At 69.5% G+C, this 115,343-nt stretch carries 101 protein-coding genes, 5 tRNA genes and 1 pseudogene (2 of these 107 only partly in view); 77 read left to right on the top strand and 30 right to left on the bottom strand.

Annotated elements, in window-relative coordinates:
• Positions 1-42: the start of a cytosine permease gene (locus OG266_RS12670; RefSeq protein WP_371545573.1), read on the bottom strand. The gene continues 1,392 nt to the left of window position 1, outside the view; only the first 42 of its 1,434 coding nucleotides appear in the window; its start codon is at positions 40-42; its stop codon lies beyond the left edge, outside the window.
• Between the two features lie 118 nt (positions 43-160).
• On the opposite strand from OG266_RS12670, the gene ureA reads away from it, so the two are divergent.
• The 7 genes from ureA to cimA all read left to right on the top strand — a co-directional run bounded on the left by ureA (position 161) and on the right by cimA (position 9,630).
• Entirely contained in the window at positions 161-853 is a 693-nt protein-coding gene (gene ureA / locus OG266_RS12665) for an urease subunit gamma (RefSeq protein WP_371545570.1), read from the top strand.
• Entirely contained in the window at positions 850-2,520 is a 1,671-nt protein-coding gene (locus OG266_RS12660) for an urease subunit alpha (RefSeq protein WP_371545567.1), read from the top strand. Before ureA ends, OG266_RS12660 begins: the two co-directional genes overlap by 4 nt.
• Positions 2,521-2,534: 14 nt before the next feature.
• Positions 2,535-3,575, top strand: coding sequence for an agmatine/peptidylarginine deiminase (locus OG266_RS12655; RefSeq protein WP_371545564.1), 1,041 nt, complete (start codon positions 2,535-2,537; stop codon positions 3,573-3,575).
• Positions 3,576-3,585: 10 nt separating this feature from the next.
• Positions 3,586-4,185, top strand: coding sequence for a TetR/AcrR family transcriptional regulator (locus tag OG266_RS12650; RefSeq protein ID WP_266474708.1), 600 nt, complete (start codon positions 3,586-3,588; stop codon positions 4,183-4,185).
• A 123-nt stretch (positions 4,186-4,308) separates the two neighbouring features.
• Complete coding sequence (locus tag OG266_RS12645) at positions 4,309-6,381, top strand: TolB family protein (protein WP_371545561.1); 2,073 nt, start codon at positions 4,309-4,311, stop codon at positions 6,379-6,381.
• A 112-nt stretch (positions 6,382-6,493) separates the two neighbouring features.
• Positions 6,494-7,717, top strand: coding sequence for a hypothetical protein (locus OG266_RS12640; RefSeq protein ID WP_266474704.1), 1,224 nt, complete (start codon positions 6,494-6,496; stop codon positions 7,715-7,717).
• A 308-nt stretch (positions 7,718-8,025) separates the two neighbouring features.
• Positions 8,026-9,630 carry a citramalate synthase gene (gene cimA, locus OG266_RS12635; protein ID WP_371545558.1) on the top strand — a complete coding sequence of 535 codons (1,605 nt, stop codon included), beginning with the start codon at positions 8,026-8,028 and terminating at the stop codon, positions 9,628-9,630.
• Between the two features lie 135 nt (positions 9,631-9,765).
• On the opposite strand, the gene OG266_RS12630 is transcribed toward cimA, so the two are convergent.
• Entirely contained in the window at positions 9,766-11,661 is a 1,896-nt protein-coding gene (locus tag OG266_RS12630) for a ricin-type beta-trefoil lectin domain protein (RefSeq protein WP_371545555.1), read from the bottom strand.
• Between the two features lie 331 nt (positions 11,662-11,992).
• On the opposite strand from OG266_RS12630, the gene OG266_RS12625 reads away from it, so the two are divergent.
• The gene (locus OG266_RS12625; RefSeq protein ID WP_371545552.1) at positions 11,993-15,022 is read left to right on the top strand and encodes a glycoside hydrolase family 3 N-terminal domain-containing protein; all 3,030 of its coding nucleotides are present in this window, start codon (positions 11,993-11,995) and stop codon (positions 15,020-15,022) included.
• 378 nt (positions 15,023-15,400) lie between these two features.
• A complete protein-coding gene (locus tag OG266_RS12620) occupies positions 15,401-16,765 on the top strand; it encodes a hypothetical protein (RefSeq protein ID WP_371545549.1) in 1,365 nt (454 codons plus the stop codon).
• A 90-nt stretch (positions 16,766-16,855) separates the two neighbouring features.
• Here OG266_RS12620 and OG266_RS12615 read toward each other — a convergent pair whose 3' ends face one another.
• Positions 16,856-17,686 carry an NAD(P)H-binding protein gene (locus OG266_RS12615; RefSeq protein ID WP_371545546.1) on the bottom strand — a complete coding sequence of 277 codons (831 nt, stop codon included), beginning with the start codon at positions 17,684-17,686 and terminating at the stop codon, positions 16,856-16,858.
• Between the two features lie 146 nt (positions 17,687-17,832).
• Between OG266_RS12615 and OG266_RS12610 the strand changes: the two genes are divergently transcribed.
• Positions 17,833-18,129 (top strand): winged helix-turn-helix transcriptional regulator, encoded by a 297-nt coding sequence (locus tag OG266_RS12610; protein WP_371552761.1) that lies wholly within the window; start codon positions 17,833-17,835, stop codon positions 18,127-18,129.
• 130 nt (positions 18,130-18,259) lie between these two features.
• Here OG266_RS12610 and OG266_RS12605 read toward each other — a convergent pair whose 3' ends face one another.
• A complete protein-coding gene (locus OG266_RS12605; RefSeq protein ID WP_371545543.1) occupies positions 18,260-19,003 on the bottom strand; it encodes a response regulator in 744 nt (247 codons plus the stop codon).
• Positions 19,000-20,292 carry a sensor histidine kinase gene (locus OG266_RS12600; protein ID WP_371545540.1) on the bottom strand — a complete coding sequence of 431 codons (1,293 nt, stop codon included), beginning with the start codon at positions 20,290-20,292 and terminating at the stop codon, positions 19,000-19,002. Before OG266_RS12600 ends, OG266_RS12605 begins: the two co-directional genes overlap by 4 nt.
• Positions 20,293-20,451: 159 nt before the next feature.
• Here OG266_RS12600 and OG266_RS12595 point away from each other — a divergent pair, with 159 nt between their 5' ends.
• The 3 genes from OG266_RS12595 to OG266_RS12585 are packed head-to-tail and all read left to right on the top strand — an operon-like array spanning position 20,452 to position 23,746.
• Entirely contained in the window at positions 20,452-21,387 is a 936-nt protein-coding gene (locus OG266_RS12595) for an ABC transporter ATP-binding protein (RefSeq protein WP_371545538.1), read from the top strand.
• Complete coding sequence (locus tag OG266_RS12590; protein WP_371545535.1) at positions 21,384-22,961, top strand: ABC transporter permease subunit; 1,578 nt, start codon at positions 21,384-21,386, stop codon at positions 22,959-22,961. The genes OG266_RS12595 and OG266_RS12590 overlap by 4 nt, the downstream gene beginning before the upstream one ends.
• The gene (locus OG266_RS12585) at positions 22,958-23,746 is read left to right on the top strand and encodes an ABC transporter permease (protein ID WP_371545532.1); all 789 of its coding nucleotides are present in this window, start codon (positions 22,958-22,960) and stop codon (positions 23,744-23,746) included. The genes OG266_RS12590 and OG266_RS12585 overlap by 4 nt, the downstream gene beginning before the upstream one ends.
• 44 nt (positions 23,747-23,790) lie before the next feature.
• On the opposite strand, the gene OG266_RS12580 is transcribed toward OG266_RS12585, so the two are convergent.
• From OG266_RS12580 to OG266_RS12570, 3 genes are all read right to left on the bottom strand, one after another.
• Positions 23,791-24,285: an N-acetyltransferase gene (locus tag OG266_RS12580; protein WP_266474682.1), complete on the bottom strand. Its 495-nt coding sequence runs from the start codon at positions 24,283-24,285 to the stop codon at positions 23,791-23,793.
• A gap of 144 nt (positions 24,286-24,429) precedes the next feature.
• Positions 24,430-26,022: a subtype B tannase gene (locus tag OG266_RS12575; RefSeq protein ID WP_371552760.1), complete on the bottom strand. Its 1,593-nt coding sequence runs from the start codon at positions 26,020-26,022 to the stop codon at positions 24,430-24,432.
• A gap of 408 nt (positions 26,023-26,430) precedes the next feature.
• Complete coding sequence (locus OG266_RS12570) at positions 26,431-27,051, bottom strand: YceI family protein (RefSeq protein ID WP_266474681.1); 621 nt, start codon at positions 27,049-27,051, stop codon at positions 26,431-26,433.
• A 410-nt stretch (positions 27,052-27,461) separates the two neighbouring features.
• Between OG266_RS12570 and OG266_RS12565 the strand changes: the two genes are divergently transcribed.
• Together OG266_RS12565 and OG266_RS12560 are read left to right on the top strand one after the other, a co-directional pair.
• Positions 27,462-29,051 (top strand): acyl-CoA carboxylase subunit beta, encoded by a 1,590-nt coding sequence (locus OG266_RS12565; protein ID WP_266474680.1) that lies wholly within the window; start codon positions 27,462-27,464, stop codon positions 29,049-29,051.
• Positions 29,052-29,108: 57 nt separating this feature from the next.
• Positions 29,109-29,306, top strand: a complete 198-nt coding sequence (locus OG266_RS12560) for an acyl-CoA carboxylase subunit epsilon (protein WP_266474679.1) — start codon at positions 29,109-29,111, stop codon at positions 29,304-29,306.
• A gap of 178 nt (positions 29,307-29,484) precedes the next feature.
• Here the strand turns inward: OG266_RS12560 and OG266_RS12555 are convergent, their stop codons facing one another.
• The 8 genes from OG266_RS12555 to OG266_RS12520 form a co-directional block, all read right to left on the bottom strand.
• Positions 29,485-30,066 (bottom strand): ATP/GTP-binding protein, encoded by a 582-nt coding sequence (locus OG266_RS12555; RefSeq protein ID WP_006375305.1) that lies wholly within the window; start codon positions 30,064-30,066, stop codon positions 29,485-29,487.
• Positions 30,047-30,646 (bottom strand): DUF742 domain-containing protein, encoded by a 600-nt coding sequence (locus OG266_RS12550; protein WP_266474677.1) that lies wholly within the window; start codon positions 30,644-30,646, stop codon positions 30,047-30,049. The genes OG266_RS12555 and OG266_RS12550 overlap by 20 nt, the downstream gene beginning before the upstream one ends.
• Positions 30,647-30,740: 94 nt before the next feature.
• Positions 30,741-31,154, bottom strand: coding sequence for a roadblock/LC7 domain-containing protein (locus OG266_RS12545; protein WP_266475067.1), 414 nt, complete (start codon positions 31,152-31,154; stop codon positions 30,741-30,743).
• A 10-nt stretch (positions 31,155-31,164) separates the two neighbouring features.
• On the bottom strand, positions 31,165-34,428 hold the full coding sequence (locus OG266_RS12540) for a nitrate- and nitrite sensing domain-containing protein (RefSeq protein WP_371545526.1): 3,264 nt from the start codon (positions 34,426-34,428) through the stop codon (positions 31,165-31,167).
• A 392-nt stretch (positions 34,429-34,820) separates the two neighbouring features.
• Complete coding sequence (locus OG266_RS12535; RefSeq protein ID WP_028802395.1) at positions 34,821-35,396, bottom strand: ATP/GTP-binding protein; 576 nt, start codon at positions 35,394-35,396, stop codon at positions 34,821-34,823.
• Positions 35,377-35,775 carry a DUF742 domain-containing protein gene (locus OG266_RS12530; protein ID WP_266474674.1) on the bottom strand — a complete coding sequence of 133 codons (399 nt, stop codon included), beginning with the start codon at positions 35,773-35,775 and terminating at the stop codon, positions 35,377-35,379. Before OG266_RS12530 ends, OG266_RS12535 begins: the two co-directional genes overlap by 20 nt.
• Before the next feature lie 111 nt (positions 35,776-35,886).
• Positions 35,887-36,300 carry a roadblock/LC7 domain-containing protein gene (locus OG266_RS12525; protein WP_010984127.1) on the bottom strand — a complete coding sequence of 138 codons (414 nt, stop codon included), beginning with the start codon at positions 36,298-36,300 and terminating at the stop codon, positions 35,887-35,889.
• Between the two features lie 9 nt (positions 36,301-36,309).
• A complete protein-coding gene (locus OG266_RS12520) occupies positions 36,310-40,113 on the bottom strand; it encodes a nitrate- and nitrite sensing domain-containing protein (protein WP_371545523.1) in 3,804 nt (1,267 codons plus the stop codon).
• Between the two features lie 597 nt (positions 40,114-40,710).
• Between OG266_RS12520 and OG266_RS12515 the strand changes: the two genes are divergently transcribed.
• The 9 genes from OG266_RS12515 (at position 40,711) to OG266_RS12475 (ending at position 44,703) form a co-directional block, all read left to right on the top strand.
• On the top strand, positions 40,711-40,899 hold the full coding sequence (locus OG266_RS12515) for a hypothetical protein (RefSeq protein WP_266474672.1): 189 nt from the start codon (positions 40,711-40,713) through the stop codon (positions 40,897-40,899).
• Positions 40,900-41,041: 142 nt separating this feature from the next.
• On the top strand, positions 41,042-41,818 hold the full coding sequence (locus OG266_RS12510) for a fumarylacetoacetate hydrolase family protein (RefSeq protein WP_266474671.1): 777 nt from the start codon (positions 41,042-41,044) through the stop codon (positions 41,816-41,818).
• On the top strand, positions 41,811-43,280 hold the full coding sequence (gltX, locus tag OG266_RS12505) for a glutamate--tRNA ligase (RefSeq protein WP_266474670.1): 1,470 nt from the start codon (positions 41,811-41,813) through the stop codon (positions 43,278-43,280). Before OG266_RS12510 ends, gltX begins: the two co-directional genes overlap by 8 nt.
• Before the next feature lie 81 nt (positions 43,281-43,361).
• On the top strand, positions 43,362-44,096 hold the full coding sequence (locus tag OG266_RS12500) for an HAD family hydrolase (protein WP_371545519.1): 735 nt from the start codon (positions 43,362-43,364) through the stop codon (positions 44,094-44,096).
• Positions 44,097-44,188: 92 nt separating this feature from the next.
• Positions 44,189-44,260: transfer RNA gene (locus OG266_RS12495), tRNA-Gln, on the top strand.
• A gap of 42 nt (positions 44,261-44,302) precedes the next feature.
• A tRNA-Glu gene (locus OG266_RS12490) sits at positions 44,303-44,375 on the top strand.
• Positions 44,376-44,438: 63 nt separating this feature from the next.
• Positions 44,439-44,511: transfer RNA gene (locus tag OG266_RS12485), tRNA-Glu, on the top strand.
• A 27-nt stretch (positions 44,512-44,538) separates the two neighbouring features.
• Positions 44,539-44,610: transfer RNA gene (locus tag OG266_RS12480), tRNA-Gln, on the top strand.
• Positions 44,611-44,630: 20 nt separating this feature from the next.
• Positions 44,631-44,703: transfer RNA gene (locus OG266_RS12475), tRNA-Glu, on the top strand.
• Positions 44,704-44,852: 149 nt separating this feature from the next.
• On the opposite strand, the gene ndgR is transcribed toward OG266_RS12475, so the two are convergent.
• Entirely contained in the window at positions 44,853-45,569 is a 717-nt protein-coding gene (gene ndgR / locus OG266_RS12470; protein ID WP_123997509.1) for an IclR family transcriptional regulator NdgR, read from the bottom strand.
• Positions 45,570-45,759: 190 nt separating this feature from the next.
• Between ndgR and leuC the strand changes: the two genes are divergently transcribed.
• From leuC to OG266_RS12450, 4 genes are all read left to right on the top strand, one after another.
• Entirely contained in the window at positions 45,760-47,184 is a 1,425-nt protein-coding gene (leuC, locus tag OG266_RS12465) for a 3-isopropylmalate dehydratase large subunit (RefSeq protein ID WP_266474667.1), read from the top strand.
• A 6-nt stretch (positions 47,185-47,190) separates the two neighbouring features.
• On the top strand, positions 47,191-47,784 hold the full coding sequence (leuD, locus tag OG266_RS12460; RefSeq protein ID WP_266474665.1) for a 3-isopropylmalate dehydratase small subunit: 594 nt from the start codon (positions 47,191-47,193) through the stop codon (positions 47,782-47,784).
• Between the two features lie 243 nt (positions 47,785-48,027).
• Complete coding sequence (locus OG266_RS12455) at positions 48,028-48,258, top strand: hypothetical protein (protein WP_266474663.1); 231 nt, start codon at positions 48,028-48,030, stop codon at positions 48,256-48,258.
• 138 nt (positions 48,259-48,396) lie between these two features.
• On the top strand, positions 48,397-49,044 hold the full coding sequence (locus tag OG266_RS12450; RefSeq protein ID WP_266474662.1) for an HU family DNA-binding protein: 648 nt from the start codon (positions 48,397-48,399) through the stop codon (positions 49,042-49,044).
• A gap of 118 nt (positions 49,045-49,162) precedes the next feature.
• On the opposite strand, the gene OG266_RS12445 is transcribed toward OG266_RS12450, so the two are convergent.
• Positions 49,163-49,366 carry a hypothetical protein gene (locus OG266_RS12445; RefSeq protein ID WP_266474661.1) on the bottom strand — a complete coding sequence of 68 codons (204 nt, stop codon included), beginning with the start codon at positions 49,364-49,366 and terminating at the stop codon, positions 49,163-49,165.
• A gap of 58 nt (positions 49,367-49,424) precedes the next feature.
• Positions 49,425-50,072 (bottom strand): 2-phospho-L-lactate guanylyltransferase, encoded by a 648-nt coding sequence (cofC, locus tag OG266_RS12440; RefSeq protein WP_371545516.1) that lies wholly within the window; start codon positions 50,070-50,072, stop codon positions 49,425-49,427.
• 144 nt (positions 50,073-50,216) lie between these two features.
• Here cofC and OG266_RS12435 point away from each other — a divergent pair, with 144 nt between their 5' ends.
• From OG266_RS12435 to OG266_RS12425, 3 genes are read left to right on the top strand one after another with little or no spacing between them, the layout of a single operon-like run.
• Positions 50,217-51,068, top strand: coding sequence for a lysophospholipid acyltransferase family protein (locus OG266_RS12435; protein WP_371545515.1), 852 nt, complete (start codon positions 50,217-50,219; stop codon positions 51,066-51,068).
• A complete protein-coding gene (locus tag OG266_RS12430; RefSeq protein ID WP_266474658.1) occupies positions 51,065-52,075 on the top strand; it encodes an NAD(P)H-dependent glycerol-3-phosphate dehydrogenase in 1,011 nt (336 codons plus the stop codon). The genes OG266_RS12435 and OG266_RS12430 overlap by 4 nt, the downstream gene beginning before the upstream one ends.
• 59 nt (positions 52,076-52,134) lie before the next feature.
• Positions 52,135-53,292, top strand: a complete 1,158-nt coding sequence (locus OG266_RS12425; RefSeq protein WP_371545513.1) for a D-alanine--D-alanine ligase family protein — start codon at positions 52,135-52,137, stop codon at positions 53,290-53,292.
• Between the two features lie 72 nt (positions 53,293-53,364).
• Here the strand turns inward: OG266_RS12425 and OG266_RS12420 are convergent, their stop codons facing one another.
• A complete protein-coding gene (locus OG266_RS12420; protein ID WP_266474655.1) occupies positions 53,365-53,856 on the bottom strand; it encodes a DUF3515 domain-containing protein in 492 nt (163 codons plus the stop codon).
• 20 nt (positions 53,857-53,876) lie between these two features.
• Positions 53,877-54,110: an Lrp/AsnC family transcriptional regulator gene (locus tag OG266_RS12415; protein WP_003997603.1), complete on the bottom strand. Its 234-nt coding sequence runs from the start codon at positions 54,108-54,110 to the stop codon at positions 53,877-53,879.
• Positions 54,111-54,382: 272 nt separating this feature from the next.
• On the opposite strand from OG266_RS12415, the gene OG266_RS12410 reads away from it, so the two are divergent.
• Both OG266_RS12410 and thiD read left to right on the top strand, forming a co-directional pair.
• Entirely contained in the window at positions 54,383-55,348 is a 966-nt protein-coding gene (locus tag OG266_RS12410; protein ID WP_266474654.1) for a thiamine-phosphate kinase, read from the top strand.
• A complete protein-coding gene (gene thiD / locus OG266_RS12405; protein ID WP_371545508.1) occupies positions 55,345-56,142 on the top strand; it encodes a bifunctional hydroxymethylpyrimidine kinase/phosphomethylpyrimidine kinase in 798 nt (265 codons plus the stop codon). The genes OG266_RS12410 and thiD overlap by 4 nt, the downstream gene beginning before the upstream one ends.
• A 115-nt stretch (positions 56,143-56,257) precedes the next feature.
• On the opposite strand, the gene rpmB is transcribed toward thiD, so the two are convergent.
• Positions 56,258-56,443, bottom strand: coding sequence for a 50S ribosomal protein L28 (gene rpmB, locus OG266_RS12400; protein WP_266474652.1), 186 nt, complete (start codon positions 56,441-56,443; stop codon positions 56,258-56,260).
• A gap of 258 nt (positions 56,444-56,701) precedes the next feature.
• On the opposite strand from rpmB, the gene OG266_RS12395 reads away from it, so the two are divergent.
• Entirely contained in the window at positions 56,702-58,441 is a 1,740-nt protein-coding gene (locus OG266_RS12395; RefSeq protein ID WP_371545505.1) for a DAK2 domain-containing protein, read from the top strand.
• A gap of 198 nt (positions 58,442-58,639) precedes the next feature.
• Here the strand turns inward: OG266_RS12395 and OG266_RS12390 are convergent, their stop codons facing one another.
• Together OG266_RS12390 and OG266_RS12385 are read right to left on the bottom strand one after the other, a co-directional pair.
• Positions 58,640-61,627, bottom strand: coding sequence for a tetratricopeptide repeat protein (locus tag OG266_RS12390; RefSeq protein ID WP_371545504.1), 2,988 nt, complete (start codon positions 61,625-61,627; stop codon positions 58,640-58,642).
• Positions 61,624-63,462, bottom strand: a complete 1,839-nt coding sequence (locus tag OG266_RS12385) for an HSP90 family protein (protein ID WP_371545502.1) — start codon at positions 63,460-63,462, stop codon at positions 61,624-61,626. The genes OG266_RS12390 and OG266_RS12385 overlap by 4 nt, the downstream gene beginning before the upstream one ends.
• Positions 63,463-63,625: 163 nt before the next feature.
• On the opposite strand from OG266_RS12385, the gene recG reads away from it, so the two are divergent.
• The 8 genes from recG to mutM all read left to right on the top strand — a co-directional run bounded on the left by recG (position 63,626) and on the right by mutM (position 71,033).
• Complete coding sequence (gene recG / locus OG266_RS12380; protein WP_266474648.1) at positions 63,626-65,845, top strand: ATP-dependent DNA helicase RecG; 2,220 nt, start codon at positions 63,626-63,628, stop codon at positions 65,843-65,845.
• 105 nt (positions 65,846-65,950) lie between these two features.
• Complete coding sequence (rsmD, locus tag OG266_RS12375) at positions 65,951-66,538, top strand: 16S rRNA (guanine(966)-N(2))-methyltransferase RsmD (RefSeq protein WP_266474647.1); 588 nt, start codon at positions 65,951-65,953, stop codon at positions 66,536-66,538.
• Positions 66,539-66,564: 26 nt separating this feature from the next.
• Positions 66,565-67,044, top strand: a complete 480-nt coding sequence (gene coaD / locus OG266_RS12370) for a pantetheine-phosphate adenylyltransferase (protein ID WP_266475064.1) — start codon at positions 66,565-66,567, stop codon at positions 67,042-67,044.
• Positions 67,045-67,154: 110 nt separating this feature from the next.
• Positions 67,155-68,231, top strand: a complete 1,077-nt coding sequence (locus OG266_RS12365; RefSeq protein WP_371545500.1) for a cell division initiation protein — start codon at positions 67,155-67,157, stop codon at positions 68,229-68,231.
• Between the two features lie 125 nt (positions 68,232-68,356).
• Positions 68,357-69,010, top strand: coding sequence for a DUF177 domain-containing protein (locus OG266_RS12360; protein ID WP_266474645.1), 654 nt, complete (start codon positions 68,357-68,359; stop codon positions 69,008-69,010).
• A gap of 2 nt (positions 69,011-69,012) precedes the next feature.
• Positions 69,013-69,186, top strand: coding sequence for a 50S ribosomal protein L32 (gene rpmF / locus OG266_RS12355; RefSeq protein ID WP_033321093.1), 174 nt, complete (start codon positions 69,013-69,015; stop codon positions 69,184-69,186).
• 19 nt (positions 69,187-69,205) lie between these two features.
• A complete protein-coding gene (gene rnc, locus OG266_RS12350) occupies positions 69,206-70,045 on the top strand; it encodes a ribonuclease III (protein ID WP_266474644.1) in 840 nt (279 codons plus the stop codon).
• Between the two features lie 127 nt (positions 70,046-70,172).
• Complete coding sequence (gene mutM / locus OG266_RS12345) at positions 70,173-71,033, top strand: bifunctional DNA-formamidopyrimidine glycosylase/DNA-(apurinic or apyrimidinic site) lyase (protein WP_371545498.1); 861 nt, start codon at positions 70,173-70,175, stop codon at positions 71,031-71,033.
• Between the two features lie 14 nt (positions 71,034-71,047).
• On the opposite strand, the gene OG266_RS12340 is transcribed toward mutM, so the two are convergent.
• Both OG266_RS12340 and OG266_RS12335 read right to left on the bottom strand, forming a co-directional pair.
• The gene (locus OG266_RS12340; RefSeq protein ID WP_371545495.1) at positions 71,048-71,455 is read right to left on the bottom strand and encodes a winged helix-turn-helix transcriptional regulator; all 408 of its coding nucleotides are present in this window, start codon (positions 71,453-71,455) and stop codon (positions 71,048-71,050) included.
• Positions 71,456-71,521: 66 nt separating this feature from the next.
• On the bottom strand, positions 71,522-72,487 hold the full coding sequence (locus OG266_RS12335; RefSeq protein WP_266474637.1) for a CAP domain-containing protein: 966 nt from the start codon (positions 72,485-72,487) through the stop codon (positions 71,522-71,524).
• Between the two features lie 142 nt (positions 72,488-72,629).
• Here OG266_RS12335 and OG266_RS12330 point away from each other — a divergent pair, with 142 nt between their 5' ends.
• The 4 genes from OG266_RS12330 (at position 72,630) to OG266_RS12315 (ending at position 78,959) form a co-directional block, all read left to right on the top strand.
• Positions 72,630-72,911, top strand: a complete 282-nt coding sequence (locus OG266_RS12330; protein ID WP_266474636.1) for an acylphosphatase — start codon at positions 72,630-72,632, stop codon at positions 72,909-72,911.
• 386 nt (positions 72,912-73,297) lie between these two features.
• Positions 73,298-73,498, top strand: coding sequence for a hypothetical protein (locus tag OG266_RS12325; RefSeq protein WP_266474634.1), 201 nt, complete (start codon positions 73,298-73,300; stop codon positions 73,496-73,498).
• 208 nt (positions 73,499-73,706) lie between these two features.
• Entirely contained in the window at positions 73,707-77,288 is a 3,582-nt protein-coding gene (gene smc / locus OG266_RS12320) for a chromosome segregation protein SMC (protein ID WP_371545494.1), read from the top strand.
• A gap of 255 nt (positions 77,289-77,543) precedes the next feature.
• Positions 77,544-78,959 (top strand): sugar porter family MFS transporter, encoded by a 1,416-nt coding sequence (locus tag OG266_RS12315; protein WP_371545491.1) that lies wholly within the window; start codon positions 77,544-77,546, stop codon positions 78,957-78,959.
• A 140-nt stretch (positions 78,960-79,099) separates the two neighbouring features.
• Here the strand turns inward: OG266_RS12315 and OG266_RS12310 are convergent, their stop codons facing one another.
• Positions 79,100-80,071 carry an LLM class flavin-dependent oxidoreductase gene (locus tag OG266_RS12310; protein ID WP_266474630.1) on the bottom strand — a complete coding sequence of 324 codons (972 nt, stop codon included), beginning with the start codon at positions 80,069-80,071 and terminating at the stop codon, positions 79,100-79,102.
• Positions 80,072-80,262: 191 nt separating this feature from the next.
• Here OG266_RS12310 and ftsY point away from each other — a divergent pair, with 191 nt between their 5' ends.
• A complete protein-coding gene (gene ftsY, locus OG266_RS12305; RefSeq protein WP_266474629.1) occupies positions 80,263-81,459 on the top strand; it encodes a signal recognition particle-docking protein FtsY in 1,197 nt (398 codons plus the stop codon).
• Positions 81,460-81,560: 101 nt separating this feature from the next.
• On the opposite strand, the gene OG266_RS12300 is transcribed toward ftsY, so the two are convergent.
• The gene (locus OG266_RS12300; protein ID WP_371545488.1) at positions 81,561-82,223 is read right to left on the bottom strand and encodes a bifunctional DNA primase/polymerase; all 663 of its coding nucleotides are present in this window, start codon (positions 82,221-82,223) and stop codon (positions 81,561-81,563) included.
• A 447-nt stretch (positions 82,224-82,670) separates the two neighbouring features.
• Between OG266_RS12300 and OG266_RS12295 the strand changes: the two genes are divergently transcribed.
• From OG266_RS12295 to ftsH, 6 genes are all read left to right on the top strand, one after another.
• Complete coding sequence (locus OG266_RS12295) at positions 82,671-84,143, top strand: hypothetical protein (RefSeq protein WP_371545486.1); 1,473 nt, start codon at positions 82,671-82,673, stop codon at positions 84,141-84,143.
• Between the two features lie 339 nt (positions 84,144-84,482).
• Positions 84,483-85,820: an ammonium transporter gene (locus OG266_RS12290; RefSeq protein WP_266474626.1), complete on the top strand. Its 1,338-nt coding sequence runs from the start codon at positions 84,483-84,485 to the stop codon at positions 85,818-85,820.
• On the top strand, positions 85,817-86,155 hold the full coding sequence (locus tag OG266_RS12285) for a P-II family nitrogen regulator (protein ID WP_164411711.1): 339 nt from the start codon (positions 85,817-85,819) through the stop codon (positions 86,153-86,155). The genes OG266_RS12290 and OG266_RS12285 overlap by 4 nt, the downstream gene beginning before the upstream one ends.
• 27 nt (positions 86,156-86,182) lie before the next feature.
• On the top strand, positions 86,183-88,651 hold the full coding sequence (locus tag OG266_RS12280) for a [protein-PII] uridylyltransferase (RefSeq protein ID WP_371545482.1): 2,469 nt from the start codon (positions 86,183-86,185) through the stop codon (positions 88,649-88,651).
• A gap of 232 nt (positions 88,652-88,883) precedes the next feature.
• Positions 88,884-90,434 carry a signal recognition particle protein gene (gene ffh, locus OG266_RS12275; protein ID WP_266474624.1) on the top strand — a complete coding sequence of 517 codons (1,551 nt, stop codon included), beginning with the start codon at positions 88,884-88,886 and terminating at the stop codon, positions 90,432-90,434.
• A gap of 154 nt (positions 90,435-90,588) precedes the next feature.
• Entirely contained in the window at positions 90,589-92,520 is a 1,932-nt protein-coding gene (gene ftsH / locus OG266_RS12270; protein WP_371545481.1) for an ATP-dependent zinc metalloprotease FtsH, read from the top strand.
• 142 nt (positions 92,521-92,662) lie between these two features.
• Here ftsH and OG266_RS12265 read toward each other — a convergent pair whose 3' ends face one another.
• Positions 92,663-93,520, bottom strand: coding sequence for an SAM-dependent methyltransferase (locus tag OG266_RS12265; protein ID WP_266474619.1), 858 nt, complete (start codon positions 93,518-93,520; stop codon positions 92,663-92,665).
• 202 nt (positions 93,521-93,722) lie between these two features.
• Between OG266_RS12265 and proS the strand changes: the two genes are divergently transcribed.
• From proS to OG266_RS12175, 18 genes and pseudogenes are all read left to right on the top strand, one after another.
• Complete coding sequence (gene proS / locus OG266_RS12260; protein WP_371545477.1) at positions 93,723-95,138, top strand: proline--tRNA ligase; 1,416 nt, start codon at positions 93,723-93,725, stop codon at positions 95,136-95,138.
• A 250-nt stretch (positions 95,139-95,388) separates the two neighbouring features.
• Entirely contained in the window at positions 95,389-95,985 is a 597-nt protein-coding gene (locus OG266_RS12255) for a hypothetical protein (RefSeq protein ID WP_371545474.1), read from the top strand.
• Between the two features lie 314 nt (positions 95,986-96,299).
• The gene (gene rpsP / locus OG266_RS12250) at positions 96,300-96,719 is read left to right on the top strand and encodes a 30S ribosomal protein S16 (RefSeq protein ID WP_266474615.1); all 420 of its coding nucleotides are present in this window, start codon (positions 96,300-96,302) and stop codon (positions 96,717-96,719) included.
• A 2-nt stretch (positions 96,720-96,721) separates the two neighbouring features.
• Entirely contained in the window at positions 96,722-96,961 is a 240-nt protein-coding gene (locus tag OG266_RS12245) for an RNA-binding protein (RefSeq protein ID WP_005479813.1), read from the top strand.
• Between the two features lie 84 nt (positions 96,962-97,045).
• Positions 97,046-97,591: a ribosome maturation factor RimM gene (gene rimM, locus OG266_RS12240; protein WP_266474613.1), complete on the top strand. Its 546-nt coding sequence runs from the start codon at positions 97,046-97,048 to the stop codon at positions 97,589-97,591.
• Entirely contained in the window at positions 97,588-98,409 is an 822-nt protein-coding gene (gene trmD, locus OG266_RS12235; protein ID WP_371545470.1) for a tRNA (guanosine(37)-N1)-methyltransferase TrmD, read from the top strand. The genes rimM and trmD overlap by 4 nt, the downstream gene beginning before the upstream one ends.
• Before the next feature lie 132 nt (positions 98,410-98,541).
• Positions 98,542-98,892 (top strand): 50S ribosomal protein L19, encoded by a 351-nt coding sequence (gene rplS / locus OG266_RS12230; RefSeq protein WP_266474611.1) that lies wholly within the window; start codon positions 98,542-98,544, stop codon positions 98,890-98,892.
• Positions 98,893-98,937: 45 nt separating this feature from the next.
• Positions 98,938-99,654, top strand: coding sequence for a signal peptidase I (gene lepB / locus OG266_RS12225; protein WP_266474609.1), 717 nt, complete (start codon positions 98,938-98,940; stop codon positions 99,652-99,654).
• Positions 99,647-100,732: pseudogene (gene lepB, locus OG266_RS12220) on the top strand (signal peptidase I); the annotation flags it as partial. The gene lepB (OG266_RS12225) and the pseudogene lepB (OG266_RS12220), both read left to right, overlap by 8 nt.
• The gene (gene lepB / locus OG266_RS12215; protein WP_266474607.1) at positions 100,623-101,552 is read left to right on the top strand and encodes a signal peptidase I; all 930 of its coding nucleotides are present in this window, start codon (positions 100,623-100,625) and stop codon (positions 101,550-101,552) included. The pseudogene lepB (OG266_RS12220) and the gene lepB (OG266_RS12215), both read left to right, overlap by 110 nt.
• Positions 101,553-101,720: 168 nt before the next feature.
• Positions 101,721-102,491, top strand: a complete 771-nt coding sequence (gene lepB / locus OG266_RS12210; protein ID WP_266474605.1) for a signal peptidase I — start codon at positions 101,721-101,723, stop codon at positions 102,489-102,491.
• Between the two features lie 64 nt (positions 102,492-102,555).
• Positions 102,556-103,032: an NUDIX hydrolase gene (locus OG266_RS12205; protein ID WP_266475063.1), complete on the top strand. Its 477-nt coding sequence runs from the start codon at positions 102,556-102,558 to the stop codon at positions 103,030-103,032.
• A 55-nt stretch (positions 103,033-103,087) separates the two neighbouring features.
• Positions 103,088-103,396 carry a DUF2469 domain-containing protein gene (locus tag OG266_RS12200; protein WP_003965949.1) on the top strand — a complete coding sequence of 103 codons (309 nt, stop codon included), beginning with the start codon at positions 103,088-103,090 and terminating at the stop codon, positions 103,394-103,396.
• Between the two features lie 151 nt (positions 103,397-103,547).
• Positions 103,548-103,922, top strand: a complete 375-nt coding sequence (locus OG266_RS12195) for a YraN family protein (protein WP_266474604.1) — start codon at positions 103,548-103,550, stop codon at positions 103,920-103,922.
• Entirely contained in the window at positions 103,922-105,547 is a 1,626-nt protein-coding gene (locus tag OG266_RS12190) for a YifB family Mg chelatase-like AAA ATPase (protein ID WP_326720427.1), read from the top strand. Before OG266_RS12195 ends, OG266_RS12190 begins: the two co-directional genes overlap by 1 nt.
• A complete protein-coding gene (gene dprA / locus OG266_RS12185) occupies positions 105,544-106,689 on the top strand; it encodes a DNA-processing protein DprA (protein WP_371545463.1) in 1,146 nt (381 codons plus the stop codon). The genes OG266_RS12190 and dprA overlap by 4 nt, the downstream gene beginning before the upstream one ends.
• A 271-nt stretch (positions 106,690-106,960) precedes the next feature.
• The gene (gene whiG / locus OG266_RS12180; RefSeq protein ID WP_266474600.1) at positions 106,961-107,803 is read left to right on the top strand and encodes an RNA polymerase sigma factor WhiG; all 843 of its coding nucleotides are present in this window, start codon (positions 106,961-106,963) and stop codon (positions 107,801-107,803) included.
• Between the two features lie 319 nt (positions 107,804-108,122).
• A complete protein-coding gene (locus tag OG266_RS12175; protein WP_266475062.1) occupies positions 108,123-108,680 on the top strand; it encodes a TetR/AcrR family transcriptional regulator in 558 nt (185 codons plus the stop codon).
• Between the two features lie 227 nt (positions 108,681-108,907).
• Here OG266_RS12175 and OG266_RS12170 read toward each other — a convergent pair whose 3' ends face one another.
• Positions 108,908-109,549: a peptidoglycan DD-metalloendopeptidase family protein gene (locus OG266_RS12170; RefSeq protein ID WP_371545461.1), complete on the bottom strand. Its 642-nt coding sequence runs from the start codon at positions 109,547-109,549 to the stop codon at positions 108,908-108,910.
• A 252-nt stretch (positions 109,550-109,801) separates the two neighbouring features.
• Between OG266_RS12170 and rpsB the strand changes: the two genes are divergently transcribed.
• The 6 genes from rpsB to rlmN all read left to right on the top strand — a co-directional run.
• Positions 109,802-110,764 carry a 30S ribosomal protein S2 gene (gene rpsB / locus OG266_RS12165; RefSeq protein WP_371545459.1) on the top strand — a complete coding sequence of 321 codons (963 nt, stop codon included), beginning with the start codon at positions 109,802-109,804 and terminating at the stop codon, positions 110,762-110,764.
• Positions 110,765-110,859: 95 nt separating this feature from the next.
• Entirely contained in the window at positions 110,860-111,696 is an 837-nt protein-coding gene (gene tsf / locus OG266_RS12160) for a translation elongation factor Ts (protein ID WP_266474593.1), read from the top strand.
• Positions 111,697-111,886: 190 nt separating this feature from the next.
• The gene (gene pyrH / locus OG266_RS12155) at positions 111,887-112,657 is read left to right on the top strand and encodes a UMP kinase (protein ID WP_266474591.1); all 771 of its coding nucleotides are present in this window, start codon (positions 111,887-111,889) and stop codon (positions 112,655-112,657) included.
• 204 nt (positions 112,658-112,861) lie between these two features.
• Complete coding sequence (gene frr / locus OG266_RS12150) at positions 112,862-113,419, top strand: ribosome recycling factor (protein WP_266474589.1); 558 nt, start codon at positions 112,862-112,864, stop codon at positions 113,417-113,419.
• The gene (locus tag OG266_RS12145; protein ID WP_371545454.1) at positions 113,419-114,546 is read left to right on the top strand and encodes a phosphatidate cytidylyltransferase; all 1,128 of its coding nucleotides are present in this window, start codon (positions 113,419-113,421) and stop codon (positions 114,544-114,546) included. The genes frr and OG266_RS12145 overlap by 1 nt, the downstream gene beginning before the upstream one ends.
• A gap of 80 nt (positions 114,547-114,626) precedes the next feature.
• Positions 114,627-115,343 carry the 5' portion of a 23S rRNA (adenine(2503)-C(2))-methyltransferase RlmN gene (gene rlmN, locus OG266_RS12140; protein ID WP_266474585.1) on the top strand. The gene runs 390 nt beyond the window's last position, so the window shows 717 of its 1,107 coding nt (coding positions 1-717); its start codon is at positions 114,627-114,629; its stop codon lies beyond the right edge, outside the window.

The raw sequence follows: 115,343 nt of genomic DNA, 5'->3' as shown, positions 1-115,343 counted from the left end.
CTCGTCGGGGATGGTGTCGACGCCGCGTTGTTCGATCGGCATGGCCTGGGTCTCCTCATTCTTAGAGTGACGCTCAATGTGAACCTGGAGCAGGCGATGCGTCAAGCTTTCGGAAATGGGTTTTGCTGTTTAGAGTGGTGTTCTAAAGAAGGGATATGGGATGAGACTGACCCCGACGGAACGTGACCGGCTGCTGCTCTTCGGAGCCGCCGAGCTGGCCCGGTCCCGCAGGGCGCGCGGCGTCCTGCTCAACGTGCCGGAGGCGACCGCGCTCATCGCGGACACCGTGTGCGAGGCCGCCCGGGACGGGCGGCGGCTGGCCGAGGCCATCGAGCGCGCCCGGTCGGTACTCGGCCCCGACGACGTACTGCCGGGCGTCGCCGACGTCGTCACCGAGGTGCACGTCGAGGCCGTCTTCGACGACGGTTCGCGTCTCGCGGTCGTCAGCGACCCCATCGGCGGCGGCCTCGGCGATCAGGCGCCGGGCGCACTGCTGCCGGGTCCCGCGCACGCCGAGCCCGAGGCAGTCGTACGGCTCCTCGTCGTGAACACCGCGACCGTGCCGGTCTCCGTCACCTCCCACTTCCACTTCTTCGAAGCGAACCCGCGGCTCGACTTCCCGCGCGCGGACGCCTACGGGATGCGGCTCGCCGTGCCCGCGGGCTCCTCGGTGCGCTTCGGGCCCGGCGAGAGCGCCGAGGTCGGGCTGCTGCCCATCGGCGGCGAGCGGATCGCGATCGGCTTCGCCGGTCTGGTCGACGGCCCGCTGGACGCGCCGGGGGCCAAGGAAGAGGCCCTGCGCAGGGCAGCCGCCTGTGGGTATCTCGGAACCGAGGGAGCTGAGCACCGATGAATCCGTACGAGTACGCCGCCACCCACGGCCCGCGTGCGGGCGACCGCGTCCGCCTCGGCGACTCGGGGCTCACGATCCAGGTCGAGTCCGATGCCCAGAAGTACGGCGACGAGTTCCTCGCCGGCTTCGGCAAGACCGCCCGCGACGGGCTGCACCTCAAGGCCGCCGCCGTCCGCGAGACCTGTGACGTCGTCATCAGCAATGTGGTCGTGATCGACGCGGCGCAGGGGATCAGGAAGGTCTCCATCGGCATCCGCGAGGGACGGATCTGCTCCATCGGGCGGGCCGGGAACCCCGACACCCTCGAAGGTGTCGACGTCGTGGTCGGCACGGGTACGTCCATCGTGTCCGGCGAGGGGCTCATCGCCTCCGCCGGTGCCGTGGACACGCACGTCCATCTGCTGTCGCCGCGCATCATGGAGGCCTCGCTCGCCTCCGGGGTGACCACGATCATCGGCCAGGAGTTCGGCCCGGTTTGGGGCGTCGGCGTCAACTCGCCCTGGGCGCTGCGCCACGCCTTCAACGCCTTCGACGCCTGGCCGGTCAACATCGGCTTCCTGGGCCGGGGTTCGTCGTCCTCCGACGCACCCCTCGTCGAGGCGCTCGCCGAGGGCGGCGCGTCCGGCTTCAAGGTCCACGAGGACATGGGCGCCCACACCCGCGCGCTGGACACCGCGCTGCGCGTCGCCGAGGAGTACGACGTCCAAGTCGCCCTGCACAGCGACGGGTTGAACGAATGCCTGTCGGTCGAGGACACCCTCCGGGTGCTCGAAGGGCGCACCATCCACGCCTTCCACATCGAAGGGTGCGGCGGCGGGCACGTACCGAATGTCCTGAAAATGGCGGGAGTTCCGAACGTCATCGGCTCCTCCACCAACCCGACCCTGCCGTTCGGCCGGGATGCGGTCGCCGAGCACTACGGGATGATCGTCTCCGTCCACGACCTGAAGACCGACCTGCCCGGCGACGCCGCCATGGCCCGCGACCGGATCAGGGCCGGCACGATGGGTGCGGAGGATGTGCTGCACGACCTGGGCGCGATCGGCATCACCTCCTCGGACGCGCAGGGCATGGGCCGCGCGGGCGAGACCGTACGCCGGACCTTCGCGATGGCGGGGAAGATGAAGGCCGAGTTCGGCGCCCCTGATGACCACGACAACGAACGCGTCCTGCGCTACATGGCCAAGCTGACCATCAACCCCGCCATCGCCCACGGCCTCGCGCACGAGGTCGGCTCCATCGAGGTCGGCAAGCTCGCCGACATCGTGCTGTGGCGGCCCGAGTACTTCGGCGCCAAGCCGCAGCTGGTCCTCAAGTCCGGCTTCCCGGCGTACGGCGTCGTCGGCGACCCCAACGCCGCCACCGACACCTGCGAACCCCTCGTCCTGGGGCCGCAGTTCGGGGCGCACGGCTCGACGCCCGCCGACATCTCGGTGGCCTTCGTCGCGCAGGCGGCGCTCGACCAGGGCAACGACCTGATGCCCACCCGGCGGCGCCGGGTCGCCGTCCGCGGCACCCGCGGCATCGGTCCGGCCGACCTGCGCCTCAACTCCCGTACCGGAGCCGTCGATGTCGACCAGCGCACCGGCCTTGTCACCCTCGACGGCGACCCGATCCGCTCCGAGCCCGCCGACTCGGTCTCCCTCAACCGCCTGTATTTCCTGTAAGGAACTGAACTCCTATGAACACGCCTGCCGCCGACGGTTTCCGAATGCCTGCCGAGTGGACCCCGCACGAGCGCACCTGGATGGCGTGGCCGGGGCCCAACCACACCTTCGACAATCCGGCCGATCTCGCCGAGTCGCGCGAGGCCTGGGCGGCGGTGGCCCGCACGGTCCGCCGCTTCGAACCGGTGACCGTGGTGTGCGGGCCCGGGCAGTCCTCGGCGGCTCTCGAACTCTTCGGCCCCGGGATCGATGTCGTCGAACGTGACCTCGACGACGCCTGGATGCGCGACATCGGCCCCACCTTCCTCACCGACGGGAAGGGTGAACTCGCCGCCGTGGACTGGACGTTCAACGGCTGGGGCGCCCAGGACTGGGCCCGCTGGGAGCACGACGCGAAGATCGGCGCGTACGTCTCGGACCTCGCGGGGGCACGGACGTACGCCTCGAAGCTCGTCAACGAGGGCGGCGCGATCCATGTCGACGGCGAGGGGACCGTCCTGCTCACCGAGACCGTGCAGCTCGGCCCCGAGCGCAACCCGGACTGGACCCGTGAGCAGGTCGAGGCGGAGATCCGCGCCCACCTCGGCACCCGCAAGGCGATCTGGCTGCCGCGCGGGCTGACCGGCGACTATCCGCCGCACGGCTTCGGCACCCTCGGCCATGTCGACATCGTCGCCGCGTTCGCGCGCCCCGGCGTCGTCGTCGCGCACTCCCAGCAGGACCCTGCGCACCCCGACCACGAGGTCAGCAAGGAGATCATCGGCCTGCTCAAGGGGCAGACCGACGCCCGGGGCCGGAGGCTGGAGGTCGTCGAGGTCCCCGCCCCGACCGTCCTGGAGGCCGACGGACACTGGGCCGACTACTCGTACATCAACCACTACCTCTGCAACGGTGGCGTGGTCCTCTGCGGATTCGACGACCCGCGCGACGAGATCGCGGCCGGTATCTTCCGCCGACTGTTCCCCGAGAGGACCGTCACACTGGTGGACGCACGTACGATCTTTGCCGGTGGCGGAGGCATCCACTGCATCACCCAGCAGCAGCCGAAGGTTTGAGGAGTACGGGATGGCCGGTCCGCGCAGGAACGCGCCCCCGCGCGAGGACGTGCTCGCCGCCGCCATGGACATGATCGCCGAACGCGGTCTGGAGAAGCTCACCATGGCGGCGCTCGGCCGCGAGGTCGGGATGAGCAGCGGTCATCTGCTGTACTACTTCCGCTCCAAGGACGAACTGCTGCTGCGGACCCTGGAATGGAGCGAGGGGCGCCTGGGCGTCGAGCGCGGCCGGCTGCTGACCCGGCCGGCCACGGCCCGCGAGCGCCTCGACGCCTACGTCGACCTGTACGTCCCCGACGGCCACCGCGACCCGCACTGGACCCTCTGGCTGGAGGTCTGGAACCGCTCGCAGAACGCCGACGACGACGCCCGTGAGCGGCAGGTCGCCATCGAGGGCGCCTGGCACCGGGACCTGGTGGCCCTGCTCGCCGAGGGCGTCTCGCACGGCGAGTTCCGCTCCGTCGACCCGGACCGTTTCGCCGCGCGGCTGCGGGCCCTCCTCGACGGCTTCTCCATCCATGTGGCGATCGGGCTGCGCGGCACGGACCGGGGGCAGATTCTCAGCCACGTACGGGAGTTCCTGGACGACGGGCTTCTCCCGGACGACTGATCAACGGTCCGGGTTGTACGCATTACGGGGGATTGACCCTGTAGCGCGTGGTGCGTTTGCCTCGAAGAGGGCCCTCGGCGTGGGGCCGGGGGAGAAACGTCCACGGGGACCTCAGGGGGGAACATGACCAGAGCCGCAGGAGTGTCCGGAGTCTGCTTAGGGGTGACGCTGTTACTCGCGCTCACCGGGACGAGCGCGTCCGCCGCACCGCACGCATCCACCTTGGAGAGGGTGAGCACGGCCGCCGACGGCAGCCAGGCCGACGGGCCGTCGAGCGGCGCCGCGATCAGCGCCGACGGCCGCCAGGTCGCGTTCACGTCCACCGCGCCGGGCTTCGGCTGCGCGCGTTCCGCACCGTGCCTGCTTGTGAAGGACCTGGCCGACGGCGCGGTCACCAAGATCGACCTCGGCAGCGGCTTCACCTACGGCTCGCCGATGCCGAGCGCCGACGGGAGCCGGATCGGCTTCTCCGCGGGCACCCGGTTCCTGGCTCCGTACCTGTACGACCGCGCCACCGGCAGCTCGGAGAAGCTGTGGCCCGAGAACCCGCCCGGCTTCAACGAGTTGGGCCGCGCGCAGTCGGTCAGCCCGGACGGCACGCACGTCGCATACACCATCGGCAACCGCAACGGCGACGAGAACTTCCGGCTGCTGTACGTCCGCGACACGGCCACCGGCGCCGACGAGCTGATCTCACCGGCCGAGGAGGGCGACAAGGCCGGGGCCTCGGTGAGCGGCGACGGCGAACGGATCGCGTACGGCGTCCGCACCGACTCCGAGACGGACCCGGTCGACGTCTTCGTCAAGGACCGGGCGACGGGCGAGCGGACCCAGGTCGACACGGGCCTCGGCGCCGCCCACCTGGTCCGCATCACCGCGGACGGCCGCCGCGTCCTCCTCGACGCCGAGAGCGGCCTGTACGTCCACGACCTCCGCACGGGCGAGTCACGGCGGGTGGCCGACGGGCGGCCCATGTCGGCCACGGCGGACGGCCGGTACGCCGTGGTCTCGGGCGAGGACGGCACGCGGGTGCGCGACCTGCGGACGGGGCTGCGGGGAGCCGCCCTCCCGCCGAACGCCCAGTCGGGAGACGACATGCTGGCCGCCGAGGGGCGTGCGGTGGCGTTCAGTTCGGATGCGTCCCATCTGGTGGCGGGCGACACCAACAGAGAGTCGGACGTGTTCGTCTTCTCGGGCGCGCTCCGGGAGAACCCGGACCCGATGCCGTCCGTCACCGAACGGGTCAGCACGACATGGGACGGGCAGCAACTGTCCGGGGCGTCCTACGAACCGGCGATGGGGGAGGACAAAGTCGTCGCCTTCACCTCGCAGGGGACCGACGACCCGAAGGACACGAACGTATTCGTCAGCGTGGCCGGGGGAGTCTCCCTGGTCAACTCCACCTCACAGGGCCCCTCGCACGAGGTCACGCCCTGCTACAGCGGACGCGAGGTCGGCTACGTTGCCCCGCTCGCAGCCGACGGCGGCCCGGGCGTCCACATCCGCAACCGCGCGGTCGGCAAGCTGACCAGCCTGGGTTCCTACCAGGGCGTCCGCTTCACCTGGATGGGACAGCCCAGCGTGAGTCCCACCTGCCAGTGGATCACCTACGCCGCCACGCTGCCCGCGACCGAGGCCGACCCTCACCCGCAACCCCGCGTCTACCGCTTCAAGTTCAGCGGCGGTACCACCGACGTGGTCAGCGCGCCGACGGACGAGGCGGCGGGCAACCCGTCGATCGACTACGACGGCCGGTACATCGCCTTCGAGCAGGGCCCCGACACCTACGTCCGCGACCTGGACACCGGTGACCTGGAGAAGGCCGGCAGCAACTCCTCGGCCCCCTCGATCAGCGCGGACGGACGCAAGGTCGCCTTCCAGCAGGGCACGAGCGTCCACGTCAAGGACCTCGACACCGGGACCACGACCCGGGTCAACGGCACGGAGCCCTCGCTCGCCGGGGACGGCGCGCATGTCGCGTACACCTTGGGCCGTTCCGTGTACCTGCTCGAACTCGCCACCGGCAAGCGGCAGTTGATCAGCGTCGACCGCTGGGGCGGCCGCAACGACCTTGCGGCGGGGCACCCCTCCGTCAACGCCGACGGCACCGTCGTCGCGTTCGAGTCGGCATCACCCGATCTGGTGGAAGGGGACACCAACGGGGTGTCGGACGTCTTCCTGCGGACAGTGCAATGACCACGGCCAACCAGTGATCACGACCAACCAACGGTCACGTCCAATCAGTGACCACGATCAACCAGTGACCACGACCAACCAATGACCCACGACCAACCACGGGGGAACGACCATGCACAGGAACAAGCGGCTTGCCGCACTCACGGCCGTCGCCGTCGCCGTCACGGTGGCGCTGACGGGAACCACTGCGGGCGCCGCGCCCAGGGCCCCGCACACCGAGCCGATCAGTGTCACGCCGGAGGGCAAGGCGGGCAACGGCACCACGCCCATTGCCGTCATCAGCCGCAACGGCCGCCACATCGCGCTCAGTTCGAACGCCGAGGACCTGGACCCCAACATGCCGCACGGCGGCATGTACGTACGCGACCCGCAGACCGGGAAGCTCCGCTTCGCGGGGTTCGGCGGTCTGTTGGCGGTCCTCAACGACGGCCGCTATGTCTACGTCGAATACGCCCCGTCCGCCGAGGACACAGACGTCTGGATCCACGAGATCGGCACGGGGAAGCGGGTGGGCTTCGGCATCGAGATCCCCGAAGGCTTCACCGGGCAGCCCGCCGGGGTCTCCGTCAGCCCCAACGGCCGTTACGCCGTCTACACGCTCCAGGAGGAGGCCGCGGGCACCAGCGTGGTGTTCCTGCGCGACCGCGTCGCCGGCACCACCGAGCGGATCAGCCACCCCAAGCCGACCTGGGAGCCGCGCAACGCCTTCCAGCCGACGGTCAGCGACGACGGGCGCCGCGTGGTCTACCAGTACAACTACGCGAACGGCCCGCGCGGCGACGACTGGGGCGACGTGTGGATGTACGACCGCACCACGGGCGAGCACACCCAGATCGACCGCTCCTACGACGGCTCAGGGACCGAGAAGGAGTCCCTGAACCCGTCCATCAGCGGCAACGGACGTACGGTCGTCTTCGAGTCCCGGGACACCCACCTCGTCCCCGATGACAACGACGTCAGCTGGAACGTGTTCGTGCACGACATCGCCTCCGGCACCAATCAGCGCATCCACGGCACCCAGGGCGGCCCCGGCGAGGTCTACACCCGCGAAGCCGCGATCAGCGCCGACGGCCGGTACCTCACCTTCATGTCGGAGGTGACCGAGGCCGGCAGCCAGTGGGGCAAGGAGTACCCCGTCTACCTGCGGGACCTGAGGAAGGGCACCACCACCCTGGTCTCGCCCGACACCACCGGCGGCACCGCCACGGCCGACGTCCTGCCGGGCCGGATCGCCGACGGCGCCCGCGGCATCCTCTTCCTGTCGTCCGACCCGACGCTGATCCCGGCCGGCGACACCAACGAGGGCACCGACGCCTTCGTACGGCACCTGCGGTGACCAGCGGCGTGCTCGCATCCTGAGACGGGCCTGAGCGCGGGGGCGGATTTGTGCCAGACTGCCCCCGTGCTCTCGTTCGCCACGATTATTGGCAGCAGGCGCGCCGGTCCGCAGTGACCGCCACGTACCACCACGTACGGGCGGGCACCGTCGTCTTCGACCCGCGCGCAGACCTCTCGCACCCGCGAGGGGTTTTTCGTTTTCCTGGCCCACCTCAAGCCGGGAAAGGAGCGCGAGGGATCATTGGAGGACGGTGGAGCCGGTCATTCCGGTACAGACCGAGATCCAAACCTCAGGAGCCAGACACCATGACGGACACCAGCGAACTCGACGATTCGTTCCACGTCTTCGACACGACGCTGCGCGACGGCGCGCAGCGCGAGGGCATCAACCTCACCGTGGCGGACAAGCTGGCCATCACACGGCACCTGGACGACTTCGGGGTGGGCTTCATCGAGGGCGGCTGGCCCGGCGCCAACCCGCGCGACACCGAGTTCTTCGCCCGCGCCCAGCAGGAGATCGAGTTCAAGCACGCCCAGCTGGTCGCCTTCGGTGCGACCCGCCGCGCGGGCGCCAAGGCTTCGGAGGACCCGCAGGTCAAGGCGCTCCTCGATTCCGGCGCCCAGGTGATCACCCTGGTCGCGAAGTCCCACGACAGCCATGTCGAACTCGCGCTCCGCACGACCCTCGACGAGAACCTGGAGATGGTCCGTGACACGGTCTCCTACCTGTGCGCCCAGGGCCGCCGGGTCTTCGTCGACTGCGAGCACTTCTTCGACGGCTACCGCGCGAACCCCGAGTACGCGAAGGCCGTCGTCCGCGCCGCCCACGAGGCGGGCGCCGACGTCGTCATCCTCTGCGACACCAACGGCGGCATGCTCCCGGCCCAGGTCCAGGCGGTCGTCGCCACGGTCCTCGCCGACACCGGCGCCCGGCTCGGCATGCACGCCCAGGACGACACGGGCTGCGCGGTCGCCAACACGCTGGCCGCCGTCGACGCGGGCGCGACACACGTCCAGTGCACGGCGAACGGCTACGGCGAGCGGGTCGGCAACTCCAACCTCTTCCCGGTCGTGGCGGCCCTTGAGCTGAAGTACGGCAAGAAGGTGCTCCCCGAAGGCGCTCTGCGCGAGATGACGCGCATCTCGCACGCGATCGCCGAGGTGGTGAACCTGACCCCCTCCACGCACCAGCCGTACGTCGGTGTCTCCGCCTTCGCGCACAAGGCAGGCCTGCACGCCTCCGCGATCAAGGTCGACCCGGACCTGTACCAGCACATCGACCCCGAGCTGGTCGGCAACACCATGCGGATGCTGGTCTCCGACATGGCAGGGCGAGCCTCCATCGAGCTCAAGGGCAAGGAACTCGGCGTCGACATCAGCGACGACCGCGAGCTGGTCGGCCGGGTCGTCGCCCGCGTCAAGGAGCGCGAGCTCCAGGGCTACACGTACGAGGCGGCCGACGCGTCGTTCGAGCTGCTGCTCCGCGAGGAGGCGGAGGGCCGCGCCCGCAAGTACTTCCGGGTCGAGTCCTGGCGCGCCATCGTCGAGGACCGCCCCGACGGCAGCCACGCCAACGAAGCCACGGTCAAGCTCTTCGCCAAGGGCGAGCGCATCGTCGCCACCGCCGAGGGCAACGGCCCCGTCAACGCCCTCGACCGCGCCCTCCGCGTAGCCCTCGAAAAGCTCTACCCCCAGCTCGCCAAGCTGGAACTCGTCGACTACAAGGTCCGCATCCTCGAAGGCAAACACGGCACCCAGTCCACCACCCGCGTCCTCATCTCCACCTCAGACGGTGCGGGGGAGTGGTCCACGGTCGGCGTCGCGGAGAACGTGATCGCGGCGTCCTGGCAGGCACTGGAGGACGCGTACACGTACGGGTTGCTACGGGCAGGGGTCGAGCCGGCGGAGTAGAAGTCTTTCAGCCCGTCCGGCGTTTGAGGACGAGCGCGTCAGCGCGATACGGGGGTCTGGGGGCGGAGCCCCCAGGAAGCAAGGGACGGGTAGGGGCGGAGGGGGCGAAAAACTCCCACCTCCGCCCCGCACCCCCTACTGCAGATGCCACTTCTGGTTGGCAGCCCCCGTGCAGGTCCAGATCTGCGCCCGAGCCCCGTTCGCCGACGAATTCCCGGTCACATCAAGGCACTTGTTGGCCGCGGTATTGACGACATCTCCGGTGGTGGAGTTGTACGACCACCGCTGAGCCCCCGTCCCGTTGCAGTCGTAGAGCTGAAGCTGCGCCCCATCGGCAGTGGACGCCGACGTCACGTCGAGGCACTTCCCGAGGGCCTGAACCGACCCGTCGGCCTTGACCGTCCAGGTCTGCGCCGTCGAGCCGTTGCAGTCGTAGAGCTGCACGGCGGTCCCGTTGGCCGAAGAACCACCGGCCACATCGAGGCACTTGCCGGCAAGTCCCACGAAGGCACCACTCTGGTCGCCGCCACCGGCCTGCGTCCCCGACCACGTGAAGGTCGCTGAGGTCTTACCCGGCAGCGAGTAAGTAGCGTGCTGCGACCCCCAGTTGATCGTCACCGTCTTCGGGGTGGACGCGTCGTTGTACGCGATCAGCGCCTTGGACCCATCAGGATTCCGCCAAGCGACGTTCGGCACGGACGTGCTCGCCGTGGAAGCGATCCGCTGCGCCCCCGGCTTCACGAACTTCGTGAGGTGCCCCATCGTGTAGTACTCGATGGTGTAGTCGACCTGCCCGCTCTGCGCGTCACCGTTGTGGACGGTGACGAGCCCGGTGCAGGTGCCGCAGCCACCGTTGTGCGGCCCCATGTTCTGGTCCACGGCCAGCGACCACTTCGTCACCGACTTCGCCCAGTTCCGGGTGTAGTCGACGATGTTGAGCATGTCCTCGCGCTGCTGGTTGGCGATCCAGGTGCCACCGGAGTGCTCGGTGCCGAAGGCGTCCAGCGTCGGGTACTGGTTGTGGACGGTGGTCTGCTTGGTGACGTCGCCGCCGTAGCCGTGCCACGCGACCCCGCCGAAGTTCGGGTGCGTGCGGACCGCCGCGTCGTCGACCGTCGAGGCGGCGTACGAGTCGTACACGTCCCAGTTCCAGTCATGGGCGAGCACCTTGGTCGACAGCCCCGCCGCCTGGAGCTTCGGCAGCAGCTCGCTCTTGGTGAAGTACGCGAGCCCGGAAGCGTTCCAGCTCATCGACGGGTACCCGGAACAACACGTCGGCTCGTTCTGCACGGTGACGTACTGGACCGGCACGCCCTGAGCCTGGTACGCCTGCAGGTACTTCACGAAGTACGAGGCGTAGGCCCCGTAGTTCTCCGACTTCAGCCAGCCGCCGTTGAGCGACCCGCTGTCCTTCATCCAGGCCGGCGCCGTCCACGGCGAGGCCATCACGGTCAGTGCCGGATTGAGCTGGCGCGCCTGCTTGGTCAGCGGCACGACGTCCGCCAGGTCGTGTGCGATGGAGAACTGGGCGAGAGTCGGGTCCGTCTGCCCTGCGGGCACGTCGTCGTAGGAGTACCCGAACCGCGCGAGGTCCGACGCACCCATCGGATTGCGTACGAACGACAGCCCGATCCCGTCCGTCGGCGAGAACAGCTTCGTCATCGCGGCGTCACGCTGGGCCTGCGTCAGCGCCCCGCTGCTGTTCATCAGCCAGGCGGCGGTGTCGGTGAAGGAGGCACCGCCACCGGTGAACGTCTGGTACCGGGTGTTCTCGTCGACGGTGATGTTGTCGCCGGTGCCGCCACTGCCGGCCTGGAAGGCGAAAGGCGTTTGCGGCTGCAATCCGCGTACGACATGGCGGCCGCCGGTGTCGTCGGTCGTCGTCAGGTAGGCGGTGACCTGTTCACCCGCCGCATGGGCGGGAGCGGTACCGACGACGCCGAGCCCGGCCGTCGTCAGCAGCCCGGCGACGAGCAGCCGGGCGGCCCGGCCCGTTCTCTTCAGGGATCTGGTCCTACTCGTGGTGCTCATGGTGCGCAGCCCTTCTGGGGGTGGGGGATTGGGGCGTGCGAGGCGTGAGTAAATGACGGCTGCGGGCGCGCGTCAAGGGGTTGCGCGTTCAGGGTCTGAAGGAACAACAAGCCTGATCCGGCCGCCAATTGCCCGTGTACCGGTTCTGACGTGAAGTCTTGACTGCTTGCCGGGACGCCAGTTAACTCACGGCGTGATCTAAGTCGTAAGAGTACTGAAGAGCGTTGAGGGGTTCTTCAGGACACCGAAGAGGATGCGCCAAGAAGAACCAAGAGGAACCAAGAGGAATCGAAAAGAACCAAGAGGATCAACGAGAGTCGAGGGAAGGTCCATGCGAAGAACCGCCCTGCTCGTGTCCGCCGCCTTGCTCACCGGGCTGCTGCCCCTGGCGTCCGCTTCGGCCGCCGCCGGAGCCGACGACCCGCCTCCCGTCCCCGTCGACGCCTTCGAAGGCGAGGTTCCGTTCGCGAATCCGCCCGCCGAAGGCCTCTTTTCGTGGGGCGGCGACGCCGACGATCTGCCCCAACTGGCCCTGACCGCCCGGGCCGACGCCCCCGAGGGCGCCAAGGTCCTCACGGGCACCTACGACATCAGCGGCTACGGCGGCTTCACCCACGACTTCGCCTTCGCTCAGCCTGCCCACGACTGGTCCGCGCACAAGGGCATCCGCTTCTGGTGGGACGGCCAGAACAACGGCAAGACGATCCCCTTCGAGCTCAAGGACGGCGGCGCCAACGGCGAGGCCTCCGAGCTGTGGAGGACGTCCTTCACGGACGACTTCACCGGCTGGAAACAGATCGAGATCCCCTTCACCGACTTCACCTATCGCACGGACTACCAGCCCGTCGGCGGCATCGACCAGATCCTCGGCCTCACCGAGATGTGGGGCTACGCGATCCAGCTCCCGGTCGGCATCAAGGGCCAGTTCGCCATCGACGACGTCGAGTTGTACGGCACCGCCGACCAGTCACTGCGTGCGAGGGTCATCACCGACTCCGCGGTCTACCCGGTCGCGGAGGGCCGCAAGGCTGCCGTCAAGGTCTCCGTCGCCACGACCGGCGCCGTTCCGATCGACGAACCGGTGACCATCGCGTACCAGAGCGACGGCGGCACCGCCCAGCCCGGCAAGGACTTCGTACAGGTCCAGGGCTCGATCACCTTCCCGGCGGGCACCGCGTCCGGCACCTCGCGCACCATCTCGGTGGCCACCCTCAAGGACAAGTCCGGCGAATCCGCCGAGACGATCCCTCTCAAGCTCACCGTCACCGGCGCCAAGGCCCCCGCCGAGACCCCGCAGGTCGTCATCGACGCCCACGGACTCCCGTACCTGGACCCGAAGTTGTCCGTGAAGAAGCGCGTCGCCGACCTCGTCTCCCGGCTGTCCCTGGAGGAGAAGGCCGGTCAGATGACCCAGGCCGAGCGGGGCGCGCTCACCTCGCAGGGCGACATCGCGACGTACGACCTCGGCTCGCTGCTCTCCGGCGGTGGTTCGACCCCGACGCCCAACACCCCCGAGGCGTGGGCGAAGATGATCGACTCCTTCCAACTGCGGGCGCAGGCAACGCGGTTCCAGATCCCGCTGATCTACGGCGTGGACGCGGTGCACGGCCACAACAACCTCGTCGGCGCGACGGTCATGCCGCACAACATCGGCATCGGCGCCACCCGTGACCCCCAGATCGCCCAGCAGACCGGCGCGGTGACCGCCGCCGAGGTCCGCGCCACCGGCATCCCGTGGGACTTCGCCCCCTGCCTGTGCGTCACCCGCGACGAACGCTGGGGCCGCAGTTACGAGTCCTTCGGCGAGGACCCGGCGCTCGTCGAGTCCATGGAGACGATCATCCAGGGCCTCCAAGGCCGCGCCAACGGCAAGGACTTGAGCGACAACGACAAGGTCCTCGCCACTGCCAAGCACTTCGTCGGCGACGGCGGCACCGAGTACGGCTCGTCCACCTCGGGCTCGTACACCATCGACCAGGGCATCACCAAGGTCACCCAGCAGGAGCTGGAGGCGGTGCACCTCGCGCCGTACCAGGACGCCGTGGACCGCGGCGTCGGCTCGGTCATGCCGTCCTACTCGTCCCTCGACATCCTCGGCGACGATGTGGGCCCCATCAAGATGCACGCCAACGCGGCCCTGATCAACGGGGTGTTGAAGGACCGTATGGACTTCGACGGCTTCGTCATCAGTGACTGGGACGGCATCAACCAGATCCCCGGCGACTACGCCTCCGACGTTCGTACGTCCATCAATGCCGGCCTCGACATGATCATGGTCCCGTACGCGTACAAGGAATTCCACACCACGCTCATCAGCGAGGTGAACGCGGGCCGGATCAGCGAGGAGCGCGTGAATGACGCCGTATCGCGCATCCTCACGCAGAAGTTCAAGCTCGGCCTCTTCGAGCAGCCGTACGCCGACACGAGCGGCGCCTCCGACATCGGCTCGCCCGAACACCGGGCCGTGGCCCGCAAGGCGGCGGCCGAGTCGCAGGTCCTGCTGAAGAACGCGGGCGGCGTACTGCCCCTCAAGAAGTCCCAGAAGGTGTACGTCGCCGGGTCCAACGCCGACGACATCGGCAACCAGACCGGCGGCTGGACCATCACCTGGCAGGGCTCCTCCGGCGCGATCACGAAGGGCACGACGATCCTGGAGGGGATGCGGAAAGCCTCTCCCGGCGCGACGATCAGCTACTCCAAGGACGCGTCCGCTCCGACCACCGGCTACGACGTCGGCGTGGTCGTCGTGGGCGAGACCCCGTACGCCGAGGGCGTCGGCGACGTGGGCAACGGCAACGACCTCGAACTGACCGCTGCGGACAAGGCCGCCGTCGACAAGGTCTGCGGCGCCATGAAGTGCGTGGTCCTGACCGTCTCCGGACGACCGCAGCTCATCGGCGACCGGCTCGGCGACATCGACGCCCTCGTCGCCTCCTGGCTGCCCGGCACGGAGGGCGACGGAGTCGCGGACGTCCTCTACGGCAAGCGCCCCTTCACCGGCCAACTCCCCGTCACCTGGCCGAAGTCCGAGGCTCAGCTGCCGATCAACGTCGGCGACACGTCGTACGACCCGCAGTTCCCGTACGGCTGGGGCCTCACGACGCTCACCAAGACGCCCTCGGGCGGTACGTCGACATTGGCGGCCCTCGCCCTGGCAGCCAAGATCGCCGACAAGACGGGCTCCACCACAGCAGGCCGAACCGCCGTGACCAAGGCCCGCCTCCTGGTCCAGCAGAAAATCGGCACCACCACCATCACACCAGCAGTAGCGAAACCCTTCGCAGACGCCGACCACCTGCTGCTGACAGGCAGCTACGCGGCCGCGGTGGCAAAACTGAAGGAGGCGTACCAGGCGGCGTAGGCACTGCCGCGCTCTGGGGCTCCGCTTCTGGAATCACTCGGGCTCCGCTTCTTGAACGCCGGACGGGGATGGTCCAGCCCGTCCGGCGTTCGGGGGCTGCGCTCTTCAGCCCGGCCGGAGATCTTTCAGCCCGTCCGGCGTTCGAGGACGAGGCGCCACCATCCCGATCCCCCACCCACCCGAGGGGGCTCCACTTTCCAGCCCGGGCCAGGTATCTCCAGCCCGTCCGGCGCTTGAGGACGAGCCCTTCGGGCGACCGGGGGTCTGGGGGCGGAGCCCCCAGGAGCAAGGGACGGGCAGGGGCGGAGGGGGCGAAAACCCACAAGCCCCACCCCCACACCCGTCCACTTCCAGCCACCTTCAGGTACCGTCGAAGACATGAGGGCCGCACTCCCAAGAGCGCTCCCCGGACTGCTGAGCGCACTGACGCTCGCCGCCCTGGCGCTCCTCACGGCCCAGACCCCCACCGCCCACGCGGCCCCCGCGGCCACCGACGTCGGCACGGTAGCCGCAGCCCTCCGCGAGACCCCGGTGTACGTGGACCCCGCCGCCTCCGCCCAACTGTCCACGACAGAGGCAGACGCCCTCACGAAGAAGATCAAGGACGCGGACAAGCCCGTCTTCCTGGCCGTACTCCCCGCGGACTTCCCCACCCAGAACCTCTTCCAGAACCTGCGCACCTCCACCGGCATCACCGGCCTGTACGCGATCAGGCTCGGCGACCAGTTCGACGCCAAGGCCGATTCCGCGGTGATGTCCGGCACCGCAGTGAAGAACCTCGTCACCAGCGTCCAGAACGAGGACACCAACACCCAGCTGAACGACTTCACGGACCGCGCGCTCACCAACATCGGCGGCGCGGCCCCCGCGAGCTGGGACTCCGGCAGCACCGAAGGCGACGGTGTCTCCACGACCGCACTGATCGCGGTCGGCGCGGTGGCCGTAGCCGGCGGCGCGGGCGCGTACACGCTCGTACGACGCAAGAAGCGCCGCAGGGCGGAGGAGCAGCGGGCAGCCCTCGACAAGCTCCGCGTGGTGGTGGACGAGGACATCACGGCGTTCGGCGAGGAACTGGACCGCCTCGACTTCCACCCCGCGGAAGCGGGCGCGGACGACGCGATGCGCGCGGACTACGAACGCGCGCTGGACGCGTACGAGCAGGCGAAGTCGTCCATGGCCGCTGCCCAGCACCCCGAGGACGTACGCCCCGTCACCCAGGCCCTGGAGGACGGCCGCTTCTCGCTCGCCCAACTCGCCGCGCGCCGCGAGGGCCGCCCGGTCCCCGAGCGCCGCGCCCCCTGCTTCTTCGACCCGCGGCACGGTCCGTCGGTGGCCGACGCGACCTGGACACCGTCCGGCGGCGCGACCCGCCAGGTCCCGGTCTGCGCGGCGGACCGGGCCCGCCTCGCCGACGGAGCCGACCCGGCGATCCGCGAGGTGGACACCGAATACGGCCGCCGCCCCTACTGGGACGCGGGCCCGGCCTACGGCCCCTGGGCGGGCGGCTACTTCGGCGGCGGCCTGCTCCCCGGCCTCCTCGTCGGCACGGTGCTCGGCAGCATGATGGCCAGCCCCTCGTACGCGGCCGACTACGGCTCCGGATACGGCGACTTCGGCTCCGCCGGATACGACGGCGGCGACGTCTCGGGCGCCGACTTCGACTCAGGAGACTTCAGCGGCGGCTTCGGCGGTGGCGGTGGCGACTTCGGCGGCGGGGGAGGGGACTTCGGAGGAGGCTTCTGACACCGAGGAGCCGACCCGGACAGGACCTCCAGACCTCATCCGTCCGAGCCCCCCGCCCGAGTCACCCCGCCCCCGAACACTTCGCTCCGGTCACTTGAACGCGGCGACGTTGCGCTCCGCCCACTGCGCGAACGTACGCCCCGGACGCCCCAGAATCCGTTCCACATCGGGACTGACCCGCTGCTCCTCGACCGTGGGCGTGCCCAGCACCCCCAGCGTCGCGTCCGCGACCGGCTCCGGCATGTACCCCAGCATCTGAGCCCGAGCCTCCTCACGCGTCTGCTCGACGAACCGCACCGGCTCGCCCAGCGCGTCCCCGATCGCCGCGACCTGCTGCCGGGGCGAAACGGGCGCCGGCCCGGTCAGTACGTACGTGCTGCCACCGTGGCCGGACATCCGCAGCGTGACGGCGGCGACCTCGGCGATGTCGTCCGGGTCGATGGTCGGCAGCGTGACATCACCGAAGGGCGCTGCGGCCACCCGCCGCGTACGGACCGTCTCGGCCCACGCGAAGGCGTTGGAGTCGAATCCCCCCGGCTGGAGCATGGTCCATTCCAGCCCCGACCGCTTGACCGTCTCCTCCAGCTCGGGCGGATGCCGTCGCGTCCCGACCCCCTGCGAGGACAGCAGGACGACACGTCGTACGCCCCCGGCCCGAGCCGCATCGAGCACACCGCTCAGGTAGCCGCCCCCGCCGGAGAGCAACTCACCGGACGTCAGCAGAAACAGCGCCTCGGCCCCGTCGAGCGCGGACTCAGTGCTCTTCGGGTCACTCAGATCGGCGCGGACGTGCCGCACCCCTGCCGGCATGTCCGGAGCCGCGGCCCCGCGCGAGACAGCCGTCACCTTCTCGCCCGCCACGGCCAGCGCCCGCACCAGCGGCCGCCCGACATTGCCCGTCGCTCCCGTTACCACGATCATGTTCGCTCCCATATGCCCATGTGAGGTCTTGGCCGGGCCCTTGTGGGCCTGAATGGAAGCTACTGGCGGTGGCATAGTAGGTACCTAGGGGAAAGTAATGGGGAGAGGGGTCGATTGTGACCGACGCCACATTGCAGGCGACCGACATGGAGATCGACCCGGAAGTGGCCTGTCCCATCGCCCCGGTGGTCGACATCGTCTTCAGCCGCTGGACGACACCGATCCTGTGGTCGCTCAACGAATACGGGCGGCAGCGCTTCGTGGAGCTGGAGCGCCGCATCACCAAGATCACGCCCAAGGTCCTGACCCAGCGCCTGCGCCAACTGGAACGCGACGGCCTCGTCATCCGTACCTACCACCCCGAGGTCCCGCCCCGCGTCGAGTACGAGATCAGCGAACTGGGCCGCAGCCTGGCCCCCCTCTTCGCCACCCTCGCCGACTGAGCCGCCCTCAACCTGGACAAGGTCGCGGACGCCCGCCAGGACTACGACGCCCGCTGAGCCGTACGGCCACCGGCGGAACTCACGACGGATCCCACGCCGCACCCGCGCCTACGAACCGCACCCCCGCCGCCTAGGACGGCCCCAACGGCTCGCTCGTACGCGGCACGACCAGCCCCGACTCGTACGCCGTCACGACCGCCTGCGTACGGTCGCGCAGGCCGAGCTTGGACAGGACGCGACTGACGTGCGTCTTCACGGTCTCCTCGCCGACGTGCAGTCGTAGCGCGATCTCGGGGTTGGACAGGCCCTCCGCGATCAGCCGCAGCACCTCCGTCTCGCGCGGCGTCAACGCGCCGAGCGTCTTCTGCGCGGGCACTCTGGGCTTCAGCCGCGCGAACTCGGCGATCAAGCGGCGTGTGATGACGGGCGCGAGCAACGCCTCCCCGTCTGCGACGACCCGTACGGCCTCGAAGAGCCGCTCCGCGGTGACGTCCTTGAGCAGGAACCCGCTCGCCCCGGCGGCGAGGGCGTCGTACACATGCTCATCGAGGTCGAAGGTGGTGAGGATGAGCACGCGCGGAGCGGCCTGAGCTGCGGACCCGTCCAGGCCCGCCAGCGCCGTCATCAGCTCGGCGGTCGCCTGGATCCCGTCCATCACCGGCATCCGTACGTCCATCAGGACCACGTCGGGTTGCTGCTCCCGGCAGATCCGCACCGCCTCGGCGCCGTCGCGCGCGGTGCCGACCACCGTGAAGTCCGGCTGGGTGGCGAGGAGTCCGGCGTATCCGGCACGCACGACCTCATGGTCGTCGGCGACGACGATGCGGACCGGGGCGGTGGCTTCGGCGGGGGTGTGGGTTTGGGTCTCGGTCATACGAGGGCCTCCGCCCGTACGGGAAGCCTGGCCTCGACGAGGAAACCGCCGCCGGCCGCCGGGCCGGTACGGAGGGTGCCGCGGACCGTGGCCGCACGTTCACGCATACCGAGGAGACCGTGGCCGGCGTCTGTGACATGCGGGATGTGCGGGTCGTGTGGGACGTGTGAGACGTGCGGGACTTGCAAGATGTCTGAGGCGTGCGAGGCCTGTGAGGTGTCCGAGTTGCTTGCAGTGCTGGGAGGCCCTGGCCCGTTGTCGCGGACCCGGATCACCAAATCCTCCTCCGAGTAACGGAGTTCGACATCGACTGCGGCCCCCGGCGCATGCCGTCGGGCGTTGGTGAGGGCCTCCTGGACGATACGGAACGCGGTGACCTCGATGCCCGGGTCGAGCGCGGCGACCGGACCGCTGACGATCAGCCGGGTACAGGAGCCGGAGGCGTCCCGGGACTCGTCGATCAGCTCCATGAGCTGGCGCAGCCCGGGCTGCGGGCGCCGGGTGACTCCCGCGTCGGCGTCCTCCCTCAGCACCCCCAACAGCCGCCGCATCTCCGTCAGCGCGGTCCGCGCGGTGTCCCCGATGGCGAGCAGCCGGGTGGCGCCGTCGCTGGGGAGCCCGGCCGTGGTCAGCCGGGCGGTCTCGGCCTGGACGGCGATCATCGAGATGTGGTGGGCGACGACGTCGTGCAATTCCCGTGCGATCCGCGCCCGTTCGCCGCGCGCGGCATGCGCGAGCAGCGTGTCCGCGAAGGCCCGCTCCGTGGCGCTGTGGGCAAGGGCCGCGCTGCGGACGTGATGCGTGATGCCGGTCGCGGCAGCGGCGGAGGCGAGCGTGGCCACGAGGACCGCTGTCACCCGGGTGGCGACGTCGTCCTGACTGACGAGGGCCAGGACGACGTACGGCAGGACGAGCACGCCGCTGAGCCGGGGCGCCCCGGCTCTCCCGAGCCAGTACACGGCGGCCAGTTGGGCCACGACGCCCGCCAGGGTGAGCGCCCGGAACGGCGTCAGCGCCAGCACCCCCGCCGAGGTCACCGCCACGGCGGCCCCGGCCCGCACCGCCACGGCACGGTCGGCCCCGAGTACAAAGGTGAGCGGAAGGGTGGTGCAGACCCCGAGCAGCAGGGCGAGTGCCAGATTCTCGCGCAGGCTCCCGACCCGCAGGAGAACCTCCGCGCAGGCGAGGAGAGCGAGGGCAACCGGGTATGTCACGGGGGCCGGGAAGCGCCGTACCCGCTCCCACACCCCCGCGACCCCATCGCCGCGTCGCGCAGTGTCCTCGCTCATGCACGCCATTCTGCCGTCGGCGGCGCCGCAGCGCGTCACCCTGGGGTTTGTCCCCCGCGTGGGGGACTCGGCAGGCGATCCGTCCCTCGCGTCAGGGGTGCCGAAGACGGCTCCCTGGCGGGACGACTCGGGGCCCGCCGATCCCTAATCTCGCTGAGCATGAGTGACGCAACGATCGAAGTCCAAGACCTGCGCAAGCGGTTCGGCAGGACCGTCGCGGTCGACGGGCTGTCCTTCACGGTGGAGCCGGGGCAGATCACCGGTTTCGTAGGCCCGAACGGGGCGGGCAAGTCCACCACGATGAGGGCCGTGCTCGGCCTGGACACCCCCGACGAGGGTCGCGCGCTCATCGGCGGCCGCCCGTACCACTCCCTGCGCTCCCCCCTGTTGGAGGTGGGCGCGCTGCTCGACGCCGCCGCGTTGCACCCCAGCCGCCGTGGCCGCGACCACCTGCGCTGGCTGGCCCACTCGCACGGCCTGTCCCTGCGCCGAGTGGACGAGGTCCTCGAACAGGTCGGCATGGCACAGGCCGCCCGACGCCGAGCGGGGGGCTACTCACTCGGCATGCGCCAACGCCTGGGCATAGCGGCCGCATTGCTCGGCGACCCCCCGGTCCTCCTCCTCGACGAACCGGTCAACGGCCTCGATCCCGAGGGCATCCAATGGATCCGTGGCTTCCTGCGCCGCCTGGCCGGCGAGGGCCGAGCAGTCCTGGTCTCCAGCCACCTCATGAGCGAGCTGGAGGACACCGCCGACCACCTGGTCGTCATCGGCCGCGGCCGTCTCATCGCCGACACCGCCGTCGCGACGCTGCTCGCCGCGGCGTCAGGCGACCGTGTCGCCCTGCGCACGGCCGCGCGTACGGAGGCGATGGAACTGCTCGCCCGCGAGGGCGGCACGGTCGCCGTCACCGGCGCCGACACACTCACGGTCACCGGCCTGCCCGCGGAGCGGATCGTGGCGCTGCTCGGCGCCGCCAGGATCCCCTTTGCCGAAGTGGGCGCGCACCGGGCGACCTTGGAAGAGGCGTACATGGAGCTCACCCGGCACGCGACCGAGTTCACGTCCGCCCCGGAGACCGAGGTGACCCGATGATCACTCCCTCGCCGCCGGCCTCGACCATGCCCCCCTACCGCTCACAACTCCCGCCCACCCGCGAGGGCTTCGGACGTCTGCTTCGCGCGGAGTGGTCCAAGTTCTGGACGGTGCGCGTCTGGGTGCTGGTGCTCGTCGTCGCGGCGGCGGTCACCGTCCTGATCTCCCAGCTCGCCGCGAGCGGTTCCGTCATTTCCGGCGGGGGCCCTGTCACCGTCGCCCCGGACGGCACCCAGGTCACCGACACGTTCCGTTTCGTCCACCAGCCCTTGGCCGGCGACGGCAGCGTCACGGTCCGCGTGTCCGACCTGAAGGGGCTCGGCGGTCGGGACCCAGAACCTTGGGCGAAGGCCGGGGTCATCATCAAGGCGAGCACGGAGGTCGGCAGCCAGTACGCGGCCCTGATGGTCACCCCGGACCACGGCGTCCGTCTGCAGTGGAACTTCACCCAGGACAAGGCGGGCAGCGGTGCGTCCGGTGACCCGCGCTGGCTCCGGCTGACGAAGACGGGCTCACAGCTGACGGGCTATGAGTCGGCGGACGGCTCCCACTGGACGAAGGTGGGTTCGGTCACGCTGCCGAAGCTGGCGAAGACGACCCAGGCGGGCCTGTTCGTCGCCACCCCCCTCCACAACAACCTGCGGCGCTCGTTCGGCGGCACCTCGGAGACGGCCGCAGGCACGAACGTCACGGCAAGCTTCGACCACATCGCACTGAGCGGCGGCACCAAGGGAGCGGCCTGGACCAGTACGGACGTGCGCGCCCCAGACCCGAACGCCCCCGACCCCAGTGCCCCCGGCGCCCGCGCCCCGGAGTCCGGCCCGGCAGTTTTCGAACCCGGCACCACCCGGGTATCGGACTCCGGTGTCTACACCGTCACCGGCCGGGGCGACATCGCCCCGGAGCAGACCGGCCCCGACGTCATCCAGATGAGCTTCCAGGGCGTCTTCGTGGCCGTGGTGTTCATGGTGGCGCTGGGAGCCCTCTTCATCACGACCGAGTACAAGCGCGGCATGATCCGTACGACGTTCACGGCGACCCCACGACGCGCCCGCGTCCTGGCGGCCAAGGCCCTGGTGATCGGCGGTGTCACGTTCGCCGTCAGCTTGGTGGCAACGGCGATCACCTTCCCCCTGGCCCAGAGCACCATGCGCTCCAACGGGTTCAAGCCCCCCGCGTACCCGGACCTGTCCCTCCTGGACACCCCGGCCCTGCGAGCGGTCGTCGGCAGCGCGGCGCTCCTGTCCCTGGTGGCGGTCCTCGCCCTCGCGGCAGGGGCGATACTCCGCAACAGCCCGGGCGCGATCACGGTGGTCGTGGTCCTGGTGATACTCCCGCAGATCCTGGCCTTCGCCCTTCCGCTGCCGGTCGCGCAATGGCTGCTCCGGCTGACCCCGGCGGCAGCGTTCGCCATCCAGCAGGGGGTGACGTACTACCCCCAGATGGACCACAACTGCCTGCCGGAGAGCGGCTGTTACCCCCTCGCACCTTGGAACGGCTTCGCGGTCCTGTGCGCGTACGTGGCCGTGGCCCTGGCCCTGGCCGCCTGGCGCCTGCGCAGGAGGGACGTATGAGGTCGTCCTTCCACGCCGAGTGGACGAAACTCCGTACGCTGCCGAGCAGTTGGCTCCTCCTGGCCGCGACCGTGGTCCTGACCGTCGCGGTGGGTGCGGCCTCGGTGTCGGCGGTCACCACCCGGGACTGCCTGACGGCGGCCGCGTGCCACGAGGACACGGTGAAACTGAGCCTCACGGGAATCTGGCTCGGCCAGGCGACGATCCTGATCCTCGGAGCCCTGTCCATAGGAGCGGAGTACGGCACGGGCACAATCCGCACGACGCTGACGGCGATCCCACGCCGCTCGCGAGTCCTCGCGTCAAAGGCGGCCGTACTGGCCACAGCCACGGCGGCAGCCGGCGCTCTGGCGATCACCGTGTCCCTCTACGCGGCCCGCCTGATCCTCCCGGACAACGGCTTCACCCCCGCCGAGGGCTACCCACTCCTCACCCTCACCGACCCGACGACCCTCCGCGCGGCCCTCGGCTCAGTCCTCTGCCTGATCCTCATCGCCTTCCTGGGCCTGAGCCTGGCAGTCCTCCTACGGGACACCGCGGGCGCGATCACGCTGGGCCTGGGTCTCCTCTACGTCGTCCCGCTCCTGGCCGACCTGCTCGGCTCGGCAACCTGGAAGGACCGCATCGAAAGCTGGGCCCCCATGCCGGCCGGTATGGCCATCCAGGCAACCCGAGACCTGGCCCGACTCCCGATAGGCCCGTGGCCGGGGCTGGGCGTACTGGCGGCGTACGCGCTGGGTCTGCTGCTGATCGGCGGTGCGCTGTTCGGGCGGCGCGACGCATAGCCCCGTGTCCGGTAGCGCCGCCTTCGGTAACCCCGCCTTCGGAGTCAGCCGGCGTCCGGCAGAGCCAGCCACTCCTGCCAGGACAGATCCCGCCCGATGAACCGCGGCCGCTCGAAGGGCCAGTCGTTCCCGATCCAGCGAGGCACGAGCGCGTCCAGATCCCGCTCCAGGTCACTCCCGACCTTGCCGTCCACAACCCACCACGAGATCTCGGCGTCCGCACCGGTCTTCTCCGGCGGATCGATGTAGACGCACCCGAACTCCTCGGTGCCCGCGTCATCGAACAACACGTAGTTGAAGGACTCATGGGCGGCGATCTCGGCCTCGTGCCGCTCCAGGTCCTTCTTGTTCGCCTCGTACGAAATCGTCTCGGCCGGCCACCCCCACGCCTCACCGAAGATGGACCACAGCCGCTCGCGCGAGCCCATCACGGTCGGGTAGTCGATGTCCGCGTCCGCCCCGGTGATCGGACGCAGGTGATACCCGCCCGGCAACTCGACACGAACGGGATGTACGAAGCCAACGGGCAACCAGGTCATGGGCGGAGGCTATCCGCCGGGTGGGTGATCCGCACCGGGTTATTCCCCGGGGCAAGGGGGGGACACAGCGACTCCGAGCCCGGGTGCGCGGGCTCGGCGTCGCGAGGGTGGCATCCGACGCGGACGCCGCTCAGTGGGCGAGTGCTACTTCGCGGCAGCGGCCCGCTTGGTGTGACCCGTCACCTTGGCGATCCAGGTGATGAAGTCGGCCGGGTCGATGTTCGAACCGTGGCCCTCGTCCCAGTAGTAGAGGTGGTTGACGTCGTCGCCGAGGCCCGCGGCGGCGGCCGCGATGTTGGCGGAGACCGTCAGCGAGGTGTCGGAGTCCTTGGTGCCGAGGCGGATCCACCAGTGCTTCGAGCGGCCCGGGTTCTTCTTGGCGAAGTGGTACATCGGGTTCATCAGGTCGAGCTTCTCGGGGATGTCGCTCGCGACCCGCTTGGTGGTCAGACCGGTGGTGTCGTTCTTCGCGCCGTACGCCGTGAAGTGGCGGGCCAGGGTCGTGTCCGCGCCGAACTCGTTGTTCTCACCGGCGGACAGGTCGAAGGCGTCGAAGGAGGGCGCGTCCTTCTTCCTCGCTCCCACGTGGGTGAGGAAGTCGTCCCAGGTGAAGGTGGCCTTGCCACCGGACCAGGTGATGAAGGTGTTGGCGGCGAGGTACGTCTCGCGGTCGGAGTCCGACAGCCCGGCCAAGTAGGTGGTCGCCGAGGGCTCCAGGTACTGCTCGACCAGGTACTCGTCGTAGTTGCGGGCGGTCAGCGTGCCGAAGCCGTTCAGGCCGCGCAGCTTCAGGGAGGCCTGGTACTCGGCGAACTGCGACTGCAGCTCCTTGGAGACCGTCTGGTCGACCTGCTTGCCGGTGCTCAGGGCGTTGGTGCCCCAGTTGAACTCGTACGCGCCGTCGGCGTGCTCCAGGTCGGTGATCGGGCACCAGGCACCGGTCGCGAAGATGGCGTCGGAGGCGTCGGCCGCGCCGAGCTCCTTGAGGTACTTGTCGTAGATCTTGCTGTCGCCGGACGCGCCGAGCAGGGAGGACAGGGCGCCGCCGGCGCTGGTGCCCGCGGAGACGATCCGCTCGACGTTGCCGGGGATGCGGCCCTTGTTGGACCTGATGTACCGGACCGCCGCCTTGAGGTCGACGATCGCGGCGGGGGCGGTGCCGTAGTACTCGCCGTCGGAGTTCTTGAGGGTACGGCCGCGGGCGCCGGGCTCGATGACGACGTACCCGGCGGCCAGCGCCAGGAGCTGGTTGCTGGAGAGGGCACCACCCGTGGCGTTGGTGTTGCCGTTCGCGTTGGACGCGGTGGAGGCCGAGGCGCTGGGCGCCGCCGAGCCGGAGGGCGCACCGCCACCGCCCATGGCCGAACCGCCGCCGCCGACCTCGGTGGCGGCGGCCACGGAGGAGGGCATGTAACCGCCCACGGAGTTGGCGAGCAGGATCGGCGCGTTGCTCGCGTCGACCGCCGTGCCGTCGATCTCGACCGGGGAGCTGACGATGAGCGACTGGTAGGTGGCGTCCACCGGGCTGGCGACGTAGGTGATCGCCTTCCAGAAGTGGTACACCACCGAGTGGTCGTTGCCGTCGGTGTCCGTGACGGTCTTCGTCAGCTTTGTGTAGGCGTCCGGGTCGAAGACCAGGGCGTCCGAGGAAGCCGAGGACTTGGACGTACCCGACGCGTTCGCGCTCAATGCGAAGCCGCCGGCCGCGGCGACTCCGGCGGTCGCGCCTATGCCCATGACGACGGTCCTGCGCTTCACTGCCCTGTGCTTCACTGAGGTCTCTCCCATTCGCGGCAGACGAGTGCTGCCGTCGAGTCGGCTCCATCGCGCCGGACGCACACGCGGTGGCCGTGTAGGCCAGTGCGGGCGGCATTGCCCACCCGTGTCGCCCCACCCGATCTTGTGCTTGCGAACGTAAATCGCGGTCTTCGGGATTGTCAACAATTCTGTTCTATTCATCGTTGACGCCCAAGTTCTCATGGCCGGGTCACAGGCAGACGTCCGTATTCGGACATGCGGCAGCCCGTAACAAGCAAAATGCGTCTGCACATGGCAAAGCGCCCGTCCTCTGAAACGGGGGAATCAGAGGACGGGCGCCTTCAGGGTGCCGGGGGAGTCGAGGGGGAGTCGGGGGCTGTCGCCGACTCAGGCGGCGTTCTTGATCGCCGAGATGTCGAAGACCAGCTTGATCTTGTCGGAGACGAGGACGCCACCGGTCTCCAGGGCCGCGTTCCAGGTGAGGCCCCACTCCGAGCGGATGATCTCCGACTTGCCCTCGAAGCCGACGCGCTGGTTGCCGAACGGGTCCGTTGCGGCGCCGTTGAACTCCAGGTCGATGCTGAGCGGCTTGGTGATGCCGAGAATCGACAGCTCGCCGGTGATCCGGTAGTCGTCGCCGCCCAGGGCCACGGCCTCCGTCGAGCGGAAGGTCATGGTCGGGAACTCGTCCGTCTTGAAGAAGTCGGCGCTCTTCAGGTGACCGTCACGGTCGGCGGAACCGGTCTCGACGCTCTCCATCTTGACGTCGAGCGAGGCGGTGGATTTGGACGGGTCGCTGCCGTCCAGGTGCAGGGTGCCCTCGAAGTCCTTGAAGCCGCCCTTGACGTTCGTCACCATCGCGTGGCGGGCGACGAAGCCGATCGTCGAGTGCGACGGGTCGATCGCGTAGTCGCCGGTCAGTGCGGCCAGCTCGGGGCTCACCTCGACGGGGGTCGAGGGGGTGCCGGTCTCGTCGGTGTCGGTGGTCTTGCGGCCGAAGATGCCCATGACGTGCTCCTTGGGGGACGGTTCGCGGATTCGTCCAGAAGCCGCGACGCGAGGTTGTCGAACCGAGTAGATCGATTCTGTTTAAGATTCAACGATGCCAACAAGAGGGAATGTAGACCTATTCCATTCAAGTTTCAACATCATCCGCCACGTGTTCACGACGTTACTTTGCGTCCGGGCGAGGCGCCTCCCCGGAGGCTTGTTCACTCCAGGGATGGCATGTGCCACTCATGAATGTGAGGTGGCTCTCAGCTGACGAGTTTGTGTGACCCCTACAAGCCGGAGACCCCCTGAGCAGTCAGATCGCCTGCCTGTGGTCAGGGTTCTGTTGAGGGGTACCAGGAAAACGGCCCGGAGACTGTACGGAGTCGACGGCCCGCTTTCCTTGGTGGACTTCGTATGGTCGCTACATGACCGTTTTGGATGAGGCCGAATCCTCAGGCGAACCCACGGACGCACGCGGGCGCGTGGCCGAGCTGCACGCGATCCGTGCGGATGCGCTGCGGGGCCCCAGCGAGAAGGCGACCGCCGCGCAGCACGCCAAGGGCAAGCTGACCGCGCGCGAGCGTATCGAGCTCCTGCTGGACGCGGGCTCGTTCCAGGAGGTCGAGCAACTGCGCCGGCACCGGGCGACCGGGTTCGGCCTGGAGGCGAAGAAGCCGTACACCGACGGTGTCATCACCGGCTGGGGCACGGTCGAGGGCCGCACGGTCTTCGTGTACGCCCATGACTTCCGCATCTTCGGCGGCGCGCTGGGCGAGGCCCACGCCACGAAGATCCACAAGATCATGGACATGGCCATCGCGGCCGGAGCGCCGCTGGTCTCCCTCAACGACGGCGCGGGAGCCCGTATCCAGGAGGGCGTCTCGGCGCTCGCCGGCTACGGCGGCATCTTCCAGCGCAACACCAGGGCCTCCGGTGTCATCCCGCAGATCAGCGTGATGCTCGGCCCGTGCGCGGGCGGCGCGGCCTACAGCCCCGCCCTCACCGACTTCGTGTTCATGGTCCGCGAGACCTCGCAGATGTTCATCACGGGCCCGGACGTCGTCAAGGCCGTCACCGGCGAGGAGATCACCCAGAACGGCCTGGGTGGCGCCGACGTGCACGCCGAGACCTCCGGCGTCGCGCACTTCGCGTACGACGACGAGGAGACCTGCATCGCCGAGGTGCGCTACCTCCTGTCGATGCTCCCGCAGAACAACCGTGAGAACCCGCCGCGCGTCGCGTCCGAGGACCCCGCCGACCGCCGCTCGGACGTCCTCCTCGACCTGGTTCCCGCGGACGGCAACCGCCCGTACGACATGACGAAGGTGATCGAGGAGCTCGTCGACGACGGCGACTACCTTGAGGTGCACGAGCGTTGGGCCCGCAACATCATCTGCGCGCTGGCCCGTCTAGACGGCCAGGTCGTCGGCATCGTCGCCAACCAGCCGCAGTCGCTCGCGGGTGTGCTGGACATCGAGGCCTCCGAAAAAGCTGCGCGCTTTGTCCAGATGTGTGACGCTTTTAACATCCCGATCGTCACTCTTCTGGATGTCCCCGGGTTCCTTCCCGGTGTCGACCAGGAGCACGGCGGAATCATCCGGCACGGCGCGAAGCTGCTGTACGCGTACTGCAACGCGACGGTGCCGAGGATCTCGCTGATCCTGCGCAAGGCGTACGGAGGTGCGTACATCGTCATGGACAGCCAGTCCATCGGCGCGGACCTCACGTTCGCCTGGCCGACGAACGAGATCGCCGTGATGGGCGCGGAAGGCGCAGCGAACGTCATCTTCCGCCGCCAGATCGCGGAGGCGGAGGACCCCGAGGCGATGCGCGTACGCATGGTCAAGGAGTACAAGGCCGAGCTGATGCACCCCTACTACGCGGCCGAGCGGGGCCTTGTCGACGACGTCATCGACCCCGCCGAGACCCGCGAGGTGCTCGTCAAGTCCCTCGCGATGCTGCACTCCAAGCACGCGGACCTGCCCTCCCGCAAGCACGGCAACCCCCCGCAGTAACCCTGCGGTTCCTCCGCGGCAGCGCTGCGGAAACCTCTCTCACGGAGACTGAAATCTATGGACACCCCTGACATCCGCGTCGAGAAGGGCCACGCCGAGCCCGAGGAAGTCGCCGCCATCACGGCCATCCTGCTGGCTCGCGCGGCGGCCGCGCCCGCTTCCGCCACGTCCCACAACTCCGCCCGCCCCAAGGCCGGCTGGCGCCGCCTGGAGCGCGAGCCCGGCTTCCGGGCACCGCACAGCTGGCACGGCTAGGCTGCGCGTCGCTTGAACGCAGGGAAGGGGGCCCGCACTTCACAGTGCGGGCCCCCTTCCTCATGCGCGGGGTTCGCAACCGGCGAGAACCGCGGCCCCGCGTCCCGACGTCGCGGCGGAAACAAGTAGGCGGGCCCTCCATCAGGAGGGCCCGCCTACTCGTCTGCTGTCCGTGCTGCTAGCGCAGCCGCGCCATCAGCGCGTGCTCCACGAGCGTGATCAGCGCCGACTTGGCGTCCGCGCGGTGGCGGGCGTCCGTCGTGATGATCGGGGTGTCCGGGCCGATCTGCAGGGCCTCGCGAACCTCGTCCGGGTTGTACGGCTGGCTGCCGTCGAAGCCGTTGAGGGCGATCACGAAGGGCAGACCGCTGTTCTCGAAGTAGTCGACCGCCGGGAAGCAGTCGGCGAGACGGCGGGTGTCGACCAGGACGATGGCACCGATGGCGCCGCGGACCAGGTCGTCCCACATGAACCAGAAGCGGTCCTGGCCGGGAGTGCCGAAGAGGTACAGGATCAGGTCCTGGTCCAGGGTGATGCGTCCGAAGTCCATGGCGACGGTGGTCGTCGTCTTGTCTCCGGTGTGCGTGAGGTCGTCGATGCCCGCGGACGCGGACGTCATGACGGCCTCTGTGCGCAGCGGGTTGATCTCCGAGACGGCCCCGACGAACGTGGTCTTGCCCACGCCGAAGCCGCCCGCCACCACGATCTTCGCGGACGTGGTGGAGCGGGAAGGCCCTCCGCTAGAGCTTGCGAAGTCCACTGAGCACCCTTTCGAGCAATGTCACGGCTGGCTGGCCGCCGGCGCTCTCGTCGCCGCCGGGCTGATGAATGGCGACCAGGCCCGCCTCCGCCAAGTCGGCGACGAGAATCCTGGCCACACCGAGAGGGATCGTCAGCAAGGCCGAGATTTCGGCCACCGACTTGATCTCCCGGCAGAGGTTGCAGATCCGCTGATGCTCGGGCAACTGCCCCTGCATCTGGTGCGGCTGTGCGGTCGTGTGTACCAGCGCCTCGATGGCGAGCTGGTAGCGGGGCCTGGTACGGCCACCCGTCATGGCGTATGGGCGTACCAGAGGGTTGTGCGACGTCCCACCGGGCGACGGCTCAGGGTTGCGGCGCTGCGGTTGCACAGGCTGGATGCGCGGCGCCGACGGCTGGTCGTACGGCGACGGACCGGGACCCTGGGGGCCCTGGGGCGCGTACGGCTGATGCCGCGGGGTTGGCGCGGAGGGGAAGTTGTACCGGTTCGGGTTCTGTGAACCGTCACCCTGGCCGCCCTGCCCCTGGCCGGGGCCGTACGACCAGTTGCCCGAAGACGAACCGCCTGGGGGTGTTGCCACTTTCTCCTCCTCCGACTGTGCCGGGCACCCAGCAGTGTGGGACCGCGTCCCGAAACCTTATGGCCTCGGGACACCAAGACGCACCGTCTGTCTGTTAGTTGAGAAGGCTCCCCTGGAGCTCTGCTCGAAGGTCCGGGGTCAGGACCGTACCTGCACGGTCCACCAGAAGTGCCATCTCGTACCCAACGAGGCCAATGTCCGCCTCCGGGTGTGCGAGTACGGCGAGAGACGAACCATCGGAAACGGACATGATGAAGAGGAATCCCCGCTCCATCTCCACAACCGTCTGGTTCACATGGCCGCCCTCGAAGATGCGGGAGGCTCCCGCGGTCAACGAGGTCAGACCGGATGCGACTGCTGCCAACTGGTCGGCGCGGTCACGGGGAAAGCCGTCGGACATCGCCAGAAGGAGTCCGTCGGCGGAGACCACCACCGTGTGGGACACCCCAGGGGTGTTGTCCACGAAGTTGGTGATCAACCAGTTCAGGTTCTGCGCCGCCTGGCTCATCGGGCTCACACTAACGCTCCTGGTTGTAGGTGCTGTCAGGACCGAGGCCCTGGCCGTTCGTGTCACTACCTGCATTGCGACCCTGCTGTACACCGCGGCGCAGGTTGCTCAACCTGCCACGGATGTCCTCAGGGGCGCGGGAGACCTGGGGGCCGCCCTGCGGGGTCGATTCCGCGGTTCCCTCGACCAGGTTGGCCTTGGGCACCCGCCGCGGCAGTCCGGACGAGGTGACCCCGCCCGCCTTGGGCTTCTTGAGCTGCTCGGCGCGCTGCCAACGGTCGTCGTTGGACGACCGCCAGTCGTCGGGACCCTGCGTGGTCGCCGGCGCCGCCGCCGGCGGCGTCTGGTCCCTCTGCTCCACGGCCCGCTGGCCGTTGGCGCCGGCGCTGCCGTTCGCGGTGGCACCGCGGCGGGGCAGACCGGCGTTGGTCAGCGTGTGGGGGGCGGAAGGGGCCGGTCCCGGACGGCTGAAGCCTACGCGGTCCTGCTCACCCGCGTCAGCGATCTTCGTGGAATCCGCTTCCGGAGCGTACTCGGACCGGTACGCGTTCTGCTCCGCCTCCTGCTGCGGCCAGTCGTCCCGGTAGGACGGCTCCGCGAAGGCCGAGAACGTCCCCGGGGCGGCGTTCCGGTTCCCCGAGTGCTCTTCCTGGACCGGCTCCGCGTACGCGGGCTCCGGGTAGCCGCCGTTCGACGGGAAGTACGTCTCGTCGTACGAACCCTGCTGCGGCTCCTCGTACGCCGTCTGCTGGTCGTACGTCGCCTGCTGCTCCTCGTACGGGGCCTGCCCGTTGTCGTAAGCAGCCTGCCCGTTGTCGTACGCCGGAGCGCCGTCGTAGGACGGCTGTCCGTTGTCGTACGCGGGCTGCTGGGCCTCGAAGCCCTCCTGGTAGCTCTGAGCCTCCAGAGCCTCCGGCTGGCCCCCTGCCTGGGCCTCCAGGGCCGCACGGCGCTCCTCGCGCATCAGCGAGCGGCCTACGGGGTCCAACTCGCGTATGTCGTCCGGGACTTCGTAGCGGCTGTCGTCGAAACCGAGCTCGGCGGCCGTACGCAGCGGCTGCTGGCCCTGGAAAGGCTCGCCCTGGAAGGCCGGCTGCTGCTCCGGGATGATCTGCGAGACGGTGAACTCGTCGCGCTGGATCGTCTCGCCGCCGCCACCACCGTGGGTGATCGCGTCGGGGAGCATGACCAGGGAGGTCGTACCGGCCTGCTCGCCCGAGGGGCGGAGCTGGACGCGGATGCCGTGCCGGTCGGACAGGCGCCCGACCACGAAGAGGCCCATGCGCTGCGAGATCGCGGCGTCCACGGTCGGCGGGTTGGCCAGCTTGTGGTTGATGTCCGCGAAGTCCTCGGCGGTGAGGCCGATGCCCTTGTCGTGGATCTCGACCATGATGCGGCCGTCCGGGAGACGGGTCGCGGTGACGCGGACCTTGGTCTGCGGGGAGGAGAACGTGGTGGCGTTCTCCAGGAGCTCGGCGAGCAGGTGCACGAGGTCGGTCACGGCGCGGCCGTGGATCTCGGCCTCCGGGACACCGGAGAGCTCGATGCGCTCGTACTGCTCCACCTCGGAGGAGGCGGCGCGCAGCACGTCGACCAGCGGGACCGGCTGGTCCCAGCGGCGGCCCGGCTCCTCGCCGGCGAGGACCAGGAGGTTCTCGCCGTTGCGGCGCATACGGGTCGCGAGGTGGTCCAGGCGGAAGAGGTTCTCCAGCTGGTCCGGGTCGGCCTCGTTGTTCTCCAGGTCGGTGATCAGGGTCAGCTGGCCCTCGATCAGGGACTGGTTGCGGCGCGACAGGTTGGTGAAGATCGCGTTGATGTTGCCTCGCAGGAGGGCCTGCTCGGCGGCCAGTCGTACGGCCTCGCGGTGGACCTGGTCGAAGGCGCGGGCGACTTCGCCGATCTCGTCCGTCGTGGTGATCGGGATGGCCTGTACGCGGGTGTCGACGCGGCCCGGGTCCGTGCGGGAGAGCTGGTCGACCAGCATCGGCAGGCGCTGCTCGGCGACGTTGAAGGCCGCGTTGCGCAGCTGGCGCATCGCGCGGCTCATCTGGCGGGCGACCATGCCGGCCAGGATGAACGCGGCGAGCAGGGCGATCACGACGGCGGCACCGGTGATGATGGCGTCGCGCTTGGCGGTGTCGGAGATGTCGGAGGCCTCGGCCACGGCCTTGTCGGTCAGATCCGACTCGAGCGCGCGGTAGGCGGTGTACTTGCCGGTGTTGACCGCCCAGAAGTTGTCCGGGGTGACGCCCTGCGTGGCGAGCCCCTCGCGGGTGCTCTCGTCCGTGGACGAAAGCGTCGCGAGCGCCGAGACCATCGCGGTGTCGCCGGACGGCGGGGGCACATAGGTCTTGCCCTCGGCGGCGGCTGCCTCGGCGGCTGCCTTGGCCTGCGCCGCGCCGTCGGTCTTCAGCTTCTTCTGTGCGGCTTCCAGCTTGGCCGCGTCGGCCTCGGTGCCACCGCCGATGTACTCCTCGACGGCGATGCCCTCGAGGTAGGCGTACGAGGAGAGGGCGACGCGCTGCTTGCCGAGGTCCTCGGCGGTGGGGCCGGGCTTGAGCAGCAGGTGCATGCCGATGGACCGCTGAAGCGATGCCGAGGCCTTGGCGAGCGAGACCGCGTAGACGGTTCGGCCGTAGCTGGTGATGTTTCCGGTGCCCAGACCGAGTTCGTTGGAGAACTCCATCAGCGGGTGCTGGATCTGGGTGTAGCCCTCTTCGGTCTGCACGCCGGTGAGGGCGGAGGTGTACGCGGCCTTGCGCAGGGCGGCGAGGCCGGGCTCGACCTTGCGGAAGACCTCCAGGCGGCGCTGCAGGCCGGCCGTCTGGGGCATGTTCTGGGCGGCCTCGTCGAAGGCGTCGGCGGCCGAGTCCGTGGCCGCGCGTGCCTTGACGACGATCTCGTTCTTCTCGCCCTTGCCGGTCAGCAGCGGCTGGGCGCTGACATCGCGCTCGACGTACAGCCTGTCGCCGTAGGTCAGCGCGGCCTGCACCAGACGTGCCGTCTTCTCGGCGTTCTCGGCCTCCTGCCAGGTGTCGATCGAGCTCTTCACCTGGAAGCCGCCCATGACAAGGCCGACCACCACGGGGATGAGCAGAATCGCGTTCAGCCTGGTCGGCACGCGCCAGTTGCGCGGGGAGAAACGACTGCCACTCGGCGCGGGCGCCGGCATGGGCTCCGGGGAGCCGGGCATCTGTGCGGGCGCCGCGACGCGCGGCGGCGGGGTGAAGTTGCCCCGTGCCGACGGCTCGGGACCGTTCTTGCTTCGCCTCACTCGACCAAAACCTCTCGGCGTCGGCACCTACGTTGTGCCGCGGTGTCTCCGGCGCCCTTTGACTACTGGGCAGGTCAGCGCATTCCAGCACGTCAAGTGGCGCCCTTCCAAACACTCGGAACCCATGATTCCGAGTCAGGTAAGCCCCAGATAAAACGGTCATAAAGAACGAGCCCCGCCAAAAGACGGGGCTTTTGTGAGCACAGCGGTACCGGGTGAACGCGATGCGTGTCGGTGCCCGTGAAATTCTCTGTCGAAACGTTATGAACACTGTGGCCGACCGTGTCAAACGACACAGCCGGCTCCAGTACGTCTACGACAACTGCCTTATGGAACTGTCGACTTGTGGACCGGGGCAGACGGCCGTCCGCTTGCCCCGGGCCCGCCGTCCGCTACCGCAGACGAGCCATGAGCGCATGTTCGACGAGCGTGATCAACGCGCTCTTCGCGTCCGCGCGGTGCCGGGCGTCCGTCGTGATGATCGGGGCGTCCGGACCGATCTGGAGGGCCTCACGGACCTCTTCGGGGTTGTACGGCTGGTGTCCGTCGAAGCCGTTGAGGGCGATGACGAACGGGAGACCCGAGTTCTCGAAGTAGTCGACCGCCGGGAAGCAGTCGGCGAGACGGCGGGTGTCCACCAGGACCACCGCGCCGATGGCGCCGCGGACCAGGTCGTCCCACATGAACCAGAAGCGGTCCTGACCCGGCGTACCGAAGAGGTACAGGATCAGGTCCTGGTCCAGGGTGATGCGGCCGAAGTCCATGGCCACCGTGGTGGTGGTCTTGTCCCCGGTGTGGGTGAGGTCGTCGATGCCCGCGGACGCGGACGTCATGACGGCCTCCGTGCGCAGCGGGTTGATCTCCGAGACGGCGCCCACGAACGTGGTCTTGCCGACGCCGAAGCCACCCGCCACCACGATCTTCGCGGAGGTGGTCGCCCGGCCTCCGTCAGAGCTTGCGAAGTCCACTGAGCACCCTTTCGAGCAAAGTCACGTCCGGCGCGCCGCCGTTGTTCTCGTCGCCGCCCGGCTGATGGATGGCGACGAGTCCGGCCTCGGCGAGGTCCGCGACAAGGATCCGTGCCACACCCAGTGGCATGGACAGGAGCGCCGACACCTCGGCGACGGACTTCACCTCACGGCACAGGTGGCAGATCCGCTGGTGCTCGGGAAGGAGCCCCATCAGCTGCGCCGGGTCGGCCGTGGTGCTGATCAGTGCCTCGATGGCGAGCTGGTAGCGCGGCCGGGTCCGGCCGCCGGTCATCGCGTACGGACGTACCAGCGGCTGGTCGCCCTCTTCCTCGTACGTCGACGCGTACGGATCATGAGAGGCGTTGGGCGGGGTCATGAATCCTCCGGGCGGGACAGCAAGTGGGTCAGTCGTGCCGTCTGTTGGGGCCGGTGGGGGGATTGTGTCGGCCGGACGGTGATTTCGTGCTGTGGGTAGATCCCAGGGCCGTTAGTGGAGCAGACTTCCCTGTAGTTCGGCGCGCAGGTCCGGCGTGAGCACTGCGCCCGCGCGGTCGACGAGCAGTGCCATCTCGTAGCCGACAAGGCCGATGTCGCACTCCGGGTGGGAGAGGACCGCCAAAGACGATCCGTCGGAGACGGACATCAGGAAAAGGAAGCCGCGCTCCATCTCCACGACTGTCTGAGCAACCGTGCCGCCCTCGAAGATCCGGGACGCCCCGGCGGTCAGCGAGGTGAGCCCGGACGCGACGGCCGCGAGCTGGTCGGCGCGGTCGCGCGGGAAGCCTTCGGACATTGCCAGAAGGAGACCGTCGGCGGACACGACGACGGTGTGGGACACCCCAGGGGTGTTGTCCACGAAGTTGGTGATCAACCAGTTCAGGTTCTGTGCGGCCTGGCTCATCTGACTCAACTAGTGCTCCTGCTGGTGAGTGGGGCTGGGGAAGCTGCCGGTCTGGCCGGTACCGGCCTGGCGACCCTGCTGAATGCCCCTACGGAGATTGGTCAGTCGGCCGCGTACGTCATCGGGCGCACGCGAGACCTGCGGACCGGTTTGGTGCGTTTGCTGCTGTGCCGTACCCGCGACGAGGTTGGCTCGCGGGACGCGGCGCGGCAGGCCTGAGGTGGTGACCCCGCCCGCCGACGGCTGACGGACGCGTTCTGCCTGCCGGACGAGGTCGTCGTTCGGCGAGCTGCGCCAGGACGCCTGAGCGGCGGCGGGCGCGGGTGCGGCGGCGGGCCGCGGGGGAACCGCGGGCGTCTGCTGCTGGGGGGTCTGTGCGGCCTGCGGGGCTTGTGGGGAAGCCTGCGAGCCGTTGTTCTGCGCCGCCGCGGCGGCCGCGGCCGCCTGCTGACCGTGGAACCAGTTGGTCTCCAGCGTGTCGTACAGCGGGGTACGTCCGTCGCCGGGACCGGCCGGCGGCAGAGCCTCGGGCTCCGGCGGACGTACGGGCCGCTGCGGCGGTGCCTGCGGGGGAGTCGCCGGCCGCTGCGGTGCCTGCGGCCGCTCGAACTGGCCGGTGGACGACGGGCCCTGGCCGTTGCCGTACCCGGGCATCGGGAACTGCCCGGTGGACGACGGGTCCTGGGAGGCGCCGTAGCCCGGGGCGGCGAACTGGCCCGTGGTGGACGAGTTCTGGCCCGCGGGAGCCGCGCCCGAAGTACCGAAGACATCCGGGCGGACGAACTGACCGGTGTTCTGGCCGGAGTTCTGACCCGAGTACTGGCCGGGGCCGGGGTACTGCCCGGTGTTCTGACCGGAGTTCTGCGACGGCACAGCGCCGGGGCGCGGAGCGTCGAAGTCCGGGCGGGCGAACTCGGACGTGGCGGCGGGACCTTGACGGTCGTCGATCCGCGGAAACTCAGAGGTGGCAGCGGTGGCGGCCGGGCCTTGGCGGTCGTCGATGCGCGGCATGCGCGAGGTGGAGTCGGGCTCCTCGTGGCCACGCGGGGTGTCGAGGGACGCGCGCGGCACGGGCGGCTGCGCGTTGTCGTCGCTCCAGCTGGGCCGCGACTGCCCGTTGCCACCGGGGAGTTCGGCACGTGCGCCACCGCGGCCCGGAAGCTGCGGCCTGCGACGGCTGCCCTTGCCGGCCGGCGGCTGCTGCGGAGGTGCGGCCGCGGGGCCGCTCTGCCGCGCACCCGGTCCGCCCTGACGGGCACCGGGTCCGTCACCGAAGCCCTGCGCACCGGTCCCGGCGGCCTGGAGGCCCTGCGGGGCGCCCGGCATGCTCTGCCCGAAGGCATTGACACCGGCACCGGCGCCGGCCGGAGCCGGCCTGCCCTGCGGGGGATTGCCCGGACCCTGCGGGCCGCGCGATCCGCCCGGTGCACCCGGGCGACCGCCCTGGTTGCCGCCGGGCAGCGCGGGACCGCCCTGGCTGCCGGGCAGTGCGGCGCGCGGACCCTGGCCCGCGCCCACCTGGCCACGCTGCGGCGGGGCACCGACACGTCCGGGGCTGCCACCGGCACCGAGGGCCGGACCGCCCTGGCCGTTGCCGCGGCGGGCCGCGGCGACACCGGCGGAGGCCTGCGAGGCGGCCGGACCGCCGACGCCCTGACCAGGCTTGTTCGGGACCTTCTTGCCGCCCTGGGCGACATCGACCGGGAGCATGACCAGCGCGGTCGTGCCACCGGAGTCGGACGGACGCAGCTGGATGCGGATGCCGTGGCGCTGCGACAGACGACCGACCACGAACAGACCCATGCGACGCGACACCGAGACGTCCACGGTGGGCGGCGAGGCGAGCCGCTCGTTGATCGCCGCGAGGTCCTCGGGGGAGAGGCCGATACCGGTGTCGTGGATCTCGATCAGCACGCGGCCGTCGGGCAGCGCGTGACCGGTGACCTTGACCTTGGTCTGCGGGGAGGAGAAGGAAGTCGCGTTCTCGAGCAGCTCGGCGAGCAGGTGCACGAGGTCGTTGACCACACGGCCGGCCACTTCGGTGGTCGGCACGGAGGACAGCTCGATGCGCTCGTACTGCTCCACCTCGGAGGCGGCGGCGCGGAGCACGTCGACCAGCGGGACCGGACGGGTCCAGCGTCGGCCGGGCTCTTCACCGGCGAGAACGAGGAGGTTCTCACCGTTACGGCGCATGCGGGTCGCGAGGTGGTCGAGCTTGAAGAGGGAGGACAGCTGGTCCGGGTCGGCCTCGCGGGACTCCAGTTCGGAGATGAGCGAGAGCTGACGCTGGATGAGGCCCTGGGAGCGGCGCGAGAGGTTGGTGAACATCGCGTTGACGTTGCCTCGCAGGAGGGCCTGCTCGGCGGCCAGTCGTACGGCCTCGCGGTGCACGTCGTCGAAGGCCGCGGCCACCGAGCCGATCTCGTCCCGGGAGTGCACACCGACCGACTCGACGGAGGTGTCGACGTCCTGCGGGTCGGACTCGGAGAGCTGCTTGACCAGCTCGGGCAGCCGTTCCTGGGCGACCTTGGTCGCGGTGTCCTGGAGCCGGCGCAGCGAGCGGATCATGGACCGGGCCACGACGAAGGCGCCGACCAGCGAGACACCGAGGACGAGCAGGATCAGCGCACCCGAGATGATCGCTTCGCTCTCGGCCTCGTTGCGCAGCTCACGGGCCTTCTGCTCCATCTCGCCGAGCAGCGTGGTCTCGATGTTGGCCATCTGGCCGATCTTGGTCGAGTCGTCGTCGACCCAGTCCAGATACGAGCGCTTGTCACGCGTGCCCAGACCGTCCTTGCTGGCCAGCACACGCTTCGCGTAGTCGTCGGCCGCCTCGATGGTCGGGTTGCCGCTCTCGATCGGCTTGAGGAGCTCCGCGGAGCCCTCCCCGTAGATGCTCTCGAAGCTGCTGAGGTCGGACTCCTGGCTCTGCTGCGCCGAGAGCGCGTACTGCCGGTCGTTCTCGGACAGGTTGCCGAAGGTCGTCTTGGTCTCGGGCAGCGCGGCGGCGATGATCGCGCGCTGGACGGAGGCGTACTCCTTGGCGGAGGAGAAGGCCGACAGCGCACGCGTGCGCTGGATCATCTCCGGGTTGCTGGTGGCCTCGGCCATGTCCTGCGAGAGCTCGAGGAGCTGGGTGATGACCCGGTGGTACGACTCGACGGTCTGCGTGGCGTTGTTGGGCTCGTCGTAGGCGTCACTGCGGATGCTGTTGAGCTTCTGCAACTCGCGCGTGAGGCCGACGAGGCTGTCCCGTACGCCGGTGAGCTGACCTTCCGAGCTGGAGTCGTCGATCTCCTGGACGCCCTGGAGGAAGTTCTTCTTCGAGATGTCCGTCGCGTCGCGGACGCCCTTCACCGTGGCGGAGGTGGCCGCGGCGCCGTGCGCCAGCGGGCCTGCCGTCGTGTCGCGCTCCTTCTGGAGCGCGGCGGCGAGCTCGGTCGCCTGCTTGGTGATGTCGGTAAGCAGCTTCATGTTGTCGAGCTGCTGGATGTCGTCCATCGACTGGTTGATGCGCAGCGCACCGAGCGAGGTCGCGGCGACCACGGGGAGCGCGAGCAGCGAGACCAGACGCGTGGAGATGCGCCAGTTCCGCAGGGCTATTCGCGAGCCGGGGCCGCTGGGGCCCGTCTTCGGCTTCGCGGCTGGTTTGGGGGGAGCCGTCGCGCCGGGGCGTGCGGAACGCTCACCGCTGCCGCCGACGTCTGCCGGTCCCGGGTTCTGGGCGTGCTGGGGCGAGGAACCGCGGTCGGCCCCGCCGTGCGGCTCCGGCTCCGCCGGAGCGCTGCCATCCCTCTTGAAACGTCCCTGCACTAGCGTCGCAACCTCTGGACCAGGCGCCCCTCCGGGAAAACGGCGAGGCGGTGTCGGCGTCGTTCAGGGGCGCAGATGCGCCCCCTGGTGGTCGTGAGTGACCGGCGCTGGATCCCCTTTCCCGCCGCCACTCGGCGCTGCGTTGCGCCCCCTGCGCGCCGGTTCGATCCCGCGGCGGTCCGTGGAATTCCAGCACAGTGCCGGATCTCCAACAAGGCCCGAGTACCAGGCTGTGACCTCCGTGACACCTTGTGAGTGCTGCGTTACGAGACGTAGAAAGTGATCTCGTACATAACGGACGTATGCCTACGAGGTGTTGGGGTGTGCGGGGTGTCCCAGTCGCCATGATCAGGAGCGGAATGTCGGCTTCCGTGGAGCAATGTCGGCTTTGCCGGGTCGGGCCGTCGGCCTGAATTGACCGGTTTGCCTGTTAGTAAGTGAGGAAACTCACACCACGATCATGGCGTCTTCACGGCTTCGCCCGGGAATTGCATGTTTAGCCTGACGCTTTACAGGGATGGCGAATCCGACAACCCGCGCCGACTCGGGGCCCTTTGAGCCCGCCCGGCGCCCATGACGACAAGGTCGAGTACAACGGTGAAGACGACGATGATGTTCCGCAACATAGCCAACCCGCGACGCACCACGCTGGCCCACCTCGAGGACGCCGACGAGCTGCAGACGCCGGAGCAGCCGGAGCACACGCTCGACCTCCCCGCCCAGACCGCCAACCCCCGCCGCACCATCCTCATGGAAGCCCCCGTCGCCACCTCTGTCGCGGTCTAGTACGCCCCTCGCCGGCCGTCTGCTCAAGCCGCCGGCCCACGGATGCAGTGGCGCCCGCCGAATTGCGCGAGGCGCCCACCCCTTCCCGCGTTAGCCTGGGGCGTCAGACTCCAGCCAGCTCAGTGAGGGGCGCAACGATCCCGTGCGCATCGCCAGGTTCTCCATCGACGGCAACGTCGCTTTCGGCGCGGTCGAGGGCGACAAGCCGGACGAACTCGTCCTCGACATCATCAAGGGCATCCCGTTCGCGGACTTCGAGCTCTCCGGCACGAAGGTTCCCCTGAACAAGGTGCGGCTGCTGCCCCCCGTGCTCCCCAACAAGGTCGTGGCCTTCGGCCGCAACTACGCCGAGCACGCGCGGGAACTCGGCAACGAGGTGCCCGACGCCCCGTTCGCCTTCTTCAAGCCCTCGACCTCCGTGATCGGCCCTGGCGACGCGATCCAGTACCCGTCCTTCTCGAACGAGCTGCACCACGAGGCGGAGCTGGCCGTGGTCATCGGCCGCATGTGCCGCGAGGTCCCGCGCGAGCGCGTCAAGGACGTCATCCTCGGCTACACCTGCGCCAACGACATCACCGCGCGCGATGTCCAGAAGCGCGAGAAGCAGTGGGCCCGCGCGAAGGGCTTCGACGGCTCCTGCCCGCTCGGCCCCTGGGTGGAGACGGACGTGGACCCCTCCGACCTCACCATCCAGTGCACGGTCAACGGACAGCAGCGCCAGCTCGGGCGCACCAGCGAGATGATCCACTCCATCGAGGATCTGATCGTGAACATCACCGAGGCCATGACGCTGCTCCCCGGCGACGTGATCCTCACCGGCACCCCGGCTGGGGTCGGCCCCCTGAACGTCGGCGACGAGGTCGCCGTCACCATCGAAGGCATCGGCACTCTCACCAACAAGGTGATCAAGCGTGGCTAACGGCTCCGTCCGCGTACGTTTCTGTCCCTCCCCGACCGGCAACCCCCACGTGGGCCTGGTCCGCACCGCCCTGTTCAACTGGGCGTTCGCCCGGCACAACGAAGGCACGCTGGTCTTCCGCATCGAGGACACCGACGCGGCCCGCGACTCCGAGGAGTCGTACGACCAGCTGCTCGACTCGATGCGCTGGCTGGGCTTCGACTGGGACGAGGGCCCCGAGATCGGCGGCCCCCACGCGCCGTACCGCCAGTCGCAGCGGATGGACCTCTACAAGGACGTCGCCCAGAAGCTCCTGGACGCCGGCCACGCGTACTACTGCTACTGCTCGACGGAGGAGCTGGACGCCCGCCGCGACGCCGCCCGCGCCGCAGGCAAGCCGTCCGGCTACGACGGCCACTGCCGCGCGCTGACCGCCGAGCAGACCGAGGCCTACAAGGCGGAGGGCCGCACGCCCATCGTCCGCTTCCGGATGCCCGACGAGACGATCACCTTCACGGACCTGGTCCGCGGCGAGATCACGTACCTCCCGGAGAACGTCCCGGACTTCGGGATCGTACGAGCCAACGGCGCGCCCCTGTACACGCTCGTCAACCCGGTCGACGACGCCCTCATGGAGATCACCCACGTCCTGCGCGGCGAGGACCTGCTCTCCTCCACCCCGCGCCAGATCGCCCTCTACAAGGCGCTGACCGAGCTGGGCATCGCCAAGGAGACCCCGGCCTTCGGCCACCTCCCGTACGTCATGGGCGAGGGCAACAAGAAGCTCTCCAAGCGTGACCCGGAGTCGTCGCTGAACCTCTACAGGGAGCGCGGTTTCCTCCCCGAGGGTCTGCTCAACTACCTGTCCCTCCTCGGCTGGTCGCTCTCGGCGGACCGCGACATCTTCTCCATCGAGGAGATGGTCGCCGCCTTCGACATCGCGGACGTGAACCCCAACCCGGCCCGCTTCGACCTCAAGAAGTGCGAAGCCATCAACGGCGACCACATCCGCCTGCTCGACGTGAAGGACTTCACGGAGCGCTGCGCCCCCTGGCTGAAGGCCCCCTTCGCCCCGTGGGCGCCGGAGGACTTCGACGAGGTGAAGTGGCAGGCGATCGCCCCGCACGCGCAGACCCGCCTCAAGGTCCTCTCCGAGATCACCGACAACGTCGACTTCCTGTTCCTCCCGGAGCCGGCCTTCGACGAGGCGTCCTGGACGAAGGCCATGAAGGAGGGCAGCGACGCCCTGCTGCGTACGGCTCGCGCGAAGCTCTCCGACGCCGACTGGACGGACGCGGAGGCGCTGAAGAACGCCGTCCTGGCCGCCGGTGAGGAGCACGGCCTCAAGCTCGGCAAGGCGCAGGCCCCGGTCCGCGTAGCCGTCACCGGCCGCACCATCGGCCTGCCGCTCTTCGAGTCCCTGGAAATCCTGGGCAAGGAGAAGACGCTGGCACGCATCGACGCGGCGCTGGCGAAGCTGTAACCACAGGTACGTGAAAGGGGCGGCGTCCGGTCCGGGCGCCGCCCCCTTTGCGTGGAGAGGGCCCGGAGTTACCGTCGGACCATGAGCATCAAGGCCTTGGTCTGGGACGTGGACGACACGCTCTTCGACTACACGGGCGCGGACCGGGCCGGAATGCGCGGGCACTTGGCGGCCGAGGGCCTGCTCGACGCGTACGAGTCCGTCGAGCAGGCCCTCTCGCGCTGGCGGGACATCACCGATGTGCAGTGGGCGAGGTTCGCGGCGGGGGAGTCGGACTGGCAGGGCCAGCGCCGGGACCGGGTCAGGGAGTTCCTGGGCGAGCCCCTGAGCGACGCCGAGGCCGACGGCTGGTTCCAGCGGTACGCCGGCCACTACGAAGCCGCCTGGGCCCTCTTCCCGGACGCGCTGCCCGCCCTGGACGCCCTCGCCGCCAGCCACCGGCACGCAGTCCTGTCCAACTCCAGCCTCCACAACCAGGACCGCAAGCTCCGCGTCCTCGGTGTGCGCGACCGCTTCGAGACCGTCCTGTGCGCGGCCGAACTCGGAGTCTCCAAGCCCGCCGAAGCGGCCTTCCACGCCGCCTGCGAATCCCTGGGTCTGCCTCCGCACCAGGTCGCGTACGTCGGCGACCATCCGGAGATCGACGGACGCGGCGCCGCCGAGGCGGGACTGCTCTCCATCTGGATCGACCGTGGCGGCGCTCACACCGCTCCCGAGGGTGGTCCCAGGGGCCCGCACCGGATTGCCTCGCTGGCCGAACTCCCCGTGATCCTCGGCGCTGATACCCGTTTTGGAGCGCCGTCCACCTTCAGGTAATGTTCTTCCTGCGCCGCCGGAGAGCGAACCGAAAGGTCCAAAAACCGGAGGCGCTAGCTAAAACAAAATCCCCGTGTGGGGTTGTGTTTCAGTGGCCTATGGTGTAATTGGCAGCACGACGGTTTCTGGTTCCGTTAGTCTAGGTTCGAGTCCTGGTAGGCCAGCTCGCAGAGCTCATCTGCAACCGCAGAGGCCATCTCTGCAAGGCCCCCGTTGTGTAGCGGCCTAGCACGCCGCCCTCTCAAGGCGGTAGCGCCGGTTCGAATCCGGTCGGGGGTACAGATCCTTCCCAAGGGAGGCAGTCCGGGTCGCACCCGCTGCCTCTCATGCAGGATCGCTAGGGCCCCCGTTGTGTAGCGGCCTAGCACGCTGCCCTCTCACGGCAGTAGCGCCGGTTCGAATCCGGTCGGGGGTACTTGGATGGTCTGGTCTAGACCACCATTGGGCTATGGTGTAATTGGCAACACGACGGTTTCTGGTTCCGTTGTTCTAGGTTCGAGTCCTGGTAGCCCAGCTGGATCACTTGTGGTCCTTGCCCCCGTTGTGTAGCGGCCTAGCACGCTGCCCTCTCACGGCAGTAGCGCCGGTTCGAATCCGGTCGGGGGTACACGAATCGACGGCCCTCCACTTCGGTGGGGGGCCGTCGGCGTTTTCTGTGCCAACTCCACGTACGGCGCCGTGCGTTCGGCATCCGTCGTCTGTCGCCCAGGGAGGGGGCCTGCCGCGGCGTTGAGGCCGGCCCCACCCCGGTGAAGGTCAGCTGGTGCGGCGCAGGGCCTCGGAGAGACGGCCGGCGGCGTCGATGACCGCCTGGGCGTGCATGCGGCCCGGGTGGCGGGTCAGGCGCTCGATCGGTCCGGAGACCGAGACGGCGGCGACCACGCGGTTCGAGGGGCCGCGGACGGGCGCGGAGACGGACGCGACGCCCGGCTCGCGCTCGCCGATCGACTGGGCCCAGCCCCGGCGCCGTACGCCGGAGAGAGCGGTCGCGGTGAAGCGGGCGCCCTGCAGGCCCCGGTGCAGGCGCTCCGGCTCCTCCCAGGCCATCAGGATCTGGGCCGAGGAGCCGGCCTTCATGGTGAGTGTGGAGCCGACCGGGACCGTGTCCCTGAGGCCCGAGAGGCGCTCGGCCGCGGCGACGCAGATGCGCATGTCGCCCTGGCGGCGGTAGAGCTGCGCGCTCTCGCCCGTGATGTCCCGCAGGTGCGTGAGCACCGGGCCCGCCGTCGCGAGGAGGCGGTCCTCGCCGGCGGCCGCGGCCAGCTCGGCGAGGCGAGGGCCGAGAATGAAACGGCCCTGCATGTCGCGCGCCACCATGCGGTGGTGTTCAAGTGCCACGGCGAGGCGATGTGCCGTGGGTCGTGCCAGTCCGGTCGCCGCGACCAGTCCCGCAAGGGTGGCCGGACCGGACTCCAGAGCGCTCAGGACAAGGGCTGCCTTGTCCAGAACGCCGACGCCGCTACTGTTGTCCATGAAACGATACTCGCGTCTCACTCTGTGAAACGCAAGTTCAATTTTCGGTGGAACGCGCCACCCTTGTAGACACAGCGGCCCGCGGACCAACGGGCCCGGCGGCAGGCGCCCGGTACAAGGGGTACGAGCGTGGCCGCCCCGAAAATCTCTAGTTGGGCCGGCGCCACACGAGCCGGCCGGAGGGAAAGCGATGGGTAGGACACTCGCGGAGAAGGTCTGGGACGACCATGTCGTCCGGCGCGCCGAGGGCGAGCCCGACCTCCTCTTCATCGATCTGCACCTGCTGCACGAGGTGACCAGCCCGCAGGCCTTCGACGGTCTGCGTCAGGCGGGGCGCCCGGTGCGCCGCCTCGACCTCACCATCGCCACCGAGGATCACAACACCCCGACCCTCGACATCGACAAGCCCATCGCGGACCCGGTCTCCCGGATCCAGCTGGAGACGCTGCGCAAGAACGCCGCCGAGTTCGGTGTGCGACTGCACTCGCTCGGTGACGTCGAGCAGGGCGTCGTCCACGTCGTGGGACCGCAGCTGGGCCTGACCCAGCCGGGCACCACCGTGGTCTGCGGCGACTCGCACACCTCCACGCACGGCGCCTTCGGCGCGCTGGCCTTCGGTATCGGCACCTCGCAGGTCGAGCATGTGCTGGCCACCCAGACGCTGCCGCTGGCCCGCCCGAAGACCATGGCCATCACGGTCGACGGCGAACTGCCCGAGGACGTCACCGCCAAGGACCTCATCCTGGCGATCATCACCAAGATCGGTACGGGTGGCGGCCAGGGCTACATCCTGGAATACCGCGGCTCCGCCATCGAGAAGCTCTCGATGGAAGCCCGCATGACCATCTGCAACATGTCGATCGAGGCCGGCGCCCGCGCGGGCATGATCGCCCCCGACGAGACCACCTTCGCCTACCTCAAGGGCCGCGCCCATGCGCCCGAGGGCGAGGAGTGGGACGCCGCCGTGGCGTACTGGCAGACGCTGAAGACCGACGAGGACGCGGAATTCGACGAGGAGGTCGTCATCGACGCCGCCTCCCTCGCGCCGTTCGTCACCTGGGGCACCAACCCGGGCCAGGGTGCGCCGCTTTCGGCGTCCGTCCCCGATCCGGCTTCGTACGAAGACGCTTCGGAGCGCCTGGCCGCCGAAAAGGCCCTGGAATACATGGGGTTGACCGCCGGCGAGCCGCTGCGCGACATCAAGGTCGACACCGTCTTCGTAGGTTCGTGCACCAACGGCCGTATCGAGGACCTGCGTGCGGCCGCCTCGATCGTCGAGGGCCGCAAAGTCGCCGACGGCGTACGGATGCTGGTGGTCCCCGGCTCCGCGCGGGTCGGTCTGCAGGCCGTTTCCGAGGGCCTGGACGTGGTCTTCAAGGAGGCCGGCGCCGAATGGCGGCACGCGGGCTGCTCGATGTGTCTGGGCATGAACCCCGACCAGCTGGCCCCCGGTGAGCGCTCCGCGTCCACCTCCAACCGCAACTTCGAGGGCAGGCAGGGCAAGGGCGGCCGTACGCACCTGGTCTCGCCGCAGGTCGCCGCCGCCACCGCCGTGCTGGGCCACCTGGCCTCCCCGGCCGACCTGTCCGACGCCCGTACGCCCGCTGGAGTCTGAGAAGTCATGGAAGCATTCACCACGCACACCGGCCGGGCCGTCCCGCTGCGCCGCAGCAACGTCGACACGGACCAGATCATCCCTGCTCACTGGCTCAAGAAGGTGACCAGGGACGGTTTTGAGGACGGGCTCTTCGAGGCCTGGCGCAAGGACTCGTCCTTCATCCTCAACCAGCCCGAGCGGGTGGGCGCCACGGTCCTCATCGCCGGTCCCGACTTCGGTACGGGTTCCTCGCGCGAGCACGCCGTCTGGGCGCTGCAGAACTACGGCTTCAAGGCCGTCATCTCCTCCCGTTTCGCCGACATCTTTCGCGGCAACTCGCTCAAGAACGGCCTGCTCACAGTGGTTCTGGAGCAGAAGATCGTGAACGCGCTGCAGGAGCTGACGGAGAACGACCCCGAGGCCGAGGTCACGGTCGACCTGGAGGCCCGCGAGGTGCGCGCCGAGGGCATCACCGCCTCCTTCGAGCTGGACGAGAACGCCCGCTGGCGGCTGCTGAACGGCCTGGACGACATCTCCATCACCCTCCAGAACGAGGGCGACATCTCGGCGTACGAGGCCAAGCGGCCCTCGCACAAGCCGAAGACGCTCCAGGTCTGATTTCAGCCACCGCAACACCCCTCTGTACCCCCAATCGTGGACGGTTGGGGGTACAGCTGTGTCTGCCTCCAGGGGGCCTTCGGAAGCGTTGGTGAATGGCCCCAACTCCCGTAGTTACAAAGGTGGTTGCCGGGGTAGCCGACCTATGGTGCCGGGTGTCGCCGAGGCGCTCAGGAACCCCTCTGGGGACGGCAGTTACCCCCTGCGCAGGCGACAACTCGCCCCAGATGGCACAATCTGTGCATGGAACACGACGGCCAACTCGAGCTCTACATGGCAGTCGCGGCCCAACTCAAGGAAGCGCACACAAGAGTGCGTGCACTGCAAGTCCCGGAGGGCGTACGGATGGCGCTGACCCGGAAGCTGCTGGTCATTACGGCCGTGGCCAAGCACGATCTCGCCGATGCGACAAGGCGTCTGGAGCGGTTCACCACTGACCTCGACGAGGGTCGATTCCTCGAAGAGGAACGCTGAGGAACTTCGCGACAGCCCGAGTTCGTTGCGGCACAAGGGTGATTAGCCCGTTTCGTGTTTGATTTGCGGTATATATCTGCCTAACGTGCGAAAAAGCTTGAACGCATTCGTTCTGGCAATGTCTCCGAAGGGGAAGACGTGAACAAGGCGCAGCTCGTAGAAGCGATTGCCGACAAGGTCGGCGGGCGTCAGCAGGCCGCCGACGCGGTCGACGCCGTACTGGACGCCATCGTCCGCGCGGTTGTCGGCGGGGACCGGGTCTCGGTCACCGGCTTCGGTTCCTTCGAGAAGGTTGACCGTCCGGCCCGTTACGCCCGCAACCCGCAGACCGGGGAGCGCGTTCGGGTCAAGAAGACCTCCGTGCCGCGCTTCCGCGCGGGCCAGGGCTTCAAGGACCTGGTGAGCGGCTCGAAGAAGCTCCCGAAGAACGACGTCGCGGTCAAGAAGGCCCCGAAGGGCAGCCTCTCCGGCGGCGCTTCGGCGACGGTGAAGAAGGCCGCGGCCAAGAAGGCCACCGCCAAGAGGGCGACGGCCAAGAAGACCACCGCCACCGCCAAGAAGACGGTCGCCAAGAAGACCACGGCCACCGCCAAGAAGACGGTCGCCAAGAAGGCGACCGCCAAGAAGACCACGGCCACCGCCAAGAAGGTCGCGGCCAAGAAGACCACCGCCAAGAAGGCGACGGCCAAGAAGGCCCCGGCGAAGAAGGCGACGGCCAAGAAGGCCCCCGCCAAGAAGTCGACGGCGCGCAAGACCACCGCCAAGAAGGCCACCGCCCGCTCGTAGCGAGGGCGCAGAGGCACAACTCACGCGCCGGGCCGGGCTCCCTCTGGGAGCCCGGCCCGCGGCGTTTCCGGGGCCGTCCAGGGCGTTTCCGGGGCCCTTCGGGGCCTGTCCGCGGCGCCTAGAACGTCTGCAGGGTGATCAGCGTGATCCGACGCGCCTCGCCGTCGCCCTCGGTCTCGATGCGCACACGCTGTCCGGGGCGCAGCAGCCGCAGCCCGCCGGCGTCGAACGCCGGGCCGTCGAAGGGCACCGGGGTGCCGTCGTCCAGCAGCACCTGGCCGCTACGGGTTTCGGGGTCGTACGTGTACGCGGTCGCCTGCATGGCGGAAGCCTATCGATTACGGGCCGCCGCTCTCCGGTACGGGTCGGTCGCCCCACCGTCAGCCGTTCGGTTGCTCCGGGATCAGCAGATGTGCGGCCAGTGCTGCCGTGCGGGGGCCCACGCCGAGTGCCAGTGCCGCTCTCAGGTCATCGCCCGTGTCCACGTCCTGGCGTACGGAATCCACTCCGGCGAGGCGGAGTTCCATGGCGCCCGAGGAGCGATGGCGGGCGCGGGAATCGGTGCCGAAAGCGGGGAGCAATTCCCGGCCCGGGATCGCGGCCAGCAGAGTGGTACCGATTGCGGCCGCATCGGGGAGAAATGCGCGGGGAAATTCGGCGGCCGCTTCGAGTACCCGGGCCAATTCCGGCGGGCGCAGCGCGGGCAGATCGGCGTTCAGGGCCGCCACGGCGCTTTCGGGAGTTCGGGCGCGTACGGCGGAGCTGCCGTGCGCCAGGGCGACGTTCAGACCGCCCGGCGGTTCGTGCGTGACGATGCGGGCGCCCAGCGCGGCCAGCTCCCGCCCGGCCAGGGCGTCGTCCGTGACTACCGCCACATCACGGACCGCTGCGCAGGCCAGCGCGGCCGCCACGGTGTCCTGCGCGAAGGCGAGGGCGAGTCCGGGGCGCAGCCCGTCGCCGGCGGTGTCCGCCAGCCTGCTCTTGGCACGCGCCAGAGGTTTGAGCGGTATCACCAAGGTCCATTGCACGAGCGCTCCGTCTCTCCCTTGTGGCGCCCATTGTGACCCGGCCGCCATGGCGGTCCGTACGCCGGGGCGTACGGTGTTCTCGACAGACAGACGGCCTGGGGCGACACTTGTGCGGCCCCCCAGGCCCTGGAGGAAGGTGTTCGCGTGCCCCGCCGCAGAATCGGCTTCTGGTACCGCTTCGCAGCGGTCCTCTGCAAACCGCCGCTGGTGGTTCTGATCAAGCGGGACTGGCGCGGGATCGAGAACATTCCGTCCGAGGGCGGATTTATCACCGCGGTGAACCACAATTCGCATGTGGATCCGTTCATGTACGGGCACTATCAGTACAACACCGGGCGCGTTCCGCGATTCCTCGCGAAGAGCAGCCTTTTCAAGAAGGGGTTCGTGGGCGCCGCGATGCGCGGCACCGGACAGATCCCGGTGTACCGCGAGACCACGGACGCGCTGAGTGCTTTCCGGGCCGCGATCGACGCGGTCGAGCGCGGTGAGTGCGTCGCGTTCTATCCCGAGGGCACCATCACCCGTGATCCCGGCCAGTGGCCGATGACCGGTAAGACGGGCGCCGCCCGCGTCGCCCTGCAGACCAAGTGCCCGGTGATTCCGGTCGCCCAGTGGGGCGCCAACGAACTCCTGCCGCCGTACGCCAAGAAGCTCAACGTCCTTCCGCGCAAGACCCACCACGTCCTCGCGGGCGCCCCGGTGGACCTCTCGCGCTTCTACGACAAGGAGATGTCCCCGGACGTCCTCAAGGAGGCGACCGAGGTCATCATGGCGGCCATCACCGCGCAGCTGGAGGAGATCCGCGGCGAGAAGGCCCCCGCGACGCCCTACGACCCGCGCCAGGAGCGGGTCGAGCAGCGCAGGCGGACCGCGGCCGACGAGAAGGCCGCCCGGCAGGTCGCCGCCCAGGAAATGGACGCTCAGGAGAACGCGCAGGCGCAGCGCACCGCGCAGGCTCTGCAAAAAGCACAGCAGGAAGAGGGGCAGGGCACGTGAGCAAGCCGGTCAAGGCGGCTGTCTTCGGGACCGGATCGTGGGGTACGGCCTTCGGCATGGTGCTCGCCGACGCGGGTTGCGACGTCACCCTGTGGGCGCGCCGCGCGGAACTCGCCGAAGCGGTCAACTCCACGCGTACGAACCCGGACTACCTGCCGGGCGTCGAGCTCCCGGAGAACCTGCGGGCCACCACCGACGCCGCCGAGGCCGCGCACGAGGCCGACTTCACGATCCTCGCCATTCCCTCGCAGACACTGCGCGGGAACCTCGCGAAGTGGGTGCCGGTGCTCGCGCCCGACACCGTCCTCGTCTCCCTCATGAAGGGCGTCGAACTCGGCTCCACCATGCGGATGAGCGAGGTGATCGAGGACATCGCCAAGGTCGGACCGGACCGCATCGCCGTGGTCACCGGACCCAACCTCGCGCGGGAGATCGCCGCGCGCATGCCGGCCGCCGCCGTGGTCGCCTGCCGGTCCGAGGCCGTCGCCCGGCGACTCCAGTCCGCCTGCCACACGCCGTACTTCCGCCCGTACACCGAAACCGACGTGGTGGGCTGCGAACTCGGCGGCGCCGTCAAGAACGTGATCGGTCTCGCCGTCGGCATCGCGGACGGCATGGGGCTCGGCGACAACGCCAAGGGCTCGCTCATCACACGCGGGCTCGCGGAGACCTCGCGCCTCGGCCTCGCGATGGGCGCCGACCCGATGACGTTCGCCGGACTCGCGGGCCTGGGCGACCTGGTGGCCACCTGCTCCTCGCCGCTGTCGCGCAACCACACCTTCGGCATCAACCTCGGCAAGGGCATGACCCTCCAGGAGACCATCGCGGTCACCAAGCAGACCGCCGAGGGCGTCAAGTCCTGTGAGTCCGTGCTGGATCTGGCCCGCAGGCACGGTGTCGACATGCCGATCACGGAAACGGTCGTCGGCATCGTCCATGAAGGCAAGCCGCCCGTCGTCGCCCTCAAGGAGATGATGTCGCGCAGCGCCAAGCCCGAGCGACGCTGAGCGACAGGGCCCAACGGGCGCTGACTGAGGCGGGTACCAGCGGGTACGCTCAACGCGATATGAGCACCGAGAACCTCCCCCAGAGCCCTGAGCAGGCGCCTCGTAAGCCGCGCGTGGCCGTCGTCTTCGGCGGCCGCAGCTCCGAACACGGGATCTCCGTGGTCACGGCCGGCGCGGTCCTGCGTGCCATCGACCGGACGAAGTACGACGTCCTGCCGATCGGCATCACCCAGGACGGCCGTTGGGCGCTCACCGCCGACGAGCCGGAGCGCATGGCCATCGTCGACCGGCGGCAGCCGAGTGTCGACCTCCTCGCCGACTCGACCGATGGCGGCGTGATCCTCTCCGTCGACCCGGCCAACCGCGAAGTCGTCTACAGCGAGCCCGGATCGGTCCCCAAGGCGCTCGGCGAGGTCGACGTCGTCTTCCCCGTGCTGCACGGCCCGTACGGCGAGGACGGCACCCTGCAGGGCCTGCTCGAACTCTCCGGAGTCCCGTACGTCGGTGCGGGCGTGCTCGCCTCGGCCGTCGGCCAGGACAAGGAGTACATGAAGCGGGTGTTCACCTCCTTCGGGCTGCCCGTCGGCCCGTATCTGGTGATCCGCCCGCGCGAGTGGACCGGCGACGAGCAAGGTGCCCGCAAGCGGATCGCCGGCTTCGCCGGGGAGCACGGCTGGCCGCTCTTCATCAAGCCCGCGCGCGCGGGGTCTTCGATCGGCATCACCAAGGTCGACTCCTTCGAAGGCCTCGACGAGGCGATCGCCGAGGCGCAGCGCCACGACCCGAAGATCATCGTGGAGGCGCTGCTGCGCGGCCGCGAGATCGAGTGCGGCGTCCTGGAGTTCGAGGACGGACCGCGCGCCAGCGTGCCCGCCGAGATCCCGCCCGTGCAGTCGCACGCCTACTACGACTTCGAGGCGAAGTACATCGACTCGACGCCCGGCCTCGTACCGGCCCCGCTGACACCCGAGCAGACCGCGGAGGTCCAGCGGCTCGCGGTCGAGGCGTTCGAGGCAGCCTCCTGCGAGGGCCTGGTGCGCGCGGACTTCTTCCTCACCGAGGACGGGGAGTTCGTGATCAACGAGATCAACACCATGCCGGGCTTCACGCCCATCTCGATGTACCCGAAGATGTGGGAGGCCAGCGGCGTGAGCTACCCGGAGCTGGTGGACCGCCTGGTGCAGGCCGCGCTGAACCGTTCCACCGGGCTGCGCTGAACCGTTTTCCACCGGGCTGTGCCGAGGGCCCCCACCGGGCTGCGGTGAGGGCCCTCCTGGCACTCCTGTACGTCAGTCGGCGATTCCTTCGGGGATCGCCTTCTTGACGGGCCCGGCGAAGTCGGTGAGCGGCCCCGCGCCCTCGTCGGCCCGCTCCTTGGGCAGCCTCACCTCGACGTATGCCTTGCGCAGGCTCGTGGTGAAGACGTACGAGCCGTCGTCCTGTTCCTCGACCAGCCAGCCGACCCCGTCCACGTCGGCCCCATAGGCGTTCGGGTCGTTCATCTTGGCGGGTCTGTCGACACCGCAGCGCAGTATGATCGCCGGGCTTCCCCAGCCCGCGGTCAGCGCGGACCGGGGCTCGGGATCGTTCCGGTCGAGGTCGTCCACTTTCTCCGGCAGCGCCTTGTCCAGGTTCTGGCACAGCTTCGTGACCTTCGCGTCCGGACCGGGAACCGCGGCCGAGGGTTCGTCGTCTGCCGAGGAGCAGCCTGTGGCGGCGATCAGCAGAGCGAGAACGGGCAGCCCGAAGGCAGCGGTGTGCCGGTGACGGAAGAAGTTCACCGGCCAAGGGTAGACGGGGGCTACAGGTGCACGACCGGGCAGGTCAGGGTGCGGGTGATGCCGTCCACTTGCTGGACTTTGGCGACCACCATGCGACCGAGGTCGTCGACCGTGTCGGCCTGGGCACGCACGATCACGTCGTACGGTCCTGTCACGTCCTCGGCCTGGATCACCCCCGGGATCTTGCTGATCGTCTCGGCGACGGTCGACGCTTTGCCGACCTCCGTCTGGATCAGGATGTACGCCTGTACCACGGAACCTCCAGGGCGGCCACGAGGATCATGTGGGGAAAAGGAACGCCACGGTATCGCGTCGCCGCTCGCCGCGGGGAGACCCGCGGTGACTGGGGCTTGCGCGCCGGGGTGCACAGACTGCACAAGTTGACGGTCGATTCGACCGTACCGAGTACGGAGACGGCACGCGACCGCACCGAGGACGGTTCGCGTAGCGCGGCACATGCGGTACGTCACGCGGTTCGTACGCGACGTACCGTGGCGCAGACAGGAAGAGAAGGGGCAGTACGACTATGAAGGGCACCGTGGGCGAGTTGGGGGAGTTCGGGCTCATCAAGGAGCTCACCTCGCGTCTCACCACCACCCCGGCGGTCCGGGTCGGCCCCGGCGACGACGCCGCGGTGGTGGCCGCGCCCGACCGCAGGGTCGTGGCGAGCACCGACATCCTCCTGGAGGGGCGGCACTTCCGGCGCGACTGGTCGACGGCGTACGACGTCGGGCGCAAGGCGGCCGCGCAGAACCTCGCGGACATCGCCGCGATGGGCGCCGTACCGACCGCGCTGCTGCTCGGCCTGGTCGTCCCGGCCGAACTCCCCGCCACCTGGCCGTCCGAGATGATGGACGGGCTGCGCGACGAGTGCCAGGTCGCGGGCGCCTCCGTGGTCGGCGGCGATGTCGTACGCGGCGACACCATCATGGTGTCGATCACCGCGCTCGGCGATCTGCGCAACCACGAGCCGGTGACCCGGGGCGGCGCCCAGCCCGGTGACGTGGTCGCCGTGACGGGCTGGCTGGGCTGGTCGGCGGCCGGCTTCGCGGTGCTCTCTCGGGGCTTCCGCTCGCCGCGCGCCTTCGTGGAGGCGCACCGGCGTCCGGAGCCGCCGTATCACGCGGGTCCCGCGGCGGCCGGGCTCGGCGCGACCTCGATGACGGACGTCAGCGACGGGCTGATCGCCGACCTCGGGCACATCGCCGAGGCGAGCAAGGTGCGCATCGACGTGCGTTCCGGCGACATCGACATCCCGACCCAGATGAACGACATCGGGCAGGCCGTCGGCGTCGACCCCATCCAGTGGGTGCTCACCGGCGGCGAGGACCACGCGATCGTCGCCACCTTCCCGCCGGACGTGAAGCTGCCCGCCCGCTGGAAGATCATCGGCGAGGTGCTCAACCCGTCGGCGCTGCCTCAGGTGACGGTGGACGGCGCTCCGTGGACGAGCAAGGGCGGCTGGGACCACTTCGGGGACATCGAGTCGTGAGTGCGCCGCCGAGGGTTCTGACGGTCGCGGGCTCGGACTCCGGTGGCGGGGCCGGGATTCAGGCCGACCTGAAGACGATGCTGGCGCTCGGCGTGCACGGCATGAGCGTGATCACGGCGGTCACCGCGCAGAACTCCCTCGGCGTGCAAGGCGCTTGGGAGCTGCCGGTGGAGGCCGTGCGGGCCCAGTACCGCAGCGTCGTCGACGACATCGGTGTCCAGGCGGTCAAGACCGGCATGCTCGCCTCCGCCGAACTCGTCGAAGCCGTGGCCGAGTTGATCGGCGACACTGCCGCGCCGGCCGTCGTCGACCCGGTCGGCATCTCCAAGCACGGCGACTCGCTGCTGGCCGCTTCCGCGCTGGATTCCGTACGTACGAAGCTGCTGCCGGCCGCGACCGTGGCGACGCCGAACCTCGACGAGGTGGCTCAGCTCACGGGTGTACGGGTCGAGTCGGAGGAGCAACTGCGCGGGGCCGCAGCGGCTGTGCTGGCGTACGGCCCGAAGTGGGTGCTGATCAAGGGCGGCCATCTGTCCGGAGACGCCGTCGATCTGCTGACGGACGGGTCCGAGGAGCACTGGCTGCGCGCGCCCCGCCACGACAACCGCCACACGCACGGCACGGGCTGCACGCTGGCCTCGGCCATCGCGTGCGGGCTGGCGAAGGGGCAGTCGGTGCCTGAGGCCGTCGCGATGGCCAAGGAGTACGTCACCGGGGCGATCGCGGCCGGGTTCGCGCTGGGGGGCGGGATCGGGCCGGTGGATCATGGGTGGCGGTTCAGGGCAGGCACGTAAGCGTTTGCGTAAGCGTTTACGCGAGTTTTTGTGTGGGCGCAGCAAAAAACCGGCCCACCGTGAGGTGGACCGGTTCAGTGCAAGCGAACCAGCAGTGGCCGCGCGCTAGCGGTTGTCAGCGCGTGACCTTGCCGGCCTTGATGCACGAGGTGCAAGCGTTCACGCGCTTCGGCGTCCCGCCGACCACAGTACGAACGCGCTGGATGTTGGGATTCCAGCGACGGGGCGTACGGCGGTGCGAGTGCGAGATGCTGTTGCCGAAGCCCGGCCCCTTGCCGCAGACGTCGCAGTTGGCAGCCACGGGCTCACTCCAAAAACTTCAGATGCACTTACGGTGGATCCCGGCATGCCGGGATCAAGATCTACGATCTGAGTGGCGTTGCCAGGAGGAAGGCCCGATGAGATCGGGCAACCGGAGCAGCATACAACGACTGCGTCCAGACAACGAAACTACCATGGCTGCTCAGGGCCACGCCCCAGCCCTCCGCAGGCCCCCTACCGACAGTAACCCCTTCTGGGTCTACGCTGCGTCCACGTCCAGCTGCTCAAGGAGGCGCAGGTGCCGCAGGTGCCGCAGACGTTCGATGCTCTCGCGGTGCGCACCTGGTGCGGTCTCGCGCTGGAGGCGCTGGGACGGGCGCGCGAGGAGATAGACGCGATCAACGTCTACCCGGTGGCCGACGGGGACACCGGCACCAACCTGTATCTGACGCTGGAGTCGGCGACCGCGGCGGTCGAGGCGGTCTTCGGGGGGCACGAGGTCGGGGGGCACGAGGCCGGCGGGGGTGACGAGGCCGGTGGGGGCAGGCCGACGCTCGCCGACGCCGTACGGGCCATGGCCCACGGGGCGCTCATAGGGGCCCGGGGCAACTCCGGCACGATCCTTGCGCAGCTGCTGCGCGGCATGGCGCAGGTGCTCGCCGCCGACAGTGAGACCGCTCACACCGACGGGCCGGGCCTGCGGCTCGCCCTACGGCAAGCCGCCGATTCCGCCCGCCAGGCCGTCGCGCACCCCGTCGAGGGCACGGTCCTCACGGTCGCCTCGGCCGCCGCCGACGCGGCCAACGGCGCCGAGGGGGACTGCGGCACGGTCGCACGCGCGGCGTACGAGGGGGCACGGGCGGCCCTCGCCGCGACGCCCGGGCAACTGGCCGTCCTGGAGCGCGCCGGTGTGGTCGACGCGGGCGGACGGGGTCTGGTCGCGGTGCTGGCGGCGCTGGTGGAGACCTTCACGGGGGAGGCGCCGAGGATGCGCCTCGGCTCTCCCGAGGTCCACGCGCGCGTGGCGGCAGTCGTGACCGAGGTCGACATCGTCGGTGCCGGCATCGGCGGAGTGCACCCCGACGTGTGCGAGGACGGAGCGCCGGAAGAAGGCGGGCCCGCCTTCGAGGTGATCTATCTCCTGGAGGCGGAGGACGCGGCCGTGGACCGGTTGCGGGGCCGGCTGGACCTCCTGGGCAACTCGCTCGTCGTCGTCGGCGGGGACGGGCTGTGGAACGTCCATGTGCACGTGGACGACGCGGGTGCCGCCGTGGAGGCGGGCGTCGAGGCCGGGCGGCCGTACCGGATCAGGATCACGCACTTCGGGCTCGGGGACGTCCACACCGGGGGACCGGGGCGGCCGCCCCGGGAGCGGGCGCAGCGGGCCGTTGTGGCGGTCGTGCCCGGAGAGGGGCTGGCCGGGCTGTACGCGGAGGCCGGGGCGACCACCGTGCTCGCACGGCCCGGGGAGCCGCCCGCGAGCGGAGAGCTCGTCGAGGCCGTACGGCGTGCCCACGCGCGCGAGGTGGTGCTCCTGCCCAATGACGCCGAGCTGCGTCACACCGCGGCAGCCGCCGCCGAGCAGGCTCGCGCGGACGGTGTCCGGGTCGCGCTGATCCCGACCCGGTCCGCGGTTCAGGGCATCGCCGCGCTCGCTGTGCACGAGCCGGAACGGCGCTTCGACGAGGACGTCGTTGCCATGACCTCCGCGGCGGGTGCCACCCGCTACGCCGAGGTCGTCGTCGCCGAGCGTCAGTCCTGGACCATGGCCGGCATCTGCCAGGCCGGAGACGTCCTCGGCCTCATCGACGGCGATGTCGCCGTCATCGGCTCCGACATCACCACCACCGCCGAATCCGTCCTGGACCGCATGCTCTCCGCCGGCGGAGAGATGGTGACCCTCGTGCTGGGCGACGAGGCGCCCGACGCCATTGCCGCCCATCTGGAGTCCCGGGTTCGGGAGTCGTATCTGGCGGTGGACACGGTGGTGTATCGGGGCGGGCGGCAGGGGGCGTTGTTGTTGATCGGGGTGGAGTAGACGGTGGGGTGGGGGTGGGTTTTTCGCCCCCTCCGCCCCTTCCCGTCCCGTTCCTGGGGGCTGCGCCCCCAGACCCCCGCTGTCGGCCTGGACGGCCTCGTCCTCAAACGCCGGACGGGCTGAGACCGGGCGTAGCCCGGAAGTACGGGAAGGGTAGGGGCGGAGGGGGCGAAGAAAACCCACCCCCACCCCCACCGGTCAGCCCTCCGAACTCGCCCCCGTCAGCTTCAGCATGTTCTCCGCCTCCGCGCACCGCGCCTCCGCGGTCTCCCCGTCGACCCCCGCGTACGCGGAAAGCACCGCACGCGCGCGTGCCATGGCCGCGGCGGGTCGGTGGAGGTCCGCCTCCAGCCACCCGGCGGCGAGTTCGGCACCGGTACGGACCTCGAGGACCTCGTCCCCGAGGGCGGCGAACACGGAGATCGCTTGCGTGACATGGGCAAGGGCCTCTTCGTAAGAGGCCCTTGCCGAAGCCTCCTCCGCGTCGTCCGGCACGGAACGAGCCACCAGGTCGCCGAACTGACGGTAGGTGTGCCCGAGTTCGGCGACGAGCCGGAGTTGCACGCCCTCGTCCTCGGGGGAGTCGAAGGCGACCGGCACGTCCTGGATCGCGACCTCGCACTCCCGCACCGCCGCCGCCATCAACTCCCGTGCCCCGTCGAGTCCCGCCTCCGTACGGGCGGCTGCCCAGGCACGGGCCCGCAGCGAGCGCACCAGCCCGTGGACGTTGCCGAGCTCGCGCCAGAGGTCGCCGGCGCGGGCGTACGCCTGGTCCGCCTGGGCGGGCAGCCCGGCGTGGCCGAGGGCCTCGGCGGCGAGATGGGCGAGCATCGCGTGGTCGCGCTGTTCGGACCAGTGGCGGGCGATGTCGGCGGCCTGCAGCCAGCGTTCGGCGGCCTCGCGGTGATCGCCGAGTTCGGTGAGACAGTCGCCGAGCCACCACTGGGTCTGCACGATCGCACCGTCGCCGTGCATGTCGGTGGTCAGGTCGGGCAGCGCGGACTCCAGTATCTCGGCGGCCTCGGCCCACCGCCCCTGCCGGACCAGGAAACCGCCGAGCTGATGCCGGGCCCAGGCGCCGAGCGTGGCACTCTGGCCCGCTTCGTCGGCCCAGTGCGCGGCCTCCAGGGCGTGTTGGGCGGCGGGCCCGAACTGCCCGGTGCCGCCGAGGATTTCGGCGAGCTGAAGGTGCAGTTGCGCATGACCCGGCGCCTCCATGTGCAGCGCGCCGTGCTCCAGCGCCGCGCGCGCCGCCCGCTCCGCGGCCTCGGCGTCGCCGAGGTGCAGGGCGATACCGGCGAGCCGCGCCTCGTGCTCCACGGCGAACCACGGCAGCCCGGCCGACACATAGGTCTCGACGGCCCGCCCAAGCAGCTCCGCGGCCTGTTCGGCGTCCCCGGAACGCGCCGCCAGTTCCCCGAGCATCGCGTGCGCCTCCGCCGCCCGCGAGGCCAGCCGCACGTCCCCGACATGCGGCTCGGCAAGAGCCAACAACTCCCGCGCCGCGGCTTCGGCAGCGCCCACGACGTCGCCGTCGGGCGTGCCCGCGCTTTCCGCCGTCCCTGCGCTTTCGTCCGCGTCCGCGTCGCCGTCCACCCGATGCATCAGAACCCGCGCCCGCCCCACCAGCACGGACGCCGTCTGAGACACCCCCGTCCCGCCCTCCGCGAAGAGCGCGAGCACCCGCTCGTACAGCTCCGAGACGGCCGTCAGGGCCTCCTCGGACTCGCCCGTCAGGGCGAGTACGTACGCGGCGCGGGCGCGCGCTGCGAGGGCCTCGCCGGGGTCGTCCGCCTCGGCGTACAGCTCGGCCGCTTGACGGAAGAGCTCGATGCCGTCCGGGCCGAGCCCCATCGCCGCGTGGTCGGCGATCTCCGCGCGGTCGCGGGCATCCAGTTCGTGGCCCTCGGCGGCGCGCGAGACCGCCGCCCACGCCTCGACGGCGTCCGGGCTCCGGGAGTCCGAGAGGCGGCGGGCCTCGGTGAGCAGCGCGGGGAGGTCGGGCTCGGTGGCCGGTTCCGTGACGGCGGGCGGCCTGGGCGCGTGCGCCGTGGGCGCGGGGCGTGAGGAGCGCACGCCCAGCGGCAGGCGGTCCACGAGCGCCGAATGGTTCATCCGCGAGCGGGCGCGCGCGCTGACGTACGACGTGCCGTTGCGTGCGTCGAAGCGCGCCGCCAGCGAAAGTGCCTCCCCGCGCGCGTGGGTGGCGAGGTCGCGTGCGGTCCACGCGCGGCCGGCCGGCCCGGGAACCGTCTGGTCGCCGAGCCCGAGGGAGGTCAGGCGGTCCATGAGGATGGCCACCACCGCCATGAAGTCCAGCTTGCTGCGCGGGTCCCCGGAGTCCGTGAAGTACGCGGGGCGCTCGGCGAGCAGTTCCAGCGCGCGCGCCTCGTTGCCGGAGAGCGCGCAGAACTCCACGTGGTCCGCGTACGCGCCGCGCATGCTCTCCATGGCGCGGACGAGCCGGAAGCCCCGTAGATGGTGGGCGCGCGCCTCGTCCACGCGCCCCAGGCGCAGCAGGGGCACCAGGGAGGACGCGAGGACGGTGTGCGGCTCATGGGCGCAGGAGTACTCGCCCTCCAGGACAGGGCCCCACAGCTCCAGAGCCTCCGCGTCGGAGCCGCGCTGCGCCCGCCACCACCCCTGCCCGTGCAGCTCGCACGCGTGGCAGTCGGCCATGGTGTCCCGGTCGGCGGCCAGCCAGGCGGCGTACGCCCGCTCGGCGCGGTCCAGGTCGCCGAGATGGGCGGCCACGCTGAACTCGGCGCTGCGTACCGCCCGTTCGGAGCGTCCGGCCAGCCGGTAGCGGTGCTCCATCTCGCCGAGCCACTTCTGAATGGAGGCGAGCGGAATGTGCGGCTGGTCCAGCATTCCGGCCGACATCCACTTGAAGACCCAGTGCAGGGAGTGGATCTCGTACTCGTCGAAGTCCTCGGGGCGTTCGTCCCACATGCGCAGCAGGCGCGCGAAGGGGACGAACATCTTGTCCTTCTCGGAGCTGTAGTTGTAGACCTTCAGCTGGTGCCCGAGCGCCTCGATCACCGCGAGGGGGATGCCGAGTTTCTCGGCCGCGGTGAGCAGCTGCTCCGCGCGCGCGTTGCGGGCCGGTCCCTCCGGCTGGTCGTAGTTGTCCGCCATCGCCTGGCGGAGGGCGTCGAAGTCCGTGATTCCGTCGATCCCGCTCATCGGTGGCCGTCCTCCCCGGAGTTGGTGTGCGTGGCCCATTCGAGGAGGCCGATGAACGCGCGGTTGAGGAGCGCGGAGTCCGCGGGCCGCAGTGGGCGCTGGGCCATCAGCAGGGCCTGTCCGTAGAGGGACTCCGTGGCGGTGCCGATCAGCTCCGGGTCTTCCAGCGAACTGATCCTCCGGATCAGCGGGTTGAGGTGATTGAGCACCAGACGCGCGCGTGGAGCGCTGCCGCGCAGCGAGCCGAGGATGCCGGCCCACAGGTCGTCGGCCTGGTCCTCGGCCTCCGCACGGGCCTGCTCGTGGCGGGCCGCCCGGTCGTCCAGGTGCAGGGCCGGGACCGAGAGCGGGTGGAAGGCACGCAGGACCACATCGCACCCCAGGGGGTCGAGTTTGGCCCGCGCGGCCCCCAGGAAGGCCGACAGCGCCAGTTCCTCGGCCGGGTCGACCGAGTCCAGGTGCGCCGTCACGGTGTCGGCGTCCAGCTCCGAGACGACCGTCCCGGGGCGCACCGACGGCAGCGCCTCCACCAGTTCGCTGTCGTACGTGTAGCCGCCGTTGACGACCCCGACGCCCTGCGCGGAGGCGATCGGCGCGACCTGCCGGTACTCCTCCACGGTCCGCGTGAAGTGCACCACCGGGTGCCGCTGGGCGAACTCCTCCAGGGAGAGCCGCCCGTCGGTCGTCTCGAAGGGCAGCCACGGCAGCATCGTGCGCAGCATCTCGGTGTCGTGCCGGGCAAGGGACTTCACGCCCAGGTAGTGCACGGAGAGGAAGGCCGCCAGCCGATCCGGGTCGCCGGCCGCGAGCCCGGTCAGCCAGGACCGGATCCGCTCGCCCAGCGCCTCGCGTACGGCGGCGAGGGTCTCGTCCTCGTACAGCGACTCGCGCGACGCCGTGGGCCGCAGACTGTCCGTGTCCAGGACGCAGCGCACGAAGAACGCCCAGTCGGGCAGCAGCTGTTCGGCCCGCTCGGTGAGCAGCATGCCCTTCAGGTGCACGCGATGGCTCGCGCGCTGGGCCGGACTGACCGAGGACGGCAGGACGTACGCCACCCCCCGGATCCCGGCGAGCGGCACGTCCAGGTCGATCGAGTCCAGCGGCGTGAACCCGAACAGGTCGTGGCAGTGCCGCGCCAGGGCCACCCTTCGGGTGGCGGGGCTCGGGTACGCGCGGTCCCAGGGCGCCGGAAGGTCCGTGATCGCCTCGTCGCCGACGCGAACGTCGTACGGCAGCAGCGCACCGAAGTCCCGCGCCAGCGACCGGACCTTCTCCTCCGTGAGCCACTCGCCGGCCCCGGCCCGCGCCACCAGGTGCACGGTGGTGCCCGGTTCGGTGCGCGCCTCGTGCGGCAGCGTGCGCACGGTGTACGAGCCGTCGTCGGCCGCCGTCCACTCCACGGGCGGCGCCTCGGGCGTACGCGCGCTGCGGCTGACGACCCGGATTCGCTCGGCCACCACGAAACACGCGAGCAGCCCGATGCCGAACTGACCCAGGAAATCCGAACGCGCCGATTCCAGACCGTCGTTCCGCTTGGAGCTGCGGCCGATGGTCGCGAGGAGGCTGTGCACGTCGGACTCGGTGAGCCCGATCCCGGAGTCCTCGACACGCAGGGTGCCGTCCTGGGCGTACAGGCGCACGGTGGCAGGAGCGTCCGGCTGTTCCGCGCGCCGGGCGGTGATCGCGTCCACGGCGTTCTGCAGCAGCTCGCGCAGATAGACCTTGGGACTCGAGTAGAGGTGATGGGAGAGCAGGTCCACCAAACCGCGCAGATCGACCTGGAACGTATGAGGTGACTGGGATGCCTGGGATGACTGTGAGGTCTGAGAATCCATCGTCGCAGCGCCGGTGGGGGGACGGGCGACGGCGCGGGGTCGGGCGGTCCCGGGGGACGGTGACCGCGAAGAGGGCCGGAGCGCGTCATCCTAGGCCCGGAACGACCCGCCTGACCAGCGGATTTCCAGGACGTATACGGCGATGTCAGTGCGGTGGTGTGCAATGGATCTCGTGTCCGCGCTCGAAGAACCACTGAAAAATGCGCTCGGTCCCGCCACCGCGAAGGTGATGGCCGAGCACCTTGGCCTGCACACCGTCGGTGATCTGCTGCACCACTATCCCCGCAGATACGAGGAGCGCGGCCAGCTCACCCACCTCGCCGACCTGCCCATGGACGAGCATGTGACGGTGGTCGCCCAGGTCGCCGACGCGCGCCTGCACACCTTCGCCTCGTCGAAGGCGCCCCGCGGCAAGGGCCAGCGCCTCGAAGTGACCATCACGGACGGCAGCGGCCGCCTCCAGCTGGTCTTCTTCGGCCACGGCGTGCACAAGCCCCACAAGGAGCTGCTGCCCGGCACGCGCGCGATGTTCTCCGGCAAGGTCTCCGTCTTCAACCACCGCCTGCAGCTGGCCCATCCGGCGTACGAGTTGCTGCGCGGCGACGACGACGAGGCGACCGAGACCGTCGGCTCCTGGGCAGGTGCCCTCATTCCGCTCTACCCGGCCACCGCCAAGCTGGAGTCCTGGAAGATCGCCAAGTCCGTGCAGACGGTCCTGCCGAACGCCCAGGAGGCCGTGGACCCGCTCCCGGACTCGCTGCGGGACGGCCGTGGCCTCGTCACTCTCCCCGAGGCACTCCTGAAGATCCACCGTCCGCAGACCAAGGCGGACGTCCTCGACGCCCGCGCCCGGCTCAAGTGGGACGAGGCCTTCGTCCTCCAGGTCGCGCTGGCCCGCCGCCGGTACGCCGACGCCCAACTCCCCGCCGTGGCCCGCGAACCCAAGCCGGCCGGCCTCCTCACCGCCTTCGACGCCAAGCTCCCCTTCACCCTCACCGAGGGCCAGCAGAAGGTCTCCAAGGAGATCTTCGACGACCTCGCGACCGAGCATCCGATGCACCGGCTGCTCCAGGGAGAGGTCGGTTCCGGCAAGACGATGGTGGCCCTGCGCGCCATGCTCGCCGTCGTCGACTCGGGCGGGCAGGCCGCCATGCTCGCGCCCACCGAAGTCCTCGCCCAGCAGCACCACCGTTCGATCACGGAGATGATGGGCGAGCTGGCCGAGGGCGGGATGCTCGGAGGGGTCGAGCACTCCACGAAGATCGTGCTGCTCACGGGGTCCATGGGGACCGCCGCCCGGCGGAAGGCGCTGCTCGACCTCGTCACGGGTGAGGCCGGGATCGTCATCGGCACGCATGCGCTGATCGAGGACAAGGTGCAGTTCCACGACCTGGGCCTGGTCGTGGTCGACGAGCAGCACCGCTTCGGTGTCGAGCAGCGCGACGCCCTGCGCGGCAAGGGCAAGCAGCCGCCGCACCTGCTGGTCATGACCGCCACACCCATCCCGCGCACCGTCGCGATGACCGTCTTCGGCGACCTGGAGACCTCGGTCCTCGACCAGCTCCCCGCCGGGCGCTCACCGATCGCCACCCATGTCGTCCCCGCCGCCGACAAGCCGCACTTCCTGTCGCGCGCGTGGGAGCGCGTGCGCGAGGAAGTGGAGAACGGCCATCAGGCGTACGTCGTCTGCCCCCGCATCGGCGACGACGAGGACGATCCGGCCAAGGCCAGGAGCAAGAAGAAGTCGCCGGAGGACGAGGCCGAGAAGCGCCCGCCGCTCGCCGTCCTCGACATCGCCGACCAACTGGCCAACGGCGCCCTCCAAGGGCTCAAGGTCGAAGTCCTGCACGGCAGGATGCAGCCCGACGACAAGGACGCCGTCATGCGCCGCTTCTCCGCGGGCGAGACCGACGTCCTGGTCGCGACGACCGTGATCGAGGTCGGGGTGAACGTGCCGAACGCCACAGCGATGGTGATCATGGACGCCGACCGGTTCGGCGTATCGCAGCTCCACCAGCTCCGCGGCCGTGTCGGCCGTGGCTCGGCCCCCGGCCTGTGCCTCCTGGTCAGCGAGATGCCGGAGGCGAGCCCGGCACGCCAGCGGCTGAACGCGGTGGCGTCCACACTCGACGGCTTCGAACTCTCCCGCATCGACCTCGAACAGCGCCGCGAGGGCGATGTCCTCGGCCAGGCCCAGTCCGGCGTCCGCTCCTCGCTGCGCATGCTGGCCGTCATCGAGGACGAGGACATCATCGCGGAGGCCCGCGAGGAGGCCACCACGGTCGTCGCCGCCGACCCGGAGCTCGAGGGGCTTCCCGGCCTGCGTACGGCTCTCCAGGCTCTGCTCGACGAGGAGAGGGAGCAGTACCTGGACAAGGGCTGAGACGGCAGCAGATGGACGGAGGCTGAGAGGCAGTACGCGCACAGCGGCTGAGAGACTGGGAGCCGACTCACCTGCCGCCCTTCCTCACCAGCGCAAAGGACCCTCATGACCCGCGTGATCGCCGGCCGGGCCGGCGGACGCCGCCTGGCCGTCCCGCCGGGCACAGGCACCCGGCCCACCTCCGACCGGGCGCGCGAGGGCCTCTTCTCCACCTGGCAGTCGCTGCTCGGCGGCCCCCTGGAGGGCGAGCGCGTCCTCGACCTGTACGCCGGGTCGGGCGCCGTGGGGCTCGAGGCGCTCAGCCGTGGCGCCGGACACACCCTGCTCGTCGAGGCCGACGCCCGCGCGGCCCGCGTCATCCGCGAGAACGTGAAGTCACTGGGCCTGCCCGGCGCCGAGGTCAGACCGGGCAAAGCGGAACAGATCATCCAGACGCCGGCGCCTGCGGACCCGTACGACCTGGTCTTCCTCGACCCCCCGTACGCCGTCTCCGACGACGATCTTCGCGAGATTCTGCTCACACTCCGGACGGGGGGCTGGCTCGCGGCCGATGCCCTCGTCACCGTGGAGCGCAGCACCAGAGGCGGCGAATTCGGGTGGCCGGACGGTTTCGCGGCGATCAGGGCCCGTCGTTACGGCGAGGGGACGTTTTGGTACGGTCGCGCCGCCTCTACGTGCGAAGACGCACGATGACCGGACTGGAGAGCGAGGGACCTCAGTTGCGCCGCGCCGTCTGTCCCGGGTCGTTCGACCCGATTACCAACGGACATCTCGACATCATCGCCAGAGCCTCCAAGCTGTACGACGTCGTGCACGTCGCGGTGATGATCAACCAGTCCAAGAAGGGTCTCTTCGAGATCGACGAGCGGATCGAGCTGATCCGCGAGGTCACCGCCGAGTTCGGCAACGTCGAGGTCGAGGCGTTCCACGGCCTCCTCGTCGACTTCTGCAAGCAGCGCGACATCCCCGCGATCGTCAAGGGCCTGCGCGCCGTCAGCGACTTCGACTACGAACTGCAGATGGCCCAGATGAACATCGGCCTGTCGGGTGTGGAGACCCTCTTCGTCCCCACCAACCCGACCTACAGCTTCCTGTCGTCCTCGCTCGTCAAGGAGGTCGCGACCTGGGGCGGCGACGTCTCCCACCTGGTGCCACCCGTGGTCCTCGAGGCGCTCAAGGAGCGTCTCAGCCACGACTGAGCCCGCCCCGCGGACCTGACAGTCCGTCACCCGGTGTCGGGCGGGGCGGGAGTGGTCGTACAGTCGACCCGTCCGTCTCCATCACAGCTGTAGAGAGTGGCGAGCACACGGTGGACGTGCAGAAGAAGCTCGATGAGATCGTCGCGTCGGTCGGCAGCGCCCGTTCCATGCCCATGTCGGCCTCGTGCGTGGTCAACCGCGCCGAGCTGCTCGCCATGCTCGAAGAGGTGCGTCAGGCGCTGCCCGGCTCCCTCGCACAGGCCGAGGAGCTGATCGGCGGCCGCGAGCAGATGGTCGAGCACGCCCGCCAGGAGGCCGAGCGGATCATCGAGACCGCGCACGCCGAGCGCGGCTCACTGATCTCCGACACGGAGGTCGCCCGGCGCTCCCAGGCCGAGGCCGACCGCATCATCACCGAGGCCCGCCAGGAGGCCGAGGAAGTCCGCGCGGAGGCCGACGACTACGTCGACTCCAAGCTCGCCAACTTCGAGGTCGTCCTCACCAAGACCCTCGGCTCCGTCGGCCGCGGCCGCGAGAAGCTCCTCGGCACCGGCCCCGGGGTCGACGACCAGGGGTACGAGGACGAGGACGCCCCCGAGCGCAGCCACGACCCGGAGACCCTGCGCCGGAGCGCCGACGAGTACGTCGACGTCAAGCTCGGCGCCTTCGAGGCCGTCCTCGCCAAGACCCTGGACGCCGTCGGCCGCGGCCGCCAGAAGCTGCACGGCCGGATCGCCAGCGACGACCTCGGCCTCCTCACGGAGGACGGGACACCCGTGCACCACACGAACGACAACGACTACCTGGCGGGCCTCGCGGGCACGGAGGCCCCCGAGCAGCCCGCGGAGCCCCAGGCCCCGGAGATCCCGGCCCAGCAGCAGGGCTACGTCCAGCAGGACGCGTACGCCTATCAGCAGCAGGCCCCGGATCCGTACGGATACCAGCAGCAGTACGCCCAGCAGGACGCGTACGGCTATCAGCAGCAGACCGCCGACCCGTACGCCGCCTACCCGCAGCAGCAGGGCTACGACCAGCAGCCGGCGTACGACCAGAGCCAGCAGCAGGCCTACCCGCAGCCGCAGGGGCACGCCCAGGACCCGCACGCGCAGGCGCTCGACGAGACCAGCCTCTTCGACACGAGCATGATCAGTGCGGAGCAGCTGCGGGCGTACGAACAGGGGCGCTGACACCGGATTGGGCCGAGAGCGAAAGGTCCAGTATCCTGGCTCTTCGGTCGCGTGTACGTCCGCGATCACCGCTGCCCGGAACATCATGGGCGGCACCCCTTGAGCTTCGAAGATCGAAAGCAGGAATGGCTCTGAACGCCCGCCTCGACCACCGCAACCCGCTCGTGTTCGACACACATGAGCTGGGGCGGCGTCCTGGCGCGCTGCAGCGCCTCTCCCGCACGATCGAGGCTCCCAAGGACCTCGGGATCCAGGGAGTCATCGGAGTGCCGGAAGGCGCCCCGGTGGAGCTCGAACTCCGGCTTGAGTCGGTCATGGAAGGTGTGCTTGTCACAGGCACCGCCCGTGCACTGGCCAAGGGGGAGTGCGTAAGGTGTCTGGAGCCGCTCGAGCTGGAGCTCGACGCGGAATTCCAGGAGATGTTCTCGTACCCTGACGCCGACGACCGGGGCCGCCCCAAAGCGGAGCCGGCCGACGACGCCGAGGACGACGAGGACACGCTCTTCCTCGAGGACGGCCTGTTCGACCTCGAAGTCGTGCTGCGTGATGCGGTGGTGCTCGCACTGCCGATGCAGCCGGTGTGCCAGGACGACTGCCCCGGCCTGTGCTCCGAATGCGGAGCCCGGCTCGCGGACGCCCCGGACCACCACCACGACGCCGTCGACATCCGTTGGGCGGCACTGCAGGGACTCGCCGGTTCACTCGAAGATGGCGAGAAGGACGAGTTGGGCGGCGGCGCGCTTTCATCTGCGCACGCCGACGAGAAGCAGGAGAAGTAGCCGTGGCTGTTCCGAAGCGGAAGATGTCGCGCAGCAACACGCGCCACCGCCGGTCGCAGTGGAAGGCTGCGGTCCCCAACCTGGTTGCGTGTGAGCGCTGCCACGAGCCCAAGCTGCAGCACATCGCGTGCCCCGCTTGCGGCACCTATAACAAGCGCCAGGTCCTCGAGGTCTGAGCGGCTGGTGAGAGGTCTGATGTCTGACGCCCAGGCGGATTCAAACGCCAAGAAAAAGGCGGACACAGCCTCGTCCCACACGCTTCTGGAAGGGCGGCTCGGCTACAAGCTCGAGTCCGCCCTTCTGGTGCGTGCACTGACCCACCGTTCGTACGCGTACGAGAACGGCGGTCTGCCGACCAACGAACGCCTGGAGTTCCTCGGGGACTCCGTGCTCGGCCTCGTGGTCACGGACACGCTGTACACCACCCACCCCGACCTCCCAGAAGGCCAACTGGCCAAGCTGAGGGCCGCGGTGGTCAATTCTCGTGCGCTGGCAGAGGTGGGCCGCGGGCTCGAACTCGGCTCCTTCATCCGGCTCGGCCGGGGCGAGGAAGGCACGGGAGGCCGGGACAAGGCATCCATCCTCGCCGACACCCTTGAAGCGGTGATCGGCGCGGTCTATCTCGACCAGGGTCTGGAAGCGGCGGGCGAACTCGTCCACCGGCTCTTCGACCCGCTGATCGAGAAGTCCTCGAATCTCGGTGCCGGCCTGGACTGGAAGACCAGTCTCCAGGAGCTCACCGCGACCGAAGGGCTCGGGGTTCCCGAGTACCTGGTCTCGGAGACCGGCCCGGACCACGAGAAGACCTTTACTGCTGCCGCCCGCGTCGGAGGCGTCTCGTACGGCACCGGCACCGGCCGCAGCAAGAAGGAAGCGGAACAGCAGGCCGCGGAGTCCGCGTGGCGTGCGATCCGTTCCGCCGCGGACGAACGCGCGAAGTCGGCCAGGGCTGCCGCAGAAGAAGCGGCTGCCCAGGTCACCGAGGAGAACGCCGACACCTCCTCGGCCCCGACGAGCGATTCGGCCACGGCCTGATTCCTTCACAACCGAAACACCCGCAGTACCGGCAGTAACTGATGTACCGCAGCACCCGCAGTATCCGAACCCCGTCGCAGCGCTCGCGCAGCGGCGGGGTTCGTATCGCATCCTCCGGAGGAGCACCGTGCCCGAGTTGCCCGAGGTCGAAGTCGTGCGGCGCGGCCTGGAGCGCTGGGTCAGTGGCCGGGTCGTGAAGACGGTGGAGGTACGGCATCCCCGGGCCGTGCGGCGGCACTTGGCGGGGCCCGACGGCTTCGCGAAGGCGCTCGCGGGCCATCGCGTGGGAGAGGCCAGGCGCCGGGGCAAGTACCTGTGGCTGCCCCTCGCAGACTCCCCGTACTCCGTCCTTGCGCACCTCGGCATGAGCGGCCAGCTCCTGGTCCAGCCCGAGGACGCCCCGGACGAGAAGCACCTGCGCGTCCGCATCCGCTTCGAGGACGGCCAGGGAACCGAGCTGCGCTTCGTCGACCAGCGCACCTTCGGCGGCCTCTCCCTGCACGAGAACACCTCGGACGGCCTTCCGGACGTCATCGCGCACATCGCCCGCGACCCGCTCGACCCCCTCTTCGACGACGCCGCCTTCCACACGGCGCTGCGCGGGCGACGTACGACGATCAAACGGGCGCTGCTCGACCAGTCGCTGATCAGCGGAGTCGGCAACATCTACGCGGACGAGGCGCTCTGGCGCTCCAAGCTGCACTACGAACGCCCCACGGGAACCTTCACCCGGCCGCGCACCACCGAGCTGCTCGGCCACATCCGCGACGTCATGAACGACGCCCTCGCCGCCGGCGGCACCAGCTTCGACAGCCTCTACGTCAACGTCAACGGGGAGTCGGGCTACTTCGACCGCTCGCTCGACGCGTACGGGCGGGAGGGCGAGCCCTGCGGGCGGTGCGGGACACCGATACGGCGGCGTGCCTGGATGAACCGGTCCAGCTACTTCTGCCCGCGGTGCCAGCGGCCGCCGCGCGCGAGCGCCTAGGGCCTGTCCGACACTCAGCCGCGGCGCGTCTCGTCGTAGCGCTCGCGGGACTCGAGTACGTCGTCCATGCGGCCCTCCATGAAGTGGATGAGGGTCAGCAGGCGCTCGGCGACCTCGCGGCCAAGCGGCGTGAGTGTGTAGTCGACGCGTGGCGGATTGGTCGGCTGGGCGTCGCGGTGCACCAGGCCGTCGCGCTCCAGCGCCTGGAGCGTCTGGGAGAGCATCTTCTCGCTGATTCCGTCGACACGGCGGCGCAGCTCGTTGAAACGGAGCGTGCCCTCGTGCAGGACCCCGAGGGTGAGCGCGCCCCAGCGGCCGGTGACGTGCTCCAGCGTGCCCCGGGACGGGCAGTTCCGGGCGAACACGCTGTACGCGAGGTCCTCGGACCCACCGCGCTCGGCAGTCCGCACAGCTGATTCCATGCACGCACCATACTCCGGCACAGCGCTAACCGACAGATTGCACTAACTGTGAGTTAGTGAATGGCCTCAGTAGCCGAAGTCCTGCGTCCACCAAGGGCCGCCGGAGGCGATGTGCACGCCTACGCCCAGCGTCTTGAAGTCGCAGTTCAGGATGTTGGCGCGGTGGCCGGGGCTGTTCATCCAGGCTTCCATCACGGCCTCGGCGGTGGACTGCCCGCGGGCTATGTTCTCGCCGCCCAGGTTGGTGATCCCGGCGGTCGCCGCACGGTCCCAGGGGGTGGCGCCATCCGGGTCGGTGTGGTCGAAGAAGCCGCGCGCGGCCATGTCCTCACTGAAGACCGAAGCCAGTTCCGACAGGGCGCTGTTCGCCGCCACCGGGCTGCAACCCACCTTGGCCCGCTCCGTGTTGACCAGCTCGAGCACCGCGGCCTCGGCCGCAGTCTCGGCGGACACCGTCACGGGGGCGGTGGTCTTCGGAGCCTTCGTTTCCTTCTCGGCCGGCTTCGACGGGGTCTTCGTCTTGGTGGGCTTGACCGTGGGCTTCTTCGCCGGTTCCGTCGTCGGAGCGGCCGACGGTGTGGAGGGGGCGGCCGAGGGGGAGGCGGAGCGCTCGGCGTCACGGCTCGTCCCCGTGTCGTCGCGCTCGTCCTCCGCGCTGCCCGAGGTTCCGCCCTGCTGGGTCTCCACGCTGGACGGGGAGCCTGCGGCTTGCACGTTGTCGGCGTTGTTGCCGCCACCGCCGAGCGAGTAGTTCTCACTGCCGGGCAGCACACCGGCCGCGACGGCGACGGTGCCCAGGGCCACGGCGGCGGACACGCCGAGCAGCCCCGTACGTACGGGGGTCGCACCCTTCCTCTTGCGGTGCGAGCGGGCGGAGGCGCCGCTCGGGAAGTCGGCGACTGCCGCGTAGCCGTACAGGTTCTCCGGCCCGTAGGGACCGTCTATGACCGTGCGGTCCGTGCGGGTGTCCGTGCCCCCGGTGGCGCGACCTGTGGCGGCGCGGCCGGCGGCTGAGCGTCGGTGGCGTCCCATCTCCTGGCCTTCCTCGATCTTGCAGTCAGTGAACCTCACCCGAAAGAGTGAGTTTCATATGAGACTCATTGGGTCGGGACGGTACCCCATGGCGCAAGGGGAGGAAGTGCTCCGAGAGACATTGTCCGGTTAGCGTGCACCCATGAACGAGGTTGTACGGGTGGTCGTCTGGGTACGCGGGAGGGTCCAGGGCGTGGGTTTCCGCTGGTTCACGCGGGCCAAGGCGCTGGAGATCGGGGGGCTGAGTGGTTTTGCTCTCAATTTGGACGACGGACGGGTCCAAGTGGTCGCGGAGGGCCCTCGGGCCGGCTGCCAGAGCCTGCTGGACTGGCTCCAGGGGGACGACACACCCGGGCGCGTGGACGGAGTCACTGAGATCTGGGACACGCCCCGCGGGATCTACGACGGCTTCCTCATCCGCTGACGGAGACGGCGCGACCGACCGGGCCGGAGCGGCTGGGCATACCAATGGCACCTGCCAGAAGCGGAAAGGCCCAGGTGGTTGCCAAGGACGGCTTGTAGTGGCAGGCTCCGCGAGTACGGATGATCTCCATGCCCCCAGGGCCCGCAGGAGTCGCAGCGCCGCCCTTCGAGGGCCGCGCACCCCCGGGTTGTCCGCCAGTACAGGGCGTGATCGTGTTGACCGTCAAACTTTTTGGTGAGACGCTGAAAGCCCCGCGCACCTTAGCTGTTTGGCATGTGGAACAGCAGCAAGAACTTAAAAGTGTCAAGCATCGCGGGTGCGATTCCCTCACGACCCATCGACCCACACCGTTTCGGTCGGTCACTCAGTGTGGAGGACCATCCATCATGGCAAAGGCGCTTCTCGGTTACGTCGGCGGTTCCGACCCGCGACTCATTGCCGAGATGCGACGGCTCCAGCAGCGCGTACAGGACCTCGAATCCGAGCTCGTACGGATCCAGGCCGAGAACGACGCGCTCGCGGCTGCCGCTTCTCACGACTCGCTTCTTGATCTCGACGTACCCCAGGCGGAGCCTGCGCTCACCTGATCACTGCATCGCACCACGACAGCAGTGGTTGGGCAGCCCACATCAACCGCTAAGTTGTCAGAATTGCAAGGGACGCCTCTTCGGCGTCCCTTCTTCTTTCCCCCGCGCACTCTTTCACTGTCTTTAACGTCTGGTGTGCCCTGCACGTTCATGGGTGAAACCGCGCGTTCATGGAGTGAGACCGGCCCGAAAGGTAGAGTCCAGCGGCGTGCACCTCAAGGCCCTGACCCTGCGCGGGTTCAAATCGTTCGCCTCGGCGACCACGCTGCGGTTCGAGCCGGGCATCACCTGTGTCGTGGGCCCCAACGGTTCGGGCAAGTCCAATGTCGTGGACGCGCTCAGCTGGGTCATGGGCGAGCAGGGCGCCAAGTCGCTGCGCGGCGGCAAGATGGAGGACGTCATCTTCGCCGGCACCACCGGGCGTCCCCCGCTCGGCCGGGCCGAGGTGTCCCTCACCATCGACAACTCCGACGGCGCGCTGCCCATCGAGTACGCCGAAGTCACCATCACGCGGATCATGTTCCGCAACGGCGGCAGCGAGTACCAACTCAACGGCGACACGTGTCGCCTGCTGGACATCCAGGAACTGCTGAGTGACTCCGGCATCGGCCGCGAGATGCACGTCATCGTCGGACAGGGCCAGCTCGACTCCGTACTCCACGCCGATCCGATGGGCCGCCGCGCCTTCATCGAGGAGGCCGCGGGCGTTCTCAAGCACCGCAAGCGCAAGGAGAAAGCGCTGCGGAAGCTGGACGCGATGCAGGCGAACATGGCGCGGGTCCAGGACCTGACCGACGAACTGCGTCGGCAGTTGAAGCCGCTGGGCAGGCAGGCCGCCGTCGCGCGCCGGGCCGCCGTCATCCAGGCCGATCTGCGCGACGCCCGGCTCCGTCTCCTTGCCGACGATCTCGTACGGCTGCGGCAGGCACTGCAGACCGAGATCGCCGACGAGGCCGCGCTCAAGGAACGCAAGGAAGCCGCCGAGGCCGAGCTGAAGAAGGCGCAGCAGCGCGAAGCGCTCCTGGAGGACGAGGTCCGGCAGCTCACTCCTCGCCTGCAGCGCGCCCAGCAGACCTGGTACGAGCTGTCGCAGCTCGCCGAGCGGGTGCGCGGCACGATCTCGCTGGCCGACGCGCGCGTGAAGAGCGCGACTTCGACACCTCCCGAGGAGCGGCGCGGACGCGACCCGGAGGACATGGAGCGCGAGGCCGCGCGGATCCGGGAGCAGGAGGCCGAGCTCGAAGCGGCCCTGGAGGCCGCCGAGCACGCCCTCGAGGACACCGTCGCGCACCGGGCCGAGCTGGAGCGCGAGCTCGCCGTCGAGGAACGCCGCCTCAAGGACGTCGCCCGCGCCATCGCCGACCGCCGCGAGGGGCTCGCCCGTCTCAACGGCCAGGTCAATGCCGCCCGTTCCCGGGCCGCCTCCGCCCAGGCCGAGATCGACCGCCTCGCCGCCGCGCGCGACGAGGCCCAGGAGCGGGCGTTCGCGGCCCAGGAGGAGTACGAGCAGCTGAAGGCCGAGGTCGACGGCCTCGACGCGGACGACGCCGAGCTGACGGAGCAGCACGAGGCGGCCAAGCGGGCGCTGGCCGACGCGGAAGCGGCGCTGACGGCGGCCCGCGAGGCGGCCACGGCAGCGGAACGCAGGCGCGCCGCGACCCAGGCCCGCCGTGAGGCACTCGCCCTCGGACTGCGCCGCAAGGACGGCACGGGAGCCCTGCTCGGCGCGCAGGACCGCCTCACCGGACTCCTCGGCCCCGCGGCCGAACTCCTCTCGGTCACCCCCGGCTTCGAGGTCCCGCTGGCCGCCGCCTTCGGCGCCGCGGCCGACGCCATCGCCGTCACCACCCCCGCCTCGGCGGCGGACGCCATCCGCATGCTCCGCAAGCAGGACGCGGGCCGGGCGGCGTTGCTGCTGGCGGGCGGGCCGGAGGAGCGGGGCACGCACGCGATGGAGGGCGGCGTACCTCGTCAGGAACGGAACGACGGACCTCCGTACGCCGCCGAACTCGTCCGGGGCCCCGCCGAGCTCATGCCCGCCGTACGGCGGCTGCTGCGCGGGATCGTCGTGGTCGGCACGCTCGAGGACGCCGAGGAACTCGTCTACGCGCGGCCGGAGCTGACCGCGGTCACCGCTGAAGGGGACCTGCTGGGGGCGCATTTCGCGCACGGCGGGTCGGCCGGGGCGCCGAGTCTGCTGGAGGTGCAGGCGTCCGTCGACGAGGCGGCGGCGGAGCTCGAGGAGCTGGCTGTGCGGTGTGAGGCGCTCGGCGAGGCACAGCACGAGGCCACCGGGCGGCGGAAGGAATGTGCCGCGCTCGTCGAGGAGTTGGGCGAGCGGCGGCGGGCCGCCGAGCGGGAGAAGTCGTCCGTGGCGCAGCAGCTGGGGCGGCTGGCCGGGCAGGCGCGGGGTGCGGCGGGGGAGGCCGAGCGGAGTACCGCCGCGGCCGCGCGGGCGCAGGACGCGCTCGACCGGGCCGTGGAGGAGGCGGAGGAGCTGGCCGAGCGGCTCACCGTCGCCGAGGAGATGCCGGTGGAGGAGGAGCCCGACACCGGCGTACGGGACCGGCTGGCCGCCGATGGCGCCAACGCGCGGCAGACCGAGATGGAGGCCCGGCTCCAGGTGCGTACGCACGAGGAGCGGGTCAAGGGGCTCGCCGGGCGGGCCGACGGACTCGACAAGGCCGCGCGGGCCGAACGCGAGGCACGCGCGCGTGCCGAGCAGCGGCGGGCCAGGCTGCGGCACGAGGCAGCGGTCGCCGAGGCCGTCGCCTCCGGCGCGCGGCAGCTGCTCGCGCACGTCGAGGTCTCGCTGACCAGGGCCCAGGAGGAGCGGGCCGCCGCCGAGAACGCCAAGGCCCACCGGGAGCAGGCGCTCGGTGTCGCCCGCAACGAAGGACGCGACCTCAAGGGCGAGCTCGACAAACTCACGGATTCGGTTCACCGCGGTGAGGTGCTCGGCGCCGAGAAGCGGATGCGCATCGAGCAGCTGGAGTCGAAGGCGCTGGAGGAGATGGGTGTCGAACCGGCGGGTCTGGTGGCCGACTACGGCCCGCAGCAGCCGGTGCCGCCCTCGCTCCCCGCCGAGGGTGAGGAACTGCCCGAGGACCCGGAGCACCCGCGCAACCAGCCCCGGCCGTTCCACCGCGCCGAGCAGGAGCGGCGGCTCAAGTCAGCCGAACGGGCGTACCAGCAGCTCGGGAAGGTCAACCCGCTCGCCCTTGAGGAGTTCGCCGCGCTGGAGGAGCGCCACAAGTTCCTCAGCGAGCAGTTGGAGGACCTCAAGAAGACGCGCACGGACCTGCTTCAAGTGGTGAAGGAGGTCGACGAGCGCGTCGAGCAGGTCTTCACCGAGGCGTACCGGGACACCGCCCGGCAGTTCGAGGGGGTCTTCAGCCGGCTGTTCCCGGGCGGGGAGGGGCGGCTGATCCTGACCGATCCCGACAACATGCTCACCACGGGCGTCGATGTGGAGGCCCGTCCTCCGGGCAAGAAGGTCAAGCGGCTGAGCCTGCTCTCCGGTGGCGAACGGTCCCTGACCGCCGTGGCCCTGCTCGTGTCGATCTTCAAGGCGCGGCCCAGTCCGTTCTATGTGATGGACGAGGTCGAGGCGGCGCTCGACGACACCAACCTCCAGCGGCTGATCCGGATCATGCAGGAGCTGCAGGAGGCCTCGCAGCTGATCGTGATCACGCACCAGAAGCGCACGATGGAGGTCGCCGACGCGTTGTACGGCGTCTCGATGCAGGGCGACGGTGTGTCAAAGGTCATCAGCCAGCGACTTCGCTAGGGGATGCGTGTAGCCCACACGGGTCGTGACCTGGGCTTCCGCTTGAGTTCAAGTATTGAACGAGTGATGGTCATCCCTGCGCCTAAAATTCACAGCAAGCGGACTGTTGACTTCGAAACTTGAAGGCATAGTCTCTGCAACGTTGCTTTTACCTTCAGGTGGTGGGCGGCGTGAAGTTGTGCGCCACTTGTATGACCACTTGAAGGGCTCGCCCCACACCCCCGGCAGTGAGGCCGGTGGCCCGAGGAGTTACACGTGACCAGCACAGCGCCCCCCAAGTCAGGAGCCCGAGAGGCTCATCCCGAGCATCTCGGGCACGTCATCTTCATCGCGGCGGCGGCCGCGATGGGCGGGTTCCTCTTCGGCTACGACAGTGCCGTGATCAACGGCGCCGTCGAGGCCATCCGAAGCCGGTACGACATCGGCTCGGCGGCGCTGGCCCAGGTCATCGCCATCGCACTGATCGGCTGTGCCATCGGCGCGGCGACCGCGGGCCGTATAGCCGACCGCATCGGCCGCATCCGCTGTATGCAGATCTCGGCCGTCATGTTCACGGTCAGCGCCGTCGGGTCCGCGCTGCCCTTCTCCCTGTACGACCTCGCCTTCTGGCGGATCATCGGCGGTTTCGCCATCGGCATGGCCTCCGTCATCGGCCCCGCCTACATCGCCGAGGTTGCGCCTGCCGCGTACCGCGGGCGCCTCGGCTCCTTCCAGCAGGCCGCCATCGTGATCGGCATCGCCATCTCGCAGCTGGTCAACTGGGGCATCCTGAACGCCGCCGACGGTGACCAGCGCGGTCAGGTCATGGGCCTCGAAGCCTGGCAGGTCATGCTCGGCGTCATGGTCATCCCGGCCATCCTCTACGGTCTGCTCTCCTTCGTGATCCCCGAGTCGCCGCGCTTCCTGATCTCCGTGGGCCGGGACGAGCGTGCCCGTGAGGTGCTCAAGGAGGTCGAGGGCGACAAGATCGACCTGGACGTCCGCGTCGCCGAGATCGATCACGCCATGAAGAGTGAGCACAAGTCGACCTTCAAGGACCTGCTCGGCGGCACGTTCTTCTTCAAGCCGATCGTCTGGGTCGGCATCGGCCTCTCGGTCTTCCAGCAGTTCGTCGGCATCAACGTCGCGTTCTACTACTCCTCCACGCTGTGGCAGTCGGTCGGCGTCGACCCGACCGATTCGTTCCTCTACTCGTTCACGACGTCGATCATCAACATCATCGGCACCGTGATCGCCATGATCTTCGTCGACCGGATCGGCCGTAAGCCGCTCGCTCTCATCGGCTCCGTGGGCATGGTCATCGGGCTCGGCTTGGAGGCCTGGGCCTTCTCCTTCGACCTGGTGGATGGCAAGCTGCCGGCCACCCAGGGCTGGGTCGCCCTGATCGCCGCCCACGTCTTCGTCCTCTTCTTCGCCCTCTCCTGGGGTGTCGTGGTCTGGGTCTTCCTCGGCGAGATGTTCCCGAACAGGATCCGCGCCGCCGCGCTCGGCGTCGCCGCCTCCGCGCAGTGGATCGCCAACTGGGCCATCACCGCGAGCTTCCCGTCGCTGGCCGACTGGAACCTCTCCGCGACCTACGTGATCTACACGATCTTCGCCGCGCTCTCCATCCCCTTCGTGCTCAAGTACGTGAAGGAGACCAAGGGGAAGACGCTGGAAGAGATGGGCTAGGCCTCGTAGGAACGGCCCCCCGAAACTCGGGGAGACGGGCCAAACCCCCGCTGCCCTTCTCCCCGTACTCGTAAGAAGACGTACTGCCCCGGCTCGGCCTTCGAGGCCTTGAGCCGGGGCAGTACGTCTTCTTGGCGCTCTCAGTCCTTGAGGCGGGGCAGGACGCTTTCGCAGAACAGGTGCAGGCTGCGCCAGCCCTCGTCGACGGGCATCCCGCCGGACAGCGGGTGCAGGACGTAGTTGTCGAGGCCGTGTGCCACGCACGCGTCGGGCGTGAGGATCCGGTAGACGCCCTCGGCGCGCAGCTCGTCGACCGTCGTGGCCGCCGACTTCACCGCCGAGCGGATGTCGCCGGACTGCCAGGAGGCGTACGTCCGTGCCTCGTGCAGGAAGTGCTTGCCGTACTCGGCCCAGGCCCGGTCGGGGTCCTCGGCGATGTGCAGGAGCGGGGTCTCGGCCGACGGCATCATGGTCCAGCCCTCGGTGCCGTACTCGATGAGCCGCTCCTTGTAGTACGCCTCCAGCTCGGGCAGGTGGGCGCTGGGGAAGAAGGGAAGGCCCAGGCGGGCCGCCCGCCGCGCCGCCGCCTTCGACGAGCCGCCGACCAGCAGCAGGGGGTGCGGATCCGAGAACGGCCGCGGAGTGACCCGTACGGTCCGGCCCCGGTACTCGAACTCCTCGCCGGTCCACGCCTTCAGCACCGTCTCAAGCAGCTCGTCCTGGAGCTTGCCGCGCCGCTTCCAGTCGACGTCGAAGAGGGCGTACTCCTCGGGCCGGTAGCCGATTCCCGCGACGGTGATGAGACGTCCGCCACTGAGCAGATCGAGTACGGCGATGTCCTCCGCGAGCCGGAGCGGGTCGTGCAGCGGGCCGATGACCGCCGACACGGTGACCGCGATGTGCCGGGTCGCGCCGAAGACCGCGCCCGCGAAGGCGAACGGCGAGGGCAACCAGTTGTTGGCGACGCCGTGGTGCTCCTCGGTCTGCACGGTGGTGATGCCGCGGTCGTCGGCGTACGCGGCCATCTCGACGGCCGCCTTGTAGCGGGCACTCAGCGACGCGGGGGTGGCGTCGGGGTCAACGAGGTTGAAGCGTACGACCGTTACGGGCATGGTGAGCCCCCCTTCGTGTGTGGAGGGGGACGGTAGCTGACGGTTCGTCAGACGGCCATAGCGGCGGGCTCGGGTTCGCGGGGTTCCGCGTTCCGTGCGAGGGGCTCGTCTCTTTGGAGGAAGCTACAGAATGCCTCCCTCGGCAGGGATTCTCCCTGCCGAGGGAGGGATGGCTGATACTGGGTCTCGTTATGGAAATCGTCATCCTTGCTGTAGTCATCGCCGTCGTCGTGATCGGCGCGCTCGGCGGGCTGGTCGTCGGCAGTCGCAAGCGGAAGCTGCCTCCGCCGCCCCCCGTCGCCCCCGACATCACCGCCCCTCCGGCCGAGCCGCACGTCGGCGACGAGGCCGAGACGCCGCGGGAAGAACCGCGCCGCACGATAGAAGAGGTGGACCTCCCGGAGGCCGCCTCGGCTCCCGTCGCGGTCGAGGAACCCCCGGCCCTTCCCGAGATCGAGGTCCCGGAGCCCTCCGCGGGGCGTCTGGTGCGTCTGCGCGCCCGGCTCTCCCGCTCACAGAACGCGCTCGGCAAGGGGCTGCTCACGCTCCTCTCGCGCGAGCACCTCGACGAGGACACCTGGGAGGAGATCGAGGACACGCTGCTCACCGCCGACGTCGGCGTGCAGCCCACCCAGGAGCTGGTCGACCGGCTGCGTGAGCGTGTGAAGGTGCTCGGCACCCGTACGCCGGACGAGCTGCGCGCTCTGCTGCGCGAGGAGCTGCTCCAGCTGCTCGTTCCCGAGTTCGACCGCACGGTCAAGACCGACTCGAACCTCGACACCCCGGGCATCGTGATGGTCGTCGGGGTCAACGGAACCGGCAAGACGACCACCACGGGCAAGCTCGCCCGCGTGCTCGTGGCCGACGGCAAGCACGTCCTCCTGGGCGCCGCCGACACCTTCCGTGCCGCCGCCGCCGACCAGCTGCAGACCTGGGGCGAGCGGGTGGGCGCCCGTACCGTGCGCGGTCCCGAGGGCGGTGACCCGGCCTCGATCGCCTTCGACGCGGTCAAGGAAGGCATCGAGGAGGGCGCGGACGTCGTCCTCATCGACACCGCGGGCCGGCTGCACACCAAGACCGGGCTCATGGACGAGCTCGGCAAGGTCAAGCGCGTCGTCGAGAAGCACGCGCCACTGGACGAGATCCTGCTCGTCCTCGACGCCACCACCGGACAGAACGGTCTCGTCCAGGCCCGTGTCTTCGCCGAGGTCGTCGACATCACCGGCATCGTGCTGACCAAGCTCGACGGGACGGCCAAGGGCGGCATCGTGATCGCGGTGCAGCGTGAGCTGGGCGTGCCGGTCAAGCTGGTCGGTCTGGGAGAGGGGGCGGACGATCTGGCGCCGTTCGAGCCGGAGGCGTTCGTTGACGCCCTTATCGGGGAGTAGGGCAGGTACTGATTTCAGTACCTGCTACGAAGAAGCGCCCGCCCCCAAGGTGCAGTTGGGAGCGGGCGCTTCGTCATGTGAGCCCAAGGTTCGGGAACGGCCTACACGCGCGACCGGTGTGCCACATACGCCAGCGTCCCCAGCAGTAGCCGGGCCTGTGGCGGTTTCGTCGCCGAGTCCAGTGCGGGGGAGCGCAGCCAGCGGACCGGGCCGAGGCCCGAGCGGTCGGAGGGCGGGGCGGTGATGTGCGTACCCGGGCCCAGGCCGTGCAGGTCGAGGGAGGCGTCGTCCCAGCCCATCCGGTAGAGCAGCTCGGGGAGTTCGGGTGCGGAGCCGGGGGCGACGAAGAAGTGGGCGCGGCCGTCCGGGGTCGCCGCCACGGGTCCGAGGGGGAGCCCCATGCGTTCGAGCCGGACGAGCGCCCGGCGCCCGGCGGGCTCGGCGACCTCGATCACGTCGAAGGCGCGGCCGACCGGCAGCATCATGGCGGCCCCCGGGAACTCGGCCCAGGCCTCGGTCACTTCGTCGAGTGTGGCGCCGGCCGGGATCGACGGCGCGAAGTCCAGTGGATGCGCACCCGGCGCGGGGCAGTCGGCCCTTCCGCACGAGCACGCTCCCGCGGCGGCCCGGGCGCCGGGGACCACGTCCCAGCCCCACAGCCCGGTGAACTCCGCCACCGCGGTGCACTCCGTCGAGCGGCCGCGGCGCCGTGAGCCGGGCCGGAGTTCGCGCGTCCCCCGACTACTGCCGATCGTGAAGCCCATGCCCCCTCCAACGGGTCCGACGTACCGGTGGTTACGTGACGGAATGGGAACGTGACCCTGTGTTCCCGACTTCCCCTGTGCCGCCCGGTTCAGACGGCGCCCAGTAGTGCCCCAGGTAGTGCGCTCTGCATCGTGCGCCCCGGCGCACACCGCTCCGCCCACTCCCGGCCATCCTGTGTCAAGTGAATCGCGCGTGGGCGACGCGGAGTTCATTCGAAGGGGTGGCGAATGGTGGCGTTTCCGGGATCGCCATGGCTGGAGGGGTGATCGTAGGATTACTTTGAGTACACGAGTCCTGGGGACGTGTGCACTCGTGGGTATGCCAAGGGCAAGTCGGCTTCCCGTTCGAAGGGTGAGAACTACCGGACGTGCGGCCGTATTTACCGGCATTCTGATAGGGCTTGGCGCACGCAGCGTACAAGTGGTCTCAGGGATGGGGGCGTTCCAGTGGGCGGCAACGGCGGAGGCGGGACGAACGCTGACAAGCGCCCCAACGAGCTGCTCGGCTCGTGGTTCGTGCGCAGCGGCTGGTCCAAGGGTGAGCTCGCACGTCAAGTGAACCGCAGGGCCCGCCAGTTGGGGGCCAACCACATCTCCACGGACACCTCGCGGGTGCGCCGCTGGCTGGACGGGGAGAACCCGCGCGAGCCGATCCCGCGGATCCTGTCCGAGCTGTTCTCCGAGCGCTTCGGCTGTGTCGTCGCCGTCGAGGACCTCGGCCTGCGCGCCGCCCACCAGTCACCGTCCGTGTCCGGCGTCGACCTGCCCTGGACGGGCCCGGGGACCGTGGCGCTGATCAGCGAGTATTCACGCAGCGACCTGATGCTGGCGCGCCGCGGCTTCCTCGGCAGCTCGCTCGCCCTCGCCGCGGGCCCGGCCCTCATCGAGCCCATGCAGCGCTGGCTCGTGCCCTCGCCGATGGCTCCGCCGGAGGAGCCCGAGCCCTCCACCTCGGTGCGCCGCGGCCGGCTCTCCAAGCCGGAGCTGGACCTCCTGGAGTCCACCACCGTGATGTTCCGGCAGTGGGACGCCCAGTGCGGTGGCGGCCTGCGCCGCAAAGCGGTCGTCGGACAGCTGCACGAGGTGACGGACCTGCTCCAGGAACCCCAGCCCGCCGCGACGAACAGGCGCCTGTTCAAGGTCGCCGCCGAACTGGCCGAGCTGGCGGGCTGGATGAGCTACGACGTGGGGCTCCAGCCCACCGCGCAGAAGTACTTCGTCCTCGCCCTGCACGCCGCCAAGGAAGCGGGCGACAAGCCCCTCGGCTCGTACGTCCTGTCCAGCATGAGCCGCCAGATGATCCACCTGGGCCGGCCCGAGGACGCCCTGGAACTCATCCACCTCGCGCAGTACGGAAGCCGTGACTGCGCGAGCCCCCGCACCCAGTCCATGCTGTATGCGATGGAGGCCCGCGCGTACGCCAACATGGGCCAGCCCGGAAAGTGCAAGCGCGCCGTCCGGATGGCCGAGGACACCTTCTCCGACGTCCACGAATGGGACGACCCGGACCCCGACTGGATCCGCTTCTTCTCCAAGGCCGAGCTGTACGGCGAGAACTCCCACTCCTACCGCGACCTCGCCTATGTCGCGGGCCGCAGCCCCACCTACGCCTCCATGGCGGAGCCCCTGATGCAGCAGGCCGTCGACCTCTTCGCCAAGGACCCCGAACACCAGCGTTCGTACGCACTGAACCTCATCGGCATGGCCACCGTGCACCTCCTCCAGCGGGAGCCCGAGAAGAGTGCGGTCCGAGCCAAGGAAGCAATGTCGTACGCGAAGAAAGTGCGCTCGGAGCGCGTGAACACTCGTATCCGAAAGACGGTCGACACTGCGGCCCGCGACTTCGGGGACCTTGCCGAGGTCGTCGACCTCACCGACCAGCTCGCCGTCGACCTGCCCGAGACCGCCGAGGCGGTCTGACCCGGGCCGCGTGAGCGGCCTACGCCCCAGTACCCCGGCCGCGGCCGGCCGTCCCGAACTGCCCGACTCGGCTCCCCCATGCCAGGTCATCGGACGGCCGACCGCGGCCGGCCTTTCTCCCTTCGGAGAAGGTTGCGCCACGATAACGATCGCTCGGCCCGGTCTCAGGCAGTTCATCGACGCGTAACACACAAGGCGCCTTCGTCACTGCGGCGAAACATCGAGGGGTGCCGACCGAAACCGCGCTGCGCCAATCTCATGGCGCATAACCGGCCCACCCCTCACGCCCACTTCAGGCTTCGCCCGCACGGGGCCGTACCAATCGACGAGGAGACGCCGATGGCACCAGCCATCACCCTTGCCGCAGATGCACCCACGCTGTCTGCTGCCAACACAGGGTTCATGCTCATCTGTTCCGCCCTGGTGCTGATCATGACGCCCGGCCTGGCCTTCTTCTACGGAGGCATGGTCCGCGTCAAGAGCACCTTGAACATGCTGATGATGAGCTTCATCAGCATGGGCATAGTCACCATCCTGTGGGTGGTGTACGGCTTCTCCCTCGCCTTCGGCACCGACAAGGGCTCGCTCATCGGCTGGACCTCCGACTACGTCGGATTCGGCGGCGTCGGCATCACGGACCTGTGGGACGGCTACACCATCCCGATCACGGTGTTCGCCGCCTTCCAGCTGATGTTCGCCATCATCACGCCCGCCCTGATCAGCGGCGCGCTCGCGGACCGCGTGAAGTTCACCGCCTGGTCCCTCTTCATCGCCCTGTGGGTCACGGTCGTGTACTTCCCGGTCGCGCACTGGGTGTGGGGCACCGGCGGCTGGGCGTTCGACCTCGGTGTGATCGACTTCGCCGGTGGTACGGCGGTCCACATCAACGCCGGTGCCGCGGCGCTCGGCGTGATTCTCGTCATCGGTAAGCGCGTGGGCTTCAAGAAGGACCCGATGCGCCCGCACAGCCTCCCGCTGGTCATGCTCGGCGCCGGTCTCCTCTGGTTCGGCTGGTTCGGATTCAACGCAGGTTCGTGGCTCGGCAACGACGACGGTGTCGGCGCGCTGATGTTCCTCAACACGCAGATCGCCACCGCCGCTGCGATGCTCGCCTGGCTCGCCTACGAGAAGATCCGCCACGGCGCGTTCACCACCCTCGGCGCCGCCTCCGGCGCGGTCGCCGGTCTGGTCGCGATCACCCCGTCCGGCGGTGCGGTCTCCCCGCTCGGCGCGATCGCCGTCGGCGTCATCGCCGGTGTGCTGTGCGCCATGGCCGTCGGCCTGAAGTACAAGTTCGGCTACGACGACTCGCTCGACGTCGTCGGTGTCCACCTCGTCGGCGGTGTCGTCGGCTCCCTGCTCATCGGCTTCTTCGCCTCCGGCAAGGGCCAGTCCGACGTCGAGGGCCTCTTCTACGGCGGCGGCCTCGACCAGTTCTGGAAGCAGTGCGCCGGTGTCTTCGCAGTCCTCGGCTACTCCCTCGTCGCCTCCGCGATCCTCGCCTTCCTGATCGACAAGACGATCGGGATGCGGGTCAGCGAGGACGAGGAGGTCGCGGGCATCGACCAGGCCGAGCACGCCGAGACCGCATACGACTTCAGCGGCACCGGCGGTGGCGCCGGCTTCACTTCCTCGCCGACCCCCGCTGAGGGCACAGCCAAGAAGGTGGACGCATGAAGCTCATCACCGCCGTCGTGAAGCCTCACCGGCTCGACGAGATCAAGGAGGCCCTGCAGGCCTTCGGGGTACACGGACTGACGGTCACCGAGGCCAGCGGCTACGGTCGGCAGCGTGGACACACCGAGGTCTACCGTGGTGCCGAGTACACGGTCGACCTGGTGCCCAAGATCCGCATCGAGGTACTGGCCGAGGACGACGACGCCGAAGGCCTGATCGACGTCATCGTCAAGGCGGCCCGCACCGGCAAGATCGGTGACGGCAAGGTCTGGTCGATCCCGGTCGAGACCGCCGTCCGGGTCCGGACCGGCGAGCGCGGCCCGGACGCGCTCTAAAAGAAGAAGAAAGACAGGAGTCGCTGGGTGACGAGTACGGACATGCGTACGGAAGCAGAGGACTCGGGACCCAGCGGCTATGCGGCGGCCCGGCTGCGCCTTCTCCAAGGAGAGGCGCAGTCCGGGCCGCCGCGCCGTACCGCCCTCGCCGAACTCACCGACGACTGGCTCACCGGCCTCTTCGACGCCGGCTCCGAGGCGCTGCGCGGCGTCTCCCTCGTCGCCGTCGGCGGCTACGGACGCGGCGAACTCTCCCCGCGCAGCGACCTCGACCTGCTCCTCCTGCACGACGGCAGCGACTCCGGCGCCGTCGCCGCGCTGGCCGACCGCATCTGGTACCCCGTCTGGGACCTCGGCCTTGCCCTCGACCACTCCGTCCGTACGCCGGCCGAGGCCCGCAAGACCTCGAGCGAGGACCTCAAGGTCCAGCTCGGTCTGCTGGACGCCCGGCACATCGCCGGCGACCTCGGCCTCACCGCCGGACTGCGTACGGCCGTCCTCGCCGACTGGCGCAACCAGGCGCCGAAACGCCTCCCCGAACTCCAGGAACTGTGCGCCGAACGGGCCGAGCGCCAGGGCGAGCTCCAGTACCTCCTCGAACCGGACCTCAAGGAGGCGCGCGGCGGGTTGCGCGACGCCACCGCCCTGCGCGCCGTAGCCGCCTCCTGGCTCGCGGACGCGCCCCGCGAGGGCCTCACCGACGCGCGAAGGCGCCTCCTGGACGTCCGCGACGCACTCCACCTCACCACCGGACGCGCCACCGACCGCCTCGCACTCCAGGAACAGGACCAGGTCGCCGCGGAACTCGGCCTCCTCGACGCCGACACACTGCTGCGCCAGGTGTACGAGGCGGCCCGCGTCGTCTCGTATGCGAGCGACGTGACATGGCGCGAGGTGGGGCGCGTGCTGCGGTCGCGCGCCGTACGCCCGCGCCTGCGCGCCATGCTCGGCGGCGGCGCCAAGCCCGCCGCGGAGCGCTCACCGCTCGCCGAGGGCGTCGTCGAGCAGGACGGCGAGGTGGTGCTCGCCCGCGCCGCGCGCCCCGAGCGCGACCCCGTACTCCCGTTGCGCGCGGCGGCCGCGGCGGCACAGTCGGGACTTCCGCTCTCCCTGCACGCCGTACGGCGCATGGCAGCCGCGGCGCGCCCCCTGCCCACGCCCTGGCCCGCCGAGGCGCGCGAACAGCTCGTCACGCTCCTCGGCTCCGGCCGCCCGACCATCGAGGTCTGGGAAGCGCTCGAAGCGGAGGGCCTGATCACCAGACTGCTGCCCGACTGGGAGCGCGTACGCTGCCGGCCGCAGCGCAACGCCGTACACATCTGGACCGTCGACCGCCACCTCATCGAGACGGCCGTCCGCGCCTCCGAACTGGCCCGCCGCGTGGGCCGCCCCGACCTGCTCCTCGTCGCCTCCCTGCTGCACGACATCGGCAAGGGCTGGCCCGGCGACCACTCCGTCGCGGGCGAGATCATCGCGCGGGACGTCGCCGCCCGGATCGGCTTCGACCGCACGGACGTGGCGGTGCTCGCCACCCTCGTACGCCACCATCTGCTGCTCATCGACACCGCGACCCGGCGCGACCTGGAGGACCCGGCCACCGTCCGCTCCGTCGCCGAGGCGGTCGGCTCGCAGGGCACCCTCGAACTGCTGCACGCGCTCACCGAGGCGGACGCGCTGGCCACCGGGCCCGCCGCCTGGTCCTCGTGGCGCGGCTCCCTCGTCACCGACCTGGTCAAACGGGTCTCGGCCGTGCTCGCCGGGGACGCCCCCGAGGAGCCCGACGCCGTGGCGCCCACGGCCGAACAGGAACGGCTCGCGATCGAGTCCTTCCGGACGGGTGGCCCCGTCCTTTCGCTGCGCGCGCAGACCGAGCCCGTCGACTCCGAGACCGCCTCCGCCTCCGCCTCCGTGCCGGAGGATCCGGAGCCGCTGGGCGTGGAGCTCCTCATCGCCGTACCCGACCAGCCCGGCGTCCTCCCCGCCGTCGCGGGCGTCCTCGCCATGCACCGGCTGACCGTCCGCACGGCCGGGCTGCGCGCCCTGGACCTGCCCGACGGCGTCGAGGGCTCGGTCCTGCTGCTCGACTGGCGGGTCGCCGCCGAGTACGGCTCCCTGCCACAGGCCGCCCGCCTCCGTGCCGACCTCGTACGCGCCCTGGACGGCTCCCTCGACATCGCCGGCCGTCTCGCCGAGCGGGACGCCGCCTACCCCCGGCGCCGGGGCACGATCGCGCCGCCGGCCCGTGTGACGGTCGCCCCGGCGGCATCACGTCACGCCACGGTCATCGAGGTCCGCGCCCATGACGCCCCCGGCCTGCTGCACCGCATCGGACGTGCCTTCGAGGAGGCGAACGTACGGGTGCGGAGCATGCATGTGTCCACGCTGGGTTCCAATGCGGTGGACGCGTTCTACGTGACGGGGGCGAAGGGCTCACCGCTGCCGGGGGAGGAGGCGGCTTCGGTGGCGCGGGGGCTGGAGGAGATGTTGCGGGGGTGAGGGCGTGACCTGCTGGTCGGCTCGTGCGTTTTCCTGGCGTGCTCCTCGCTGACGCGGGGATGACCCGGAGGATCTCGTGACGATCCGGGGTGGCGATACGTGCTCCCCGCGCACGCGGGGATTTGAGGCCTCTGCTCGGGTCTTTCGCCGGGCAGGGGCCCGTTTGCATCTCACGGGCGGATACCCTGGAGGGCAACCCAGACTGCCCCCGACTCCGAGGACCGACGCCGCTGTGTTCGATACTCTCTCCGACCGCCTGTCAGCCACCTTCAAGTCCCTGCGGGGCAAGGGGCGTCTGAGCGAGGCGGACATCGACGCCACGGCCCGCGAGATCCGCATCGCGCTCCTTGAGGCGGACGTGGCTCTGCCGGTTGTGCGGACCTTCATCAAGAACGTGAAGGAGAGGGCGCTCGGGAGCGAAGTCTCCAAGGCGCTGAACCCCGCCCAGCAGATCCTCAAGATCGTCAACAGCGAGCTGGTGACCATCCTGGGTGGCGAGACCCGTCGTCTCCGGTTCGCCAAGAACCCGCCCACCGTGATCATGCTCGCCGGTCTGCAGGGTGCCGGTAAGACCACGCTCGCCGGAAAGCTCGGCAAGTGGCTGAAGGACCAGGGCCACTCCCCGCTCCTCGTCGCCGCCGACCTCCAGCGCCCGAACGCCGTGACCCAGCTCAGCGTCGTCGCCGAGCGCGCGGGCGTCGCCGTCTACGCGCCCGAGCCGGGCAACGGCGTCGGTGACCCGGTCAAGGTCGCCAAGGACTCCATCGAGTTCGCCAAGAACAAGGTCCACGACATCGTGATCGTGGACACCGCCGGCCGCCTGGGTATCGACCAGGAGCTGATGCAGCAGGCCGCGGACATCAGGGATGCGGTCAGCCCGGACGAGATCCTCTTCGTCGTCGACGCGATGATCGGCCAGGATGCGGTCAACACCGCGGAGTCCTTCCGCGACGGTGTCGGCTTCGACGGTGTGGTGCTCTCGAAGCTGGACGGCGACGCCCGAGGCGGCGCGGCCCTCTCCATCGCCTCGGTCACCGGCAAGCCGATCATGTTCGCGTCGAACGGCGAGAAGCTCGACGACTTCGACGCGTTCCACCCGGACCGGATGGCCTCCCGCATCCTCGACATGGGTGACCTGCTCACCCTGATCGAGCAGGCGGAGAAGACGTTCAGCCAAGAAGAGGCCCAGGAGATGGCCTCCAAGCTGGCGTCCAAGAAGGGCCAGGACTTCACGCTCGACGACTTCCTGGCCCAGATGGAACAGGTCCGGAAGATGGGCAGCATCAGCAAGCTGCTCGGCATGCTCCCGGGCATGGGCCAGATCAAGGACCAGATCGCCAACCTCGACGAGCGTGACGTCGACCGCACGGCCGCGATCATCAAGTCGATGACCCCGGGCGAGCGCCAGGAACCGACGATCATCAACGGCTCGCGCCGTGCCCGTATCGCGAAGGGCTCCGGCGTCGATGTCAGCGCGGTCAAGGGCCTGGTCGAGCGCTTCTTCGAGGCCCGCAAGATGATGTCCCGCATGGCCCAGGGCGGCGGAATGCCGGGGATGCCCGGGATGCCGGGCATGGGTGGCGGCCCCGGCCGCACCAAGAAGAAGCAGAAGCAGGCCAAGGGCAAGCAGCGCTCCGGCAACCCGATGAAGCGCAAGCAGGAGGAGGCCGAGGCCCAGGCGCGCCGCGAGGCGGGCCCCCAGCCGGGCGGCGCCTTCGGACTGCCCCAGCAGGGCGCCAAGGACTTCGAGCTGCCGGACGAGTTCAAGAAGTTCATGGGCTGACGATTCGTCGCGTGCGGGACTGTCTGTTCGTACGGTGCTTCGCGTACGGGGTTCTGATCTCGTACGACGTTGAGGGCGCCCCTCGTGTTCGGGGGGCGCCCTCAGTGCGTTCCCTGCGGGTGCTGGCGCCGTTTTCCTGTCGTAACGTCCGGATATGAGCAACCCTGTGCCGCCGCGCAAGGCCCCTGACCAGCCGTGGCGTACCGAGGGCACTCCGCCCGAGCCGACGCCGCCTTCCGGCAAGAGGAAGATGCCGGGCGGCTGGGGTGGTCTGATCCTCACCGCCCTGGTGGTGTACCTGATTGCCAACCTGGTGCTGTCCTTCTTCAACGAGGGCGACGAGCCGACGATCTCCTACACGGAGTTCAGCAAGCAGGTCGACGACGGCAACGTCACCAAGATCTACTCCAAGGGCGACGCGATCCAGGGCCAGCTCAAGAACGCCCAGGACAACCCGGAGGGCGACGGGAAGTACACCAAGTTCAAGACCCAGCGGCCGTCCTTCGCGGACGACCAGCTCTGGGAGAACCTGGACAAGCACAACGTCACGGTGACCGCCGAGCCGGTCGTCCAGCAGCGCAGCTTCCTCTTCAACCTGTTGATCTCGCTGGCACCGATGCTGCTGCTCGTCGTCCTGTGGATCTTCATCGCGCGGCGGATGAGCGCGGGCATGGGTGGTGCGGGCGGCATGCTGGGCCGCAAGGCGCCGCCGAAACCGGTCGAGCTGCAGCCGGGCGCCACGCGCACGACGTTCGCGGACGTGGCCGGGATCGACGAGGTCGAGGGCGAACTCAACGACGTCGTGGACTTCCTCAAGAACCCCGACGAGTACCGGAAGATGGGCGCCAAGATGCCCCGGGGCGTGCTGCTGGCCGGCCCTCCCGGTACTGGCAAGACGCTGCTCGCGCGGGCGGTCGCGGGGGAGGCGGGCGTGCCGTTCTTCTCGGCCTCGGCGTCGGAGTTCATCGAGATGATCGTCGGCGTGGGCGCGTCCCGGGTCCGCGAACTGTTCGCCGAGGCCCGCAAAGTGGCCCCTTCCATCATCTTCATCGACGAGATCGACACGATCGGGCGGGCGCGGGCCGGCGGTTCCGGAATGGGCGGCCATGACGAGCGCGAGCAGACCCTGAACCAGATCCTCACCGAGATGGACGGCTTCTCCGGCTCCGAGGGCGTGATCGTCATCGCCGCGACGAACCGCGCGGACATCCTGGACCCGGCGCTCACCCGCCCGGGCCGCTTCGACCGCGTCGTCACTGTCTCGCCGCCCGACCGTGGCGGCCGCGCGGCGATCCTGGAGATCCACACCCGCGGGATTCCGCTGGCCCCGGACGTGGATCTGACCCAGGTGGCCCGTACGACCCCGGGTATGACCGGTGCCGATCTGGCCAACCTCGCCAACGAGGCGGCTCTCCTCGCGGTCAAGCGCAAGCAGGACCAGGTCACACAGACGGACCTCTCCGAAGCGCTAGAAAAGGTGCAACTGGGCGCCGAACGCCCCCTGGTGATGCCCGATGAGGAACGCCGCCGCACCGCCTACCACGAGAGCGGCCACGCCCTCCTCGGCATGCTCCAGCCCGGCGCCGACCCCGTCCGCAAGATCACCATCGTCCCGCGCGGGCGCGCGCTCGGCGTCACACTGTCCACTCCGGACGCGGACCGGTACGCGTACACGGAGGAGTACCTGCGCGGTCGCATCATCGGTGCTCTGGGAGGCATGGCCGCCGAACACGTCGTCTACGGAGTCGTCACGACGGGTTCGGAGAACGACCTGGAACAGGTCACGAACCTCGCGCGCGGCATGGTCGCCCGCTGGGGCATGAGCGACCGCGTCGGCCGCCTCTCCGCCCTCCCGAACGACGCCCAGCAGGCTTACGGCCTCTCGGCCGCCCCGGCGACCCTCGACGCGATCGACCACGAGATGCGCCGCATCGTCGACGAGTGCTACGAGGAGGCATGCCAGAAACTCCGCGACCACCGAGGCCAGTTGAACGCCCTCGCGGAAGCGCTCCTGGCGAGCGAGACACTGGAGGAGGCGGACGCGTACCGGATCGCGGGGGTCACGCGCTTGAGGAAGGAGGGGTAGAGCATGTTGTCCCCGGCCGGGGGAGATCTTTCAGCCCGTCCGGCGTTTGAGGACGAGCGCGCAGCGCGACAGGGGGGTCTGGGGGCGCAGCCCCCAGGAACGGGACGGGAAGGGGCGGAGGGGGCGAAACCCGCCTGAGACCTCACCCCGTACGAGCGATCAGATACCGGAAGACATTCGCCATCCACACGGTCCCGTCCCGCCGCTGATGAGGATGGAGCGCCTCCCGGAGCTCCTTGTCGACCTGGACCTCGTCCGTGGCCCCGACCGCCGCGTCGAACAGCCCCGTCGACAACAACCCCCGCACCGCACTGTCCACATCGGCATACCCGAACGGACAGGCGACCCGCCCGGACCCGTCGGGCTTGAGCCCGGCCCGCTGGGCGACCTCCTCGAGGTCGTCACGACGGGCGGCCCGCCAACTGCCCACCCTCCGCAGGGGGTCGGCCAACTTGGCGGCGACCCGCAGCACGGACGACGTGGCGCAGCGTTCCGGCGGCCCCCACCCGGCGAGCACCACGGGAGCCCCTCGCTCGGCGAGCGGTGTCGCCGACTCCAGCAGTTCCACGAGCCCTTCGGAGTCCCCGGCCACACACCCGATGGGTTCGAACGCGGTGACCAGGTTGAACGCGGGCGCTCCCGCGTCGGCCACGTCTTCGGGGGTGCCGTCGACGAGACGGGTGTCGGCACGCGCGCGCGTGCCCCACGTCTGCGGCAGCAACCGCTCCCGTGCGAGAGTCACTCGTTCGGGCGACCTGGAGTCGACACCGGTGACGGCGGCGCCCCGGGAGGCCGCCATCAGGAGGGCGAGCCCGGAACCGCAGCCGAGGCCGAGCAGCCGCGTTCCGGTGCCCACTTCGAGTCGCTCGTAGAGGGCCTCGTGGAGCGGCACCAGCATCCGCTCCTGGATCTCGGCCCAGTCACGCGCGCGTGCACACGGGTCCACCCGGGGCGCCGGCCCCGCGTGAGGTAGGTGCTGCCGCACGAGCGTAGGTGTCATCGAAAGCGCCCCAATCCGCCGTGAGTTGCCGCTGTTCCCCGTTTCCCCTGGCCCCCGTAGCAGTGCGCCCCGCACTCCCCCCGTATGCCAGGAAACTCCGCGCTCGACGTGCCGTCCAGGGGTTTCGGCGCCCGGTTTGTGCTCCGGTTGTGCGCTCGGTAAGAATTCACATCCCGGCAACGTGTGCCCGTACCATCGCGCCATGGCTAAGGCACCTGTTCTCACGCCCCAGGCGGACGATTTCCCGCGCTGGTACCAGGACCTCATCAACAAGGCCGAGCTGGCCGACAACGGTCCGGTGCGCGGCACCATGGTCATCCGGCCGTACGGGTACGGGCTGTGGGAGCGGATGCAGCAGGAGATGGACGCCCGCATCAAGGAAGCGGGTGCCCAGAACGCGTACTTCCCGCTCTTCATCCCGCAGTCGTACCTGACGAGGGAGGCCGAGCACGTCGAGGGTTTCGCCCCGGAGCTGGCGGTCGTCACGCACGGCGGCGGCAAGGAGCTCGAGGAGCCGATCGTCGTCCGTCCCACGTCGGAGACGATCATCAACGACTACTTCTCCAAGTGGGTGCAGAGCTACCGCGATCTGCCGCTGCTGATCAACCAGTGGGCGAACGTGGTCCGTTGGGAGATGCGTCCGCGTGTGTTCCTCCGTACGACCGAGTTCCTGTGGCAGGAAGGGCACACGGCTCACGCCACGTACGAGGAAGCCCGGGAGTACGCGGCGTACATCCACGAGAAGGTGTACGCCGACTTCATGGTCGACGTCCTCGGGATCGACGTCGTACTCGGCCGCAAGACGGCGAGTGAGCGGTTCGCGGGAGCCATCAACACCCTGACGCTCGAAGCCATGATGGGTGACGGCAAGGCCCTTCAGATGGGCACCAGTCACGAGCTCGGGCAGAACTTCGCGAAGGCTTTCCATACCCAGTACCTGTCCAAGGAGGGCAAGCAGGAGCTCGTCTGGCAGACCTCCTGGGGGTCCTCGACCCGCATGGTGGGTGGCCTGATCATGTCGCACGGTGATGACAGTGGGTTGCGGGTGCCGCCGCGCCTTGCGGCTGTTCAGGCCGTTGTACTGGCCATCAAGGGCGACGATGCGGTTCTGGCCAAGGTCCGCGAGATCGGCGAGCAGTTGAAGGCGGCGGGTGTGCGGGTGCACGTGGACGACCGTACGGACACGCCTTTCGGGCGCCGCGCCGTCGACTGGGAACTCAAGGGTGTACCCGTACGTATCGAGGTCGGACCCCGTGACCTGGAGAACGGCACCGCGATGCTGGTCCGCCGTATCCGCGGCGGCAAGGAGCCGGTGGCGATCGAGGGCCTCGTCGCCCTGTTGCCCACCGTCCTCGAAGAGGACCAGGCGCTGCTTCTCGAGCAGTCGCGGGCGCGGCGTGAGTCCCGGACGGCGGAGGTGTCGACGATCGAGGAGGCCGTCGAGGCCGCCGTGGCCGGCGGCTGGGCGCGCATCCCGTGGGCCGACCTCGGCGAAGAGGGCGAGGCCAGACTGGCCGAGCACTCGGTGACCGTACGGTGTCTGATCGCCGAGGACGGGTCGGTGCCCGAGGCCGACGATTCACCCGGTAACGTCGCTGTCGTGGCGCGCGCGTACTAGGTTTGCCCCAAGGGCGGCTGAAACGCCTCTTGCGCATCTGATGACCACAGGTGCCCCGGCACGCGGACCTCGTCTAGCGGCGGGGCGTACGGGTCTCTACGTACCGGCTAGGTATGAACTGTGAGGCTTCTCCGCAGATCAGCGCACCCGCCCTCGTCCGGACGCATCAGCGGCAACTGACGGGTACGTGCAAATTATTTGGGATGCCCCGGAATAGGAACACAGAGGCACCCCGGCTCGTTGTCATTACGTGAGCACGACACCACCTGTTCTCGCCGCAGAGCTGGCAGGGGCGTGGGCCGATATTCAGCGGCACCACCCCGAACTGCCGGATCTTGCCGCGCCAGAGTCCCTGATCGGAGAGTCGTCGTCCGCCTGCGGACACGAGCTCTCTTTCGAGCGACTGCTTCATGAGGCAGTCCACGGCATCGCCGCCGCCCGCGGAGTCCGCGACACCTCGCGCGCCGGCCGGTACCACAACCGCAGATTCCTCGCGATCGCCGAGGAGTTGGGCCTGGACCACCCCGAGGAGCCGCATCCCAGTAGCGGCTTCTCACTGGTCACGCTCAACCTCGAGGCGAAGCGGCGTTACCGACCGACCATGGAGCGGTTGCAGCGCGCCCTCAAGGCACACACCGTCGCGACCGCCGCGGACACGACTCGCAGCTTCCGGGGGCCGGCCGCCAGGCACGGCTCCTCCGGAGGAGGCGTGCGCGTGAAGGCGGTGTGCGACTGCGGCCGCAACGTACGGGTCGTCCCGTCCGTGCTGGCGCAGGCGCCGATCGTGTGCGGGGGGTGCGGCAAACCCTTCCGGATTCCTGAGGTGGTCGGCGCGGCAGCGGGCTGAGGCGGTATCCCTTAGGCGTCGGGTCGTGCGGTTGGCCCGGTCGGCTTCGGCGGTGAGCGGCGGCACCTCGTGGGTGCCGGAACACACGGTCGACGTCCGGCCAGTCCCGGCGCCGGGAGCCGTCGTGCCCAGGTAAGGGCGCGACCGGGGTCCGGTCCGCCGTCAGGGTGTGGCAGAATGGCTAGCTGTACTCGACAGTCGCATAGGACCCCTCTCTCCTCCGGCTGACGCGTCCATCGGGCACTCGGGTACCGCAACCCCACGCGGCCATCTCGCCGTGCCCAACCACGTCAAGACCAGGAGACACCACTTCCGTGGCAGTCAAGATCAAGCTGAAGCGTCTGGGCAAGATCCGTTCGCCTCACTACCGCATCGTCGTCGCCGACTCCCGTACCCGCCGTGATGGCCGGGCCATCGAGGAGATCGGCCTGTACCACCCAGTGCAGAACCCCTCGCGCATCGAGGTCGACACCGAGCGTGCGCAGTACTGGCTGGGTGTCGGCGCGCAGCCGACCGAGCCGGTTCTCGCCATCCTCAAGCTGACCGGCGACTGGCAGAAGTTCAAGGGTCTGCCCGCCCCGGCTCCGCTGCTCGTGGCCGAGCCGAAGGCCGCGCGCCCGCTGTTCGAAGCCCTCGGTGGCGACGACACGGGCAAGGGTGAGGCCATCACCCAGAAGAAGAAGGCTGAGAAGAAGGACGAGGCCGCCGCCGAGTCCGCGTCGACCGAGGCCTGAGCATGCTCGAGGAGGCTCTCGAGCACCTCGTGAAGGGCATTGTCGACAACCCCGACGATGTGCAGGTCGCCTCGCGCGACCTGCGCCGCGGGCGCGTTCTCGAGGTCCGGGTTCACCCCGACGACCTCGGTAAGGTGATCGGCCGCAATGGCCGCACCGCACGCGCTCTGCGCACCGTCGTGGGTGCTATCGGCGGTCGCGGTGTCCGCGTCGACCTCGTCGACGTGGACCACGTCCGCTGACGTACACGCAGCACCGGCTCGGGCCGGGGAGGGCCTATCGGGCCGTCCCCGGCCCGTAGTCGTACCGACAGGAGATCAAGCACAGTGCAGCTGGTAGTCGCTCGCGTCGGCCGCGCCCATGGCATCAAGGGCGAGGTCACCGTCGAGGTACGTACGGACGAGCCGGAACTCAGGCTCGGGCCCGGCGCCGTCCTGCTCACCGACCCGGCCTCCGCCGGACCGCTGACGATCGAGACGGGCCACGTCCACAGTGGCAGGCTCCTGCTGCGCTTCGAGGGCGTCCGCGACCGGACCGCCGCCGAGGCGCTGCGCAACACCCTGCTCATCGCCGAGGTCGACCCGGACGACAAGCCCGAGGACCCGGAGGAGTACTACGACCACCAGCTGATGGACCTGGACGTCGTCACGGTCGACGGCGCCGAGGTCGGGCGGATCACCGAGATCGCCCACCTGCCGTCGCAGGACCTCTTCGTGGTCGAGCGGCCGGACGGGACGGAGGTGCTGATCCCGTTCGTCGAGGAGATCGTCACCGAGATCGACCTGGAGGAGCAGCGGGCGGTCATCGACCCGCCGCCGGGGCTCATCGACGACCAGGCCGAGATCGCGTCGTCGAGGGACGAGAGCGAATGAGGCTCGACATCGTCACGATCTTCCCCGAGTACCTGGAACCGCTGAACGTCTCGCTGGTCGGCAAGGCACGCGCGCGTGGACAACTGAATGTGCACGTGCATGATTTGCGGGACTGGGCGTACGACCGCCACAACACGGTCGACGACACCCCGTACGGCGGCGGCCCCGGCATGGTCATGAAGACCGATCCGTGGGGTGACGCCCTCGACTCGGTGCTCACGGACGGCTACGAGACGGGCTCGCACGGGCCCGTCCTCGTCGTCCCCACCCCCAGCGGACGGCCCTTCACCCAGGAACTCGCCGTCGAGCTCTCGGAGCGCCCCTGGCTGGTCTTCACGCCCGCCCGCTACGAGGGCATCGACCGCCGCGTGATCGACGAGTACGCGACCCGGATGCCCGTCTACGAGGTGTCCATCGGCGACTACGTACTGGCCGGCGGTGAGGCGGCCGTGCTCGTCATCACGGAGGCCGTGGCGCGGCTGCTGCCGGGTGTCCTCGGCAACGCGGAGTCGCACCGGGACGACTCCTTCGCCCCCGGGGCCATGGCCAACCTCCTGGAGGGGCCGATTTACACCAAGCCCCCTCAGTGGCGTGGCCGTGACATCCCCGAGGTGCTGGTCAGCGGCCACCACGGGAAGATCGCCCGCTGGCGCCGGGACGAGGCGCTGCGGCGTACGACGATGAACCGGCCCGACCTCATCGAGCGCTGCGACCCCTCGGCCTTCGACAAGAAGGACCGCGAAATGCTCTCGATCCTGGGCTGGGCGCCGGGGCCCGACGGCCGATTTGGGCGCAGCCCGGAAGCCGTGGAACAATAGGGGGCTGTTGTGCGTCGTCCGGCGTGCGCCCCTGCCACAGGGGGACACGACGCCCGCCCCGACGAAGACAGCACCTCTTTTGGAAACGACTTCCGTTGATGACCTGTGGCATCAGCGAAGAAAGCAGACGAAATGACCCACCTGCTCGACTCCGTCGACAGCGCCTCGCTGCGCACCGACGTCCCGGCCTTCCGCCCGGGTGACACCGTCAACGTCCACGTCCGCGTCATCGAGGGCAACCGCTCCCGTGTGCAGCAGTTCAAGGGCGTAGTCATCCGCCGTCAGGGCTCGGGCGTCCGCGAGACCTTCACGGTCCGCAAGGTCTCCTTCTCCGTGGGCGTCGAGCGCACCTTCCCGGTGCACACTCCGATCGTCGAGAAGATCGAGCTCGTCACCCGTGGTGACGTGCGTCGCGCCAAGCTGTACTACCTGCGCGACCTGCGCGGCAAGGCCGCGAAGATCAAGGAGAAGCGCGACAACTGAGCTCGCGGAGGTGCTCATATCGGAGCCGGATAGCATCTGGCTCCGATGAACACCGAAGCACAGCACACGGAGCGCGACCGCTCCTCCCGCCCTTGTGAGTCCGAGGAGATCTCGGACACGCAGGGACGGGAGGGACGGTCGCGTTTCGCGTTGGTGGCCCGCGCCGCAGACTGGCTCCCCGGCGGGCGGTTCACCCTCACCGCGCTCGTCTGCCTGCTCTTTCTGCTCCTTTTCAGCAGCTTCGTGATGCAGCCGTTCCAGATTCCCAGCGGTTCCATGGAGCAGGGATTGAGGATCGGGGACCGCGTTCTCGTAAATAAGTTGGCGTACCGTTTCGGTGCTGAGCCGCAGCGGGGCGACGTTGTTGTCTTCGACGGCACTGGGTATTTCGGAAACGCCGACTACATCAAGCGCGTTGTCGGTGTGGGGGGAGACCACGTGGTCTGCTGCGACAAGGAGGGGAGGCTCGAGGTGAACGGCCGGTCGGTCGACGAGTCGACGTTTCTGTACCCGGGGGACAGCCCGTCCGACGTGCCATTCGACGTCGTCGTGCCCGACGGCACCCTCTTCCTGCTGGGCGACCACCGTGGCGACTCCAGTGATTCCCGCGACCACCTGGGATCCCCCGGAGGCGGCATGATCCCCGTCGGCGAAGTCATCGGCAGAGCCGACTGGATCGCCTGGCCCTCGGACCACTGGACCCGGCTGACGCGCCCCGGTGCCTACGCGCGCGTGCCCGCCGCGGACGGTGCCCATGGGTAACCGCGGCCGACCGCGCGGAGTTTCCAGCCATCCCGCCGACAACCTGCTGCCCACCGGAACCCGGCGCGCCTCCGGCAGCGCGGGCCGCCCCAGCCGCGTGGAGCGGCGCAAGCTCGCGCGCAAGATCAAGCGGCGCAGGCGGCGTTCGACGGTCAAGGAGATACCTCTCCTCGTCGGCGTCGCGGTGCTCATAGCCCTGGTCCTGAAGACCTTCCTCGTCCAGGCCTTCGTGATCCCGTCGGGCTCCATGGAGAACACGATCCAGATCGGCGACCGTGTCCTGGTCGACAAGTTCACTCCGTGGTTCGGCTCCAAGCCCCAGCGAGGCGATGTTGTCGTCTTCCAGGACCCGGGTGGCTGGCTCACGGCGGAGGAGACCAAGAAGGCGGACGACCCCATCGTCGTCAAGCAGGTCAAGCAAGGGCTCACCTTCATCGGCCTGCTGCCGTCGGACAACGAGAAGGACCTCATCAAGCGGGTCGTCGGGGTCGGCGGCGACACGGTCAAGTGCTGTGACGCACAAGGGCGGATGACCGTCAACGGAACGCCGCTGAGTGAGCCGTACATCCTCGCCGGCGACAAGCCCTCCGACTTCGCGTTCGAGGTGAAGGTGCCCGAGGGGCGGCTGTGGGTCATGGGCGACCACCGGTCCAACTCCGCGGACTCCCGTTACCACCGCTCCGACAAGTACAAAGGCACCGTCTCCGAGGACTCCGTCGTCGGCCGGGCCATGATCATCGCCTGGCCCATCGGGAACTGGACGCGACTGAAGGAGCCGGGTACCTACGCGTCCGTCGCCGACGCGCCAAGTGGGTCGACTTCCGCTCTCCTTGCGTCGCATAGGGTGGCCCCTGCGGATCCAGACGGATTGATCCCGCTCCCGAGCCCTGCGGAACTCCCGCTCGTTATGGGAGTGGTGGGCCTGCGGCGAATCCGACGCGGGCTGCGGCACGGAGTGAGGAGTGGATGTGGGGGATGTGGCGGTCGGCGCACGGTCCGGACACGAGGGTCCCGAAGGGCGGCCGGAGCGGCCCGACGACTCGGCTGCCTCAGCTGTAGACGCCGAAAACTCCGAGAGCGGGTCCGCGGACGACAGCGCCGAGCAGGAGAGCGCCGAGCAGGACGCCAAGTCGACCAAGCAGCGCTCCTTCTGGAAGGAGTTGCCGATCCTGATCGGCATCGCCCTGGTGCTGGCGCTGCTCATCAAGACCTTCCTGGTACAGGCGTTCTCGATCCCCTCGGACTCGATGCAGAACACCCTCCAGCAGGGTGACCGCGTTCTGGTGGACAAGCTGACCCCATGGTTCGGCTCCGAGCCGGAGCGCGGCGAGGTCGTCGTCTTCCACGACCCCGACAACTGGCTGGCGGGCGAGCCCGTGGCCGACCCGAACGCCTTGCAGACGGTCCTCAGCTGGATCGGCCTCATGCCGTCCGCGGAGGAGAAGGACCTCATCAAGCGGGTCGTCGGGGTCGGCGGCGACACCATCGAGTGCAAGGGCACCGGACCGTTGACGGTCAACGGCAAGGCGCTGAACGAGCCGTACGTGTACCCGGGGAACACCCCGTGCAGCGTCGACGAGGACGGCGGTCAGTTCAAGGTCACCGTTCCCGAGGGCAAAATTTGGGTCATGGGTGACCACCGCCAGAACTCGCGGGACTCGCGCTACAACCAGACGGACAAGAACCACGGCATGGTCCCGGTCGACGAGGTCGTCGGGCGCGCCATCGTGAAGGCGTGGCCCATCAACCGCTGGGGCACCCTTCCGGTTCCGGACACCTTCGACCAGTCGGGCCTCAACAGCAAGGCGGCGGCCGCCATCACCTCGCCGGGTGCCGCGGCGCTCGTAGGTGCTGTGCCGCTGGTGCTGGTGCGGCGTCGGCGGAAGGCGTCCAAGTAACGCTCTGAAGCGTCCTTTTGGGGCCGGTGTGTTCGGATTCGTCCGAGCGCACCGGCCTTTTCGGCTGTACGGGCCTTCCGCCGTGCGGTGAGGAGTCGGTAAGGCCCGTGTGCGTGATCCGAACCATGGGCTGACCTCGGCCCGTACCCCCGGGTAGGGTGCGGATCCATGGGTGGCGAGAGCTCGACAGATACGGCCGCGCGCGGCGGCACACGCAACACCCCGGCGAGCGGCCGGACCGGAGAAGTGCTGTCCGGGGTCGCCGTCGCGCTGGGCCTTGCGCTGTTCCTCGGCGGGTTCGTCTGGGGGGCGGTGGTCTACCGGCCGTACACCGTGCCCACCAGATCGATGACGCCGACGATCAACGCGGGGGATCGTGTGCTGGCGCAGCGCGTCGACGGCGGCGAGATCCGGCGCGGTGACGTCGTCGTCTTCAAAGAGGCCAGCTGGGGCGACGTACCGATGGTCAAGCGCGTGGTCGCCGTCGGCGGCGACGAGGTCGCCTGTTGCACGGACGGGAAGCTGACCGTCAACGGGAAGCAGATCGAGGAACCGTATCTCCCCGAGGGCTCGGCGGCCGAGATCACGAGCATCCCGACCGTCACGGTTCCGGACGGCAACCTGTTCCTGCTCGGTGACGAGCGCACCGGCTCGCTGGACTCCACCGCCCACCTGACGGACGCCGCCAGCGGAACCGTGCCGCGCAGCGCCGTCGAGGGGCGGGTCGACGCCGTCGTCTGGCCCATGAACGGCATGCTCAAGAAACCGACCGGCTTCGAGACGCTGGGCAGCCTCTCCGAGCCGGGGCCGCTGCGCCTGATCGTCGGCGCGGTGGTGGCGGGCGCGGTGTTCGTCATGGGCGGGGCGGCGTACGGTCCGATCGCCAAGCGGGCGGGTCGGCGCGGCCGGGCCCGGACGGAGCTCGCCGGTGCCGGCTGAGGTGTCGTACGACGGGAGTCCCCACGACGGCGGGACCGGGGCCCCGGACGAGTACCGGGGCGGGCTGCGGAAGGTCTCCCGTGTGGTGCTGCTCGACCCCGACGAACGGATTCTGCTGCTGCACGGGCATGAGCCCGACGACCCCTCGGACGACTGGTGGTTCACGCCCGGCGGCGGTCTGGAGGGCGAGGAGACGCGCGAGGAGGCCGCACTGCGGGAACTCGCGGAGGAGACCGGTATCACCGAGGTCGAGCTGGGCCCGGTGCTGTGGCGGCGGATGTGCTCCTTCCCGTTCGCGGGGCGTCGCTGGGACCAGGACGAGTGGTACTACCTGGCCCGTACGACCCAGACGGTGACGGTTGCCGCCGGGCTGACGGAGCTGGAACGGCGCAGTGTCGCCGGAGCTCGTTGGTGGACGTGCCAGGAACTGACCGAGGCACATGAGACGGTGTATCCGACCAGACTCGCCGAGCTGCTGCGCAGGCTGCTCGACGAAGGTCCCCCGGCCACACCCGAGATCCTCGACACCGAAATCGTCTAGGGGCTCCCGGGGCTGGCGCACAATGGGGGGACGCACGGCTGAAGGGGAACATGCCATGAGCGCCGAGGACCTCGAGAAGTACGAGACCGAGATGGAGCTGAAGCTCTATCGGGAGTACCGCGATGTCGTCGGTCTGTTCAAATATGTGATCGAGACCGAACGGCGCTTCTACCTCACCAATGACTACGAGATGCAGGTGCACTCGGTCCAGGGTGAGGTGTTTTTCGAGGTATCCATGGCGGATGCCTGGGTGTGGGACATGTATCGGCCCGCTCGCTTTGTGAAGCAGGTGAGGGTGCTCACGTTCAAGGACGTGAATATCGAGGAGCTGAACAAGAGCGATCTGGAGCTGCCGGGCGGCTGATGACGCGGGACGGCTGTTGGTCGGGCGTCCGCTCGTGAGGCGGGCGCCCGCTCGTGTGGGTGACGGACTTATCCACAATCGGCCGCTCGTCAACCAAGATCCAATAGCGGGCTGAAATGGCCGCAATGTTGGCGCCGGAGGTGGTGCCGACATGAACACACGCAACGCACAACGCAGTGCACTCGGCAGGTACGGCGAGGATCTGGCCGCAAGGCGGCTGACCGAGACCGGGATGACGGTCCTGGCGCGCAACTGGCGCTCCGGCAGGGCCGGCGAGATCGACATCGTGGCCCGCGACGGCGACGCGCTGGTCGTCTGCGAGGTCAAGACCCGCAAGACGGGAGCCTTCGAACACCCGATGGCGGCCGTCACGCCGGCCAAGGCACAACGCCTGCGCGGCCTGGCCGAACGCTGGCTCCAGGAACACGGTGGAGCACCACCGGGCGGCGTCCGCATCGACCTGATCGGCGTTGTCCTCCCCGACCGCGGCGCGCCCGTGGTCGAGCACGCGCGGGGGGTGGCCTGATGGGATTCGCCCGTACGTGCTCAGTGGCCCTGGTCGGCGTCGAGGGCGTCGTCGTGGAGGTCCAGGCGGACCTGGAACCCGGTGTCGCGGCGTTCACCCTGGTGGGACTGCCGGACAAGAGCCTGACGGAGAGCAAGGACCGGGTCAGGGCCGCCGTGGTGAATTCCGGGGCGTCGTGGCCGCAGAAGAAGCTGACGGTCGGACTGAGCCCGGCTTCTGTCCCCAAGGGCGGCTCCGGGTTCGACCTCGCGGTTGCCTGCGCCGTGCTCGGTGCGTCCGAGCGGATCGATCCGCGGGTGCTCGCCGACATCGTGATGATCGGCGAGCTGGGGCTCGACGGACGGGTCCGGCCGGTGCGCGGTGTCCTGCCGGCGGTCCTGGCCGCGGCCGACGCGGGCTATGAGCAGGTGGTGGTGCCGGAGTGCGCTGCCGCCGAGGCCTCGCTCGTGCCGGGGGTCTCGGTGCTCGGGGTCCGCAGCCTGCGCCAGCTGATCGCCGTGCTCACGGACGAACCGGTGCCCGAGGAGGATCCGGACGAGCAGGGGCGGCCGGATCCGCTGCTGGCGGGACTGCGTATGCCGGGCACGGGAGAGGCGACCGGCCTGTGCGGCATGGCTGTGCCGGAACACGACCAGGGGCACGACCTCGCCGACGTGGTCGGCCAGATGTCGGCGCGCACCGCCATGGAGGTCGCCGCCGCCGGAGGGCACCACGTCTTTCTTCAAGGGCCGCCCGGCGCGGGCAAGACCATGCTCGCCGAGCGGATGCCTTCGCTGCTGCCGCGCCTCAGCAGGCAGGAATCCCTGGAGGTGACGGCGATCCACTCCGTGGCGGGTCTGCTGCCGCCGGGCAAGCCGATGGTCGACATCCCGCCGTACTGCGCGCCCCATCACTCGGCGACGATGCAGTCGCTCGTCGGCGGCGGCAAAGGGCTTGCCCGGCCCGGCGCGGTGTCCTTGTCGCATCGAGGTGTGCTCTTTCTGGACGAGGCGCCGGAATTCAGCAGCTTCGTGCTCGATGCCCTGCGGCAGCCCTTGGAGGCGGGGCATGTCGTGATCGCTCGCAGCGCCGGTGTCGTGCGTTTTCCGGCGAAGTTCCTGATGGTCCTCGCGGCCAACCCGTGTCCTTGCGGGCGCTTCAGCGTGGCGAACGACATGTGCGAGTGCCCGCCCTCTTCCGTCCGCCGGTATCAGGCCAGGCTCTCCGGGCCGCTCATCGACAGGATCGATCTGCGGGTCGAGGTCGAGCCGGTCACCCGGGCCGAACTGACTGCGGTCGGTGCCGTCGGCGAGTCGACACGGACGGTGGCCGACCGGGTGAGTGCCGCCCGTGAGCGTTCCGCAGCGCGGTTGGCCGGCACTCCGTGGCACACGAACAGCGAGGTGCCGGGACGCGAACTGCGCAGTCGCTGGCAGGCACTGCCGGGAGCGATGGACGACGCCGAGCGCGGGCTGGAACGAGGCGTGCTGACCGCGCGCGGCCTGGACCGGGTACTCCGCGTCGCCTGGACGGTGGCCGACCTCTCGGGACACGACAGGCCTGACGCCGGGGATGTGGCCCTGGCCCTGCAACTGCGCACCGGGGTCCCCCGAGGGGTGCCGATGATGATCGGTTCACCGGCATGACTTACGACGAACGTATGGCCCGCGTCGCCCTCGCGCGGGTCATCGAACCCGGTGACGAGCTCGGAGGGCGGTGGCTGCGGGAGTTCGGGGCGGCTGAGGTGGCGCGGCGGCTGGTGGAGGATCGGGAGCCGTTGCCCGGGGCGAGCGTGAGGCGGTGGGAGGGGCTCCGGGGGCGGGCCGCCGGGATGCGGCCGGAGCGGGATCTGGCCCAGGCGCAGGACGCCGGGGTGAGATTCATCTGCCCCGGTGAGCCGCAGTGGCCCGTGCAGCTCGACGATCTGGGCGATGCCCGGCCCACCGGGCTCTGGGTGCGGGGGTTGCCGAGCCTGCGGATATGGGCACTGCGTTCCGTCGCCGTCGTCGGAGCGCGGGCCTGCACCGAGTACGGCGCGCACATGGCGGCCACGCTGGGCGCGGGGCTCGCGGAGCGGGGCTGGGTGGTGGTGTCGGGGGGCGCGTACGGCGTGGACGGCGCCGCGCACCGGGGCGCCCTCGGGGCGGGCGGCGCCACCGTCGCCGTGCTGGCCTGCGGAGTCGACCGGCCCTACCCGCGCGGGCACACCCAGTTGATCACCAGAATCGCCGAACAGGGGCTGGTGGTGGGGGAGTTGCCACCCGGCGATCACCCCACTCCGAGCAGATTCATCCTCAGGAACAGGGTCATCGCCGCGCTCACCCGGGGGACCGTGGTCGTCGAGGCCGCGTATCGCAGCGGCGCGCTGGTCACGGCACGCGCGGCGCAGCGGCTCGGACGGTTCACGATAGGGGTGCCTGGCCCCGTCACCAGCGGGCTGTCGGCCGGGGTGCACGAACTGTTGCGCGGGGAAGCGGTCCTGGTCTCCGATGCCGCGGAAGTCGCCGAGCTGGTGGGCGACATAGGAGAGCTGGCCCCCGACCGGCGAGGGCCCGTGCTGCCGCGCGACCTGCTCGACCCGGGCGCGGGGCGGGTGCTGGCCGCGCTGCCGGCTCGCGGCCTGGTGGGAGCCGAGGAGGTCGCCCGTGACGCGGGGACCACGACGGACGAGGCGGTCGGGAGACTGTACGAACTCCGAGCACTTGGTTTCGTCGAACGACACGGCGACGGCTGGAAGTTGACACGCCAGGCAATGATCTCCGTCCGCGGTGATCGGAGCGAGTGTTGACCGAGCGTGTTCGGCCGTCCGGGCGAACGCCGACAGCCTTGGCAATTCCCGCAGTTGGCGTCTCCCGATGGTCACGCAGGGCGACCATCGGGAGTCCGGGGGACGCCCCGCGGAACGTCTCTGCGCAGGGGTGATCCGCCGCCCTTCGCGCACTGCGACGCTCCAGTCACGCTACGCTCACGGGGTTTCCGGCGCAGACAGGCAACTCGACATCAGACGGACAGCTCACCCAGGCATCCCCAGTTCACGGCAGAACGGCACAAGGCGACGAATGCCCCAGCACACCTCCGGGTCCGACCGGGCGGCGATCCCCCCCGCCGCCCGTGAAGGCCGCAGCGTGCGCCCGCCCGCTCCCTCGACGCTCGACGAGTTGTGGCGGTCGTACAAGTCGACGGGCGACGAGCGGCTGCGGGAGCAGTTGATCCTGCACTACTCGCCGTTGGTGAAGTACGTCGCGGGGCGGGTGAGCGTCGGTCTGCCGGCCAATGTGGAGCAGGCGGACTTCGTGTCCTCCGGGGTGTTCGGGCTGATCGACGCGATCGAGAAGTTCGACATCGAGCGGGAGATCAAGTTCGAGACGTACGCGATCACGCGGATCCGGGGCGCGATGATCGACGAACTGCGGGCGCTGGACTGGATTCCGCGGTCGGTGCGGCAGAAGGCGCGCAATGTGGAGCGGGCCTACGCGACGCTGGAGGCGCGGCTGCGGCGTACCCCGTCGGAGGGTGAGGTGGCCTCCGAAATGGGGATCGGAGTGGAGGAACTCCACGCGGTCTTCAGCCAGTTGTCGCTGGCGAACGTGGTGGCTCTGGAGGAGCTGCTGCACGTCGGTGGCGAGGGCGGTGACCGGCTGAGTCTGATGGACACCCTTGAGGACACCGCGGCGGACAATCCGGTGGAGGTCGCCGAGGACCGGGAGCTGCGGAGGTTTCTGGCGCGGGCGATCAACACGCTGCCCGACCGGGAGAAGACCGTGGTCACGCTCTACTACTACGAGGGGCTCACGCTCGCGGAGATCGGCAATGTGCTGGGTGTGACCGAGAGCCGGGTGAGTCAGATCCACACGAAGTCGGTGCTTCAGCTGCGGGCGAAGCTGGCCAGTTTCGGGCGCTGACGTCGACGGGGGAGGGCGCTGAATCGTCTCTGCCTCGCTCTCGCTCTCGCCTTCGCCCTCGCCCTCGCCCTCGTTTTCGACTTCGTCCTTCCCCTCGCCGTCGCCCTCGTCCCGTCCTTCCTCTCACCCTTGTCTCGTCTTTTGGCGTGGCCATTTCCCGCCCCTGTCCGGTCCTTTCCCGTCCTTGTCTCGGCTGCGGCTTCGCGCTGGCTTGTCCCCTTTTCGTCGTCGCTTCGAATCGTCGGGTCATCGGAGTGGCTGCCGTCCGGGGCGGTCCGTCCGTAAAGTGGTGGTCGTGCCAAGGATTCGAGCGGCCTCCGTGGCCGAGCACCGGTCGATGCAGCGAGCCGCCCTGCTGGACGCGGCGCGGTCCCTGCTGTCCGAGGGCGGGACGGAGGCGCTGACCTTCCCGGCTCTCGCCGAGCGCACGGGGCTTGCGCGGTCTTCCGTGTACGAGTACTTCCGGTCGCGGGCTGCCGTGGTCGAAGAGCTGTGCGAGGTCGACTTTCCGGTCTGGGCGGCGGAGGTGTCTGACGCGATGCAGCGGGCGGAGACCTCGGAGGCCAAGGTCGAGGCGTATGTCCGGCAGCAGCTGGCCCTTGTCGGGGACCGGCGGCACCGGGCCGTGGTGGCCATCTCCGCGAGCGAGCTCGATGCCGGGGCCCGGGAGAAAATCCGGGCGGCTCATGGTGGGCTTGTCGCGATGATCGTTGAGGCGCTCGGGGAGCTGGGGCATGCGGAGCCGCGGTTGGCGGCGATGCTTCTCCAGGGTGTGGTGGATGCGGCTGTGCGGCGGATTGAGCTGGGGGCGGCGGAGGATCCGGGCTCCATTACCGACGCTGCGGTTGCTATGGCTCTGCGGGGGGTTCGGGGCTGAGCCCTCTGTTGCCAGCCTGGTGATGGGGCTGGTGTCGGGGGTGGGTCGCGCAGCCCGGCGCTTGCGGGGTGCCGCTGTGCCCACCCGTGCCGCCCCTAGCGGCACGCATGCCCACAGCTAGGGCGGTTGTAGGGCGGCCGCATGCCCGCAGCGGGGGTGGTTGCAGGGCGGGCGCATGCCCACGGCGAGAGCGGTTGTGGCGGCACGCGTGTCTACAGCGGAGGTGGCTACGGCTTTACCCCGGCCACCGGCAGCAAGCGGGACGGCCCCCTGCTCAGTAGCCAAGGTGGGAGTAGTGACAGTGGGTCCAGGTAGGTCTTTCCTCTGAGTAGGCCCCAGTGCAGGCATGACGTCGGGCAGTGGGGGCTGCCTGGTTCCACGGCGCCCAGTACCTCGCCCGCCGCGACTTCGGCGCCCTTCTCCACCGTTGCCCGCACCGGACCGTATGTCGTGCGCAGAGGTGGGGTGCCCGTGGCGGTCAGCTCCACTGAGACCACTCCGCGTCCCGCGACTCTGCCCGCGAACGACACCCGGCCCGGTGCGACGGCCCGTACCGGTGTGCCGGGAGCCGCCGTGAGGTCCACGCCCCGGTGACCTCGGCCGTATGTCGTCACCGGCGGTTCCCAGCCCCGTAGGACCAAGGGACGTACGCCCACGGGCCACGCGCGGGCCACAGCCGGGACCGCCGGATCGGCTCCCGGAACGCCTGAAGGTTCCCGTGGTCCCGTGGGGCCCGGCGGTGCGGGTCCGGTCGTACGTGCCAAGGCGGACGGGGTCAGGGATCCCAGGACGGTCACCGTCAAACCCAGCAGCAGGCCCAGCCATGTACGCAGACATCGTTTCGCTCGCATGCGAGAACCGTCCCGCATCGGGCGGATCATGGCTGGGATCTGTGGAGCACCGGCCGGTTGTGGACAGCGGCGTCACCCGGTGCCTCTCGGGTCCCGTACACTTCTGGTGGCGATCCGGGCGACCGGGTCGACTTCGCACGCCCCGACATCAGGCCATGAAACAGCCGGTGTCAGCGCCTCTCGGTCCCTAGTGGCAAGGCGCAAGCGGGCGTCAGGCGCGAGTGCCGTCCGGCACGCGCGGCACAACCGAGAACACCAAGGAGAACGGCCATGGCCGTCGTCACGATGCGGGAGCTGCTGGAAAGCGGCGTCCACTTCGGTCACCAGACCCGTCGTTGGAACCCGAAGATGAAGCGCTTCATCTTCACGGAGCGCAACGGCATCTACATCATCGACCTGCTCCAGTCGCTGTCGTACATCGACCGCGCCTACGAGTTCGTCAAGGAGACCGTCGCCCACGGCGGCACGGTCATGTTCGTCGGCACGAAGAAGCAGGCGCAGGAGGCTATCGCCGAGCAGGCCACCCGCGTCGGCATGCCCTACGTCAACCAGCGCTGGCTGGGCGGCATGCTCACCAACTTCTCGACCGTCTACAAGCGTCTGCAGCGCCTCAAGGAGCTCGAGCAGATCGACTTCGAGGACGTCGCCGCGTCGGGTCTCACCAAGAAGGAGCTTCTCGTGCTCTCGCGCGAGAAGGCCAAGCTGGAGAAGACCCTCGGTGGTATCCGCGAGATGCAGAAGGTGCCCAGCGCCGTCTGGATCGTGGACACCAAGAAGGAGCACATCGCGGTCGGTGAGGCCCGGAAGCTCAACATCCCGGTCGTCGCCATCCTCGACACCAACTGCGACCCCGACGAGGTCGACTACAAGATCCCGGGCAACGACGACGCGATCCGCTCCGTCACCCTGCTCACCCGCGTGATCGCCGACGCCGTCGCCGAGGGCCTCATCTCCCGTTCCGGTGCCGGCAAGGCCGCCGAGGGTGACAAGGCCGCGGGCGAGCCGCTCGCCGCGTGGGAGCGCGACCTGCTCGAGGGCGAGAAGAAGGCCGACGACGCCGAGGCTCCGGCCGCCGAGGTCCAGACCTCCGCCGAGACCGAGAAGGTTGCCGACGCCGAGCAGGCCGAGGTTGTCGCTGAGGCTCCGGTCGCCGAGGCGCCCGCCGCCGAAGCCCCGGTCGCCGAAGCCCCGGTCGCCGACGAGGCCCCCGCCGCGGACGCCGAGCAGGCCTGACCCCTCACCCCTTCGGGTTCTGAACGGCGGGGGCTCACCAAGCCCCCGCCGTTCGGCCCGTAGATCTTCAGACTTCGAGAGAGATTCCAGGAATCATGGCGAACTACACCGCCGCCGACGTCAAGAAGCTCCGTGAGCTCACCGGCGCCGGCATGATGGACTGTAAGAAGGCGCTGGACGAGGCCGACGGCAACGTCGACAAGGCCGTCGAGGCGCTGCGGATCAAGGGCCAGAAGGGCGTCGCCAAGCGCGAGGGCCGCTCCGCCGAGAACGGCGCTGTGGTCTCGATCATCGCCGACGACAACTCCTCCGGTGTCCTGGTCGAGCTGAAGTGCGAGACGGACTTCGTCGCCAAGGGCGAGAAGTTCCAGGCCGTCGCCAACCAGATCGCCGAGCACGTCGTCAAGACCTCCCCGGCCGACCTCGAGGCGCTGCTCGCGTCCGAGATCGAGTCCGGCAAGACGGTTCAGGCGTTCGTCGACGAGGCCAACGCCAACCTGGGCGAGAAGATCGTCCTGGACCGCTTCGCGGACTTCTCCGGCGCCTACGTCGCCTCGTACATGCACCGCACCATGCCCGACCTGCCCCCGCAGATCGGTGTCCTGGTCGAGCTGGACAAGGCCAACGCCGAGCTCGCCCGCGGTGTCGCGCAGCACATCGCCGCCTTCGCGCCGAAGTACCTCTCCAAGGAGGACGTTCCGGCCGAGGTCGTCGAGTCCGAGCGCCGCGTCGCCGAGGAGACCACCCGCGCCGAGGGCAAGCCCGAGGCCGCCCTTCCGAAGATCGTCGAGGGTCGCGTCAACGGCTTCTTCAAGGACGCCACCCTTCTCGGTCAGCCGTACGCGCTGGACCCGAAGAAGTCCGTCCAGAAGGTCCTGGACGAGGCCGGTGTCACCCTGAAGCGCTTCGTGCGCATCAAGGTCGGCATCTGAGTCCGTACCGCGATCGACGCCCGACCCCGCTAGGGTCGACAGCAGTCGTCCGCGTACGTGGGCACGCGCGCGTGCGTGTCGGACGACAGCAGATCTGACGAGGAGGCCATTGCCGAGCATGGGATGCGAACAACACCCCACCGGCAATGGCCTTCTTTGTATGTGTGACACGTAAAGAGGCGAGAGACCCATGACCACCACGCAGGCCGACAAGGGCGAGAAGACCGACGACGGCAAAGGCACGGGACGCTTCATGCTGAAGCTTTCCGGCGAGGCGTTCGCCGGTGGCGGCGGACTGGGCGTCGACCCCGACGTGGTGCACAAGATCGCCCGCGAAATCGCGGCCGTCGTGCGCGGCGGCGCCCAGATCGCGGTCGTCATCGGCGGCGGCAACTTCTTCCGCGGCGCCGAACTCCAGCAGCGCGGCATGGACCGGGCGCGCTCCGACTACATGGGCATGCTCGGCACGGTCATGAACTGCCTGGCCCTCCAGGACTTCCTGGAGAAGGAAGGCATCGACAGCCGTGTCCAGACCGCCATCACCATGGGGCAGGTCGCCGAGCCGTACATCCCGCTGCGCGCCGTACGGCACCTGGAGAAGGGCCGTGTGGTCATCTTCGGCGCCGGTATGGGCATGCCGTACTTCTCCACCGACACCACCGCCGCGCAGCGCGCCCTGGAGATCGACGCCGAGGCCCTGCTGATGGGCAAGAACGGTGTCGACGGGGTCTACGACTCCGACCCGAAGACCAACCCCGAAGCGGTTAAGTTCGACTCGCTCAGCTACGGCGAGGTCATCACCCGCGACCTCAAGGTCGCCGACATGACCGCCATCACGCTGTGCCGGGACAACAAGCTGCCCATCCTGGTCTTCGAGCTTCTGACGGAGGGCAATATCGCGCGGGCCGTCAAGGGTGAGAAGATCGGCACACTCGTGGGTGAACACAGCAGCCGGGCCTGACGGGAACCGACTCCGACAGGGGTCGAACCCGGACCGGGCAAGGACCCTGATCGGGGACGGGCCCCGACCGGGTACGGACCCTGACCGGGGGATGGACAATGTCCTGCCGGTCCGGAACCGTGCAGGAATAAGACGCGACGCAGCCGGCTGCCACCCCTACGAGGAACAGCTGCCGGGCCTACTCAAGACACGCAGGAGCAAGTGGTGATCGAAGAGACCCTCCTCGAGGCCGAGGAGAAGATGGAGAAGGCCGTCGTGGTCGCCAAGGAGGACTTCGCCGCGATCCGCACCGGCCGTGCGCACCCGGCGATGTTCAACAAGATCGTGGCCGACTACTACGGCGCGCTGACGCCGATCAACCAGCTGGCCTCGTTCTCGGTGCCCGAGCCGCGTATGGCGGTGGTGACCCCGTTCGACAAGAGCGCGATGCGCAACATCGAGCAGGCGATCCGCGATTCCGACCTGGGTGTCAACCCGAGCAACGACGGCAACATCATCCGGGTGGTGTTCCCGGAGCTGACCCAGGAGCGCCGCAAGGAGTACATCAAGGTCGCCAAGACCAAGGGTGAGGACGCCAAGATCTCGATCCGCTCCGTCCGCCGCAAGGCGAAGGAGACCATCGACAAGCTGGTCAAGGACGGCGAGGTCGGCGAGGACGAGGGCCGCCGTGCGGAGAAGGAACTCGACGACACCACGGCGAAGTACGCCGCCCAGGTGGACGAGCTCCTCAAGCACAAGGAAGCGGAGCTGCTCGAGGTCTGATGAACGACTCTTCCTGGGGGGCGCCGCCACAAGCCGGGTACTGGGGGCCGTCCGAGCAGGGGCCTGTCCAGGGGGCTGCCCCGGCGGGTCCCACGTACGATGCGTATGACGCGCAGCACACTCGGCCCATGCCCATCGTGCCCGACGTACCCGCACATGGCGGAGACCAGGATGACGACCGGGGGGCCGCTCGGCTGAGCGGTCCCCTGTTCCGCGACGACACACCGGCGACGGCGCCCTACGGGGACTCGTCGCAGAAGCCGCAGGAGCCCATGCCCAGCGCCCCACAGCCCGCCCCCGCACCGCAGAAGAAGAGCGCGGGACGCGACTTGGGCGCGGCCATAGGGGTGGGCGTCGGGCTCGGCGCGGTGATCGTCGCGTCGTTGTTCATCGTCAAAGCCGTGTTCATCGGCGTGATAGCGGTAGCCGTGGTGGTGGGGCTGTGGGAGCTCACGTCACGGCTCCAGGAGCGCAAGGGCATCAAGGCGCCCCTCGTGCCACTGGCGCTCGGCGGTGCCGCGATGGTCGTCTCCGGTTACGTCCGGGGTGCCGAGGGCGCTTGGGTGGCGATGGCGCTCACCGCACTGGCCATCCTGGTCTGGCGTATGACGGAGCCCCCCGAGGGCTACCTGAAGGACGTCACGGCCGGCGTTTTCGCGGCCTTCTACATCCCGTTCCTGGCCACCTTCGTCGCGCTGATGCTCACGGCCGACGACGGCTCCTGGCGGGTGCTCACGTTCCTGCTGCTCGCCGTGGTCAGCGACACCGGCGCGTACGCGATCGGCTGGCGCTTCGGCAAGCACAAGCTCGCGCCGCGCATCAGCCCCGGCAAGACCCGCGAGGGCCTGGTCGGAGCGGTCACCTTCGCGATGGCGGCGGGCGCGCTGTGCATGGAGTTCCTGATCGACGACGGCACCTGGTGGCAGGGCCTGCTCCTCGGCCTCGCGGTCGCGGCCAGCGCCACGCTGGGTGACCTCGGCGAGTCCATGATCAAGCGGGACCTGGGCATCAAGGACATGGGCACGCTGTTGCCGGGCCACGGCGGCATCATGGACCGGCTGGACTCGCTTCTGCCCACGGCTCCGGTCGTGTGGCTGCTGCTGGTGATCTTCGTCGGGTCCGGCTGACCTGCGGTTTTATCGGTTGGGGGCTCGTTGTCCACAGGGCGGCGAGTCCCCCTCCGTATGTCTGCGACACTGGTACAGCCATGCCTAAGCCCGGAGAACTCACATTCGTCGCCCCGCGCGGAGCCAAGAAGCCGCCGCGGCATCTCGCCGATCTCACGCCTGCCGAGCGTAAAGAGGCGGTTGCCGCGATCGGTGAGAAGCCGTTTCGTGCCAAGCAGCTGTCGCAGCACTACTTCGCGCGGTACGCGCACGACCCCGCGGAGTGGACGGACATCCCGGCCGCCTCGCGCGGGAAGCTTCAGGAGGCGTTGCTTCCTGAGCTGATGACGGTCGTGCGGCATCTGTCGACCGACCAGGAGACCACGCGCAAGACGCTGTGGCGGCTCTTCGACGGCACGCTCGTCGAGTCCGTGCTGATGCGGTACCCGGACCGGGTGACCATGTGCATCAGCTCGCAGGCCGGGTGCGGGATGAACTGCCCGTTCTGTGCGACCGGGCAGGCCGGGCTGGACCGGAATCTCTCCACCGGCGAGATCGTGCACCAGATCGTGGACGGTATGCGGGCGCTCAGGGATGGGGAGATCCCGGGCGGTCCGTCGCGGCTCAGCAACATCGTCTTCATGGGCATGGGTGAGCCGCTCGCCAACTACAAGAGGGTGGTCGGCGCGATCCGTGCGCTGACCGACCCCGAGCCCGACGGGCTCGGCCTCTCGCAGCGTGGCATCACCGTGTCGACCGTCGGGCTTGTCCCGGCGATCAACCGGTTCTCCGACGAGGGCTTCAAGTGCCGCCTCGCC

The sequence above is a fragment of the Streptomyces sp. NBC_00554 genome, from assembly GCF_041431135.1.
Lineage (GTDB): Bacteria > Actinomycetota > Actinomycetes > Streptomycetales > Streptomycetaceae > Streptomyces.
This window is presented reverse-complemented; position numbering and strand designations above follow the sequence as displayed.

Bases quoted from the DNA above. Each gene is read 5' to 3' on its own strand.
- OG266_RS12170 (WP_371545461.1), bottom strand. From the start codon at position 109,549: ATGCGGGACGGTTCTCGCATGCGAGCGAAACGATGTCTGCGTACATGG.
- OG266_RS12265 (WP_266474619.1), bottom strand. From the start codon at position 93,520: ATGACACCTACGCTCGTGCGGCAGCACCTACCTCACGCGGGGCCGGCG.
- OG266_RS12500 (WP_371545519.1), top strand. From the start codon at position 43,362: ATGAGCATCAAGGCCTTGGTCTGGGACGTGGACGACACGCTCTTCGAC.
- OG266_RS12615 (WP_371545546.1), bottom strand. From the start codon at position 17,686: ATGATCGTGGTAACGGGAGCGACGGGCAATGTCGGGCGGCCGCTGGTG.
- OG266_RS12425 (WP_371545513.1), top strand. From the start codon at position 52,135: ATGAGCACCGAGAACCTCCCCCAGAGCCCTGAGCAGGCGCCTCGTAAG.
- OG266_RS12340 (WP_371545495.1), bottom strand. From the start codon at position 71,455: ATGGAATCAGCTGTGCGGACTGCCGAGCGCGGTGGGTCCGAGGACCTC.
- OG266_RS12560 (WP_266474679.1), top strand. From the start codon at position 29,109: ATGGACACCCCTGACATCCGCGTCGAGAAGGGCCACGCCGAGCCCGAG.
- dprA (WP_371545463.1), top strand. From the start codon at position 105,544: ATGACTTACGACGAACGTATGGCCCGCGTCGCCCTCGCGCGGGTCATC.
- whiG (WP_266474600.1), top strand. From the start codon at position 106,961: ATGCCCCAGCACACCTCCGGGTCCGACCGGGCGGCGATCCCCCCCGCC.
- trmD (WP_371545470.1), top strand. From the start codon at position 97,588: ATGAGGCTCGACATCGTCACGATCTTCCCCGAGTACCTGGAACCGCTG.
- OG266_RS12640 (WP_266474704.1), top strand. From the start codon at position 6,494: ATGCACAGGAACAAGCGGCTTGCCGCACTCACGGCCGTCGCCGTCGCC.
- cimA (WP_371545558.1), top strand. From the start codon at position 8,026: ATGACGGACACCAGCGAACTCGACGATTCGTTCCACGTCTTCGACACG.
- ftsH (WP_371545481.1), top strand. From the start codon at position 90,589: ATGAGCAACCCTGTGCCGCCGCGCAAGGCCCCTGACCAGCCGTGGCGT.
- rsmD (WP_266474647.1), top strand. From the start codon at position 65,951: ATGACCCGCGTGATCGCCGGCCGGGCCGGCGGACGCCGCCTGGCCGTC.
- leuC (WP_266474667.1), top strand. From the start codon at position 45,760: ATGGGTAGGACACTCGCGGAGAAGGTCTGGGACGACCATGTCGTCCGG.
- OG266_RS12575 (WP_371552760.1), bottom strand. From the start codon at position 26,022: ATGGGCATAGGCGCGACCGCCGGAGTCGCCGCGGCCGGCGGCTTCGCA.
- OG266_RS12455 (WP_266474663.1), top strand. From the start codon at position 48,028: ATGGAACACGACGGCCAACTCGAGCTCTACATGGCAGTCGCGGCCCAA.
- OG266_RS12290 (WP_266474626.1), top strand. From the start codon at position 84,483: ATGGCACCAGCCATCACCCTTGCCGCAGATGCACCCACGCTGTCTGCT.
- rpsB (WP_371545459.1), top strand. From the start codon at position 109,802: ATGGCCGTCGTCACGATGCGGGAGCTGCTGGAAAGCGGCGTCCACTTC.
- OG266_RS12580 (WP_266474682.1), bottom strand. From the start codon at position 24,285: ATGACCTGGTTGCCCGTTGGCTTCGTACATCCCGTTCGTGTCGAGTTG.
- ndgR (WP_123997509.1), bottom strand. From the start codon at position 45,569: ATGGACAACAGTAGCGGCGTCGGCGTTCTGGACAAGGCAGCCCTTGTC.
- OG266_RS12285 (WP_164411711.1), top strand. From the start codon at position 85,817: ATGAAGCTCATCACCGCCGTCGTGAAGCCTCACCGGCTCGACGAGATC.
- OG266_RS12245 (WP_005479813.1), top strand. From the start codon at position 96,722: ATGCTCGAGGAGGCTCTCGAGCACCTCGTGAAGGGCATTGTCGACAAC.
- rplS (WP_266474611.1), top strand. From the start codon at position 98,542: ATGACCCACCTGCTCGACTCCGTCGACAGCGCCTCGCTGCGCACCGAC.
- OG266_RS12145 (WP_371545454.1), top strand. From the start codon at position 113,419: ATGAACGACTCTTCCTGGGGGGCGCCGCCACAAGCCGGGTACTGGGGG.
- OG266_RS12625 (WP_371545552.1), top strand. From the start codon at position 11,993: ATGCGAAGAACCGCCCTGCTCGTGTCCGCCGCCTTGCTCACCGGGCTG.
- ureA (WP_371545570.1), top strand. From the start codon at position 161: ATGAGACTGACCCCGACGGAACGTGACCGGCTGCTGCTCTTCGGAGCC.
- OG266_RS12610 (WP_371552761.1), top strand. From the start codon at position 17,833: ATGGAGATCGACCCGGAAGTGGCCTGTCCCATCGCCCCGGTGGTCGAC.
- OG266_RS12600 (WP_371545540.1), bottom strand. From the start codon at position 20,292: ATGAGCGAGGACACTGCGCGACGCGGCGATGGGGTCGCGGGGGTGTGG.
- OG266_RS12310 (WP_266474630.1), bottom strand. From the start codon at position 80,071: ATGCCCGTAACGGTCGTACGCTTCAACCTCGTTGACCCCGACGCCACC.
- OG266_RS12300 (WP_371545488.1), bottom strand. From the start codon at position 82,223: ATGGGCTTCACGATCGGCAGTAGTCGGGGGACGCGCGAACTCCGGCCC.
- OG266_RS12445 (WP_266474661.1), bottom strand. From the start codon at position 49,366: ATGCAGGCGACCGCGTACACGTACGACCCCGAAACCCGTAGCGGCCAG.
- proS (WP_371545477.1), top strand. From the start codon at position 93,723: ATGGCTAAGGCACCTGTTCTCACGCCCCAGGCGGACGATTTCCCGCGC.
- OG266_RS12620 (WP_371545549.1), top strand. From the start codon at position 15,401: ATGAGGGCCGCACTCCCAAGAGCGCTCCCCGGACTGCTGAGCGCACTG.
- lepB (WP_266474605.1), top strand. From the start codon at position 101,721: ATGGGTGGCGAGAGCTCGACAGATACGGCCGCGCGCGGCGGCACACGC.
- OG266_RS12660 (WP_371545567.1), top strand. From the start codon at position 850: ATGAATCCGTACGAGTACGCCGCCACCCACGGCCCGCGTGCGGGCGAC.
- lepB (WP_266474609.1), top strand. From the start codon at position 98,938: ATGAACACCGAAGCACAGCACACGGAGCGCGACCGCTCCTCCCGCCCT.
- OG266_RS12645 (WP_371545561.1), top strand. From the start codon at position 4,309: ATGACCAGAGCCGCAGGAGTGTCCGGAGTCTGCTTAGGGGTGACGCTG.
- OG266_RS12325 (WP_266474634.1), top strand. From the start codon at position 73,298: ATGGCAAAGGCGCTTCTCGGTTACGTCGGCGGTTCCGACCCGCGACTC.
- OG266_RS12190 (WP_326720427.1), top strand. From the start codon at position 103,922: ATGGGATTCGCCCGTACGTGCTCAGTGGCCCTGGTCGGCGTCGAGGGC.
- OG266_RS12595 (WP_371545538.1), top strand. From the start codon at position 20,452: ATGAGTGACGCAACGATCGAAGTCCAAGACCTGCGCAAGCGGTTCGGC.
- OG266_RS12410 (WP_266474654.1), top strand. From the start codon at position 54,383: ATGAAGGGCACCGTGGGCGAGTTGGGGGAGTTCGGGCTCATCAAGGAG.
- OG266_RS12565 (WP_266474680.1), top strand. From the start codon at position 27,462: ATGACCGTTTTGGATGAGGCCGAATCCTCAGGCGAACCCACGGACGCA.
- OG266_RS12385 (WP_371545502.1), bottom strand. From the start codon at position 63,462: ATGGATTCTCAGACCTCACAGTCATCCCAGGCATCCCAGTCACCTCAT.
- ftsY (WP_266474629.1), top strand. From the start codon at position 80,263: ATGGAAATCGTCATCCTTGCTGTAGTCATCGCCGTCGTCGTGATCGGC.
- OG266_RS12605 (WP_371545543.1), bottom strand. From the start codon at position 19,003: ATGACCGAGACCCAAACCCACACCCCCGCCGAAGCCACCGCCCCGGTC.
- OG266_RS12630 (WP_371545555.1), bottom strand. From the start codon at position 11,661: ATGAGCACCACGAGTAGGACCAGATCCCTGAAGAGAACGGGCCGGGCC.
- OG266_RS12585 (WP_371545532.1), top strand. From the start codon at position 22,958: ATGAGGTCGTCCTTCCACGCCGAGTGGACGAAACTCCGTACGCTGCCG.
- leuD (WP_266474665.1), top strand. From the start codon at position 47,191: ATGGAAGCATTCACCACGCACACCGGCCGGGCCGTCCCGCTGCGCCGC.
- OG266_RS12525 (WP_010984127.1), bottom strand. From the start codon at position 36,300: ATGAGCCAGGCCGCACAGAACCTGAACTGGTTGATCACCAACTTCGTG.
- recG (WP_266474648.1), top strand. From the start codon at position 63,626: ATGGATCTCGTGTCCGCGCTCGAAGAACCACTGAAAAATGCGCTCGGT.
- tsf (WP_266474593.1), top strand. From the start codon at position 110,860: ATGGCGAACTACACCGCCGCCGACGTCAAGAAGCTCCGTGAGCTCACC.
- OG266_RS12655 (WP_371545564.1), top strand. From the start codon at position 2,535: ATGAACACGCCTGCCGCCGACGGTTTCCGAATGCCTGCCGAGTGGACC.
- OG266_RS12335 (WP_266474637.1), bottom strand. From the start codon at position 72,487: ATGGGACGCCACCGACGCTCAGCCGCCGGCCGCGCCGCCACAGGTCGC.
- OG266_RS12570 (WP_266474681.1), bottom strand. From the start codon at position 27,051: ATGGGCATCTTCGGCCGCAAGACCACCGACACCGACGAGACCGGCACC.
- OG266_RS12195 (WP_266474604.1), top strand. From the start codon at position 103,548: ATGAACACACGCAACGCACAACGCAGTGCACTCGGCAGGTACGGCGAG.
- OG266_RS12390 (WP_371545504.1), bottom strand. From the start codon at position 61,627: ATGAGCGGGATCGACGGAATCACGGACTTCGACGCCCTCCGCCAGGCG.
- OG266_RS12545 (WP_266475067.1), bottom strand. From the start codon at position 31,154: ATGAGCCAGGCGGCGCAGAACCTGAACTGGTTGATCACCAACTTCGTG.
- OG266_RS12330 (WP_266474636.1), top strand. From the start codon at position 72,630: ATGAACGAGGTTGTACGGGTGGTCGTCTGGGTACGCGGGAGGGTCCAG.
- OG266_RS12590 (WP_371545535.1), top strand. From the start codon at position 21,384: ATGATCACTCCCTCGCCGCCGGCCTCGACCATGCCCCCCTACCGCTCA.
- OG266_RS12200 (WP_003965949.1), top strand. From the start codon at position 103,088: ATGAGCGCCGAGGACCTCGAGAAGTACGAGACCGAGATGGAGCTGAAG.
- OG266_RS12360 (WP_266474645.1), top strand. From the start codon at position 68,357: ATGGCTCTGAACGCCCGCCTCGACCACCGCAACCCGCTCGTGTTCGAC.
- rnc (WP_266474644.1), top strand. From the start codon at position 69,206: ATGTCTGACGCCCAGGCGGATTCAAACGCCAAGAAAAAGGCGGACACA.
- pyrH (WP_266474591.1), top strand. From the start codon at position 111,887: ATGACCACCACGCAGGCCGACAAGGGCGAGAAGACCGACGACGGCAAA.
- OG266_RS12650 (WP_266474708.1), top strand. From the start codon at position 3,586: ATGGCCGGTCCGCGCAGGAACGCGCCCCCGCGCGAGGACGTGCTCGCC.
- OG266_RS12530 (WP_266474674.1), bottom strand. From the start codon at position 35,775: ATGACCCCGCCCAACGCCTCTCATGATCCGTACGCGTCGACGTACGAG.